General features: G+C 59.0%; 103 protein-coding genes, 1 tRNA gene and 1 pseudogene (2 of these 105 only partly in view). 55 read left to right on the top strand and 50 right to left on the bottom strand.

Annotated features, from left to right (window positions below; all coding sequences use genetic code 11):
- The 9 genes from CSQ95_RS29675 to CSQ95_RS11800 all read left to right on the top strand — a co-directional run.
- Positions 1-914 carry the 3' portion of a hypothetical protein gene (locus CSQ95_RS29675; RefSeq protein ID WP_180279039.1) on the top strand. It extends 337 nt beyond the left edge of the window, so 914 of the gene's 1,251 nt are visible here — the last part of the coding sequence; its start codon lies off the left edge, out of view; its stop codon occupies positions 912-914.
- 3 nt (positions 915-917) lie between these two features.
- On the top strand, positions 918-1,253 hold the full coding sequence (locus CSQ95_RS29095) for a hypothetical protein (RefSeq protein ID WP_143449953.1): 336 nt from the start codon (positions 918-920) through the stop codon (positions 1,251-1,253).
- 9 nt (positions 1,254-1,262) lie between these two features.
- Positions 1,263-2,408, top strand: coding sequence for a zonular occludens toxin domain-containing protein (locus CSQ95_RS11825; protein ID WP_099409656.1), 1,146 nt, complete (start codon positions 1,263-1,265; stop codon positions 2,406-2,408).
- Positions 2,405-3,727, top strand: a complete 1,323-nt coding sequence (locus tag CSQ95_RS11820; RefSeq protein WP_099409655.1) for a type II secretion system protein GspD — start codon at positions 2,405-2,407, stop codon at positions 3,725-3,727. The genes CSQ95_RS11825 and CSQ95_RS11820 overlap by 4 nt, the downstream gene beginning before the upstream one ends.
- Before the next feature lie 237 nt (positions 3,728-3,964).
- Positions 3,965-4,234 carry a hypothetical protein gene (locus CSQ95_RS11815; RefSeq protein ID WP_143449952.1) on the top strand — a complete coding sequence of 90 codons (270 nt, stop codon included), beginning with the start codon at positions 3,965-3,967 and terminating at the stop codon, positions 4,232-4,234.
- Between the two features lie 218 nt (positions 4,235-4,452).
- Entirely contained in the window at positions 4,453-5,355 is a 903-nt protein-coding gene (locus CSQ95_RS11810; protein ID WP_099409653.1) for a hypothetical protein, read from the top strand.
- A 92-nt stretch (positions 5,356-5,447) separates the two neighbouring features.
- Complete coding sequence (locus tag CSQ95_RS11805; protein ID WP_099409721.1) at positions 5,448-6,278, top strand: site-specific integrase; 831 nt, start codon at positions 5,448-5,450, stop codon at positions 6,276-6,278.
- A gap of 30 nt (positions 6,279-6,308) precedes the next feature.
- Positions 6,309-7,772 carry a PIN-like domain-containing protein gene (locus tag CSQ95_RS29090; protein ID WP_143449951.1) on the top strand — a complete coding sequence of 488 codons (1,464 nt, stop codon included), beginning with the start codon at positions 6,309-6,311 and terminating at the stop codon, positions 7,770-7,772.
- Between the two features lie 232 nt (positions 7,773-8,004).
- The gene (locus tag CSQ95_RS11800; protein ID WP_099409652.1) at positions 8,005-8,340 is read left to right on the top strand and encodes an FKBP-type peptidyl-prolyl cis-trans isomerase; all 336 of its coding nucleotides are present in this window, start codon (positions 8,005-8,007) and stop codon (positions 8,338-8,340) included.
- Between the two features lie 15 nt (positions 8,341-8,355).
- Here CSQ95_RS11800 and CSQ95_RS11795 read toward each other — a convergent pair whose 3' ends face one another.
- Both CSQ95_RS11795 and CSQ95_RS11790 read right to left on the bottom strand, forming a co-directional pair.
- Entirely contained in the window at positions 8,356-8,844 is a 489-nt protein-coding gene (locus CSQ95_RS11795) for a DUF2726 domain-containing protein (RefSeq protein ID WP_099409651.1), read from the bottom strand.
- 96 nt (positions 8,845-8,940) lie between these two features.
- Positions 8,941-9,654, bottom strand: a complete 714-nt coding sequence (locus CSQ95_RS11790; protein ID WP_099409650.1) for a YjjG family noncanonical pyrimidine nucleotidase — start codon at positions 9,652-9,654, stop codon at positions 8,941-8,943.
- Positions 9,655-9,782: 128 nt separating this feature from the next.
- On the opposite strand from CSQ95_RS11790, the gene CSQ95_RS11785 reads away from it, so the two are divergent.
- Together CSQ95_RS11785 and CSQ95_RS11780 are read left to right on the top strand one after the other, a co-directional pair.
- Positions 9,783-10,508 carry a pyridoxine 5'-phosphate synthase gene (locus CSQ95_RS11785; protein ID WP_099409649.1) on the top strand — a complete coding sequence of 242 codons (726 nt, stop codon included), beginning with the start codon at positions 9,783-9,785 and terminating at the stop codon, positions 10,506-10,508.
- 5 nt (positions 10,509-10,513) lie between these two features.
- Complete coding sequence (locus CSQ95_RS11780; protein WP_180279038.1) at positions 10,514-11,026, top strand: DUF2947 family protein; 513 nt, start codon at positions 10,514-10,516, stop codon at positions 11,024-11,026.
- A 55-nt stretch (positions 11,027-11,081) separates the two neighbouring features.
- Here the strand turns inward: CSQ95_RS11780 and CSQ95_RS29085 are convergent, their stop codons facing one another.
- Genes CSQ95_RS29085 through CSQ95_RS11765 form a run of 3 tightly spaced genes read right to left on the bottom strand, consistent with a single transcriptional unit; the run spans position 11,082 to position 12,465 of the window.
- Positions 11,082-11,483 (bottom strand): STY0301 family protein, encoded by a 402-nt coding sequence (locus CSQ95_RS29085; RefSeq protein WP_143449950.1) that lies wholly within the window; start codon positions 11,481-11,483, stop codon positions 11,082-11,084.
- The gene (locus CSQ95_RS11770; RefSeq protein ID WP_257218030.1) at positions 11,480-11,935 is read right to left on the bottom strand and encodes a BPSL0067 family protein; all 456 of its coding nucleotides are present in this window, start codon (positions 11,933-11,935) and stop codon (positions 11,480-11,482) included. The genes CSQ95_RS29085 and CSQ95_RS11770 overlap by 4 nt, the downstream gene beginning before the upstream one ends.
- Positions 11,936-11,973: 38 nt before the next feature.
- Entirely contained in the window at positions 11,974-12,465 is a 492-nt protein-coding gene (locus tag CSQ95_RS11765; RefSeq protein WP_099409645.1) for a DUF4265 domain-containing protein, read from the bottom strand.
- Positions 12,466-12,585: 120 nt separating this feature from the next.
- On the opposite strand from CSQ95_RS11765, the gene CSQ95_RS11760 reads away from it, so the two are divergent.
- Positions 12,586-12,978 carry a GFA family protein gene (locus CSQ95_RS11760; RefSeq protein ID WP_099409644.1) on the top strand — a complete coding sequence of 131 codons (393 nt, stop codon included), beginning with the start codon at positions 12,586-12,588 and terminating at the stop codon, positions 12,976-12,978.
- Positions 12,979-13,100: 122 nt separating this feature from the next.
- Here the strand turns inward: CSQ95_RS11760 and CSQ95_RS11755 are convergent, their stop codons facing one another.
- Both CSQ95_RS11755 and CSQ95_RS11750 read right to left on the bottom strand, forming a co-directional pair.
- Positions 13,101-13,763, bottom strand: coding sequence for a hypothetical protein (locus CSQ95_RS11755; protein ID WP_175444717.1), 663 nt, complete (start codon positions 13,761-13,763; stop codon positions 13,101-13,103).
- 179 nt (positions 13,764-13,942) lie between these two features.
- On the bottom strand, positions 13,943-14,662 hold the full coding sequence (locus tag CSQ95_RS11750; protein ID WP_035828139.1) for a Crp/Fnr family transcriptional regulator: 720 nt from the start codon (positions 14,660-14,662) through the stop codon (positions 13,943-13,945).
- A 498-nt stretch (positions 14,663-15,160) separates the two neighbouring features.
- Between CSQ95_RS11750 and CSQ95_RS11745 the strand changes: the two genes are divergently transcribed.
- On the top strand, positions 15,161-16,849 hold the full coding sequence (locus tag CSQ95_RS11745; RefSeq protein ID WP_099409643.1) for a methyl-accepting chemotaxis protein: 1,689 nt from the start codon (positions 15,161-15,163) through the stop codon (positions 16,847-16,849).
- A 10-nt stretch (positions 16,850-16,859) separates the two neighbouring features.
- On the opposite strand, the gene CSQ95_RS11740 is transcribed toward CSQ95_RS11745, so the two are convergent.
- Positions 16,860-17,078, bottom strand: coding sequence for an oxidoreductase-like domain-containing protein (locus tag CSQ95_RS11740; RefSeq protein WP_099409642.1), 219 nt, complete (start codon positions 17,076-17,078; stop codon positions 16,860-16,862).
- A 375-nt stretch (positions 17,079-17,453) separates the two neighbouring features.
- Here CSQ95_RS11740 and CSQ95_RS11735 point away from each other — a divergent pair, with 375 nt between their 5' ends.
- On the top strand, positions 17,454-19,022 hold the full coding sequence (locus tag CSQ95_RS11735) for a DEAD/DEAH box helicase (RefSeq protein ID WP_099409641.1): 1,569 nt from the start codon (positions 17,454-17,456) through the stop codon (positions 19,020-19,022).
- Between the two features lie 722 nt (positions 19,023-19,744).
- On the opposite strand, the gene CSQ95_RS11730 is transcribed toward CSQ95_RS11735, so the two are convergent.
- From CSQ95_RS11730 to CSQ95_RS11680, 11 genes are all read right to left on the bottom strand, one after another.
- Positions 19,745-20,977, bottom strand: a complete 1,233-nt coding sequence (locus tag CSQ95_RS11730; protein ID WP_099409640.1) for a lipopolysaccharide biosynthesis protein — start codon at positions 20,975-20,977, stop codon at positions 19,745-19,747.
- 459 nt (positions 20,978-21,436) lie between these two features.
- Positions 21,437-23,386, bottom strand: coding sequence for a nucleoside-diphosphate sugar epimerase/dehydratase (locus tag CSQ95_RS11725; protein WP_099409639.1), 1,950 nt, complete (start codon positions 23,384-23,386; stop codon positions 21,437-21,439).
- Positions 23,387-23,480: 94 nt separating this feature from the next.
- Positions 23,481-24,041 (bottom strand): sugar transferase, encoded by a 561-nt coding sequence (locus tag CSQ95_RS11720; protein ID WP_099409638.1) that lies wholly within the window; start codon positions 24,039-24,041, stop codon positions 23,481-23,483.
- 11 nt (positions 24,042-24,052) lie between these two features.
- A complete protein-coding gene (locus CSQ95_RS11715) occupies positions 24,053-24,988 on the bottom strand; it encodes an SDR family oxidoreductase (protein WP_099409637.1) in 936 nt (311 codons plus the stop codon).
- Positions 24,981-26,225 (bottom strand): glycosyltransferase family 4 protein, encoded by a 1,245-nt coding sequence (locus tag CSQ95_RS11710; RefSeq protein WP_099409636.1) that lies wholly within the window; start codon positions 26,223-26,225, stop codon positions 24,981-24,983. The genes CSQ95_RS11715 and CSQ95_RS11710 overlap by 8 nt, the downstream gene beginning before the upstream one ends.
- 8 nt (positions 26,226-26,233) lie before the next feature.
- Complete coding sequence (gene wecB, locus CSQ95_RS11705) at positions 26,234-27,367, bottom strand: non-hydrolyzing UDP-N-acetylglucosamine 2-epimerase (protein WP_086138459.1); 1,134 nt, start codon at positions 27,365-27,367, stop codon at positions 26,234-26,236.
- Positions 27,368-27,369: 2 nt separating this feature from the next.
- Positions 27,370-28,476: an NAD-dependent epimerase/dehydratase family protein gene (locus CSQ95_RS11700; RefSeq protein ID WP_086138458.1), complete on the bottom strand. Its 1,107-nt coding sequence runs from the start codon at positions 28,474-28,476 to the stop codon at positions 27,370-27,372.
- 4 nt (positions 28,477-28,480) lie between these two features.
- Entirely contained in the window at positions 28,481-29,515 is a 1,035-nt protein-coding gene (locus CSQ95_RS11695) for a polysaccharide biosynthesis protein (RefSeq protein WP_086138457.1), read from the bottom strand.
- A gap of 37 nt (positions 29,516-29,552) precedes the next feature.
- Positions 29,553-30,335 carry an AglZ/HisF2 family acetamidino modification protein gene (locus CSQ95_RS11690; RefSeq protein ID WP_086138456.1) on the bottom strand — a complete coding sequence of 261 codons (783 nt, stop codon included), beginning with the start codon at positions 30,333-30,335 and terminating at the stop codon, positions 29,553-29,555.
- Positions 30,336-30,950, bottom strand: a complete 615-nt coding sequence (gene hisH / locus CSQ95_RS11685; protein WP_086138455.1) for an imidazole glycerol phosphate synthase subunit HisH — start codon at positions 30,948-30,950, stop codon at positions 30,336-30,338. It lies immediately after the preceding gene.
- Positions 30,947-32,086, bottom strand: coding sequence for an N-acetyl sugar amidotransferase (locus CSQ95_RS11680; protein ID WP_086138454.1), 1,140 nt, complete (start codon positions 32,084-32,086; stop codon positions 30,947-30,949). Before CSQ95_RS11680 ends, hisH begins: the two co-directional genes overlap by 4 nt.
- A gap of 1,531 nt (positions 32,087-33,617) precedes the next feature.
- Between CSQ95_RS11680 and CSQ95_RS11675 the strand changes: the two genes are divergently transcribed.
- The 15 genes from CSQ95_RS11675 (at position 33,618) to CSQ95_RS11610 (ending at position 48,763) form a co-directional block, all read left to right on the top strand.
- Entirely contained in the window at positions 33,618-34,292 is a 675-nt protein-coding gene (locus CSQ95_RS11675; protein ID WP_099409635.1) for a cytidylyltransferase domain-containing protein, read from the top strand.
- Positions 34,289-35,290: an NAD-dependent 4,6-dehydratase LegB gene (locus tag CSQ95_RS11670; RefSeq protein WP_086138452.1), complete on the top strand. Its 1,002-nt coding sequence runs from the start codon at positions 34,289-34,291 to the stop codon at positions 35,288-35,290. The genes CSQ95_RS11675 and CSQ95_RS11670 overlap by 4 nt, the downstream gene beginning before the upstream one ends.
- Entirely contained in the window at positions 35,287-36,459 is a 1,173-nt protein-coding gene (locus CSQ95_RS11665) for a LegC family aminotransferase (protein WP_099409634.1), read from the top strand. Before CSQ95_RS11670 ends, CSQ95_RS11665 begins: the two co-directional genes overlap by 4 nt.
- 208 nt (positions 36,460-36,667) lie before the next feature.
- A complete protein-coding gene (locus CSQ95_RS11660; protein WP_099409633.1) occupies positions 36,668-37,612 on the top strand; it encodes an ATP-grasp domain-containing protein in 945 nt (314 codons plus the stop codon).
- Between the two features lie 8 nt (positions 37,613-37,620).
- Positions 37,621-37,923 carry a hypothetical protein gene (locus CSQ95_RS11655; protein WP_218963607.1) on the top strand — a complete coding sequence of 101 codons (303 nt, stop codon included), beginning with the start codon at positions 37,621-37,623 and terminating at the stop codon, positions 37,921-37,923.
- On the top strand, positions 37,920-38,939 hold the full coding sequence (gene neuB / locus CSQ95_RS11650) for an N-acetylneuraminate synthase (RefSeq protein WP_099409631.1): 1,020 nt from the start codon (positions 37,920-37,922) through the stop codon (positions 38,937-38,939). Before CSQ95_RS11655 ends, neuB begins: the two co-directional genes overlap by 4 nt.
- Before the next feature lie 10 nt (positions 38,940-38,949).
- A complete protein-coding gene (gene neuC / locus CSQ95_RS11645) occupies positions 38,950-40,059 on the top strand; it encodes a UDP-N-acetylglucosamine 2-epimerase (RefSeq protein ID WP_205701168.1) in 1,110 nt (369 codons plus the stop codon).
- 120 nt (positions 40,060-40,179) lie between these two features.
- A complete protein-coding gene (locus CSQ95_RS30040) occupies positions 40,180-40,302 on the top strand; it encodes a hypothetical protein (RefSeq protein ID WP_257218029.1) in 123 nt (40 codons plus the stop codon).
- A 14-nt stretch (positions 40,303-40,316) separates the two neighbouring features.
- Positions 40,317-40,721 carry a UDP-N-acetylglucosamine 2-epimerase gene (locus CSQ95_RS11640; RefSeq protein WP_257218038.1) on the top strand — a complete coding sequence of 135 codons (405 nt, stop codon included), beginning with the start codon at positions 40,317-40,319 and terminating at the stop codon, positions 40,719-40,721.
- A 31-nt stretch (positions 40,722-40,752) separates the two neighbouring features.
- Positions 40,753-41,796, top strand: coding sequence for a nucleotidyltransferase family protein (locus CSQ95_RS11635; RefSeq protein WP_099409629.1), 1,044 nt, complete (start codon positions 40,753-40,755; stop codon positions 41,794-41,796).
- A 281-nt stretch (positions 41,797-42,077) separates the two neighbouring features.
- A complete protein-coding gene (locus CSQ95_RS11630; protein ID WP_143449949.1) occupies positions 42,078-43,415 on the top strand; it encodes a lipopolysaccharide biosynthesis protein in 1,338 nt (445 codons plus the stop codon).
- A 102-nt stretch (positions 43,416-43,517) separates the two neighbouring features.
- The gene (locus tag CSQ95_RS11625; protein WP_099409627.1) at positions 43,518-44,780 is read left to right on the top strand and encodes an O-antigen polymerase; all 1,263 of its coding nucleotides are present in this window, start codon (positions 43,518-43,520) and stop codon (positions 44,778-44,780) included.
- A gap of 100 nt (positions 44,781-44,880) precedes the next feature.
- Positions 44,881-46,437: a hypothetical protein gene (locus tag CSQ95_RS11620; RefSeq protein WP_099409626.1), complete on the top strand. Its 1,557-nt coding sequence runs from the start codon at positions 44,881-44,883 to the stop codon at positions 46,435-46,437.
- Entirely contained in the window at positions 46,437-47,609 is a 1,173-nt protein-coding gene (locus tag CSQ95_RS11615) for a glycosyltransferase (protein WP_099409625.1), read from the top strand. Before CSQ95_RS11620 ends, CSQ95_RS11615 begins: the two co-directional genes overlap by 1 nt.
- Positions 47,610-47,680: 71 nt before the next feature.
- The gene (locus tag CSQ95_RS11610; protein WP_099409624.1) at positions 47,681-48,763 is read left to right on the top strand and encodes a glycosyltransferase family 4 protein; all 1,083 of its coding nucleotides are present in this window, start codon (positions 47,681-47,683) and stop codon (positions 48,761-48,763) included.
- A gap of 90 nt (positions 48,764-48,853) precedes the next feature.
- On the opposite strand, the gene CSQ95_RS11605 is transcribed toward CSQ95_RS11610, so the two are convergent.
- Positions 48,854-49,762, bottom strand: a complete 909-nt coding sequence (locus CSQ95_RS11605) for a sulfurtransferase (RefSeq protein WP_099409623.1) — start codon at positions 49,760-49,762, stop codon at positions 48,854-48,856.
- 137 nt (positions 49,763-49,899) lie between these two features.
- Between CSQ95_RS11605 and dnaE the strand changes: the two genes are divergently transcribed.
- Positions 49,900-53,439 carry a DNA polymerase III subunit alpha gene (dnaE, locus tag CSQ95_RS11600; protein WP_257218028.1) on the top strand — a complete coding sequence of 1,180 codons (3,540 nt, stop codon included), beginning with the start codon at positions 49,900-49,902 and terminating at the stop codon, positions 53,437-53,439.
- 64 nt (positions 53,440-53,503) lie between these two features.
- Here dnaE and CSQ95_RS11595 read toward each other — a convergent pair whose 3' ends face one another.
- The 4 genes from CSQ95_RS11595 to CSQ95_RS11580 all read right to left on the bottom strand — a co-directional run bounded on the left by CSQ95_RS11595 (position 53,504) and on the right by CSQ95_RS11580 (position 56,362).
- Entirely contained in the window at positions 53,504-53,734 is a 231-nt protein-coding gene (locus CSQ95_RS11595; RefSeq protein ID WP_099409621.1) for a DUF6139 family protein, read from the bottom strand.
- A 118-nt stretch (positions 53,735-53,852) separates the two neighbouring features.
- On the bottom strand, positions 53,853-54,851 hold the full coding sequence (locus CSQ95_RS11590) for a VirK/YbjX family protein (protein ID WP_180279036.1): 999 nt from the start codon (positions 54,849-54,851) through the stop codon (positions 53,853-53,855).
- Between the two features lie 46 nt (positions 54,852-54,897).
- Positions 54,898-55,437 (bottom strand): universal stress protein, encoded by a 540-nt coding sequence (locus tag CSQ95_RS11585; protein WP_099409619.1) that lies wholly within the window; start codon positions 55,435-55,437, stop codon positions 54,898-54,900.
- 103 nt (positions 55,438-55,540) lie between these two features.
- A complete protein-coding gene (locus CSQ95_RS11580) occupies positions 55,541-56,362 on the bottom strand; it encodes a MipA/OmpV family protein (protein WP_070224379.1) in 822 nt (273 codons plus the stop codon).
- 156 nt (positions 56,363-56,518) lie between these two features.
- Between CSQ95_RS11580 and CSQ95_RS11575 the strand changes: the two genes are divergently transcribed.
- From CSQ95_RS11575 to CSQ95_RS11560, 4 genes are all read left to right on the top strand, one after another.
- Positions 56,519-57,205, top strand: coding sequence for a response regulator (locus tag CSQ95_RS11575; RefSeq protein ID WP_070224380.1), 687 nt, complete (start codon positions 56,519-56,521; stop codon positions 57,203-57,205).
- Complete coding sequence (locus CSQ95_RS11570) at positions 57,202-58,590, top strand: ATP-binding protein (RefSeq protein ID WP_099409618.1); 1,389 nt, start codon at positions 57,202-57,204, stop codon at positions 58,588-58,590. The genes CSQ95_RS11575 and CSQ95_RS11570 overlap by 4 nt, the downstream gene beginning before the upstream one ends.
- Positions 58,591-58,709: 119 nt before the next feature.
- Entirely contained in the window at positions 58,710-60,305 is a 1,596-nt protein-coding gene (locus tag CSQ95_RS11565) for an ATP-binding protein (protein ID WP_099409617.1), read from the top strand.
- Positions 60,292-60,903, top strand: coding sequence for a response regulator transcription factor (locus CSQ95_RS11560; RefSeq protein WP_099409616.1), 612 nt, complete (start codon positions 60,292-60,294; stop codon positions 60,901-60,903). Before CSQ95_RS11565 ends, CSQ95_RS11560 begins: the two co-directional genes overlap by 14 nt.
- A 15-nt stretch (positions 60,904-60,918) precedes the next feature.
- On the opposite strand, the gene CSQ95_RS11555 is transcribed toward CSQ95_RS11560, so the two are convergent.
- The 4 genes and pseudogenes from CSQ95_RS11555 to CSQ95_RS11540 all read right to left on the bottom strand — a co-directional run.
- Positions 60,919-62,019: a glycosyltransferase family 9 protein gene (locus CSQ95_RS11555; protein WP_070224383.1), complete on the bottom strand. Its 1,101-nt coding sequence runs from the start codon at positions 62,017-62,019 to the stop codon at positions 60,919-60,921.
- Between the two features lie 58 nt (positions 62,020-62,077).
- The gene (gene msbA, locus CSQ95_RS11550; RefSeq protein WP_099409615.1) at positions 62,078-63,811 is read right to left on the bottom strand and encodes a lipid A export permease/ATP-binding protein MsbA; all 1,734 of its coding nucleotides are present in this window, start codon (positions 63,809-63,811) and stop codon (positions 62,078-62,080) included.
- A 51-nt stretch (positions 63,812-63,862) separates the two neighbouring features.
- The gene (locus CSQ95_RS11545; RefSeq protein ID WP_099409614.1) at positions 63,863-65,074 is read right to left on the bottom strand and encodes an O-antigen ligase; all 1,212 of its coding nucleotides are present in this window, start codon (positions 65,072-65,074) and stop codon (positions 63,863-63,865) included.
- Positions 65,075-65,329: 255 nt separating this feature from the next.
- Positions 65,330-66,568 (bottom strand): annotated as a pseudogene (locus CSQ95_RS11540) (malic enzyme-like NAD(P)-binding protein); the annotation flags it as partial.
- A gap of 206 nt (positions 66,569-66,774) precedes the next feature.
- Here CSQ95_RS11540 and CSQ95_RS11535 point away from each other — a divergent pair.
- From CSQ95_RS11535 to CSQ95_RS11525, 3 genes are all read left to right on the top strand, one after another.
- On the top strand, positions 66,775-67,800 hold the full coding sequence (locus CSQ95_RS11535; RefSeq protein WP_070224387.1) for a LacI family DNA-binding transcriptional regulator: 1,026 nt from the start codon (positions 66,775-66,777) through the stop codon (positions 67,798-67,800).
- 114 nt (positions 67,801-67,914) lie between these two features.
- Positions 67,915-68,394: a hypothetical protein gene (locus CSQ95_RS11530; protein WP_070224388.1), complete on the top strand. Its 480-nt coding sequence runs from the start codon at positions 67,915-67,917 to the stop codon at positions 68,392-68,394.
- A gap of 66 nt (positions 68,395-68,460) precedes the next feature.
- Complete coding sequence (locus CSQ95_RS11525) at positions 68,461-69,000, top strand: hypothetical protein (protein WP_230502344.1); 540 nt, start codon at positions 68,461-68,463, stop codon at positions 68,998-69,000.
- A 4-nt stretch (positions 69,001-69,004) separates the two neighbouring features.
- Here the strand turns inward: CSQ95_RS11525 and CSQ95_RS11520 are convergent, their stop codons facing one another.
- From CSQ95_RS11520 to CSQ95_RS11465, 12 genes are all read right to left on the bottom strand, one after another.
- Positions 69,005-69,634, bottom strand: coding sequence for a LysE family translocator (locus CSQ95_RS11520; RefSeq protein WP_070224390.1), 630 nt, complete (start codon positions 69,632-69,634; stop codon positions 69,005-69,007).
- A 79-nt stretch (positions 69,635-69,713) separates the two neighbouring features.
- Positions 69,714-70,496, bottom strand: a complete 783-nt coding sequence (locus tag CSQ95_RS11515; RefSeq protein ID WP_099409612.1) for an AraC family transcriptional regulator — start codon at positions 70,494-70,496, stop codon at positions 69,714-69,716.
- Positions 70,497-70,498: 2 nt separating this feature from the next.
- On the bottom strand, positions 70,499-71,962 hold the full coding sequence (rng, locus tag CSQ95_RS11510; protein ID WP_070224392.1) for a ribonuclease G: 1,464 nt from the start codon (positions 71,960-71,962) through the stop codon (positions 70,499-70,501).
- Positions 71,963-72,005: 43 nt separating this feature from the next.
- Positions 72,006-72,626, bottom strand: coding sequence for a nucleoside triphosphate pyrophosphatase (locus CSQ95_RS11505; RefSeq protein ID WP_099409611.1), 621 nt, complete (start codon positions 72,624-72,626; stop codon positions 72,006-72,008).
- An 8-nt stretch (positions 72,627-72,634) separates the two neighbouring features.
- The gene (rlmH, locus tag CSQ95_RS11500) at positions 72,635-73,105 is read right to left on the bottom strand and encodes a 23S rRNA (pseudouridine(1915)-N(3))-methyltransferase RlmH (protein ID WP_034747108.1); all 471 of its coding nucleotides are present in this window, start codon (positions 73,103-73,105) and stop codon (positions 72,635-72,637) included.
- 6 nt (positions 73,106-73,111) lie between these two features.
- A complete protein-coding gene (gene rsfS / locus CSQ95_RS11495; RefSeq protein ID WP_058050453.1) occupies positions 73,112-73,801 on the bottom strand; it encodes a ribosome silencing factor in 690 nt (229 codons plus the stop codon).
- Complete coding sequence (nadD, locus tag CSQ95_RS11490; RefSeq protein WP_257218027.1) at positions 73,802-74,473, bottom strand: nicotinate-nucleotide adenylyltransferase; 672 nt, start codon at positions 74,471-74,473, stop codon at positions 73,802-73,804.
- Entirely contained in the window at positions 74,470-75,384 is a 915-nt protein-coding gene (gene hemF, locus CSQ95_RS11485; protein WP_070224395.1) for an oxygen-dependent coproporphyrinogen oxidase, read from the bottom strand. The genes nadD and hemF overlap by 4 nt, the downstream gene beginning before the upstream one ends.
- Positions 75,385-75,513: 129 nt before the next feature.
- Complete coding sequence (locus CSQ95_RS11480; RefSeq protein ID WP_180279035.1) at positions 75,514-77,064, bottom strand: class I SAM-dependent methyltransferase; 1,551 nt, start codon at positions 77,062-77,064, stop codon at positions 75,514-75,516.
- A gap of 70 nt (positions 77,065-77,134) precedes the next feature.
- Positions 77,135-77,950 (bottom strand): hypothetical protein, encoded by an 816-nt coding sequence (locus tag CSQ95_RS11475; protein WP_143449948.1) that lies wholly within the window; start codon positions 77,948-77,950, stop codon positions 77,135-77,137.
- A 113-nt stretch (positions 77,951-78,063) separates the two neighbouring features.
- Positions 78,064-79,332, bottom strand: coding sequence for a phosphoribosylamine--glycine ligase (gene purD / locus CSQ95_RS11470; protein WP_099409607.1), 1,269 nt, complete (start codon positions 79,330-79,332; stop codon positions 78,064-78,066).
- Between the two features lie 69 nt (positions 79,333-79,401).
- A complete protein-coding gene (locus CSQ95_RS11465; protein ID WP_070224399.1) occupies positions 79,402-80,127 on the bottom strand; it encodes a YebC/PmpR family DNA-binding transcriptional regulator in 726 nt (241 codons plus the stop codon).
- Between the two features lie 143 nt (positions 80,128-80,270).
- On the opposite strand from CSQ95_RS11465, the gene CSQ95_RS11460 reads away from it, so the two are divergent.
- From CSQ95_RS11460 to CSQ95_RS11445, 4 genes are all read left to right on the top strand, one after another.
- Positions 80,271-82,754 carry an alkaline phosphatase gene (locus CSQ95_RS11460; RefSeq protein ID WP_257218026.1) on the top strand — a complete coding sequence of 828 codons (2,484 nt, stop codon included), beginning with the start codon at positions 80,271-80,273 and terminating at the stop codon, positions 82,752-82,754.
- Between the two features lie 184 nt (positions 82,755-82,938).
- Positions 82,939-83,859, top strand: coding sequence for a DMT family transporter (locus tag CSQ95_RS11455; RefSeq protein ID WP_099409605.1), 921 nt, complete (start codon positions 82,939-82,941; stop codon positions 83,857-83,859).
- 29 nt (positions 83,860-83,888) lie between these two features.
- The gene (locus tag CSQ95_RS11450) at positions 83,889-84,278 is read left to right on the top strand and encodes a methylglyoxal synthase (protein ID WP_070287924.1); all 390 of its coding nucleotides are present in this window, start codon (positions 83,889-83,891) and stop codon (positions 84,276-84,278) included.
- Between the two features lie 93 nt (positions 84,279-84,371).
- Positions 84,372-85,301, top strand: coding sequence for a quinone oxidoreductase (locus CSQ95_RS11445; RefSeq protein WP_070224409.1), 930 nt, complete (start codon positions 84,372-84,374; stop codon positions 85,299-85,301).
- A gap of 187 nt (positions 85,302-85,488) precedes the next feature.
- On the opposite strand, the gene CSQ95_RS11440 is transcribed toward CSQ95_RS11445, so the two are convergent.
- Positions 85,489-86,118 (bottom strand): DUF4136 domain-containing protein, encoded by a 630-nt coding sequence (locus tag CSQ95_RS11440; protein ID WP_070310311.1) that lies wholly within the window; start codon positions 86,116-86,118, stop codon positions 85,489-85,491.
- 198 nt (positions 86,119-86,316) lie between these two features.
- Here CSQ95_RS11440 and pepN point away from each other — a divergent pair, with 198 nt between their 5' ends.
- The 3 genes from pepN to CSQ95_RS11425 all read left to right on the top strand — a co-directional run bounded on the left by pepN (position 86,317) and on the right by CSQ95_RS11425 (position 90,312).
- A complete protein-coding gene (pepN, locus tag CSQ95_RS11435; RefSeq protein WP_099409604.1) occupies positions 86,317-88,977 on the top strand; it encodes an aminopeptidase N in 2,661 nt (886 codons plus the stop codon).
- A 140-nt stretch (positions 88,978-89,117) separates the two neighbouring features.
- On the top strand, positions 89,118-90,119 hold the full coding sequence (locus tag CSQ95_RS11430) for a class 1 fructose-bisphosphatase (RefSeq protein ID WP_099409603.1): 1,002 nt from the start codon (positions 89,118-89,120) through the stop codon (positions 90,117-90,119).
- Between the two features lie 117 nt (positions 90,120-90,236).
- Positions 90,237-90,312 (top strand) — tRNA-Thr (locus CSQ95_RS11425).
- 74 nt (positions 90,313-90,386) lie between these two features.
- On the opposite strand, the gene CSQ95_RS11420 is transcribed toward CSQ95_RS11425, so the two are convergent.
- The 3 genes from CSQ95_RS11420 to CSQ95_RS11410 form a co-directional block, all read right to left on the bottom strand.
- Positions 90,387-90,797, bottom strand: a complete 411-nt coding sequence (locus tag CSQ95_RS11420; protein WP_070310315.1) for a cupin domain-containing protein — start codon at positions 90,795-90,797, stop codon at positions 90,387-90,389.
- 77 nt (positions 90,798-90,874) lie between these two features.
- Positions 90,875-91,696 (bottom strand): AraC family transcriptional regulator, encoded by an 822-nt coding sequence (locus tag CSQ95_RS11415; protein ID WP_099409602.1) that lies wholly within the window; start codon positions 91,694-91,696, stop codon positions 90,875-90,877.
- A gap of 148 nt (positions 91,697-91,844) precedes the next feature.
- On the bottom strand, positions 91,845-93,719 hold the full coding sequence (locus CSQ95_RS11410; RefSeq protein ID WP_099409601.1) for an amidohydrolase: 1,875 nt from the start codon (positions 93,717-93,719) through the stop codon (positions 91,845-91,847).
- A gap of 244 nt (positions 93,720-93,963) precedes the next feature.
- On the opposite strand from CSQ95_RS11410, the gene CSQ95_RS11405 reads away from it, so the two are divergent.
- Both CSQ95_RS11405 and CSQ95_RS11400 read left to right on the top strand, forming a co-directional pair.
- Entirely contained in the window at positions 93,964-94,662 is a 699-nt protein-coding gene (locus CSQ95_RS11405) for a YoaK family protein (protein ID WP_099409720.1), read from the top strand.
- Between the two features lie 8 nt (positions 94,663-94,670).
- On the top strand, positions 94,671-97,745 hold the full coding sequence (locus CSQ95_RS11400; protein ID WP_099409600.1) for a sensor histidine kinase: 3,075 nt from the start codon (positions 94,671-94,673) through the stop codon (positions 97,743-97,745).
- On the opposite strand, the gene CSQ95_RS11395 is transcribed toward CSQ95_RS11400, so the two are convergent.
- Complete coding sequence (locus CSQ95_RS11395; RefSeq protein WP_070310322.1) at positions 97,719-98,351, bottom strand: response regulator transcription factor; 633 nt, start codon at positions 98,349-98,351, stop codon at positions 97,719-97,721. The two genes, CSQ95_RS11400 and CSQ95_RS11395, sit on opposite strands and share 27 nt — an antisense overlap.
- A 198-nt stretch (positions 98,352-98,549) precedes the next feature.
- On the opposite strand from CSQ95_RS11395, the gene CSQ95_RS11390 reads away from it, so the two are divergent.
- Both CSQ95_RS11390 and CSQ95_RS11385 read left to right on the top strand, forming a co-directional pair.
- Positions 98,550-99,236 (top strand): hydrolase, encoded by a 687-nt coding sequence (locus CSQ95_RS11390; protein ID WP_070287932.1) that lies wholly within the window; start codon positions 98,550-98,552, stop codon positions 99,234-99,236.
- 72 nt (positions 99,237-99,308) lie between these two features.
- Positions 99,309-99,614, top strand: coding sequence for a XapX domain-containing protein (locus tag CSQ95_RS11385; RefSeq protein WP_099409599.1), 306 nt, complete (start codon positions 99,309-99,311; stop codon positions 99,612-99,614).
- Positions 99,615-99,637: 23 nt separating this feature from the next.
- On the opposite strand, the gene CSQ95_RS11380 is transcribed toward CSQ95_RS11385, so the two are convergent.
- The 3 genes from CSQ95_RS11380 to CSQ95_RS11370 all read right to left on the bottom strand — a co-directional run bounded on the left by CSQ95_RS11380 (position 99,638) and on the right by CSQ95_RS11370 (position 102,168).
- Entirely contained in the window at positions 99,638-100,282 is a 645-nt protein-coding gene (locus CSQ95_RS11380) for a response regulator transcription factor (protein ID WP_099409719.1), read from the bottom strand.
- A gap of 8 nt (positions 100,283-100,290) precedes the next feature.
- The gene (locus tag CSQ95_RS11375) at positions 100,291-101,025 is read right to left on the bottom strand and encodes a sensor histidine kinase (RefSeq protein ID WP_180279034.1); all 735 of its coding nucleotides are present in this window, start codon (positions 101,023-101,025) and stop codon (positions 100,291-100,293) included.
- 165 nt (positions 101,026-101,190) lie between these two features.
- On the bottom strand, positions 101,191-102,168 hold the full coding sequence (locus CSQ95_RS11370; protein WP_099409597.1) for an alpha/beta fold hydrolase: 978 nt from the start codon (positions 102,166-102,168) through the stop codon (positions 101,191-101,193).
- Between the two features lie 184 nt (positions 102,169-102,352).
- Between CSQ95_RS11370 and CSQ95_RS11365 the strand changes: the two genes are divergently transcribed.
- From CSQ95_RS11365 to CSQ95_RS11335, 7 genes are all read left to right on the top strand, one after another.
- A complete protein-coding gene (locus CSQ95_RS11365; RefSeq protein WP_218963606.1) occupies positions 102,353-102,766 on the top strand; it encodes a DoxX family protein in 414 nt (137 codons plus the stop codon).
- Positions 102,767-103,098: 332 nt separating this feature from the next.
- Positions 103,099-103,452 (top strand): YqjD family protein, encoded by a 354-nt coding sequence (locus CSQ95_RS11360; protein WP_070287892.1) that lies wholly within the window; start codon positions 103,099-103,101, stop codon positions 103,450-103,452.
- Positions 103,453-103,693: 241 nt separating this feature from the next.
- Complete coding sequence (locus tag CSQ95_RS11355) at positions 103,694-106,108, top strand: catalase (protein ID WP_099409596.1); 2,415 nt, start codon at positions 103,694-103,696, stop codon at positions 106,106-106,108.
- A gap of 178 nt (positions 106,109-106,286) precedes the next feature.
- On the top strand, positions 106,287-107,981 hold the full coding sequence (locus CSQ95_RS11350) for an MFS transporter (RefSeq protein WP_180279033.1): 1,695 nt from the start codon (positions 106,287-106,289) through the stop codon (positions 107,979-107,981).
- Positions 107,968-109,164, top strand: coding sequence for an HlyD family secretion protein (locus tag CSQ95_RS11345; protein ID WP_257218025.1), 1,197 nt, complete (start codon positions 107,968-107,970; stop codon positions 109,162-109,164). The genes CSQ95_RS11350 and CSQ95_RS11345 overlap by 14 nt, the downstream gene beginning before the upstream one ends.
- Positions 109,161-110,555 (top strand): efflux transporter outer membrane subunit, encoded by a 1,395-nt coding sequence (locus CSQ95_RS11340; RefSeq protein WP_070287900.1) that lies wholly within the window; start codon positions 109,161-109,163, stop codon positions 110,553-110,555. Before CSQ95_RS11345 ends, CSQ95_RS11340 begins: the two co-directional genes overlap by 4 nt.
- A gap of 95 nt (positions 110,556-110,650) precedes the next feature.
- Complete coding sequence (locus CSQ95_RS11335) at positions 110,651-111,391, top strand: hypothetical protein (RefSeq protein ID WP_070287901.1); 741 nt, start codon at positions 110,651-110,653, stop codon at positions 111,389-111,391.
- A 30-nt stretch (positions 111,392-111,421) separates the two neighbouring features.
- Here CSQ95_RS11335 and CSQ95_RS11330 read toward each other — a convergent pair whose 3' ends face one another.
- Positions 111,422-112,393 (bottom strand): hypothetical protein, encoded by a 972-nt coding sequence (locus CSQ95_RS11330; RefSeq protein WP_099409594.1) that lies wholly within the window; start codon positions 112,391-112,393, stop codon positions 111,422-111,424.
- A gap of 131 nt (positions 112,394-112,524) precedes the next feature.
- Positions 112,525-113,875, bottom strand: the 3' portion of a protein-coding gene (locus tag CSQ95_RS11325) for an efflux RND transporter permease subunit (RefSeq protein WP_070310343.1). Its footprint extends 1,766 nt past the window's final position; 1,351 of the gene's 3,117 nt are visible here — the last part of the coding sequence; its start codon lies off the right edge, out of view — the gene reads right to left on this strand; the stop codon is at positions 112,525-112,527.

Raw genomic sequence — 113,875 nt, 5'->3', positions numbered from 1 at the left:
GCGACTCGGCTGGTACTTATGATATTCCATCTGCTTATTACAAGCGTGGTCCTAATAATGAGTCGATAGTTGTTAAACCTATTATGCCGAATGGCTCCTTTTTTACGGCTTCATATTGTATCGATGGCTGCATTTCCAAAATTAAGTCTGCAGATGATGTAGGTAAGGGTCATGAAGGTCCGAGTGATGCTAATGGTGTGTTCTTATTGCATTACGATATTACCTTGACTAATAACGGTGAGCGTTGTTCGGTGGAAAGTCTTCCGGATTCGAATCCTCCGCCTTATACGCCCGGTGATCCGAATAATCCGACAAATCCGACAAATCCGACTGATCCCGGCAACGGCAACGGCAACGGCACAGGAACCGGCAACGGCAACGGCACAGGAACCGGCAATGGCACAGGAACCGGCGACGGCAACGGCAACGGCAATGGCAACGGCACGGGTACAGGAACCGGCAACGGCACAGGCAACGGCACAGGCAACGGCACAGGCAACGGCAACGGCAACGGCACAGGCACAGGTACCGGCACAGGTGGTGATACAGGTTCTGTCAAACAGCCTTGCGGTGCTCCGGGTCAATCCCCTTGCCGTATTGATGAAACTGGCACGCCTACATTAGATACAAAGCCGGGTGATGCTTGGCTTGATGAGATTAAATCGGCTAATAAAAGTGGACTGGATCAAATAGGTTCACTGGTGCAAGAGAAATTAATGTATGGGGACTGGTTCCCGCAGATTAATACTGCCACTTGTTCGAATCCGACTGTATCTAATCCTATAACTGGTGCGGCATATCAGGTAAATATTTGTACGTATGTTGAAATATTTGCAAAATTTATTTCTGGTGTTATTTGTTTTTTTGCTGTGATTGGTTCAATTCAACAAATTGCTTCAGCTTCTAAGGCTTAAATTATGCCGCTTCTTGCAAATTTACTTGTATCAATTGTTACATTCTTGATCAGTTTTTTCGGCAGATATATGGTGCTCGAAAAAGCTTTTCGTATATCCGCTGTGCTGGTCATGTTGGGTTTTTTTGCAGTCGTTATAGCTGCAATGCAATCATGCGCGCGTGGGGTTTGTGCGCAGGGAATTTCCGGTATTTCTAATTCGCATCCAAGCTTTGCCGTTGGTCTTGGCATTGCATTTAATTCTACGACGATGGCGGCTGCTTCTTGTTATATGTCGGTATGGCTTTGTTGCCAAATCTACGTGTTTCAGAAAAAAGGCCTGAATATTGTCATTAAGTAGGTGCTCGATATGGCTGTTTACGCAATTACAGGCAAGCTTGGCAGTGGCAAGGGTAAAGCGGCAATCGATCAAATCAGGCGTTACCTGCGGGATGGCAAGAGGGTTGCGACAAACTGTGACGTTTTCCTTGAACATCTGATGCCATCGACGGATAAAAGCGTGGTCATACGAGTTCCAGACAAGCCATCAGCGGTCGATTTGTACATGGTAGGTAGTGGGAACAGGTTCATCCAGTTTGAGCCTATTTTGCAGCATGGTCGCGCTGGTATCACGGCGATTGCACCGTCGCCTAAGTTGCTGCCGGGATTTGATGAGCACCACAATGGCGCGCTCATTCTCGATGAGTGCGGTTCGTGGCTCAATACGCGCAATTTTCAAGACAAGGGTAGGGCGGAAATGCTCGAATGGGCGATCCATGCGCGCAAGTATGGCTGGGACATTTTTTTCATCATGCAGAACATCAGCCAGGTCGACAAACAGTTGCGCGAATCGCTGCTTGAGTATGTGGTGCGGTTGAATCGTCTTGACCGTATGAAGGTACCGCTTCTGAGTCCCGCCATTGCTTTTATGACGGCCGGTGCATCGACAGGCAGCATGCCGCGCTTGCACATTGGTGTCGTGCGCTTGGGCGCTTCTCCTGATGGGCTGGTGGCGGATCGCTGGTACTTCCGGGGCGATGACTTGAACAATGCCTATAACACCACGCAAGTCTTTTCTGATAGCTACCCTCATGGCACGCATTCGCTGCTTTCGGCATGGCACTTATCTGCTGCCGTAGGTGTTCCTCCCGATTTCATCGGGCCATTGCAGGCTACACCTGCCGCCTTGTCGCTGTTGCGCCCTAGGGCGCTGCCTCCTAAACCACCACACAAACATATGTCTAAATTTTTATTCTGTTCGCTGCTGTTGGGCGTCGTTCTTGGCGTTTTTGGATACCACTTTGGAGGCTCATTTTTCGCGCCGGAGGTTGTCCAGAAAAAGGAAGAGTTTGTTTATTCCAAGACCATCACGGGTGTCGGCTACATGAGTCAGGGTTCTACATTTTTGGTTAGCTTGTCGGACGGTCGTGTGATACAAGCGTTGCGATTCCGCTTCGTGGATGGCGGTTGGATAGCGCAGATTGAGCCGGGTTTGTGGGTGCGGGGTGCCGCATGAAAAAATGGTTCCTGTACCTGATGCTGTTGCCCTGTATGGCGATGGCCAATAACCAGCCTGTTGCCATCAATCTGTCTTCTGCCTCGCTCGTGGCGTTTGCACAGGCGACATACAAAAATCTGCTTGAGCGCGATTTTGTGATTGCGCCGGATGCACTGGCGTTAGATCGCAAGATTTCGGTTTCTGTGCGCTCTTTGACGCCCCAGCAATTGCCAGGATTTATTGAGGGCGTTCTTGCTGATCTTGGAATCTCGTCCGAGTTGCGCGACGGCGTGTATTACCTGCGCGCTGCCCAGTCCTCGCGCTTTGCTCAAGTACCGGCCGTGTCTCCGCCGCCGGAGGTTGCTATGCAAAGCGCGTCGTCATCTGCTGCCGCCTTGTTTGCGCCCCTGAACAGGCTTAAATCAGATGATGGGTATATTGACGGTGGATATGCCAGTGGTATGGCCGATAGTAGTTTCGGCCGGCGCCGTGATGATGAATCAGAGGTATACGCGCCGGCTGGCCGTTCGGCTGATTTCTTGGTGCAGGTCGTGACGGCTGCGTTTGGTCCGCGTAGTGCTGTGGCGGCTGGCAATCAAATTGTGCTGACCGGCAGTGCGTCGGAGTTAAACAAGATGCGCATCTTGCTCGGTGCGCTCGATCAGTTGCCGCGTATGGTTGATGTGTCGGCGTCGTGGGTCGAGGTCACGGATAACGCCAGCTCGGGCCGCGGCATTTCCATCATGGCCAGCGTGCTCGGTGCGAAGTTCGGCGCGTCGCTGGGGAGCGTCAATTCGGCGTCCGCGATCAGCTTGCGCGGAACCAATTTTCAGTTGGTTATCGATGCGCTCAACACAGACGGCCGTTTCAAGCAAGTATCGAACAGCCGCATTGTGGGCGACGACTATCAAAAAATGGTGCTGACGGTGGGCGATGAAACGCCGACGATTGCCAGCACTGGCAAAGACAATTCCGGCAATAGCGTGCAAAACATCGTTTATCGGCCTTCCGGCGTCATCGTCGACGTGCTGCCAAAGATACTCGGTAGCGGGAAAATCAATCTCGCCATCGATGGGCAAATATCCAGTTTTAAGCCAACGGCCAGCGGCGTGACGGGTTCACCCACGCTGATTAAGCGCCAAGTCAAAACGGCGGTGACGGTCAACGATGGCGAAGTGCTGTTGATTGGCGGCCTGAACGATGCGCAAACCGTCGATAGCTCCTCTGGTTTCTCTTTTCTTCCGTCATCTTGGGCTGCTCGATCAGGGACAAAGCTGCATACCGATCTGGTGCTGATTTTGAGCGCGCAAGTTCCGCGTACTTCAGAAAAACGGTGACTTGTCACGCTAATTCCGGGGTGGCTGCACAAGCGGCCCGAAGGGCAAAATCTTTGAGGGCATATCGAAGTCGGCGGTTGATTTTGAAGTAATGGCGCCAGATGGCCTGTGCGCATCGGAGCGAGGAGCGACACGTTTTCAAAGTTTTAGCGGGTAGTCCGCTGCCTCGCTCAGTACCTCGTCGCTGCACGTTGGCCAGTACGGCCCACTCTAAAAAACCGTTATGAAAGCATGCACATGAAACAGCTTGAGGATGACAGGACGATTGATCTGCTCGGCCCGATTAAACGAGGTAGGGGGCGTCCGGCAACTGGCGCGGCAAAGACCAGTGCACAGCGGCAAAAAGAGCGTAGGGATCGCTTGCGTGACGATGGCAAGGCATTTCTGACGGTGCATGTAGATGCGCAGGTGCTGGAAGGATTGAAGGCGTATATCCGCTTCAAGGATATTACGCCGGATCAGGTGATAGAGAAATTATTGCGTCAGCAATTGCTGCGCAAACGGTAGCGGAAAGCTTGGTGCCGCTATCTGCGCGCAGCGCGGGTGGCGGCGCGAAGCGCCGCTAAACTTGTATTAGGGACACTTAAGAACACAGCACTAGAAATCGCAGTTACGGGCAAGTGCAGTACAGGATTTCAGACCAGTTTTTGATGGACAAAAAAAAGCCCCAGGCATCTACTAAATGCCCGGGGCCTTCGATAAACCTGCCGTTACAGGACTACCGAATGACCGAATTAGATTATGAAAACGCTTTAGCGTCAATTGATTTCTCGCCTATAGAGCCATCTGCGCAACATCGCCCGGAGTGGTGGGACGATGAAGGGATCAAGAACACATGGAACGACAACTATACGGCCCGTAAGCGCGTTTTTCCTGACGGACAGTGCGAAGTGACAGTAACGAAGGAACGGCACTTTGTAGGCCCCGCAAGGCTGCTCAAAACGAAGGCCAAGCGCGGCGAGTCCGAAAACCGCGAGGCAAACGATGATGATGCTGGCCGCCGTGCGAAAAAGAACGTTAAGCACTGCTGCAAACAGATCGGCGCTGATCGCATGGTCACGCTGACGTATCGAGAAAATATGGTGGACCGTGAGACAGCCCTCAAGCACTGGAAAGCATTTTGCCGCAAGCTCGGCAAGCACAAACAATTTCATTACGTCGCCGTCATCGAGGAGCAAGAGCGCGGCGCGCTGCACTTTCATGTGGCAGTGGCCGGTCGGCAAATGTACGCGCTTTTGCGATCGATCTGGCAAAGCGTCTTGGGCCGTGGGCCGAATGGTGAACAGATGGGGCAAGTCAACGTCCGCGATCCGCATCGTTTCGGCTTCGGCGTCACTGGCGCGCACAAGATCGCCAGCTACATTGCCAAGTACTGCGGCAAAGAGATGCAGTGCAGGGCGCTCGATCAAAAGCGCTATTTCCGCTCCAAGGGCATCGTGGTGCCCGAAGTCCATTCTTGGCGCCTGTTGGGCTGTACGTCGATGCTTAGTGCCGCAGAGGCTGCTTTCCGCGCGATTGAGGGGCATTGCATGGATGGGTTGCAGACTTGGTGCAATAACGGGCTGGGCGTCGTCTACCTTGCGACGGCTCCGGGTGTACCCGATGCGGTGCATGAATGTCCGTTTTGAATGTTGTATAGTTTATTCAATGCAACATTTGGAGTCACCTGGCTATGGGAGTTTCGGAGTCGTCGCAGTTGGTTTTTCCGGTGGATGGTGTCATGCAAAAAACATGGGATGATGCCGTTGCTCGGTGGTTGATAGAGAAGGCGGACAAGGCTTCATTAAAGTCGGATCAGTGCATTATTCGCTGGCTAGATCGTTACTTGAGTGGTCTGCCAATTTCTGACATCACGCGCCCTGTGGTTGATTCGTTGGCGCACAAGAAAATTGCTTCTGGTGTGGCTAATGGTACGGTAAATAGAATGCTCGCATTGCTGCGATCAATACTAATTCGTGCCTCGGTAGACTGGGAATGGGTGTCAATCGTACCCAAAGTTCGCCTACTCAAGGAGCCTGTACGTCGTGTCCGATATCTCACTAAGGCTCAAGCGGAATCCTTACTTTTACAACTTCCCTCGCATCTTGCTGAAATGACTGCTTTTTCACTAGCTACGGGGCTTCGTAAAAGCAATGTTACTGGGTTGTGTTGGTCGCAGGTTGACTTAGCTAGGCGGCTTGCTTGGATTCATCCTGATCAGTCAAAAAATCGTAAAGCTATTGCCGTGCCATTGAACGTTGATGCATTGCGTGTGATTACGTTGCAGATTGGCAGGCATCCTACTAGAGTATTTAGCTATAAGGGGGAGCCAGTTTCTCAAGTAACAACTGCTGCATGGTATAAAGCACTTCAGCGTTGCGGTATTGACGATTTTCGATGGCATGACTTGCGGCATACTTGGGCTAGCTGGCATGTGCAAAGTGGGACACCGCTGAACGTATTGCAAGAGCTAGGAGGTTGGGAGAGCGCGCAGATGGTTCGCCGATACGCGCACTTCTCTGCTTCTCATTTGGCGGTATATGCCGAAAGATTACCTAATTTTATAAAATAAAATATTTTTATTAATTGTGCAGGGGATTTAATGAGAGAATTTTTTCCTGGATATTATCGTCCTTCTGATGATGACTTTAAAGTCATGTGGAAGGAGTCGAAATTTATATTTGATGCAAATGTTTTACTTAATATATATTCTTATCCAGAGTCTGCGAGAGATATATTTTTTTCGGTTTTGAATAAGGTTGAGGGTAGAACTTGGATTCCTTATCAAGTCGCTCTTGAGTTTCATAGAAATAGGACGAATAGGATTAAGCAATCTAATAAAAAGATTGAACAATTGTTAGAGCAGGTTAAAAAGACTGGTGTGGAACTTCAGCAGGAATTGAGAAGCATTGAATTTGAGAAGAGGAATACGGGAATAGAAAATATTGAGGAGCGACTTAGTGCTGTACAGGTATCTCATCAATCCTTGTCTGACGCGATACAGTTGGCTTGTAATAGATTGCCAGTTGTCGGATTGGATGAGGAAATTGGATTGAAAATAGCAGATATGTTTGATGGTAAGGTTGGCGATCCACCTGGAAATCAGGCTGAATTAAGTGAGATGCTTAAAGATGCGGAAGATAGATATGAGAAGAAAATTCCGCCTGGATTCGAAGATGCAAAAAAAGGGAATGAATATAGAGATCGAGGTGTAATTTATCAAGCTAAATATGGTGATCTAGTTCTTTGGAATCAGTTGATAAAATATGTTAACGATGAAAATATTGAAAATGTAATATTTGTCACTGGTGATCGAAAGGCGGACTGGTGGTTGGTTGAAGATGGAAGAACTTTGGGGCCATTGCCGGAGTTGGTACAGGAAATTTTACAACGGTCGAAGCTGAAGAAGTTCTGGATGTATTCAGCAGACCAGTTTTTACAAAATGCGGAGCGGTATCTGGGAGCATCGGAAGTTACGCAGGAGACAATAGCGCAGGTTAAGGAAACATCAATTTCTGTAAATGATTGGGAAGTTGGTTATAACGCCTGGAAAGAGTCAAATAGTAAAGAAATTATTGAGCAAAGCAATGATTACGCGAGGCTATGGGCAGGAGATAGTCATGATAGAAGTTATTTTCCTGAACCATTGCGAGAGAAAGTTTGGTCGCGGGTAAATGAAATGACTTCCGCTATGGAAACGTGGTTGATTGACACTATCGATGAAGGGGATATAGTTCCGAACAAGACCTTCCCTGATTATATTGTAACTAGTGGAGAAGCCCGTTCCGGATATGAATTTATCATTTTGAATTCGTTGGAAAATTCAGCGGTGGCAATGTTGCCTAAAGTATTTAGAAATGCAAAAGTGGCATTATATGAGGGTGATATTGATTGCATGGCAATTGTAATTGGAATACATTTTGATAATTATAATCAGGATGATATTTCGCTGTTAGGTGATTTTCGATCCTATGTTAGAAATTTAAAAGAAAAGATGAAGGTGGATTCGGTTATTTTTGGCTATTGTAAAAATTCCATGTTTTTTCCTATTTTTAAAATGAATTGATGTTTTGCTTGTTTGATTATTTTTAATGAATGAAATTTGATTTTATGCTTATATCTGAAAATGTGTTTTTAAGGTAGAGCATGTGTCTCATAATCCGTTGGTGCCGTGTTCGACTCACGGGAGGCCCACCAGAATTTAGCAATAATAGAACTAGCCCCGGCGGGCCACTGCCGGGGCTTTTTTCGTGCTGTCGTACAATCGCGGCATTGCGATTTATCGAGGATGAAACGAGATGACGGCGGAAGTGAAGATGGAAGATATCGTGGTGGGTGACGGCAAGGCGGCGGCGCGCGGTGCGCTGGTCACTGCCCACTACCGGGGCTGGCTGGAAGATGGCACGGAGTTTGACTCGTCGCACAAGCGGGGCGAGCCTTTTCGCTGCGTGTTGAGTAATAACAAGGTCATCCAGGGCTGGATTCTGGGCTTGCATGGCATGCAGGTGGGCGGCACGCGCAAGCTGTGGGTGCCGGCGGCACTGGCGTATGGCGAGCGGCAGGTGGGCTTGATACCGCCGAACTCCAATTTGATCTTCGAGATTGAGTTATTAGAAGTGCTGACGCGCGATTGATCGCTTGAGGCGCAATCAGGCGGGCAGGGGGCTTGCCTTCGCTCCGGCTTGTTGCGTGAGCAGTTGCTCGATGTCGGCGCGCAGCGCTTGCTGGGTGGGGAAGTTGGCATAACGCAGGGTCACGTAACCTGCCAGCCTGAGCATGGCGTCGCGTTCCTTGTCCTGGCGTTCGCGCCCGGCGTGGCTGCGGTCGTCGAGCTCGATCACGGCGATGACGTGCAGTTGCTGGCTGCACAGCACAAAATCGGCCACCTTGCGGTCGAAACGGTTTCTGTTTGCCCATCCCTGCGCCGTCACCAGTGCGGAAAACGCCACTTGCGCCAGCACCGTGCATTCCGGCAGTGCCGTCTGCAGCAGGTGGTACATCTGTTGCTCGCGCGCCGTCATGACGGGTTTTCTTTGCAGCCGCAGCGGCGCACGGGACTTCGCGTTCCCGCGCACGACCAGCATGGCAAGGAACAGGATCACTGCCGCGATGGCGATCAGGACGGTGTAGGAAGGCATGGGCTGGCGCCAGAATGGACGAGTCCTGATGGTACGCGAACAGCGGCGTGTTGTCGTGCCGCTGCCCGCATATTCAGGTGGTGCGCTTGTGGAAGATCAAGCCTGTTTCAAGTTGACCTGCATCATGTCCAGCGCCGGCACGATGTCATGCAGGTTGGCCACTTCACAGGTGGGGATGGCGGCCGAGGTGTTGGCCATGTTGTCGGGGTTGAACCAGCAGCTGGCTATGCCGTAGCGGTTGGCGCCCAGGATGTCGGCGTCCAGCCGGTCGCCGATGATGATGGTCGTCTCCTTGCTGAAGGCGCGCGCCATCTTGGCTGCATATTCGAAGAAGCGCACGTCCGGCTTGGCGTGGCCGCACGCTTCGGAGGTGGCGACGAAGGAAATGTAGTCGCCCAGGCCGGATGCGGCGATGCGGCGGTTCTGGATGGCGTCGACGCCGTTGGTGATGATGCCCACTTCGCCGATGCGCGACAGCGTTTCGCATACCTGTTTGGCGCCGTCGATGAGCACGACCGTGTCCGGCAGCGATTCCAGATACAGACGGCTGGCCAGTTCCGGGTCGATGGCGATGCCGTTCAGCGCAAACGTCTTGCGGAAGCGCTCCACCTTCAGAAAATCCTTGCTCACCTCACCCGTTTCGAAACGTTTCCACAGATCGACGTTGATCGCCTGGTACTGGGAAAACAGCCCGTCGATGCCGTCGCGCAAGCCCAGTTCGTGCATGGTGTGCAGGAACGAGCGTTTTTCGGACGCCCTGAAGTCGAGCAGGGTATCGTCGAGGTCAAACAGGAATAGCTGGTAGGTCATGGTATGTATTGAAAGCGTGGAACTTGTCTTGCATCGTAGCACGTAGCGCTGAGTTCGGTTGGCCATGCCCTGCGCGGGCGATCCGCTACAATCGCTGCCAGACCCGTCACTTTCACTCCATTCCTGCCATGACCCAGCTCTCCGTCAACGTCAATAAAATCGCCCTGCTGCGCAATTCGCGCGGCCGCAATTTCCCGGACCTGCTCGCGTTCTCCGCGCGCTTCCTCGACCTGGGCGCCGCCGGCATTACCCTGCACCCGCGTCCGGACCAGCGCCATGCGCGCTACGATGATGTTGCTCCGTTGCAGCGCCTGTGCGCGGAGCGGGGACGCGAGCTGAATGTGGAGGGCTATCCGGCGGCGGATTTTCTGGAGGTGGTGAAAAGCGCGCGCCCGGCGCAATGCACCTTGGTGCCTGACATGCCGGGCCAGCTGACGTCCGATCACGGCTGGGACATCGAACGGCACGCGGCGCTGTTGCGCCCCGTCATTGCGGAATTGAACGACCTGGGCATCCGCGTCAGCCTGTTCGTCGATGCCGACTACCCGGTGCTGGAATGGGTGCGCGAGGTGGGCGCGGCGCGGGTCGAGCTGTACACGGAACGGTTTGCCGAGAGTTATGGCGGCGCGCAGGCCGAGGCCGTGTTTGACACGTATCTGCAGGCGGCGCGGCGGGCGCAGGCGCTGGGGCTGGGCGTGAATGCGGGGCACGACCTCGATTTGCACAACCTGGCGCGCTTCCTGGACATTCCCGGCATCCTGGAAGTGTCGATCGGCCATGCGCTGGTGGTCGAATGCATCGAGCAGGGCATGGACATGGTGCTGGGCCGCTACCTTGAGATATGTCAATCGTAGGGGTCTTGGGCGGCGGCGCTGGCCGGCCGCTGCAGCCTGAGCCGGACTGGCCGTTCTTCGATGTCGATTTTTCCGTCACGGCAGAGACGCTGGCGCAGGTGCAGGCGCTGACACCCGATGCGGCGGCGCAACTGTGGACGCGCCATGTGTCGGCCCAGCCCGACGAAACGCACCCCATGCGGCTGCGCGCGGGACACCGCCTGCAGACGAAGGTGTCGGGGCCGGACTGGCTGGCCGAGTTCGATGCCGTTTCCAGTGAACACCCCGCGCAGGGTGGCCGCGTGGCACGGTTTCTCTCTTCCCATTTTCACCTTGCCGGGGCTGCCCCCGTCTTTTTTATGGCCAGCCGGACGCTTGCCTATGCGCTGATACCGGCCGCGCTTGCCGCATGCTGGCCTTGCTTGCTGGCCATTTCTGACGAGGCGCCTTTGCTGTACCAGCCTGCCACGGGCAAGTTCGTTTATTTCTCGCCGCAGGGGATGCTGGCGGGAGGTGAGGACGGACTGCAGTCCGTTTAACGGGATGCGTCCATCCGGTGGCGATAGACGCTCCGTTGCATGCCTGCCGAGTTGCCTATTTGCACTGAAAACTGACTATTTTCGTTTGCTGTGCAATGGCTGCGACGCACTGTTTGATGCCCGGCAAAGCCATGCGCAGGTAGCGTTCGGTTCCCGCATACAGGCAGTCCACCTGAAACAGATACTCGGGCGCATCAAAATTGATGTCCCAGCGTTGATGCAAGGTGCCGTTGCGTGTCCATTCCTTGTCCGGGGCCAGGATAGGCAACGCTTCGCCAGCTGCTGGCGGCTGATCCGCCGGATAGGACAGCACGCGTACGCCATCGAGTTTGCTGGCCGGCAGGTTCCAGCTTGAGGGAGGCGCTTGCGGGCAAGAAATGGACGCAATGGGGGCTGCGGCAACTGGCCGCATCGCCGCGGCAGCGATGACCAATGTCGCCAGTGCGAGCTGCTTCATTCCACTACCGAATAGAGTTCGGGACGATTCGATGCCCCCGCCGCCGAACGGCCGAAGTAGATCACGCGGGCGCTGGGCTTGTGGTTACGCCACTGGTCGAAAATTTCTATGCCGCCAGGCACCTGGCGGATGAACAGCGCCGCATGATTGCCCTGCCGCAGATTCTGATAGCGGCCGTTGACGAAGGTGGCAATCACTGTACCTTTCGCGATACCGCCTTGTTCCAGCAGATCCGGCACTTTGTCTCCTTTGCGCCAAAGCGATGAGGCACGGGCGCCGGTGAGGTGCCTGACCAGGGTAACGCACTCGCCATTTCCCACGAACTCTTTTTGCTTCGCATAATCGGCACGCGCAATGTAGGGCATAGCGTTGCTCTCTGTGGTTGATGATAGAGAGAGCGTATGCAAGGCGCGGGCAAGCAGCTTGATGTGTGCCAGAGCAATACAGAACATTGACATGTGTCATGGCCCCGCCTGGTGCACGGACAACCTTACATATCCACCCACCAGTTAAGCAAGGTTTCATCATCATCGTCATCGAGGTTGACGTAGATGTTGGCGAAATACCATTCCACGCCCGTCGCCGTGCGGAAGGCGTCGAAGGGACCATTGACGTTGTAGATGCCGTGGTGTCCCGGCACACTGAAGGTGAGGTTGCCCTTGTACTGGCCATCCATGGTGCCGCCCAGCTGGCTTTGCACGTCGCGTTCGAGCTGGTCCACTGCTGCTTGCGGCACATCGTCGGCGTAGATCTGGATGCAGAAGTTGCCGCCGCGCTTTAAGACTTCGGCGGGAGCGAGCGGGTCGGCGATGCTGACGATGTCGCCGCGCGCCAGGTTCAGGGTCAGGCCGGGCGAGGCCAGCAGTTCGTAGACGTGCTCGTCGATCTGGCGCGCCGGCAGGGTTTCATACACGGGACCGCTGGTGTTTTCGCCTGCCAATACGCGGATGTGCGGCAAGCCTTCGCAATTGATGTCTTCCATTTATTCTTTCATAGTGCCGGCGCCATATTGTATGGGTGCGCCAGGGAGCGAGTTATGGCAATATTGTACCGGGTAGTTTCCTGCTGGCAGGGTGCGCAACGGTGCAAACGAGGAGAGGCAATGGAAAATGCGGTGCAAACAGGCGGCTGCTTATGTGGCGCGGTGCGCTTCGAAGTGAGGGGTGAGGGCAGCAATCCGCACAGCTGTTCCTGCCGCAATTGCCAGAAGCACACGGGCGCGCCGACAGTAGCGTGGGTGGAGTTTGCGCGCGATCAAGTACGGTGGACGGGCACGGCCGGCGCGCCGGCCACCTACCGCTCTTCCGAGTATTCCAGTCGGGCCTTTTGCGCCGCTTGCGGCAGTTCCATCGGCGCCATCGACGATGCGCCCACGGTGGCCTTGCTGGTGGGCAGTTTTGATGATGCGACCCAGGCCGCCTTCGCACCCGAGTACCACTCGTTTGACGATGCCAGGCCGGGTTGGTGGCCGGTCGCCACCGTTGCCGCCAGTTAGGTGCGGCGTGCCGCAGTGTCTGGCCTGCGGTCCTTTTCGAGTGCCCCGAATATAAAAAAAGCACGCCGCAGCGTGCCTTGATATCTTGCCTGGCGGGTTGGCGCCAGGGGGCGAAAACCTGCTTAGAAGCGGTAGCTGGCGCTGATGCGCAGCACTGGATACGCCTTGAAATCCTTGACCTTGTCGGACAGTTTTTCGTTTTCAGCGGCAACGTCCGTTTTCAGGGCGGCACAGACCAGCGGGTCGCAGCCGGTATTGTGCAGCGAGGTTTTCGGCGAACCCTGGAACAATACGCCGATGTCGCTGGAAATGCTCCAGCCGGCCTCTTTCACCGGGTTACCCCAGCCGATGCCGATGTAGGGTGCGACCTTGCGGAAATCGATGGTGCCGTCCAGCTGGCCAGCGCTGGCCGCCGTATAGGTGTTGCCGTTCAATGTGTAGCTGCCGCTTTTGTTCGGCTTGCCTTTGGCATCGATTTTATTGCCGTTGTACACGACGCCGGCGCTGACGCGGAACGCGCCGTCCATGGGGAAGTAGTCGAGCAAGGCGTCGAAGGTGCGCAGCTTGAGTTTCAGCTTGTAGTCGACGTCTTCAGTGCTGGAGTCGTAGGAGTAATTCAGGAAGCCGACGCCAAAACGGGCATTCAGATTCGATTGCAGCGGCACGCTCAGGTGGGCGCCGACGCCGGTCGTACCCAGGTCGGCGGCGATGGCGATTTCTGCCTGGGCTTGGCTTGCGCAGAACATGCCTGCCAGCAGGGCGGCGATCAGGTATTGCTGTTTCATGCTTACTGACTCCAGTCGTTGATCTAATTATGTACGCGATAAATTACCCAATTGAAAATAAAGTTTCTATTGGGTAATTTCAACGAGAATAATAGAGGCTGGATTGTTGCCAAGCAAGACGAAGTGGCAAATGGTGTTACAAGGTGTTGCTTTCCTGCCGCATCAGCTTGCGACGTGGCTTAATTGTGTGCGCTGATGCCGCTGCGGAATTGTTCGAAACCGGCGCGTGCGGCTTTATAGCAATTGCCGGCGGCCGCTTCCAGGCCTTCGCGGTCGAGCACTTCGACCGTGCCGCGGCGGTACTGGATCAGGCCTTCGTCCTGCAGCTTGCGCGCCGTGACGGTGACGCTTTCGCGGCGCACGCCCAGCATGTTGGCCATGGTGTCTTGCGTGACCTTCAGTTCGTTCGACAGGGAACGGTCGAGGCGGTCCAGCAGCCAGCGGCACAGTTTTTGTTCGATGCTGCAATGACGGCCGCCCACCACGTTCTGCGCCATTTGCGCAAACATGGCGCTGGTGTAGCGCATCAGCAATTGCGCCAGCGCGCCGCCTTCATTGAACACTTCGCGCAGGAAGGCGGTTTTCAGGCGGTAGCCGTAGCCTGCCGTCTGTACGATGGCGGTGCAGGTGGCGCGCTCGGCTTCATACAGCACCACGCCAGCCACGCCTTCGCGGCCGATGACGGCGATCTCGGTGGTGGCGCCGTCTTCCATCACATACAGCAGGGAAACGATGGCGTTGGTGGGGAAGTACGTGTATTCAATCTTGCCGCCGCAATCGAACAGGTGCTTGCCGGCAGGCAAAGCGACCAATTCCAGCTGGCAAAACAGGCGCTCCAGATCGGCGCGCGACAAGGCGCGCAGCAATTCGTTCTGTTGGGCGCCCGTGATGCTGATCATGGGTGTGGCCGGAGCGGCTTGCCAGTTGTGCTGGGCGGCTGCGTGGCTATTCGTTGCTGGTGTCAGGTTGCTATAAGCTTTGTACATGGTAGGGCCTCGTTTTCTGATTTTGTTGGATGGCGCTGCTTTTCTGGCTTGCTAGCGTTGTGCTGAATCTTGTATCCACTATAGAACCAGGGGGCAATGACGGGCATCGGATGAGCCGACGTGCTTATGTAGGCTAGGAACATTGCCCCGTGTCATCCAACTCCTACGCCTGCTCTTCACTTTCCCGTTTGGAAACAACCGTGTTTGAACAAAAATGCGGCGCGCTGCCCGCTACACCTGAACTTTGGCCGCATGCCGCGATCAAACCACTCTGCGCTGCAGTGCATCGGTGATAAAATGTTGCCTTGTGGAAATTTAACTGGCGTTTCGGTATGAGCCGCCGCATTACCTGCGCCGTGTTGGTGCGCGCCTGTCTTGTCCCGTTTACCTGTTAATGAAGGAACGCAACGCATGAAATGGTTTTTTGATCTGAAAATTGCCACCAAGCTGATCTTGTCGTTTGGTGCCGTGCTGCTGCTGACGGCAGCGCTGGGCGTGTCGGCGATCTTTTCCATGGCGCGCATCAATACCGCGTCGACGGACCTGTCCGACAACTGGATGCCCAGCGTGCTGGCGGCCATGTCCATGCGCAGCGATGTCAGCGATTTCCGCCGCTGGGAACTGGCGCACATGCTGGCCGCGCAGGATGCCGACATGGCGCAGAACGAAACGCGCATGACGGAAACTCAGGCCAGGCTGAAGGCCGATGCCGACAAATACCGCGGCCTGATTTCCGAACCGGGGGAGAAGGAAGTGTTCGAGCGCTTCCTGGCGCTCAACGATGAATTCATGCGCCTGCATGCAACCATGCTGAGCCTGTCGCGCGAGATGAAAAAGGAAGAGGCGCGCGCGCTGGCCGTGGGACCGTCGGCCCAGGTCATGACAGACATGATGGCGACGCTCGATAAACTGGTGGCGATTAACACGGACGGCGGCGTGCGCTCGAGCGCCAGCGCCGACGCAACCTATGCGGCCTCGCGCGCCAGCCTGATCGCATTGGTGGCGGGCATCGTCATCATCGGCATGCTGCTGGCGCTGTGGGTGGCGCGCAGCGTGGCGCGTCCGCTGATCGAGGCCGTCGGCGTGGCGCGCCGGGTGGCGGCTGGCGACTTGACGGCGCATATCGTTGTGCGATCGCAAGACGAAACGGGACAATTGATGCAAGCCCTGAAAGACATGAATGCCAGCCTGCAAAACCTGGTGGGCCAGGTACGCGGCGGCACCGATACCATCGCCACGGCGTCGAGCCAGATCGCCGCCGGCAACCAGGATTTGTCGTCGCGCACGGAAGAGCAGGCCAGTTCGCTGGAAGAAACGGCTTCGTCGATGGAAGAGCTGACCTCGACCGTGAAGCAGAACGCGGACAATGCGCGCCAGGCCAACACCATGGCGCAGACCTCGTCGAGCATCGCCATCGAAGGCGGCAAGGTGGTCAGCGAAGTGGTGGGCACGATGGCGTCGATCAATGCCTCGTCGCGCAAGATCGTCGACATCATCGCCGTCATCGACGGGATTGCTTTCCAGACCAATATTCTGGCCCTGAATGCGGCCGTCGAGGCAGCGCGCGCAGGCGAGCAGGGGCGCGGCTTTGCCGTCGTCGCCACGGAAGTGCGCAACCTGGCGCAACGCTCGGCCGCGGCGGCCAAGGATATCAAGGTGCTGATCGGCGATTCGGTCGAGAAAGTCGAGGCGGGCTCGAAACTGGTGGACCAGGCGGGCCGCACGATGGATGACATCGTTGCCAGCATCACCCGCGTGACGGACATCATGAGCGAGATCACGGCCGCCAGCAGCGAGCAGAGCGCCGGTATCGAGCAGGTTAACCAGGCCATCGCCCAGATGGACCAGGTGACGCAGCAAAATGCGGCCCTGGTGGAAGAGGCTGCCGCAGCGGCCGAGTCGATGCAGGAGCAGGCCGCCAGCCTGAGCGAGGTGGTCAGTATCTTCAAGCTCGATGCGGCCAGCGCCGCCGCAAACCGGCCGCGTGCGCCTGTCAAGGCTGTCAAGGCGTCGGCAGCCGTGACGCCGGTACCGGCGCCGCGTCAACTGGCCAGTACGGCGCGCCGCGCGGCGCCAGTGGATGAGTGGGAAAGCTTTTAATTGAATTAAGTTAAGCGCGCTTGCGCGGCTTCCTGACGCCCTGGGTGGCGGGCGCGGCAGCGGCTTGCTGGCGCTGTTGCCACGCCCTCAGGGCTGCTTCGTAGGCGGCCAGGTCCTCCTGGTACATTTCCAGTACGCAAAAGGTGCAGCCGCTGTGGCAGCACTCGTCGTTGCCCGGCTTGCTGGGCGGCTGCGGTTGCGGATCGTGGGATAAAGGCGGGGTGGGCATGGTAAGGGCAGGGGACGGCGGAGCTGGCATCGGCGTTGGCATCGGAGCCGGCATGATACGGCATCCCGGAGGTCTATTGCTGGAACGCTTTTTGCTCAAAAATCACGGTTTCCGTGTACAGTTGCGGTGAATTAGGGTATCGTTTACAGCACTGATATTGTATCTTCTGCGCGCGATGTTCCGCCGGCGCGATCTCCGCCGCCATCGCAGCACATCTCTTCGACGCTCCCGCATACGCCATACAGCATGTCCCGGAGCACGGAGGTGCCGCAAGAACAATGATCCATGGCTTGCAAGACGGAGCTGCCTGTGCCCCGAAATGTTGTTTATTGAGAAAGCATGGCTTCCGCAGTGCGGAGGCACACCAGAAAATTTATGTCTGAAACCGAATCGACTCCTACGCCCAGCCCGGCGATTGCCCCTGAAGCGGCGCCCGTCGCCGCTGCGCCTGCACCAGCACCTGCACCTGCACCTGCACCTGCCGCATCCGCTGCTCCCAGCCTGACTTTTGCCGACTTTGGCCTTGCGCCTGAAATCCAGCGCGCCTTGACCGACCAGGGTTACACCCATCCGACACCGATCCAGGAACAAGCGATCCCCGTGGTGCTGCAAGGCCGCGATGTGATGGGCGCCGCGCAAACGGGCACTGGCAAGACGGCCGGTTTTTCCTTGCCGATCATCCAGTTGCTGATGGCGCACGCCAGCAGCAGCATGTCGCCGGCGCGCCACCCGGTACGCGCGCTGATCCTTACGCCGACGCGTGAGCTGGCGGTGCAGGTGGCCGAAAACGTCAAGGCCTACGCCAAGCACACGCCGCTGCGCTCGACCGTCGTCTTCGGCGGCATGGATATGAAGCCGCAAACCGTCGTCCTACGCGGCGGCGTGGAAATCGTCATCGCCACGCCGGGCCGCCTGCTCGACCATATCGAGCAAAAGAACATCAGCCTGAGCCAGGTGCAGATGCTGGTCATGGATGAGGCCGACCGCATGCTTGACATGGGTTTCCTGCCGGACTTGCAGCGCATCATCAACTTGCTGCCGAAACAGCGCCAGAACCTGATGTTCTCGGCCACGTTCTCGCCAGAAATCAAGAAACTGGCCGCCACCTTCCTCAACGATCCGCTGACGATCGAAGTGGCGCGCAGCAACCAGACGGCCGACAAGGTCACGCAAGTGGTCTACAAGGTGACGGAAGACCAGAAGCATGCCCTGGTCGCCCATCTGCTGCGCCAGCGCGACCTGAAGCAGGTCATCGTGTTTTCGAACACCAAGATCGGCGCCTCGCGCCTGGCCCGCGTGCTGGAGCAGGAAGGCATGAGCGCCACGGCGATTCACGGCGACAAGAGCCAGCAGGAACGCATGGCGGCGCTGGAGGCGTTCAAGAAGGGCGAAATCGACGTGCTGGTGGCGACCGACGTGGCGGCGCGCGGCCTGGATATTTCCGACCTGCCTTGCGTCATCAACTTCGACTTGCCGTACAACGCGGAAGACTATGTGCACCGTATCGGCCGCACGGGCCGCGCCGGCGCCTCGGGCGACGCCATTTCGATCTACTCGGATAAGGACGAGCGCTTGCTGGCCGATATCGAGAAACTCATCAAGCAAAGCATCAAGCGCGGCGAATTGACGGGCTTCAACCCGGCTCCCGCCCGCAACAGCGACAGCGAGCGCCGTCCGCCGCGCCGCAGCGAAGGTGGCGAGGCACGCCCCGCGCGCGCGCCCGAGAGCCGCCATGCCGGCGATAGCCGCGACAGCCGCTCCGCCGAGCGCGGTGCGCGTCCCGCTTTTGGTCCCGGCGCACGCCGCGAAAAGGCTGATCCCTGGTTCCTCAAGCCATATGAGCCGGCCAAGGCCGCAGCCCCGGCTGCCGCAAGCATGGCGCCTGCTGCGGCCAAGCCGAAGCAGAAAGTGGCGGCATTGCTGGGTGGTTTGCTGAAGCAGTGAATCCCAGTTGAGAGATGATTGTGCGTTTTGTCGAAAAATCACAATTCTTGCGCCGTGAAATGGCCATGACCACTGCCGCAAATGGCAGTGGTAGGCATGACGTCATGCACGCGAACGGCGCCCTGCAGATGCAGGCGCGCAAGTTGACAGTCCGATGGATAATGCCTCTCTGGCAAAAGACTGCCAGATCGCATGGACATCGGTGACCAAAAAGATATCCTTGTCGATCACGGGGACAGACAGCTGTGCGGCTGCGCGTTCGTCAACGCCCTTGTGCCTGTGACGAAATATGGGATTTACCCGGTGCAGTTGCGTGCCGCCAAGATCCCGACTTGTTCATTCGCAATCCGTGATTATTCGCATGTACACTCTGGCGTTGGGCTGGAAATATCATCTGGAGCGCGCCTTTCTTCGATTCCTGCAACTGGAGTTCGTGGGCTTCGACCATGCCGGTACAAGTGACTCGGACTGCCAAACGGGGCTGGCCAAGCGCGGCTGCGCCGCCCTTTCAAGCAGCGCCAAGGTCACGTGTTGAGGTAAATTATCCTGGAGCAGGAAGATTCCAACCTGCCGCTTAGTTTGCTCAGGTGAGCAAACTAAGCGATAAAGTTGATCCATTCGGCTAGCCGCATGATCAGCTCCCTGCATGATGGGTATAGAGAGTCAGACAGCACGGCCACGGAGATGCGTCCATGCTTTCCGTTATTATCGATTACAGAGCCTTAAATATCAAACTTCGAGCGGTTCTTAATCCACCAAGCGCGTCCTAATACGACGATTATAGATCCAAACAATCCTATTGCAAATGCCCGTAGCAGCGCAGCAGACAGGCGTGTCGAGCGGTGTTCCGGCAAGCTTGGCCCCGCGATAAAGCGACTCTTTTCGAGGTACAGGTTATTTGCCAACTGGTTGTCTATGGTGATTTTGTTGTACACCTCTTGGGTTGTCTTATCCTTTAGATCTTTGGTCTTGAACACCGCTAACTTTACCGACTCCAGTCCGCGCAAGACGGTCTCTCCAGATTTAGTGTTATCCAGCAGAATTTTAGCTTGACCATAATATTCACGCAGCAAAATATTTTTTTGCTGTTCGCGCTTCGTATGGTAGATCAATTCGTCGGTTATCGCTGTATCTACTTCTGTCGTCATTAGTTGCGTGACCGGCGACAAATAGCGTGCATTGTCTTCCGTGACTGAAATCACCTGGCGCGAAGTTTGGTTGGCCGACTCCGGGTAGCGCATCACAATCTGTTTCAGGGCTGCGCTTTTACGTTTATAAAGATCAAGTTTTTCTCTATTTTCAATAATGTCATTATCGAGTTTGGTAATAAGTGCTGTAATTTCGCTATACTTAAAACGCAATACATCGGAATAAATCATATAAGTAATGCTGTCCATTGCGTAGCGCCCCAACAATCCAACCATACGCTGGGCGTTTTCCCCACTTCCTGCCGCATACACAATGCGTAGGCCAATGACATTGTTACCACCATCCTTGGGTTGATCCATTAACTCCTTGGCATCAAGTTTTGTGAATGGGAAAACTGGCTGCATCAGTTTTGAAATTTCTTCCGCAGAAGAAAATACTTTGCGTAGGCCATCTACGCCAGGTGTGGCTTCAAGCTTGTTTTGCTGAATAAATTCGGTAAAGCGTCCGCTAGTACTGAAGAATGCAGCATAACGTTTATAATCGGCTAGCATGATACCAGGAGGAGGCTCTTTGTCTTTCATATTTCTATCCAACGGTATTGGAATTGCTCCGCCGAACTGCAGGAAACCCTCACTTTGATATTTTGCCGCATGTATTCCCTGCCATAAGCCAAGTCCTGATGCAACGACGGTGACGCCAATAATTACCCAGCGCGAGCGCCATAATGGAGGGAATAGATCCATCAGAGGAATTCCAAACTGGTTGCCGTCATTATTTTCTTCGCTGAGCTCATCATATTTTTCCATAATTTTTTACTATCTAAGTCGATGTTGATAAAGGTATTTTTTCTAAAATAATTTTTACTCGTATGGCATACGACTTGGTCGCATCATGTCTATTACTATGTAATATTGAAAGATGTAAGATGCATTTTTATCATCCACTCTAAAAAACATCATCTATTATTTTTACTATTCAGGCGAATGCTACTGCATAAAATAAATGGATTTATCAACAGATATCTATTAGCGTGGTACATTTGGAAAAAATGTAAAACACTCATCAGTTTTCCAGTGCAGGAGAAAATGACGTCAATTGTATGTTAACAGTGCGACGCTCCTTAGTATATCCTTTAATCGCAGTCTGGCAGGATGGCCGCTTGCTTGGTCAAGGCGGTCATCGATACGAATTTGTTTTTTGCCAGCTTCCCGAGAACGTCAAGGTGGCGTGGCTTGACTTCCACTGCTGTTGCTTCCGCACCACTATTAATTCGAATTTTGTAGATGGGGGGATGTTTTTGAGGAATCGCCGGGCAGCGTTAGAGACTTTCTTTGCTCGTACCAGATCAAATCCTCGATTCCGCATTGCGGTGAGTATTCCTGAACGGCACGCAGCAGCAAAGTACGTACAGTCTCGAATTCAAAACGCTCGCAAGCCGCTTCCAAGTCGCTTAAAATAATCTGTAATTCAGCCCAAGGAATTTCAGATTCTTGGGCGCGCATGATAAGGGGATGTTCGGTTCCTTCAACGTTATCGCCAATTAATAATTCTTCATACAGTTTTTCCCCTGGGCGCAAGCCGACGTGGGAAATTTCTATCCCATCTGGCGCGGCTTTGCTTCTGACTTCAAGTCCGCTCAGATGCACCATTCTTTCGGCGAGGTCCATAATTTTGATCGGTTCTCCCATATCGAGGACGAATACATCGCCGCCCGAACCCATTGCGCCGGCTTGCAGTACTAGTTGTGCAGCTTCAGGAATAGTCATGAAATAGCGTGTAATTTCCGGATGGGTCAACGTGATTGGTCCGCCATTCATGATTTGTTTACGGAACAACGGCACCACCGAACCGGATGAACCCAGTACATTGCCAAAACGCACCATGCAGAAGCGCGTTCGATTGCCTTCGCGCGCAAATGCTTGCAAAATCAATTCTGCTAAACGCTTGGTGGTGCCCATCACATTGGTCGGACGTACCGCTTTGTCAGTTGAAATCAGTACAAAACATTTTACTCCTGCATCCACTGCCGCTCGCGCAATGCTTAAAGTGCCGAATACATTATTGCGTACCCCTTCGATCGGATTGTGTTCTACCAGCGGCACATGCTTATAGGCGGCAGCGTGGTAGACCGTTTCAACCGTGAAGGTGCTCATGATGCGTTTGCATTTTTCCGTATCCAGTACAGAACCAAGAAAAGGAATCAGATCCAGTTCAAATCCCTGGCCGCTGTTCAATCCCTTGAGTTCCTGTTTGATGGAATAAAGAGCAAATTCGGACATTTCCAGTAAAATCAGACGCGCCGGTCGCAAACGGATAATCTGCCGGCATAGTTCGGAGCCGATCGAGCCCCCGGCACCCGTTACCATCACGGATTTGCCAGTGATGCAGCTGGCGACCAGCGTCAGATCGGGCGCGACTTGGTCGCGCCCCAGCAAATCTTCGATTTCAATGTCGCGCACATCCTGCAGGCGCAGCTCGCCGCTGACCAGGCTTTCCACCGGCGGCGTCACTTTGACCTTGACCTTGAGCGTTTCCAGCTTGTTCAGGATGTGCTTTTGCCTGCTTTTAGACAGCGACGGCATGGCCAGCAGGACTTCGCTGATCTTCGCCTTGCTGATCAACTCCGGCAGATAGGCTGCGCTATGGACCTTGATACCGCCTATGGTGGCGCCATTTAATTCCGCCATATCGTCGATGAAGGCCACCGGCAGATACTCCTCGCCCGCGCGCAGTGCTTTGGCCAACTGCGAACCAGCTTTTCCCGCGCCGTAAATAGCGACCCGCACCGTTTGCTGGCTGCCATGCGGGTACAGCAGAAAACCACGCGCCAGGAAGCGACTCGCCACCACATAGGTGATCGCGCTGATCCAGTAAATACCAAAGACGCCGCGCGACAGCCCCGACATATGGGTGACCAGGGCCGCCAAGGTGACCAGCATTGCTACTGAAATAGTAACGCCGAGTATGACAACATAAACGATTTTCTGGTCGATGAAGCGGATGACGGCACGGTACAAGCCTAGCCGTATGAAAATAGGAATCGAAATGACCGGTACGGAAATAATCAGCCACAGGTAATGCGTAAACAATGGGGCGCTTGATAAATCGTACCGCAAGAGAATTGCGCAACAAAATGTTAGTGGCAGGAAAATTAAATCTGCCGTCGCCGCTATCAATTGTTTCTGGATACGTGATAAATCAAGAAATGATTTCATTTTTCTATTCAAGCGTAATTGGAGATGAGTGCTATTGAATGGCGAATATTATCTACCGCCAGCACATGATACAGGAATAACAACAACCGCCAATCTAATGGGTCACCCCATCGCGGCGTACGACTTTCATGAATGTCAGTAAGATAATTTTCAAATCCAGCGCCAACGATTGACGTTGCATGTATTCCACGTCGAGTTTGACCTTTTCTGGAATCGGCAATTCGTCGCGGCCGTTAACCTGAGCCCATCCGGTCAGGCCGGGCAGGATTGCGTCCACTCCATTCTGGGTGCGCAGCGCGATCAGGTCGTCCTGGTTGAATAGTGCCGGGCGTGGGCCGACAAAACTCATATTACCGCACAGAATACTCCAAAGCTGGGGTAGTTCATCCAGGCTGGATTTACGTAAAAAAGAGCCGCACGGTGTCAGGAAGCGCTTCGGATCGGCCAGCAAATGGGTCGCCACCGCAGGCGTGTCGGTACGCATGGTACGGAACTTCGGCATGCGGAAGATCTTGTTGTAGCGTCCCACCCGATCCGACCAGTAGATCGCCGGGCCTTTCGATGTCAATTTGACGCACAGCGCCACCAGCACGATAGGGAGCAGCAAAATTAGGCTGGCCAGCAGGGCCAGCAGCAGGTCGAATAGTCGTTTCATGCTTATACTTGTTATTGTTTCAGAAAGTGTGCCACGGTTTTATTGATGGATTCCTGTATATCCAGCACCGGTTTCCAGCCTAGCGTAGCTTTGGTATGGGCGATGTCCACTTGCAGCGAGCCGAGCAGCCGATCCGCCACCGCTTTCTTGCCCAGCAGCGCGGCGCAACGCTGGATCAGCCAGGCCGGCACCGGCATCAGCCATGTGCGCTTGCCCATGCCGCTGGCAAGCATGCGCAACAATTCACCGATGCTGACATCGTGATCGTCCGACACCATGAAGGTCTGGCCCGGCGCAGCGGGATGACGGCAGCACAGGATCAGCAGATCGACCAGATTGTCCAGCGCCACCATGCTGCGCTGGTTATGAATCGCCCCCAGCGGCAGTGGCAGTCCGATTTTGGCCAGTTGCATCAGACGCATGAAATTGGCGCGTACACCGGGCCCGTAGACCAGCGGCGGGCGGACAATCACCAACTCCAATCCGGTGGCCAGCGCCACTTCTTTCAGCGCCAGTTCGGCCTCCAGCTTCGATTGGCCATATGGGTCTTGCGGCGCGCCTGCGTCGAAGGCGGTAAACGGCCGGGTGCCTGTGGCCTCGCCATTGACTTTCACGCTGCTGACGAAGACGAACCGCTTCACGCCATGCTGGGCGGCCTGCCTGGCCAGATGCACGCTGGCAGCCACATTGACGGCGCGGAAAGCGGTCAGCGGATCGTCCGATGTGTCGTTCATGACGTGCACCCGCGCCGCCAGGTGGATCACCGCATCGCAGCCAGCCAGGGCCTGCGACCAGTCGGTCGTGGCGCTCAGTTCGCCAACCGCCAATTGGGCTGGATTGCTTGCCTTGCGTACCGCGGCTGTGCAGGTAATGGAGCGCCGCTCCAGTTCGGCGCACAAGGCCGTACCGACAAAGCCGCTGGCCCCGGTAACGAGGATGTTAGACATGGCTGCTCACTTTATTCTTGGTTGACACGAGATCAGCAAAATGGCCTTCCAGCTTATCGATCAACAGTTTTTTCTCAAATTGTTCTGCATAGCAGCGCTGCGCCGCTGCGCCCATCGCGGCACGTTGCTCTACGCCGGCGTCGGCCATGCGCGCCACGGCATCGGCCAGGCCGGCGGCATCGCCGGCGGCACAGGCATAACCGGCGCCCGACTCGCGAATCACTTCGGCGCCTTCGCCATCGAGCGCGCCGATCAGCGGCAGGCCCGATGAGAGGTAAGTCTGGACCTTGCCCGGAATCGTCATGGCAAAGATCTCGCTGGCCTTCAGTGTCACCAGCAAGGTGTCGGCATGGGCAAAAAACGATGGCATGCGCTCGAGTGCAAAGCGGCCCGGCATCAGCACCTGATCCTGCAAGCCGCGGAGCGCGACCTGCGCCCTGACCCAGTCGGCCATGCGTCCGTCACCGACAATAATCCAGCGAATCTCGCGCCGTTCGCGCAAGCGCTCGGCAGCGTCCAGGATGGTGGGGAAATCTTGCGCATCGCCGATATTGCCGGCGAATAGGACATTAAATGCACCTTCTTTGGACGGCACCTCAAGAGCCGGGATCACCGTTTCTTCATGAAACAATTCTTCCGCCCAACTAGGGAAATAGCGGATTTTCTCGCGTTGCGGACAATACTTTTCTATCCCGCCGATAAACGATTTGGATTGCGCCAAAATCAAGTCGCAGTGGCGATAAATGAAGCGCACCATTACTCCGACCGCATTGAGCACCTTGCGCGATTTCACGACGCCAACGGCGCTTAGCGATTCCGGCCACAAGTCAAGCGCCCAGAACACGATCGGCGTCTTCTTGAACAACTTCAGCACCAGAGCCGGGATGCCGACAGTGATCGGCGATGGCTCGTACACGAAAATCACATCATATTTCTTGCCGATCAGTTTGAGCGGGCCGAGCAAGGAGCCGGATAAAACGAAACTCAGGTAATTGAGCGCCAGGCGCAAGGCTCCCTTGCCGCGCGGCGTCAGCGGTACCCGCACCACCCGGACCGCGCCAAATTGCGTATATTTGGCTCGATTCTCGCTGAAATCCTCGTAAATTTTTCCCTCAGGATAATTCGGCCAGCCCGTCAATACGGTGACTTCATGCCCCCGCTGCTGCAATTCCGTCGCCAGGTCATTGATGCGAAAGTTTTCTGGCCAAAAATACTGGCTAACGATTAATATTTTCACGCTGTCGCTTATCCCGCCTTGTGCCACACTTTACGGTTCACGTAATCGGTATAGCTGTGCAGGATGCGTATCACTTTATCGGACACGTTCGGCGCGCTGTAATCGGCCACCAGCTTCAGATCGCGCGACGCGCCGCGCTGCTGGCTTTCCAGGATCGCCAGACCCTGCAGCACGCGCTCCACTTCCAGGCCGGTCATCATGACCGATGCTTCCTCCATTCCTTCCGGCCGCTCGTGCGCTTCGCGGATATTAAGGGCCGGGAAATTGAGGATGGACGATTCTTCGGTAATCGTACCGCTGTCGGACAGCACGGCTTTCGAACTCGATTGCAGCTTGACGTAATCCTTGAAGCCCAGCGGTTTCAGCAGCCGCACCAGGGGATGGAAGGTGACTGCCTTGGCGTCGACCTTCTTTTGCGTACGCGGATGGGTCGATACGATCACCGGCAACTGGTAGCGTTCTGCCACGGCATTGAGCGCCGCCACCAGCTTGGTGAAATTGATTTCGGAATCGATGTTTTCCTCGCGGTGCGCGCTGACCACGAAATACTGGTTTTCGTTCAGGCCCAGGCGCGCCACGGCGTCCGAAGCGTCTATGCCGTCTTTGTAATGGTGCAGCACTTCATACATCGGGCTGCCGGTCTTGATCACGCGGTCCGGCGGCAAGCCTTCGCGCAGCAGGTATTCGCGCGCGATGCTGCTGTAGGTCAGGTTGATGTCGGCAGTGTGGTCGACGATCTTGCGGTTGGTTTCTTCCGGCACGCGCTGGTCGAAGCAGCGGTTGCCGGCTTCCATATGGAAAATCGGAATCTTGCGGCGCTTGGCGGGAATCGCCGCCAGACAACTGTTGGTGTCGCCCAGGATCAGCAGCGCGTCCGGCTGCACCTGCTCCAGCACGGCATCGACGGCGATGATAATCTTGCCGATGGTTTCGGCGGCATTCGCTCCTGCCGCGTTGAGGAAGTGGTCAGGCTTGCGCACTTCCAGGTCGTGGAAAAAAATCTCGTTGAGTTCGTAATCGTAATTCTGTCCGGTATGTACGAGCACATGCTCGCAATGCTGGTCCAGCTTGGCCAGCACGCGCGACAGACGGATAATTTCAGGCCGCGTGCCAACCACGGTCATGACTTTCAGCTTTTTCATTGTCAAACCTTGTAGGTAATCGTATCGGGATGCTGGCGGTCGAAAATCTCGTTAGCCCACAGCATGACGATCATTTCTTCGTCGCCGATATTGGTAATGTCGTGCGACCAGCCGGGAATGGTTTCCACCACTTCCGGCGACTTGGCGCTGGTGCAATGCTGATGCGTGGCACCGCTATCGATATGGCGGAAGCCGAAACGGGCTTCGCCCTTGATCACCAAGAATTTCTCGGTCTTCGTGTGGTGATAATGGCCGCCACGGGTAATCCCCGGATGCGCCGTAAAAAAGGAAAACTGCCCGGCGTCATGCGTCTTCAGCATTTCCACAAACACGCCGCGCGGATCTTCATGCTTGACCAGCGGATAAGAAAACTGTTCGGGCGTGAAATAGGTGATGAAGGTCGAGTACAGCGCGCGGGTCAAGCCGCCGCCGACAGCCTCGGTAACCAGGTTGGTGCGGCTGTCCTTGAAGATTTGCAATTGCTGCGCCAGCGCGCCGACGCTGATGCGGTACACCGGCTGCACTTCCTGGTACTCGGCCGGCACGGGCGTTTGCTGCATCACGTCCAAAAATGCGGCGATGACGTCGTCGATATACACAAGTTCGATCTGCGCGGCCGGGTCGTTGATTTGCACCGGCAAACCTTGCGCGATATTGTGGCAAAAGGTCGCCACCGCCGAATTGTAATTCGGCCGGCACCATTTGCCGAACACATTCGGCAGGCGGTAGATATATACTGGCGCGCCGCTTGCCGCACTGAAGGCACGCAGCGCATCTTCGGCGCCGCGCTTGCTGCTGCCGTAGGCATTGTCGCGTTGTGCCTGGATAGACGAAGTGTAGATGACGGGCACCGCGCGACCGCTTGCCCGCAGTGCGTCGCACAAGGCCTGGGTCAGGTCGGTGTTGCCTTGGGCGAACTCCGCTTCCGTCTGCGGCCGGTTGATGCCCGCCAGGTGGAAGATGAAGTCGGCCTGCGCCGCCTTTTCGCCCAGTGCCTTCCAGGATTCACCCTTGACGAAGGTCTGCACCTCGATGCCGGCCCGTTCGCGCAAATGAACCATCAGGTTCCTGCCGATGAAGCCCTGGGCTCCGGTGACTAAGACTTTCATGCACTTAACCTTCCGCTACCGCTGCTTCGCCGCGCACGATGGCCTGGATGAAGTCGAGCTTCATTAGCAGCTTCTGCATGCCGTCCTGGTCCAGGCGTTCGGTATTGTGCGAGTTGTAGTCTTCAAATGTGGAAATCTTCTGTTCGCCCTGCTCGACGAATTTTCCGTAATTCAAGTCGCGCAAATCGGGCGGCACGCGGAAATACTCGCCGAGGTCGGTAGCCGCCGCCATTTCCTCACGGCTCAGCAAGGTTTCATACAGTTTTTCGCCGTGCCGGGTACCGATGATATTGACTTCATGATCGGGCTTGTCGAGGATCGCCAGCAGCGCCTGCACCAGCACCTCGACCGTGGCGGCCGGCGCCTTTTGCACGAACATGTCGCCGTTGGTGCCGTGCTCGAAGGCGTACAGCACCAGATCGACCGCGTCTTCCAGCGTCATCATGAAGCGCGTCATGGCCGGATCGGTGATCGTGATCGGCTGGCCGGCCTTGACCTGTTCAACGAACAGCGGGATCACCGAACCGCGCGACGCCATCACATTGCCGTAGCGGGTGCCACAAATGACAGTCTTGGCATCATCCAGGTTGCGCGATTTGGCGACCATGACTTTTTCCATCATGGCCTTGGAAATCCCCATCGCATTGATCGGATAGGCAGCCTTGTCGGTGCTCAGGCAGACCACTCGGCGCACGTTGTTCTGAATGGCGGCTTCGAGCAGATTGTCGGTGCCAAGGATATTGGTTTTCACCGCTTCCATTGGGTGGAATTCGCAGGAGGGCACTTGCTTCAGTGCGGCCGCGTGGAAAATGTAATCCACGCCGCGGGTGGCGTTGAGCACGCTGTCGAAATCGCGCACGTCGCCGATGTAGAACTTCAGCTTGGGGCTGAGGTACTTCTTGCGCATGTCATCCTGCTTTTTCTCATCGCGGCTAAAAATGCGGATTTCACCGATGCCGGTGTCCAAAAAACGTTTTAACACGGCATTCCCGAAAGAACCCGTACCACCGGTAATCAGAAGAACCTTGCCTTCAAACATAATATCTCTTTCCGTTAATCGCATTAACTTGTGATGTTTAAGACTCGCCCAGTGTGTTGCGCACCAACTCGTCGCGTTGCTGCACATTGGGATAATTGATCAGTACTGCCTTGTAAGCGCCCTTGAAGACGAACAGGCTGCCGGCAGAGGCGCCGACCACGCCGCAAGCGCGGATCAGTTGCGCGACGTCGTCGAGTGAACCGGCGCCGCCCAGGATGGTGATCGGCAGTTTCACGGCGGCGCGTATCTTTTCAGCCAGCGCCAGATCGTAGCCTTTCATCTGGCCATCGTTTTCAATCGAATTGATAACGATCTCGCCTGCGCCCAGCGCCTCGGCCTTTTGCGCTACTTCCACCGCGTTCAGCTTGGTATTCTTGCGACCGTTGTGCAGGAATACATCGTATTCCTTGCTCAGCATGCGTTTCTTGACGTCCAGCACCACGACCACGCTCTGACTGCCGATTTCATCGGCGATCTGGCGGATCAGTTCCGGATTTTCAATCGCCGCCGCACTGATGGCGATTTTTTCCACGCCCAGGCTGATGATGCGCTTTGCCTGCGCCACGGTGCGGATGCCGCCGCCGTAGCACAGCGGCATGCGGCACTCGGCCGCCAGGTCGGCAATGAGTTTATAGTCCGGTTCGACGCCGTTGACTGTGGCATCGATGTCGAGCACGATCAGTTCGTCGCTTTCCTTTTCATTGAAAATCTTGACGGCATTGATCGGGTCGCCCACGTATTTCGGATTCTTGAACGACACCGTCTTGACCAGGCCTTCTTCATGCACCAGCAGACAGGGGATGATTCTCGGTCTCAGCATTTACAGCTCCGCAAAGTTTTTCAGAAGCAAGGCACCATAGTGGTGGCTCTTCTCGGGATGGAATTGCACCCCGTAGACATTGCCGGAGCGAACCGCACAAGCGAAATTGAGGCCGTAGGTCGAACTCGCCATCACGCTCTCAGGCTGCGCACACTCGAAAAAGAACGAATGCAGGAAATAAAAACGCGCATCGTTCTCCAGGCCGGCGAACAGCGCGTGCGGCACGACGGGGGCGACATCGTTCCAACCCATGTGCGGGGTCGGCAACTGGGCCGACAGCGCTTCGCCCTTGAAGGCGCGCACCTGGCCCGGCACCCAGCCCAGGCCCGACAGCTTGCCTTCATCGCTGCCTTCGGCCAGGATTTGCATGCCGACGCAAATCCCGAGCACCGGCACCTGCTCGTCGCGCACCAGGGTTTCCAGGGTGCCGCGCATGCCTGAGGCGTCGAGCAATTCCATCGCATGGTCGAATGCGCCCACGCCCGGCAAGATGATTTTGCTGGCGCCTTCCAGCTCGGCCGCAGTTTTCACCGCCATCGCCGGAATATTCATGCGCTTGTACATATTCGAAAAAGCGCTAATATTGCCGAGGCCGTAATCGACAATCTTGATCATCGGATGATCGCCTTCTGGAAGCCGATCAGGCGCAATGCCTTGGTGATGAAATTGAGTAGAGACATGCTGGACTTATAATCCGAGTAACTCTTGTTCTCGCCATGCATCAAGGCTTTCAATTCATCGATTGTCAGCCCCAGCTTGGTAGCAATGTATTCGAAATCCTGGGCCACGGTCGCCTCGTCGTAAGCCTTGATGGCGATCTTGTCGAGCGCTTCCTGGCGGCTCAGTTGACCGGTCAGTATCAAGCTGGAGAAGTGGGCGCGGCGCTTGTCGAAGCCAAATTTGGTCGGCAGCCAATAACCTTCATAAAATCGGGTAAAACGCGATTCATAGTGTTTGTGTGCATACTTTTGCCAGCCATAGGTGTCAACCAGCAATTGCATTGCCTCCTCCTTAATGAAAGGCACGCAATTAAGCGGCTTGACGACTTTGACACCCTTCACGAAACGGTAGTAGATCTTGTACTTGAAAATGTCGCACAGCGGAAAGGTTTTCAGCTTGCGCTTGCCGAAGCGGCTATGGATATCTTTCAACTGGGTCAGGTCGGACGCATGGTAGTGCCACTCCAGGGGCTCGCGCACGCATTCGGTGGAATAGTTGGCGCCCGTCAGGATGTACTTGACCCCGTTTTTGGCGGCGAAATTGTACAGCGACGCAAAAAAAGCGTGATCTTGCGGCGTGTCGATATGCGGCACTTGGGCCTTGAAAAAGGCCAGTTGTAAATCCTGCATTTCCTGCCAGTTCACGACTTCGGTATGCAGGTCGAAACCGAGGCCGTCCACCATTTTCTCGATATTGTTGACTGCTTGCTGCGAGTTCCAGCCGGCATCGACGTGGAACAGTAAGGGGCGCAAGCCATGTTGTTTGGCCAGATAGGCCACGTAAGAACTGTCGACGCCACCGCTCAGGCCGATAATGCAATCGTGCGGCTTGCCAGCACCATCACGTTTGATGCGCTCGACGTCTGCCAGCAATTGCTGGTGGCCGCGCTCGTCCGGATGCCAGTTTGGAACGATATTAGCATGATAATTGTTGCAGTAATCACACCAACCTTTTTCATCGAAAGTAATGTTCGAATCCGAGGTGTCCATGATGCAATTGCTGCAGATAGCATAGTCACGCTTAGTTTGCATTGATTGATCCATGAGAAATAATTGTCAAAATTGAAAATTGCAAAGATAATGTACGGTCTGATAAAATTTTAAGATTTCAGCAAAGCTAACTATTATACAGGAATACCTCCCCCTTCAAACGCGGGAGGCGCATTTTTTGAGGCAAAATACAGAGAATCTACCTTATTTTTAATAAATTAAAGGCATTATTACTCTCTGTTTCATTTGGCCTGTATTCTCGGATAATTTGAAAATATAACTGGCGCACCACAACTCGCGGCGCCTGAGTCAAATTCCGGGGCGGGTGCCGACCGCGTGCATCCCCCTTGCTTCGAAGGGCCGGGTGCTCTTTGCCGGCGCCGGCAAGTCTTTTGAGGCGCGATGGCTGGCTGTCCGTTTTGCTTATCACTTAGATTATATCTGTTGTCCAAGCCTGTCAGCCATTCTTGCTAGTACTGTGTGGGTCATGGCGATTTTTTGCCGAGACTGGCCGTGCCTGCGGTATCTTTTCCGACATGTGGTGATCGCAATCGGCTGCCGTCGCTTATGCTGGCGGAAAGTGCGCCATGCAGCGGCATCATAGACCAGTCCCTGTCTGCTTCGAGCATTCTGCTGCAGGCCTGGGCAACTGTCTGCGCTGAGTTTGAAAGGGTGGGTGCGCGCATGCAACTTGCGGCACCTTGCCCACCTTGATGGTGCGGTAGTTTTGAGCGCTTTGTGTCAGGGAAGTGTTACAAATAATTACATAATAGGTGTGGCGTATTGGCCTCAATTTTATCCTCGTGCATGCGCCAGGTATGCGAATATCTGCTGGTGTCATGGTTCCCTGTTGTTAATGGGCGTATCGCCTGAGCCAAGCTATTCCTGCTATCGACCAGATCGCGAGCGCCTGGACTCTGACCGAGACTGGTGGCGGCATGAGGGTTTGGCCCGGTCGGCCGACTTGTCGCGTGGCGGCACGCTGCCCAGACAGCAAGGAAGCAGCCGGCTAAGCGCAAGTTCGGGCGCAGGGGCGCCTCATCATGATCCTCGGATTGATTGCGAAGTGGCAACTGAAAATGATCAGCAAGTGGCAGGCATGAGCCTGATACTCTGGTCAGCACATAATTCGGTCGCCGCAACGAAGGTCGAGCCTGGTATTGCCCACTGTGCTTGCTTTTAAGCGAGTTGGCTGCGCGCCCGCTTACTCGCTTGTCGCAATCGGCTTTCACGGTAGCTAGGTGCTAAAATGGCGCTGCTGCGCAAAGGCTCCGTGTTATACTGGCGCCAGTGTAATGGCAATACTGGTTTTTTGTAAACGAGGGTTGGTATTTATTAAATCCCTGTTGCGTTAGAAGCAGCATTGATCTTGATTCTAAAAAAAATGTCACATTAGCAATTCTGATGAATCCGATTTCAATAAAAATACTGCGCAACGTGTTTCTTTATTTTTGCGATTTATAAAAAAGTATTTAACATTGATGAAATTCATTCGAAATCCAGGCTGCTGCCTGCCTGATCTTGTGGTAGACCTTTTTGTGGCATTTCCGGGCGATCTTTCGGGAGTGCACATATGAAAACGCTGGCGTTGATACCTGCGCGTGGCGGTTCAAAAGGAATTCCTCGCAAAAATATTAATATGATCGCCGGCAAACCCCTGATTGCCTGGACGATCGAGGCTGCGCTGGCGTCCACTCTGCTCGATGGCGTAGTGGTAAGCACGGATAATGCTGAAATCGCAGAAGTGGCGCTGCGCTACGGCGCCCAAGTACCGTTTCTGCGTCCGGCCGAATTGGCCCGTGACGAGACTCCTGGCGTGGAGCCTGTGCTCCACGCGCTGCAGCAATTGCCGGACTATGATGCGGTGCTGCTGCTGCAGCCGACATCTCCCTTGCGCAGCAGTGCCGACATCGATGCCTGCGTTGCTTTGGCGCGCGAGCGGGAAGCCGTTTCGGTGGTGTCAGTCAGCGAACCCGATGCACATCCTGACTGGATGTACCGAATGACGGCAACGCAGCAACTGGAAAAGTTGTTGGCTTCCCAATCGCACACTCGACGCCAGGATCTGCCGACTGTATTGACGCTGAACGGTGCTTTATACTTCGCCAATGCCGACTGGTTGCGGAGCAGCCGCACCCTGCTTGCCGAGGAAACGCTGGCTTATGTCATGCCAGCGGACCGTTCGGTCGATATCGATACCCCCCTGGACTGGAAATTCGCCGAATTATTGTTGAACGAAAAAATATGAAAAAAAAGATATTAATTACTGGCGCCGATGGTTTTATCGGCTCCCACCTGACTGAGGCTCTGGTACGCGCGGGCTATGATGTGCGTGCCTTTGTTTTGTACAATTCATTCAATTCCTGGGGATGGCTGGACCGCTGTTCGGCCGACGTCAAGGGCAAGTTTGAAGTGTTTGCCGGCGATGTGCGCGACCCGAACGGCGTGCGTACCGCGATGAAGGGATGCGATGCCGTATTGCATTTGGCTGCGCTGATTGCAATTCCATATTCCTACCATTCGCCCGATACTTATGTCGATACGAATATCAAGGGTACGCTGAACATCGTCCAGGCCGCGCGCGACCTGGGCATCGGCAAGGTGGTGCAAACCTCGACCAGTGAAGTGTATGGTACGGCGCGGTTCGTGCCGATCACCGAAGAGCACCCTTTGCAGGGCCAATCGCCATATTCTGCAAGCAAGATCGGCGCGGACCAGATCGCGATGTCCTTCCACGCCTCCTTTGGTACCCCGGTTACTCTGTTGCGTCCATTTAATACCTACGGCCCGCGCCAGTCGGCCCGCGCGGTGATACCGACAATTATTACCCAGATCGCGGCAGGCATGCGCGAGATCAAACTTGGCGCGGTGCACCCGACGCGCGATTTCAGTTATGTCGCCGACACCGTTGCCGGTTTCATCGCCGCCATGGAGTCCGAGCGCGGCATAGGCGAAGTGATCAATTTGGGCAGTAATTTCGAGATTTCGATCGGCGACACCGCGCACGCGATCGCCGAGGCAATGGGCGTGGAAATTTCAGTTGTCACCGATGACCAGCGTCTGCGTCCGGAAAAGAGCGAGGTCGAGCGGTTGTGGGCCGCCAACGGCAAGGCGCGTGACTTGCTCGGCTGGCAACCGCAATACGGCGGCCGCGACGGTTTCATCCGCGGTCTGCAAGAAACCGTTGCCTGGTTCAGCGATCCCGCCAATCTGGCCAGTTACAAAGCCGACATTTACAACGTATGAACGATACCTCTTTCCAACTCTCCCTGCCGCTGCAAGTGGTCGCCGCCATCCGCTCGGTGGTCGGCGAGGGACCTGCAGCCCTGCACGAACCGCGTTTCCGTGGCAATGAGTGGAATTACCTGAAAGAATGCCTGGACTCCACTTTCGTCTCGTCGGTGGGTAAATTCGTCGATCGCTTTGAGCAGCAGTTGGCCGAATTCACCGGCGCCGCGCGGGCCGTGGCCGTGGTCAACGGCACCGCTGCTTTGCATGTCGCGCTGCGCATGGCCGGCGTCGAGCCGGGCGACGAAGTGTTGTTGCCGGCATTGACCTTCATCGCTACCGCGAATGCCGTCAGCTATTGCGGGGCGACGCCGCATTTTGTCGATAGCGAAGAAACTTCTCTGGGCATGGATGCGCAAGCCTTGCGCGAGTATTTGAATGGCAGCACCGAAATGCGCGGTGGTCAGTGCATCAACCGTCAGACCGGCCGCGTCATCCGCGCCATGGTGCCGATGCATACCTTTGGCCACCCGGTCGATATCGACGCCTTGCTCGGCGTGGCCCATGATTTTCATCTGCAAGTGATCGAAGACGCGGCCGAATCGCTGGGCAGCACTATCGGCGGACGTCATACTGGCACTTTTGGCGTGATGGGGACGCTCAGCTTCAACGGCAATAAAACCATTACCACTGGCGGCGGCGGGGCGATCCTCACCAACGATCCGGAATTGGGTGCCCGGCTCAAGCACATCACCACCACGGCAAAGATCCCGCACCGCTGGAATTTCCTGCATGATGAAATTGGCTACAATTATCGTTTGCCTAACATTAATGCCGCACTCGGTTGCGCCCAGCTTGAACAATTGCCTGGTTTCCTTTTGAGCAAACGGCAATTGTTTGACCGTTACGCGGCCGCGTTCGCAGGTGTGGAGGGCATGCATATGGTGGCGGAACCGGCCGGCCGGCACAGCAATTATTGGTTGCAGACCCTGGCGCTCGACGAAGCGCATGCCAGCTATCGCGACGAAATTCTCAGCGCCACCAATGATGCCGGCCTGATGACGCGGCCAGTATGGCATTTGATGCATCGCCTGCAACCCTACAGCTGCGCGCCGTGCGCGCCAGTGCCCGTGGCGGAATCGCTCGAACGTCGCCTGCTTAATTTACCGAGCAGTGCAGGCCTGTAAATATTCTCATTGTATGTTGGCCTGGAGTGATTTTTTTTGATGGAAATAAAATAGTTACTTCAGGCGGAGGCGGTGCTTTAGTGGCAAATGATATTAAGCTTGTAAAAGAGCTAAATATGCACCTTGTCAGAAGGAAGAACAGGCCAATGCATTGTTCTTAGAAAAGCGAATTGTAAAAACATCAAGCAACATTATTGAATAACTTGTCATGCAAAAAAAAGATATAAATATACTTTTCCTCGGAGGCGCCAAACGCGTTTCTCTTGCCGAAAAATTTATTGATGAAGGTAAGGAAAGAGGTCTAAATGTAAATATCTTTTCATACGAGTTAGATATTAATGTTCCAATCTCATTGGTTGGAGAGATTGTTATCGGATTGCGATGGAGTGATAAGAACTTATACGATCATTTGCTTGAAACTATTAAAACAAAAAAGATTAATATTGTACTGCCTTTTTTGGATTACGCTACTATCGTATCAGCCAGGCTGAAAAAGCTCGTGGAGGATAAAGACGTTTTCATACCGGTTTCGGACGAAGGTATATGTGAAGTTTTTTTCAACAAGCGCCTTGCTAATGAGTGGTGCATAGAAAACAGTATAAATATACCTTCTGACACTAATAATTACCCATTGATAGCAAAGCCGATACATGGGTCTGCATCCAAAGGTATCTTAATACTTGAATCACCTGCAGATTTTGATAACCTGACAAATAAAGAAAATTATCTAGTTCAGAAATTTGTTAAAGGTAAAGAATACAGTGTAGATGTTTATGTCTCTGTCCAGGATAAGGAAATAGTTTCAATTGTTCCAAGGATACGATTGGAAACTCAGGGCGGCGAATCTATAAAATCTATCACGCTTAAAGATGAAAGATTAATAAATTTTAGCAGGGAAATTATTGAGAAAACAAAATTAGTTGGCCCTCTTACGCTTCAGTTGATTGAAGATTCGGCAACTAAAGAACTTTACTTTATGGAAATTAATCCAAGGTTTGGTGGCGCTGTACTAAATTCAATTTTTGCCGGTGCAAATTCCCCAAAATATCTTTTAAATGATTTCTATAAAATAAAGAATTCATATGATGGAAATTGGATCGATAGTTTCTTAATGATGCGACGTTTTTCAGAAAATTATAAAATATGCAAATAATAATAGACATGGATGGTACAATTTGTACCGAAGAAAAAACATATAGCAGATCAATGGCTAAGCCGTTGGATAATGCAGTTGAATCTGTAAATAATTTATATGACGAAGGACATACAATAATCATTTATTCTGCGCGTACCTGGATGGAATATGAGATGACTGTGGACTGGTTGTCAAGGTATGGCTTTAAATACCATCAGCTGATGTTAGGAAAGCCGATTGGAGATGTGTGGATCGATGATCGTGCTATTACCTGTAATGGATGGGGTAATGTTAATAAAATTCTAGACGAAAAAAGAAAGAAAAAATGAATAAAGTTCTAATCATTGCTGAGGCAGGTGTAAACCATAATGCGGACATTAATATTGCAAAAAAATTAATCGACGTTGCCAAGGAGGCTGGTGCTGATATTGTTAAATTTCAAACAGCAGTGCCGGAGCTCGTAATGACTGAGCAGGCGGAAAAAGCAGTTTATCAAATTGATAATACCGGTATAGCTTCTGAAAGCCAGCTGGATATGGCTAAAAAAATTCATCTTCCTCTTGAAGCTTATAAAGAGTTACTGGATTATTCAAACAGCGTGGGGATAAAATTTTTATCAACGCCTTTCGATCATGTTTCAATTGATTATTTGTATAATCTTGGTCTTGATATATTCAAAATACCTTCGGGAGAAATTACTAACCTTCCATATCTTCAGGCAATAGGAAGAATGAAGACGAATGTAATTTTATCTACAGGAATGTCAACGCTTGACGAGATAGGTGAAGCGCTAAAAGTTTTGATTGCTGAAGGAACTTTAAAAGAAAACATCACCGTTTTACATTGCAACACCGACTATCCTACAAAGATGACAGATGTTAATCTTAAAGCGATGATAACTATCGGTGAAGTGTTTGGGGTAAAAATTGGATATTCTGACCATACCCTTGGTATTGAAGTGCCGGTTGCCGCTGTGGCAATAGGGGCGACTGTGATTGAAAAACACTTCACTTTAGACCGTTCAATGGATGGTCCTGACCATTTGGCATCTCTGGAACCTGATGAATTGAAAGAAATGGTTAATTCTATCAGAAACATTGAAAAGGCTATGGGTTCAGCTGAAAAGTTGCCTACTGAATCTGAAACGAAGAATATAGTTATTGCTAGAAGAAGCATTCATATAGTGGATGGCTTAACGAAAGGGCATATCATAACTGAGAAAGATTTGATTATGAAAAGGCCGGGAGATGGAATTTCTCCTATGTATATTCAAAATGTTTTAAATAAGAAATTAAATAAAGATGTAGCGAAAGATCATAAACTTTCGATTGACGATTTGGTTTGAATTGAAAGCCATGATTAAAATAGCCTTACTTACAAGTTCACGAGCAGATTACAGTATATATTATCCTTTGATTAAAGAAATTCATAAACAGAAAATCTTTGAATTGGATATTATAGCTTTTGGCAATCATAATTCCTTGATTTATGGTAATTCTGTTGGCAGGATTGAAGAGGATGGTTTTAGGGTCAAGTACAAAATTGACGCCTTGGTTCTTGGTGAATCTCCAGAGTCAATTTCTGATTCTATGGGTTTGACGATGATGAAATTTTCATCAATCTGGAGTCTGGAAAACTACAAATTAATCATTTGTTTGGGAGATCGTTATGAAATGTTTGCGGCAGTAGCTTCTGCTGTGCCATTTAACATTCCGGTTGCACATATTTCGGGTGGGGAAATAACTTTAGGGGCTATTGATAACATCTTTAGGAATAGCCTGACGCTAATGTCTAAACTCCATTTTGCATCAACAGAGCAGTATAAAGACCAAATCGTTAAGATTGTCGGAGATGAGCATAAAGACGCGGTCTTTAACGTAGGTGCATTAAGTATAGATAATCTGAAGAATGTTGATTTTCTTTCTGTCGAAGAGTTTAAGAAAAAATTCAATATTGATCTGACTAAAAAGAGTATTCTGATCACTTTTCATCCGGAAACTGTTTCATTTGAGAAGAACGAAACCTATACAGATGAACTTATCGCTGCTCTAACGCAACTGAAAGCTTACCAGCTGATCATTACAATGCCTAATACTGATACCATGGGTAATATGATCCGCCTGAAACTGAAGGATTTTATAAGTTCTAATGTCAATGCAGTAGGAATTGAATCCTTTGGCACTTTAGGATACCTGACCTGCATGAAACATTGTGAATTTATGTTGGGAAACACCTCAAGCGGTTTTGTTGAAGCATCATTTTTCCCGAAATTTGTTATAAATCTTGGTGATAGGCAAAAGGGAAGGATTGAAACACCTAACATCTATACAACGCCGGTTACCAAAGAAGATATACTTAATACGGTGAGAAAAATTGAAGCAACACCATTGCCGGAAAAATGCAACATTTATGGTGACGGCAATACCGCATCTAGAATAGTAAATGCTATTAAAAAGATACTTTAGTGTTTTAGGCGCCGATACCGTGATTGGTTCCGGGTCGGCGGTCTTGCGGGATTGCATAGCCAGTTCGGTTTACATCGGCGTTCTGGCCAAATAATTAAACAAAGATCGTTGAAGAAATACATGAAAACCCTTATCATCGCAGAAGCTGGCGTGAATCATCATGGCGACCTTGAACTGGCCAAACAATTCATCCTGCCACGCTTGAGAGCGCATCGTCGCCTCAGCAAATGCCAGAACTATTGAACGCCTTGGACGACGTGACTGATTGCCGTTTGATTTTCGCGATGCCGAATGCGGATACGGGGAGTTTCCTCTTGTCTTCGATGCTCGATGGCGTAGTGGAAAATTCCTCAAACGGAATTGCCGAAGCGCCAAGCATGGGCATCGGTACGATCAATATCGGCGACCGCCAGCGCGGCCGTTTAATGACGGACAGTGTGATTGATTGCGAGCCCGATGCCGTATCGATAAGCACGGCTCTGCAGCATCCGTACTCTACAGAATTCCAGTCCGGGCTGGCAACCATGACCAATCTGCATGGCAATGGTGGCGCCAGCCAAAAGATCGTTCAAGTGCTCGGTGAATATCCGCTGGAGCATATTTTGAAAAAATCTTTCTACGATCTTGCCGATATCAGTCCGCGCGTCGAGACGAGCCGGTAAGAATCCGGCACTTTTAATCCGACTATATATTATGCACACTGATACCTGGCGTAAAACCTTATTGCCGACTACGGCAACTGTACAACAAGCGATCACCCGTCTGGAAGAGTCGGGGATGCAGATCGTGCTGATCGTTACCGATGATGAACGATTGCTCGGCACGCTGACCGATGGCGATATCCGACGCGGTTTGCTGCGTGGCTTGACGTTGGCCAGCCCCGTCGACAGCATTATTCAGCGCAATCCGATGGTGGTGCCGCCTGGATGGAACCGCGATATGGTTCTGCAATTGATGAAATTTAATAAATTGCATCAAGTACCCGTAGTCGACGAGCAAAACCGGGTAGTGGGCGTTCATTTGCTCGACAGCTTGCTGGTGCCAGGCAAGCGGCCGAATTTGATGGTGATCATGGCTGGCGGACGTGGCACGCGATTGCTGCCGCATACCGAAAACTGCCCCAAGCCCATGCTGCCAGTTGGCGGCAAGCCGATGCTGGAACATATTATCGAACGCGCCAAAGGAGACGGATTTGAGCGGTTTGTGCTGGCGGTCCATTATCTCGGGCACATGATCGAGGATTATTTCGGCAATGGTGAACGGTTGCAGGTACAAATCGACTACTTGCGTGAAGAAAAGCCGCTGGGCACAGCCGGCGCGCTGGGTTTGCTGCAGGCATCACCGGAAGAGCCTTTCCTGATCTCCAACGGCGATGTTCTGACCGATATCCGTTATGGCGAATTGCTGGACTTCCACTGTCGGCACCGGGCTGCCGCGACCATGGCGGTTCAATTGCATGAATGGCAACATCCATTTGGTGTGGTGAAAACCAATGGCGTGGATATTATTGGGATTGAAGAAAAGCCGATTACTCGTAGCCATATCAACGCCGGTATTTACGTACTCGAACCTATGGCGTTACAAGTGATACCGAAAGGCGAGCATTGTGATATGCCGACTCTTTTTGCGCGTCTACAGGAACAAGCCGAACGCACCATTGTTTATCCGATGCACGAGCCCTGGCTTGATGTTGGACGTCCAAGCGACCTTGAAAAAGCAAGGGAAGAGCATTCCTGACGGATGATTGTGAACGGCGTTCACTCAAAATTCTCTGGCATTTTGATGGCAGCTAACTCCGTATGGTATCCGGCGAGGCGGCCAGTGCTATTTTTTTTACATTTGTGCTTGCCGGTACATCGAGGTGAATGTTGTTGAATTAAGATTTCAAGCTGGGCATTACTGTGGCCTGAAGCGAACCGGAATTGAAAACCGTCTTCTGCTAAAAAATCGGAATACAGATTGAAAACAGGATTCAGCCGATTTACACCCCGGTCCGCTTTGAAGCCGGACTGATCAACTTGAGTTGCGAAGAAATGCCTGGTTTTATAAAAAAAATATTACGCCATAGTTTTCTTAGGTCCACACTGATCTATACACTCGGTGACACGCTCAGCAAGGCGGTTCCTTTTCTCCTGTTGCCAATTGTAGCGAAATACTTGACACCCTCGGATTTTGGCACACTGACAAATTTCAGCGTTGCAGTACAAGTGTTTACGGCAATTTGCGGCATGAATACCTATACCGCACTGACAATTAATTATCATGGATTGAAAGATGGTGTGGCTGGCTATCTTTCAAATCTGATTTATTTAATTCTGTTTTTAGGCGTCGCGTGTTTGCTGATAGTAGGCCTGTTTTCCTTTCCTATCAGCGAATATCTGGGAATCACCTTGCTGTGGCAGGTGTTTGCTATCATTACAGCCGTGTCGACTTGTATTTATACTCTGTACACGTCGCTGTTGCGCATCCAGGAGCGGGTATATACCTTTAATGTCGCGCAAGTATTGCAATCCCTGCTGACGGGAGGGCTGGCAATACTATTTGTCGTTTTCCTGCAATGGAACTGGCAAGGTCGGGCACTCAGCATGATCGTTTCGGGTGTGGTCGTCACACTGTTGATAATATGGCATCTGAAAAAAAATTCTTATATATTTTCCAGTATTGATATGAAAGAGGTTCGCAGCGCATTCTCTTTCGGTTTGCCGCTGCTGCCGCATACCCTATCTTTCTGGTTTAAATCCGGCATCGACAAGATAATAATAACCAATTATATAAGTATCGCAGCAAACGGTATTTACGCTTTGGCGCTGACTTTTTCCGCCGTGATCGGCGTGTTTACCGGAGCTTTTTTCAATGCCTATGCTCCGCATTTATACAAGGATTTACTTTCCATTGAGCAATCTGAGCCGAGTGAAAAAAATAGATTAAAGCGAAAACTGGTACGCATTACCTATTTATTTTCTGCTGCTTTGAGTTTGGTAGCACTCAGTGGCTATTTTTTACTAAAGCTATTAATACCATTGTTTTTCCCAGCTGCATACCAGGAATCGATGGTGTTTTTGCCGATGACGATGGCTACCTTATTTTTTGACGGTATGTATTCCATCATGTCGGGCTATATTTTTTATAAAAGAAAAACCAAGCTGCTGGGAATTATCACTTTTTCGTCTTCCGTACTGCAGATGGCGCTGACCTTTCTTCTAGTACAGCATATCGGCATCATGGGGGCGGCATATTCAAGCTTGCTTGTTTCTGTTCTGACATTTGTTGCAGTTTTCATATTTGCCAATAAGCTTTATGATTTGCCATGGGGCTTGAAGCATGCTGAAAAATTGCAGCCACTACCGCCCAAATAGGCTGTTGCCTGTATGTAGTCTCGGACCACCTTAGCCACCCATTGTCCGTCCGCAAGCGGCTGCCGAAGCGCAGAAATCTGCCTGACACCCTTTAGGTTATTTATGTTATTTTTATGTTACCTGGTTTTTATTTATTTTGCCTTCACTTTCAGGCGTAAGGCTTCTCCGGCTATTTTCCTGTTCTTCATTTATATATCTTCCTTAATCGGTGCGGTTGCGATTGGTTATGATTATAAGATTGATACTGAAGAAAAGATATGGAATTTTATTTTCTTGGCATTGATTTTGGCATTTTTTATCCTGCCATGGAATTGCTTGCCTTATAGTGTAAAAATCATGATGCCGGATCGTCAACGCCTGAGGACGCTGACATTAGTATTGCTGTCTATTAATATTATTATTTTCATCGTATTCTCTATTAGTATTTTTTACAGTTTTTCATCCATTGTGGATTATTCCGCATTCAAAAATGGCGGAGAGAGCGGCGATTTTATAAAAGCCTTGCCGATCAATAATACCTTATATTTGCTAGCGCTGTATCTGCATCCGACTGCCTACTTTTTAATGCCACTTCATTTTTATTATCTAATGACTGGCAATAAGAAAATGTCTTATCTTTGCCTGTTGTTTTCGTTGAATGTGGTATTGCATGGATTAACCATATTCAGTCGTTCAGGGTTTATTATTTTTGTTTTTCTGTACGGCGCTTACCTTCCATTTTTTTACAATAAATGTAGCCGAAAAACAAAAAATACAATCAAGCTTTCGCTTGGACTCCTGGCGGCAAGTGCCTTGACTGTTTTCTTTTTTGTGACGGCAAACCGGTTTGAAAATGAAATTGGCTATAACGACATTCTCGATTCGAATGTCTATATCACTAATCCAATTATATTCAGCTTGTTCGATTATGGATGTCAATGGTATAGAAACGGCAGTATTGTCATTAATTCCTACCAATTTGAATCTTTAAACGGACAGTTATCGTTTCCTTTTCCTATTTTGATTGCGGATAAGCTTGGTTTGGTCAATTATCCGATAGGTGAAATTGAGACGAGGCTGTATGTTTTTTGGGGTGCATATTACGATAGATTTAATGGCATCACTGCAAATATATTGTTCGATTTCGGATATGTAGGAACATTTATATTTGCGGCGATTTATTCTTCTTTTGTTCTTTGGCTGCGGCCAGGGAAAAATGGCTTGCCGCTTGCGAAATTGATGGCAGTCGCGGCATTGTTTTTGCTGCCGGCAATGGGAATATTTAATTATGAAATGAAGACTGTATATTACAATCTTCTAATTGTTTATACTTTTTTGATTTGTGGCTATTTGAATGGATTTGGGCACAAAAAAATACTTAAATAGGAAGTTTTGCAGGCGTGAAAAATTTTTCATTTCTTGATTTTTATGCTTATAGGCAGTCATAACTTCAAGATTGCACCAGAGAAATAACCAGATAATAACCATGAATATTCTTATTTACAGCCCCTATCCCCTGGATAACAACAGCATGCCGGTTTTGCTGGATGAAGCCATGGAATATCTTCAAGAACCTTCGAATCAAGTTCTTTTTGTGACGTGTAGCGGTGAAATCAAGCCCTGCGATTCGAATGCCGAGCAATCTGCTATCCGCTGCGCGGAGTGCATGTTTTCTGCGAATTTGCTGGTTGGTAAAATTGATCATCCGAATTTCAAGCACAAGAAACTGTCATCATTTCTCAGTGCGGAAGCTGTGCGGAGGGTGGATGCGCTGCGCTTCGATTACGACTCGATTGCCGAGGTGAAAACCATCTGCCATCAAGAGGCCAATATCGGCTTGGGTGTGGTGTCTTCCTATGTGTCGATGACGCGGAATCTGGAACCTGAATTTAATCAGGAAAACAGCATGTTTTTTGACGACGCGTTGCGCGCCTCGGCCCGTCTGGTCGAAGCCACCATTGGCATGCTTGAGGATTTCTCACCCGATCAGGTTTGCATTTTTAATGGACGCTTCAGCGGAATCAGGCCGGTGATGGAAGTTAGCCAGGCTCGGGGCATCAGCACGGTGGTCTTGGAATGCACGTTCGCTTCCGATCGGGAAAAACAGCATAAGGTAAAGTTTTTCGATGCCTTGCCTCATGATATTGATAATGGAACGAAAATTATCGAAAACAACTGGAGCGAGTGGAACGAAAAAGAAGACAAGAATACTGTGGCAAAGAGCTTTTTTGAGCGTCGGCGCAAGGCCGAGATGGCATCCGACACGGTGTATACCGCGGGGCAAAAGGAGAATGAGCTGCCCGAAAATTGGGATCCGGATAAGCGAAATTTCGTCATTTTCAACTCTTCGGAAGATGAGTTTTTCTGCGTTGGCGAATCGTTTGACAAATATAAGTTATTCGAGAATCAGATCGAGGGCATTCGCTACCTGCTAGCCAAGGCAGCGCAGGATCCATCGATTCATTTTTATCTGCGCATTCATCCAAATTTGCAGCATATCAAGTTTCATTATCATACCGGCCTGGCTTCTATATTTTCCGAGTTCGATAACATTACCGTTATCCTCGCCAGTTCTTCTGTTTCTACATATGCCTTGATCGACAGCTGTGAAAAAGTCTTCGTATTCGGTTCCACCACGGGGGTAGAAGCCGCTTACTGGGGCAAGCCGGTCGTGCTGCTAGGCGGATCTTTTTATATCCACCTGGATGTGGCGTATTACCCGCGTACCTTGAGCGAACTGGATTCGGCGCTCTTTGCGACCTTGTCGCCTGGCTTGCGACAGGGAGCGTTGAAATATGCGCTCTATATTTTTGGAAAGCGCGGCATTCCTCCAAAATATGTGGATTTCGACTTTAAGATGCTGCACTTTGGAGGCAAAACCCTGTCAGTTCCCCGCTGCTATTCCTACCGGGGGTCGCTGTTACCCTATGTTGCCGTTCTCGTTTTTTTCCGGACGCTCAACCTTGCCCAGCATTTGATTTTCAAAAAAATCACTTTCCCCAAGTTTTTGGTTGAAAAAAAATACATCAAGCAGGATTTTTAATGTTGCAATTGCATACTGAAAAAGATGCTGGAACAATGAATAAATACATTTTCTTTACCAATATACCTACACCCTATCGTACGGCGTTATATAACGAACTTTACGAGCAAGGATTGAATTTTGAGGTGTATTACATGCGACGCATAGAAGGCGATCGAAGCTGGCAAGTCGATCTATCTTTGCTGAAGCATCCGTATTATATCGACAATGGCTATTATAAAATGATGGGGCGTTATCATCTCCATATCAACCCACGCCTGCTGTATAAATTATTCAAAGAAAAAAATACTGAAGTAATTATAGGCGGAAGCTGGAACGATATCGATGTACTGGCGCTGGCATTTTTCAAGCGCCTGGGTCTTTTCAAGCAGCAGCTGCATTTCTGGTCCGAAGCGAACTATCTTACCACCGGCGCCTCGAACGATAATATACTCAAACGCTTTCTCCGAAAATTTGTCTACCAGTCGTCGACCGGTGCACAAATCAGTTCCGGGAAAATGACTGAATTGACATTTGAAAAATGGCAGATAAAAGTGCATGCCTATCTTCCTTTGCCTAATACTATCGAAGAAGACAAGTTTCAGATTACCGCCGCGGAAGTCGCAGCGCGGCAAGAAAATCCGCTCCCGGTATTCTTGCTGCCGGTCCGGTTGACGGAGACCGTCAAGGGTATTGTCAATTTCTTTTCAGCGCTGGGCGATGAAAATATTCGGCGAGGCCGGTTTTTACTTGCTGGAGATGGACCGGATAAGGCCATGATCGAACAGTTTGTTGCCTCCCGCGGCCTCGGTGCGCATATTTCCCTGCTCGGGCATTGCAGTACCGAAAAGCTGGCCTCGCTGTACCAGAGTGCCAATGTATTCGTGTTGCCTTCTTTTTCCGATGCTAGTCCGCTGACCCTGGTGGAGGCTTTGTGCATGAAGCTTCCCTTGCTCGTGTCTAATCGATGCGGTAATCATTTCGAGGGAGTCGAGGAGGGTAGCAACGGTTATTTATTTGATCCATACGAGCATGTTTCGATTAAACTGGCCTTCGAAGAGATGATGGCGCGCCAGCAAGACTGGAGTGCCATGGGTGAAATCAGCAGTCAACGCTATTGGCGTATTTTTTCTAAAAAGACCGCCATCAGGAGTTTTAAAGAAAAATTGCAAGAATTTTCTGCTCTGGCATAAGTGACAGGATTCCCTGCTTTTTCCTTTCGCGGCATGATTGCCGCACATTTAATCTGATATTGGTTTGATTTATGAAAATTCTCTTCATCGGCCCCTTGCCGCCTCCTATGACGGGGCACTCCTTGGCTGTTAAGGTCATGCTGGATGGCCTGGAAAAAGAACATCAGTTGGAAGTGGTTAACTTGAGCAAGAAGGAATTGACTCATGGTGCCAATTCTTTAGGCCGAATTGTGGAAATATTCAAGATATTGAAAGAGGTATGGCATAAAAAAAACAATGTCGATGCAATTTATTTGACCATTTCGGAATCTGTTGCGGGTAACTTGAAGGACTTGCTGATTTATCTGATTTGCAGCGGTAATCTGAATAAAATGATTATTCATTTGCATGGCGGAAGCCTGAAAAAGCATATTTTTGACAGATTCCCTTTGCTATACAAAATAAACAGATTTTTCATTAAAAAGCTGGGTGCCGTGATCGTGCTGGGTAACAGCCATGTGGAAATATTCAAAGAAATTATTGCACCTGAGAAAATATTCATCGTGCCAAATTTCGCTGAAGAATATGTGTTCTTGCACAAGGAACAGATAGCGCATAAATTTTCCTCACTAGAACCGCTGAGAATACTGTTTCTTAGTAATTTAATCGATGGCAAGGGATACGAAGAATTGCTGGGGGCATTCCAGGAATTAACGCAAGATCAGCGGCAGAGAGTCCGGATAGATTTTGCCGGTGCCTTTGAATCGGATGAGCAGAAAAACGCTTTCCTGAAAAAGGCGTCAGCTCCCGAAATAAAGTATCATGGAATTGTCGGTGCAGCCGACAAGAAGGAGCTTTTGAGTACTGCTCATGTTTTTTGCTTGCCGACCAGTCTGTTTGAGGGGCAGCCGATTTCTATTCTGGAAGCCTATGCTGCAGGTTGTGTCGTGATGACTACCGACCGTGGCGGTATTCCGGATATTTTCACTGGCGGAGTCAATGGATATCAAATTGCCCCGCAATCCAGCAATTCCATCAAGATGGCAATCGAAGAAATCCTGGATGATGGCAGCGGTTTACTTGCTATTTCTTTATTAAACAGAAGTATTGCGGAAAATAAATATAGAACGGCAATCTATAATTCTTCGCTTAAAAAAATAATCGAAGGAGTCTAGCCATTCTTGCTTTCGATGACGGCGAACCGTGCAAGATTCGCCGTCATTTCACTGAAAACATGACCTGTTTCCGATTCCGGACAGGTTTTGTCAGTTCTCTTCGAGCATGGATTTCCGCATAACACAATGCGGACAAGACACCTCATACACATATTCTGGCGCCAGTTGCTGGCGCGGCGTGACGACGGCGCGGCAGACGAAACACTGCACGGTTTCCGTCGGTTCCAGTTTCGGGTTCAGGGCCGTGCGGTAGTCGAACACGAAGCAGTCGCCCGTGTAGTGCTCGCCGCCTACTTCTTCAAAATATTTCAGGATGCCGCCGTCCAGCTGGTACACGCTGTCGTAGCCGATTTCCTTCATGTGGATGGCGGCCTTTTCGCAGCGGATGCCGCCCGTGCAGAAGGTGACGACGGTCTTTCCTTCCAGTTCGTCCTTGTGGGCGGCAGCGACGGCCGGAAATTCCGTAAACTTGTCGATGCGGTAATCGAGCGTGTTGTTGAACGTGCCCACGTCCACTTCAAACGCGTTGCGCGTTTCCATCATGACCACGGGTTTGCCCGCATCGTCGACGCCGGCATCTAACCAGCGCTTGAGCGTGTGCGCGTCGACGGACGGGGCGCGGCCCAGTTCCGGCTTGATCAGCGGCATGCGCATGGTGATGATTTCCTTTTTCAGCTTGACCAGCATGCGTTTGTGCGATTGCTCGTTCGACAAGCTTTCCTTCCATTCCAGATCGGCCAGGCGCTCGTCGCTGCGCACCCAGGCGAGGAAGCTGTCGATATGCTCGCGCGTGCCCGACAGGAACATGTTGATGCCTTCGGGTGTCAGCAGGATCGTGCCTTTCAGGCCCAGCGCCAGGCATTGCTCCTGATACAAGGGACGCATGGCTTCCGTATCGTCCAGCGTGATGAATTTATACGCGGCGATATTGACAAACGTGGCGGCGGACTGGCTGGCGGCGGTGGACACGGCGGGTGTTGCTGGGGTGATGGCTTGCATGATGGCGATCGGCTTAGACTGAACAGCCGATATTATAAGCCCGACAGGCCAGGCAGGATACCCGGTCCGCGGCCGCGACGCGGTAGAATAGACCCCATTGAATTTTGCACGAAACGGTACACAGGATGGAAATGGTAATGCAAGAGGCCGGCGCTCCGGCAGGTTCACAGCAAGCGATGCAGCCCGGTCCGGCTTTCGTCCACTTGCGCGTGCACTCGGAGTACTCGATCGTCGATGGCCTCGTGCGCATCGACGACGTGGTCAAGGCGGCGGCGAAGGACAAGCAGGTGGCGCTGGCCGTCACCGACCTGTCGAACCTGTTTGGCATGGTCAAGTTCTACAAGGAAGCGCGCGGCAAGGGCATCAAGCCCATCGTCGGCGTCGACGTGTGGATCACGAATGACGACAACCGCGAAAAACCGTCGCGCCTGCTGTTGCTGGCGAAGAACCGCATGGGCTATCTGCAGCTGTGCGAACTGCTGTCGACGGCCTGGCTGACGAACCAGTACAAGGGGCGTGCCGAGCTGCGCATCGAGTGGCTGCAAGCGCTGGCGACGAATACCTACGACCTGTACCCGGGCGAAAGCGCGGCCAATGGCCTGATCGTGCTGTCGGGCGCGCATTTCGGCGACGTCGGTATCGCCATCGAGAATGGCAACCTGGCCCTGGCCGAACGCAATGCGCAGCGCTGGGCCGAGATTTTCCCCGGCCATTTCTATATTGAAATCCAGCGCGGCGGCCAGGCCAACCAGGAAGCGCAGGTACGCCATGCGGTGGCGCTGGCGGCCAAGCTGGGCTTGCCCGTGGTCGCCACGCATCCCGTGCAATTTATTTCTCCTGAGGAATTCATTGCCCACGAAGCCCGCACCTGTATCGCCGAAGGCGAAATGCTGGCCAACGCCAAGCGGGTGAAACGTTTCAATGACAGCCAGCGCTTTTTGTCGCAGGCGGATATGCAGGAACTGTTCGCCGACCTCCCGGCCGCGCTGGCCAATTCCGTGGAAATCGCCAAGCGCTGCAATCTGACCTTGACCCTGGGCAAGCCGCAACTGCCGAACTTCCCCACGCCGCCGGGCATGACGATCGACCAGTTCCTCGTGGCCGAATCGCAGGCCGGCCTGGAAAAGCGTTTGATCCAGCTGTATCCCGATCCCGAGCGCCGCGAAAAGGAGCGTCCGCGCTACGAGTCGCGCTTGAAGTTCGAGACGGACACGATTTGCAACATGAAGTTCCCCGGCTACTTCCTCATCGTGGCGGAGTTTATCCAGTGGGCCAAGGAAAACGGCGTGCCCGTCGGCCCGGGCCGCGGTTCGGGCGCCGGCTCGCTGGTGGCGTATTCGCTGCTCATTACCGACCTCGATCCATTGCAATACAACCTGCTGTTCGAGCGCTTTTTGAATCCCGAACGCGTCTCGATGCCCGACTTCGATATCGACTTTTGCCAGGAAGGGCGCGACCGCGTCATCCAGCACGTCAAGGATTTGTACGGCAAGGAGGCTGTCTCGCAGATCGCCACCTTCGGTACCATGGCGGCCAAGGGCGCGATCCGCGACGTGGGCCGCGTGATGGATTTCGGCTACAACTTCTGCGACGGCATCTCGAAGCTGATTCCGTTCAAGCCTGGTAAACCCGTGTCGATCGCCGATGCCATCGAGGAAGAGCCGCTGCTCAAGGAGCGCCTGGAAAACGAGGAAGAGGTCAAGCAGCTGCTGGACCTGGCGCAGCAAGTCGAAGGCATCACGCGCAATATCGGCATGCACGCGGGGGGCGTGCTGATCGCTCCGGGCAAGCTGACGGATTTCTGCCCGCTGTACACGCAGGGCGGCGATTCGGGCGTCGTGTCGCAGTACGACAAGGATGACGTGGAGGCCGTCGGCCTCGTGAAGTTCGACTTCTTGGGTCTGACCACGCTGACCATCCTCGACCGCGCCGTGCGCTACATCAAGCAGCTCGATCCCGCGCAGGCGAACTTCGACCTGGCGACCTTGCCGCTGAACGACAAGCCGTCGTACGACTTGCTGACCAAGGCCAAGACCGTGGCCGTGTTCCAGCTCGAGTCGCGCGGCATGCAGGGCATGCTGAAAGACGCGCGTCCCGACCGTTTCGAAGACATTATCGCGCTCGTGGCGCTGTACCGTCCGGGCCCGATGGACCTGATTCCCGACTTCTGCAAGCGCAAGCACGGTGAACGTTTCGATTATCCCGATCCGCGCACGGAATCGATTCTGTCCGAAACCTACGGCATCATGGTGTATCAGGAGCAGGTGATGCAAATGGCGCAGATCGTCGGCGGCTACTCGCTGGGCGGCGCCGACATGCTGCGGCGCGCCATGGGCAAGAAGAAGGCCGAAGAGATGGCCGAGCACCGCGAGATCTTCCGCGCCGGTGCGGCGAAAGATGGCTTGACGGCGGAAAAGGCCGACGAGATCTTCGATTTGATGGAAAAGTTCGCCGGCTACGGTTTCAACAAATCGCACGCCGCCGCCTACGCCCTGCTGTCGTACCACACGGCGTATCTGAAGGCGCACCACACGGCGGCCTTCATGGCCGCCAACTTGTCGCTGGCCATGGACGACACGGACAAGATCAAGATCCTGGTGGAAGATTCGCTGGAAATCTGCAAGCTGACCTTGTTGCCGCCCGATATCAACGAATCGGACTACCGCTTCACGCCGAGCGGCGCGCCGCCGTCCGTGAGCGGCAAGAAAGTCACGCAGATCCGTTACGGCCTGGGCGCCGTGAAGGGCTCGGGCCAGAATGCCATCGAAGCCATCATCGCCGCGCGCGAGGCGGGCGGGCCATTCACGAGCCTGTTCGATTTCTGTAAGCGCGTGGATAAAAAGCAGATCAACCGCCGCACCATCGAGTCGCTGATCCGCAGCGGCGCGTTCGACTGCCTGAAGGTCGACCGCGCCATCCTGCTTGCTTCCGTGGCGTTCGCCATGGAATGCGCCGACCAGGCGGCCAAGGCGGCCAACCAGGTGAGCCTGTTCGGCGGCGACGACAGCGACATGGTGGCGCCGCCCGAGTACGTCAAGGTGCCCGTGTGGACAGATAAACAGCGCCTGACGGAAGAAAAGATCGCGCTGGGCTTCTACCTGTCCGGCCACCTGTTCGATTCGTATGCGCCCGAGGCGCGCCGTTTCGCGCGCACGAAATTGTCGGAACTGTCGCCGTCGCGCGAGCCGCGCATGATGGCCGGCGTCATCACGGGCTTGCGCACGCAGATGACGCAGCGCGGCAAGATCCTCATCGTCACCCTGGACGACAAGAGCGGCACGGTGGAAGTGACGGTGTATGGCGAACTGTTCGACGCCAACCGGAAAATTTTCAAGGAAGATGAATTCCTGGCCGTCGTGGGCAAGGTATCGGAAGACCGTTTTTCGGGCGGCTTGCGGATCACGGCCGAGAGCGCCTTCGACATCATCGCCGCGCGCGTGCAATATGGGCGCCAGCTGGGCCTGACCTTGCCGGCCACCCTGGACGCCAAGCGCATCCGAGACGTGATCATGCCGCACCGGGCCGAGACGGGCTTGCCGATCGCCGCGCGGGTCAGCCCGCAAGGCGTCAGCTGCGTGCTGCAGTTTGGTGATGAGTGGAAAGTGGCGCCATCGGATGAATTGCAGATGGCGCTGGAGCAGATGCTGGGTGCGCAAGAGGTGGCGGTCGAATACTGACCGGCACCGTTCGTGGCATACGACAAAGCCAAACCGCAGACATGCTGGTTTGGCTTTTTTACGTTTACATGTCTTTCAGGCCAGTGATCGCATAGCCCTTGGCGGCGATCTGCTGGTGTGGCTGTTCGATATGGTAGTCGGGCAAGATCTGGGTATCGTCGGCCACTTCGCTGGCGCGTACTTCGAGCTGCCAGTCGGTATTGGTCACTTCTTCCGGAATGAGTTTTCCTTCCGGCACGGCGAGGTAGGAAAAAATGCCGTCGTGCTCGGCCCGGCGGTAGATGTCTACGCGCATGAATGCCTCCTAGTAAGCGTTGGGGGAACCGGCGCACCGTAATGCGTACCGATAGCGCTAGCGTAACAGGATTGCGCCGTGCACGGGTTGTAGCGTGTGCCGCAGGTGGGGGCGGCGCTCAGGCGACAACGGAAGCGTAGTCGTCGTCATCGAGCATGGCCGCTTGCCGCGCCTCGCTGGCGGCGGCCGCAGCACCTGCCGTGGCGGCTTGCATCGGGCTGCGATGGGCGTCGAGGCCGCTGCGCAGGCTGGCGATCATGGCCAGCGTCAATTCGTGGCGCTTGCGTGCTTCCGAGCGTTTTTTGGAAGGAATTTCTTGCAGCGCCGGCAAGGGCAGGTTTTCGCACGCTAACTCAAAATCGCCATCCTGGCGCACTTGCGCACCCAGTTCTTGCCATAGCGCATTGTAGTCGGCGAACAAACGGCCTTTCTTGGCGGAGTGGTGCACGGCGCGGTTGATATTGCCGACAAGAAGCATCTTGCGGCAGCCATGTTCGTACCCCAGCTGGCGCACCAGGCGCACCATCAGGGTCTTGGGACGCATGCCGTGCAAGTCGCGCGTTGCCTCGCGCACGCGGTGTGCGCTTTCCTCGCCCTTCGGGCCTTGCAGGCAGCCGATGCGCATGCCCAGGGTGGCGCGCAACTGGCTGCCGAAGAAGGAAAAGGCGATCGAATAGAGCACGTCGTCGTCATCCATCAGTTGCAGCACCATCTCGCCTTCGCGGTCCATCGGATGCAGCGAACACAGTTGCAGGTGGTAGGACGCGCCCGACTTGCCCGCCACTGTACCCAGGCGTACGGGCCCGTGCGCCGCTTGAGCCATCAGCTTGCCCCAGCCTTGCTGCAAGATGAAATGGTAGTGTTCGGCCAGCAATTCCACGCGCTGGTGGCAATTCAAGGTCAGGCTCAGGTAAGGCCGGTAGACCTTGTGGATCATGTGCGGATAGGCGTGTACCAGATCATGAAACACCGGATGCGAGTTCAGCAGTTGCAGCCATAGTCGGGTTTGGCGCTTTTGCACGCGGGCGCGCAGATGCAGCTTGAGCAGTTCGCGCCAGTGGCGCATGCCGCTCGGCATCGCCATCAAGCCGTCAGACAGGGTAATAGTTGGCATCATCGTGCGCATGTCCATGATAAAGGAGGAGCGTCGAAGCCGTTCCGGCTCAGACGGGTACAGGGCTGCTGACGCCCTCGTGGTTTGCCAGCAGGATGGTGGTGCCGCGGCTGCCCCGCGCCAGCTTGCCGGCCAGTCCGCCCGAAAACCGGCGCGGCCATCCGCCTTGCTTGCGCGCCGGCAAGACGACTTCGTGGCAACCCAATAGCTCAGCCGTATCGAGGATCGCAAACAGCAGCTCGCCGGCGAAAATGTGGGTGCTGAAATCGATATGAGAGCGGCTCAGGTAGAGTCCCGCCTCGTGCAGCATGTGCTGCGTGGCCAGGTCAAGGGCATCGCATTCATTGGCGCTGTGCCGGGGCAGGCCATCGGCGCAGCGTCGCGGCGCCGGTGTCACGTGCAACAGGCAGACGCACACTTTGATGCCCCATTCCTGCAGGCGCCTGGCGTAGCGCGCACCGTAGATGATGTCGCTGGCGCGCTTGACGGGCAAGAGCAGCAGCAAGGTATCCTGGCCCGGCTTGCCGCAGGCGCCCGCGGCGCTGTCCGGGGCGCGGGGGCGTTGCGGGGCAAGGCGCGATGCATGCATGGAAAAGATGGCTATGGTGGAAAAACCGTGTCATCTTATCCATGCCCGTATCCGCTGTAAATTGGCGAAACAGCGTACGGGTTTCCCTTATGTTCGCGTGTTGTTAATAGCGGTAAGTGACATACACGGCGCCGATCGGCGATGTCTTGCGCTGCACGATGGGGCTCTTGGCCGCGTCGCCCAGACGGCTTTCGACGCCGATCAGCGTATTGATGCCCCAGCGTGCATCGAAGCGGTGTTCCCAGTTGACGGTGGCTTGCGCTTCATAGAAACCGCCCTTGGGCGTGTATTGCTTGAACGAGGTATTGGCGGCCTGGGTGGCCGTCACGCCATACATGGTCTGCACGTACTTGCGCTCGCCCCAGCCCAGCTGGCCGCCGATGGTCACGCTGTCTTGCTGCACGCCCTTGGCATCGGCCCGGCCGTAGATCTGTCCTGTGGCGCCGAAATGCACGTTCGCGCCATTTTCGCGGTTCGACAGGGGAATGTCGCTCGTGACGCTCAGCGACAGGCCCGGCAAAGGCGAATAACCGGCACTGAGCAGGGCGCTGGCGTTGCCCTTGACTTCGCCCATGCCCTTCAGGTAATCGCTGCCGCCCCAGCCGTTGGCGCCCGTGCGCTTGTGGTCTTCGCGGTTGCCGCGGTAGCCCAGTGCGGCGCTGTAGCTGAAGGCGCCTGCCTGGCCGCCATAGCCGATGCCGCGCGACGTGCTGAAGAACAGGCCATTGGCCATGGCGTAATCGAGGATGATCAGCGGCGAGGCCGACAACTTGTCGGCGCCGGAATAGCTGGAGACGGCGGCGACGCCGCCGCCGATGGTGAAGACATTTTCCGCCGGCGGTTCGGCCGCCGCGGCGGCCAGCGGGTTGAGGATCATGCCGCTGGCAAGTGCCAGCGAGGTCAGCAGGGTTGTGGGTGCGTGCATGGAGTTTTCCGTCAGATGAGAACCGAGTCCGGAGTGGCTCGATTGACTGCCGGTAGTATCTGTCCTTGCCATGAAGGAAAAATGAGCCTTTTATTAAGATTGCATGAAGAGCGCTTCTTTACCCTTTCTTCAGCTTGCGGTGGTTTAATACCCACCATGAAGATATTGCTGATTGAAGATGATATGGACCTGGGCAACGGCGTGCGGATCGCCTTGCGCGACCAGGGCATGCAAGTGGTCTGGGTGCGCAGCCTGGAAGATGCGGCGCGCAGCATCGAGCACGACAGTTGCGAGCTGGTGCTGCTGGACCTGGGCTTGCCCGATGGCGATGGCCTCGATTTGCTGGCCCGGCTGCGCGCGGCCCGCTTGCCCGTGCTGATCCTCAGCGCCCGCGACACGCTGGAACAGCGCTTGCGGGGCCTCGATGGCGGCGCCGACGATTACCTGGTGAAGCCCTTCGTGCTGGCCGAGCTGCTGTCGCGCGTGCGCGCCCTGGCGCGCCGCAGCTATGGCTTCGACGGCGACACCATCGAGTTGCGCGGCCTGCTGCTGCAGGTGCCCACGCGCCGTGTCAGCGTGCATGGCCGGCCCGTGGAGCTTACGGCCAGTGAATATGCCTTGCTGAAGACCTTGCTGATGCGCGCCAACCGGGTCATCACGCGCCGCGTGCTGGAAGAACATATCCTGCCCGGCGGGCTGGCCAATGCCAGCAATACCCTTGACGTGCATATGGGCAACCTGCGCCGCAAGATAGGCGAAGGCTATATCCGTACCGTGCGCGGCGTCGGCTATGTCATCGACCAGCAGGGCGAATCATCCACCCCATCGGGTGCCGGCGCATGATGGGGCGTTTCTGGGCCATGCTGCGCCAGCCTACCCTGGTACGCCGCCTGATGATGGCGCAAATGCTGATGCTGACCATGGTGTGGAGCCTGGCCGTGGCGTATGTGCTGGTCGAGGGCGCGGATGAAGCGAGCACTGTCAGCCGCGGCGTCCTGCATGCCATTATCAGCGTGGCCGATAACCTGGCCGAGCAGCCGCAGCGCCAGGAACAAAGCTTGCGCGCCATCGACGCAGCCCTGCGCGAGGAGTTTGAAACGGGGCAGGTGCCGGAACTGGCGCCGCGCATCCTGGTCTGGCGCGAAGGCAAGCTGGTCTACAAGTCGCCCGATGCGCCCAGCGGGATCCGCAGCGCCGGCCCGGAACAGATGGAAGTCGTGTACATCAAGGGGCAGGCCTGGCGCAGCCGCAGCCTGGCCGAGGGCGGCACGCGCGTGACGGTGCTGGAAGCGGGAGGCGCCTGGCAATTGTTCATCACTATCAATTCACGCGGTTACTATCTGCTGCCGTTGCTGATCAGCTTGCCGTTCCTGCTGGTGCCGGCCTGGCTGTCGATCCGCCTTGCCATGCGCCCGTGGCGCAAGCTGGCGCAGGAGGTGGCGGCGCGCGGGCCGCAGGATTTGCGTCCGCTGACCTTCAAGCCGCCGCACGGCGAACTGGCGGCACTGGTCGACAATATCAATGCATTGCTGCAGCGGGTCGACGCCAGCGCTGCGCGCGAACGCAGCTTCATCGCCGATGCCACGCATGAGCTGCGCACGCCGCTGGCGGCCATGCGTGTCAATGTCGAGGCCTTGCAGGGCCAGGTACATGATGCGCGCCAGCAAGAGCTGCTGGACGGTATCTTGAACAGCGGCAACCGGGCCGCGCGTCTGGTGGGCCAGCTGCTGCAGCTGACGCGCAGTGAAGTGCAGGCGGGCGCGGGCGAGTTGCCGCGGCGGCAGGCGCTCGATACCTTGCTGCAAGATCGTCTGGCGGCCCTGTCCGGCCTGGCCCAGGCGGGCGATATCGAGCTTGAATTGCAAGCCAGCGTCTCGCTCAGCGTGCCCGGACAGCGCGAGAGTCTGGTGTCGCTGATCGACAACCTGGTGGAAAACGCCATCAAGTACAGTCCGCGCGGCAGCAGCGTGACGGTGTCGCTGCATGCGGAGCGGGGCCAGGCCGTGTTGCATGTGGCCGATCAGGGACCGGGCATCGCGCCGGCACTGTATGACCGCGTGTTCGACCGCTTTTTCCGCGCGCCGCAGCAGGCGCAGCCAGGCAGCGGCCTGGGCTTGTCCATCGTCGCTTCCGTCGTACGCCAGCATGGCGGCACGATTCAGTTGCACAGCGCTAACGGTGGCCTGGGTTTGCTGGTGGAGGTGCGCTTGCCCCTGGCCGTAGCCTGACCGCACTGGCAGGCTTTGCGATATTGCCTGAAAATTATTTCATGTGCCTATAACGCAAGATGGCATGGCGTGGCGCACGCTTGCGATGCATAATGCGGAACAGTTTAAAAAACACCGTTATGCGCCCCTTCCTGTCCCGCTACCTGCCGTATCCCGCCTTTGTCGGCCTGTACCTGCTGTTTGACTGGGCCACGTATATCGACCCAATGTACGGGCTGAACATCACTCCGTGGAATCCCGATCCCGCGCTGGGTCTGGTATTTTGGCTGATCCACGGCCGCAAGGCGGCGCTGCCATGGTTCATCGCCCTGGTGGCCGGCGAGGTGCTGGTGCGCGGCATGCCGGCTGGCCTGCCCCTGACCTTGCTCTGTTCGGCGTGGCTGGTGCTCGGCTATGGCGGTATCGGCGTAGTCTTGCGCCGCAGTTTCAGCAGCAGCGACATCTTCGACAACCGGCGCCGCCTGAGCGCCTGGGTTCTCATCGTGCTGCTTGGCACCGTGCTCAATGCGCTCGGCTATATTTCATTGCTGTCGCTCACGGGGCGCATCCCGGCCAGCGAATGGGGCACGGCCGTCTGGCGTTTCGGCATCGGCGATACGGTCGGCATGCTGGTGTCGATGCCGCTGATCTGGGTGCTGTTCAGCGAGCGCGGGCGTGAGCGCCTGCGGGCCGCCGTCTGGCGCTGGGAAACCCTGGCTTACCTGGCGCTGGCCAGTTTCGTGCTGTGGAGCCTCTTCGGTTCCATCGTGCGTTCGGAATACAAGCATTTCTATTTCCTGTTTCTCCCCGTAATCTGGGCCGCCTCGCGCCAGGGCTTGCATGGCGCTGTGCTGGCCGTATTTGTATTGCAGTTATGCATCATTACCCTGGTGAAATGGACGCATGCCGTCGATATCCAGTTTTATGAATTGCAACTGCTCGACGCCGTGCTGGCGCTGGTGGGCTTTTTTATCGGCATCGTCGTCGATGAAATGCGCCAGGTGGCAGACGAGCTGAAGCACACGATGCGCCTGGCGGCCGCCGGCGAAATGGCGGCCGCTCTCGCGCATGAGCTGAACCAGCCGCTGACGGCCTTGTCGACCTATGGCAAGGCATGCGAATACCTGCTGGAACGGGGCGAGAACGGCGCCTTGCTGCAAAGCGCCATCGGACACATGATCGTTGAATCGGGACGCGCAGCGGACGTGGTGCGCCGCCTGCGCGATTTTTTCCGCACCGGCGCGATGCAGCTCAAGGCGGTGGAGGCGAGCGCCTTGATCGAGGGCTTGGCGCGCCAGTTCACGCCGCTGTTCCATGAGCATGGCATCGAGCTGGTGCTGGCGCCGCCGTCGCCGCTGGCCGTCAACGCGGACCGCCTGCAAATCGAGCTGGTACTGCGTAACTTGCTGGCCAATGCACAGGATGCGGTGATGGGCCAGCCGCGCGGCCAGCGCCGCATCACGGTGTCGGCCGAGCCGCTCGAGGGCGGCCGGCTGCGCCTGTCCGTGGAAGACAGCGGGCCCGGTATTTCCAATAGCCTGGCCGCACGCCTGTTCGAACCGTTCGTCTCGACCAAGGCCAGCGGCCTGGGGCTGGGGCTCGTGCTCAGCCGCAGCATCGTCGAAGCGCATGGCGGCCAGCTATGGGCCGAAGTGGGCAAGCATGGTATTTTTCGTTTTATCCTGCCCCTGGCGCACGCCGGTGCAGCTGCCAAGGGAGAGTATGGTGACAAGTAATTTGACGGTGTTTATCGTGGACGACGATCCCGCCGTGCGCGATGCGCTGGGTTTGCTGTTGGGCATACGTGGCTACCGCACGGCGCTGTTTTCCTGCGGCGAGGATTTCCTGCACAGCTGGCGGCCCGAGTGGGCCGGTTGTCTGCTGATCGATATCCGCATGTCGGGCATGGATGGCCTGAGCCTGCAGCGCCGCCTGCTGGAGCTCAAATGCATGCTGCCCATCATCATCATCACGGGGCACGGCGACGTGGCGCTGGCACGCCAGGCATTCAAGGCGCAGGCCAGCGATTTCCTGGAAAAACCATTTGACCACGACAAGCTGCTGACCGCCATCGATGAAGCATTTTCACGCGAGGCGCATGCGCGCGGCCAGTTGCAGCGCCAGGTGGAAGGGCTCGCTTTGCTGCGCGCCTTGACGCCGCGCGAGCGCGAAGTGATGCAGTTGGTGGTGACGGGTCAGCACAACCGCGATATCGCCCCGACGCTCGGTATTTCCGTACGCACGGTGGAAGTGCACAAGGCGCGCCTGATGGACAAGCTGGGCGTCGATAATGTGGCCGACCTGGTGCGCATCAGCATGCTGGGCACCGGCTAGCCGAGGAAGAGTTCTCTAGGCGATCGCCTTCAATACCTGATCGCTTGAAATTGCCTTGACCCAGTCGCTGCGCCGCGCCACCGTGATGACGGTGCTGTTGGCGCTGTCGAAGGGGGCCCATTCGGGATTCTTCTTGCGCATCAATGCCACCACGGGCACATGCACGGCGTTTGCCAGATGCATGATCGATGTTTCCACCGAAATAATCAGGTCGCATTGCGCCAGCATGGCCGGCAGTTGGAAAAAGTTGTCGACGGCACTGAAGGCCTGTGTACGCGGCAAGTTGTGCGCCTGCACGACGGCATCCACCTTGGCCAGTTCCTGCGGCATGGCATTGATCAGGAAGCAGGCATGCTGCCATTTCGGCATCGCTTGCATGCGCGTGATCAGCTCGGCAATACGCTCCAGGGGCCAGCCGCGCTTGTGCGACTTGGCAAACGGGTTCAATAGCACGAGCGGACCCTGGCGCGGGGCAAAGCCCCAGGCGGCCAGCTGCTCCTGCGCTTGCTGCAATGCGTGCTCGGGAATGTGCACGAAGGGATAGCGTTCGGCCACGGGAATGTCGAGTCCCGTCAATTGATGGAACCAGTCCGCATACACGCTGCTGATATGGTGTTCGCCGGCATCCTGTCCCGCATACGAGGCCAGCACGGCATCGATCTTGCGGTAGGCCAGGTAATGCCAGGGGCGTAAGGGGCTGAACGGCTTGCGCGTGCCGATCACCAGCCCGTGCGGGCTGATCGCGCGGGCAAGGTCCGCATATTGCTGTGGCCGTACGTGGGCCAGCGACACGACGACAGGATAGTGCTCCGCCTTGGCTTCGCGCAGCGACTCTTCGTACAGCGCGGGGCTGTAAGTCTTGCGGTACACCTTGGAAAACAGGCCCGACTGTTCCACCCAGTCATACAGCGAATAGGTGCGCAAGCTTTCCCATTGTTTGGCGTCGGACGTGCGTCGGACTTCATCGACCCACAGGTGGATCTGGATATGCGGGTAGGCCGCGGCAAAGGCGCGGAAGCCGTTTTGCAGGTAGGTGAAGTCTCCCAGCGCCAGATGGGCGATGAACAGAATTTTGTCCGACTTTTGTAGCAGTTCGGCGGGAATCAAGGGCGTCATGTATCAGTACGATTTCAGGTATTCATTCGATGGTGTCATACCACTGGGTGGGATGGTGTCATGCCACTTGCTGGGAAAATTGCAGGCGGTGCAGATTGGCATAGGCGCCGTTGGCGTCCAATAATTGCTGGTGACTGCCGGTTTCCATTATTTTCCCATGTGACAATACCACGATACGGTCCGCCCGTTCAATTGTTGATAGGCGATGAGCAATAACTAAGGTGGTTTTTCCTTGCATTAGGTGTTCCAGTGCCGCTTGCACGGCCCGTTCCGCCTCCGTATCCAGTGCCGAGGTGGCTTCATCGAGAATCAGGATGGGCGCATCCTTGTAGATCGCGCGGGCAATGGCCACGCGCTGGCGCTGGCCGCCGGACAGGCGCGAGCCATTGTCGCCCAGGCGCGTTTCCAGGCCGTCCGGCAAGCCGTCGATGACGTCCGACAGGAAGGCTGCCGCGGCGGCCGCCTCAATGCGCTGCCGGTCCGGGGCCGCATCGCCATACGCGATATTGGCGGCCAGGGTATCGTCGAACAGCACCACCTGCTGGCTGACCATGGCGATCTGGCTGCGCAGGCTGGTCAAGGCGATGGCATCGATATTCTGTCCATCGAGCAAGATTTCACCACTGCTGGCCGAGTAAAAGCCGGGCAGCAGGCTGACCAGGGTCGATTTGCCGCCGCCGGACATGCCGACAAAGGCGACCGTTTGTCCTGGCGCGATGTTCAGGTCGATGTGTCGCAGGGCCGGTTCCGGATGTCCGGGGTAGGCAAAGCTCACGTCCTTGAACTCGATGCGGCCTTTGCTGCGGCCGGCCAGCGGCTTGCCGCCCGTGCGTTCCGGCGTCTTGTCGATCAGCAAAAAGACTTCCTCGGCGGCGGCCATGCCGCGTTGCAGGGGACCGTTGACTTCGGCCAGTTGCTTCAACGGCGTCAGCAGCATCAGCATGGCCGTGATGAAGGATACAAAGCCGCCGACCGTGATCTGCCCCTGCTCCGACTGGAACAGGGCCATCACGATGACCAGGGCCACGGCGGCGGCCGTGATCACCTGCGTGATGGGCACGGTGGCGGAAAAGGTCGTGGTCATGCGCATGCTGTAGCGGCGCAATTGTTCGGCGCGCTCTTCGAAGCGCGCTTTCTCGTAGGCCTGGCCGCCGAAGATCTTGATCACTTGCTGCGCCCGCGTGGTTTCTTCGATGACCTGGGTCAGCTCGGCATTGACGGCCAGCGAGTCGCGGTTGAGTTTTTTCAGGCGCTTGCCCGTGGTGCGCACGACGATGGTCAGCACGGGCAGCAGCACCAGGGTCACCAGGGTCAGTGCCCAGTTCAGGTACAGCAGCCATGCCAGCAAGCCCAGCACGGTCAGAGAGGAGCGCACGATCGAGGTAAACACCTTGGTTACCATCTCGATGATCTGCTGCACCTCGAACATGATGGAGTTGATGACCTTGCCCACCGTGTGCGTGTTGTAGAAGTCGATGGGCAAGTTCAGCATGCTGGCAAACATCCGGCGCCGCAATTCGTTGAGGATGCGCGTGGAGACATAGCTCATCAGGTAGCTGCTGGCAAACGTCGACGCGCCGCGGATGGCAAAGATGCCGATGACGATCAGCGGCACCAGCCAGAAGGAAAAACGCACTTTGCCGCCAAAACCATTGTCGAGCAGTAGCTTGAGCGCATACGGCAGCAGCGGTTCCGTGCCCGCCGTGACGACCATCGCCAGCAGGGCCAGGGCCAGGTGTTTCTTATAGGGCGCGTGCAGCGCGGTAAGGCGCTTCAGGTCGGGCGTGAGCATCGGTATGGTTCCTTGCAGGGGACAGCAAAAACGGTCAGGCGAAAAATGAGCTCAAGCGGTGCGCTCTTGCTGGCGCAACAGGGCCCACAATATCACCATCGGGAAGACCAGCATGATGATGCCGATATTCAGGGTTAGCGAGCTCGTCGTCAGGCCAAAAATCATGTAGCAGGTGCATAGCACCACGCCGGCCAGCGCGAACGGCCTGGCGCTGCCATGGCCGTGACGCAGTGCTCGCACAAACAGAGCCAACGGCACGAGGAAGAGTGCCAATAAGGCCAATAAGCCGACGATGCCGCGTTTGACGAGTGCATCGAGGTAATCATTGTGGGCGTTGGTGTAGTCTTTGATGCTGGCGTCCATTTTTCCCCCCTCCGCAAGCTTTTGCTTGGCGGCAAGGTAGCCGCTGCGCCCCATGCCAAGCCAGATATGCTCATCGGAAAGAGCCCATGCGGTACGCCACATTTCCATGCGTTGGCCGATGGACGTCGTCGCATTATCGTTGTCTTTGAATTCTTTGATGTCCTCTAACGCGGCCTTGACGCGTTGCGGTACGGGGGAGTCGGGCAGCATGTAGGCAGATATGGACACGGCGACAAGTGCACTCATCAGAGCGCCCAGGTAGTAGGTGCTGCGGCCCTTCGAGTAATAGAAGGAAAACACGCAGCCGCAGACGGGCAAGGCCAACCAGCCGCCACGGCTGCCACTGATGATGGAACCGAGGATGCCCGCCACGCCACCGGCCAGTAACAAGCTGATCCATACCAGGCGATAGCTGCTGGCCCGCGCCCAGCCCAGACCGCAGAGGCATAACATCCCCAGCAGTATGCTCACATTGCCATAATGGATGGCATTGCTGGTGGCGGCCTGAGGACGGGGCATGTCAAGCATGAGCAGTTGCCAGGATGCCAGAGCGGCACCGCTAATGGCGCCGACAGCCAAGCCGCCCCACCATGCGGCCGCACGGGGCGGATAGGCGATCAACAGCAGCATGACGGGCGCCGCCAGCAGCGCGCGCAGGGGGATGTCGAGTTCACGGGCCGGATCCGCGTGGTACAGCATGTTGGCCGTGAAAACACAGAAATACAGCAACAGCGTGCCCAGCAGTAGATAATCCTGGCGTTGCAGGTTCAGGCGGGGACGTTTCCATAGCAACCAGCTGCTGGCCAGCAGAAGAACCAGCGCGCCAAGGGAATATCCGCTGGTGACAGCCAACGCCAATGCCGAAAAGAGAAAAACACAAACAGAGGTCAAGCCGAGCATGAATATCCTTGGTAACGCACGTCGTCGCCATTATGGCAACTGTAGCAACATAAAAGCAGGCGTCATTGTAATCGAAGGTTCATGCAAAAACGCCGACGTAAAAATTGCTTTTTTGAAATCAATTCGCCAAACCCAAGGGCATAAACGAAAAAACCATGGTTTTGAACCATGGTTTTTTTGTAAGCAATGGTAACTTGCTGTAATTTTGTCAAGGCAAGGCGGGCCTTGCCTTGCGCATCAGGCGGTAGCCGGCACGCGCGTGGCTACGCCGGTGGCGATGGCCGCTTGGGACACGGCAGGCGCGACCCGGCTGCGCAGACGCTCGTCGAACGGCGACGGGATCAGTTGCAACGGCGTCAGGGCGCTGCTCTCGTGGCCTGGCAACGGCTCCTTGGCCAGCGCGGCAATGGCGCGCACGCAGGCCAGCTTCATCTCTTCATTGATGGTGGTGGCGCCCACGTCGAGCGCACCGCGGAAGATGTACGGGAAGCACAGCACATTGTTGATCTGGTTCGGATAATCCGAGCGGCCCGTGGCCACGATGGCGTCGTCGCGCACGGCGTGCACTTTTTCCGGGGCAATTTCCGGATGCGGATTGGCCAGGGCGAAGATCAAAGGCTTGGCGGCCATCGATTCGACCATCTGTGCGCTGACCACGCCGCCCTTCGAGACGCCGATGAAGATGTCGGCGCCGACCATGGCGTCGGCCAGGTCGCGGTCGCTCGTATCGTTCGCGTAGCGCGCCTTGTTCTCTTCCATGTTGGCATCGCGGCCCGGGTAGATCACGCCCTGGCTGTCGCACACTTTCAGCAGCGACTTGTTCAGGCCCAGCGAGACGAGCAAGTCCAGGCAGGCGATCGAGGCCGCGCCGGCGCCCGAGACGGCCACTTTCACATTGCCGATATCTTTGCCCACCAGCTCCAGGCCGTTCAGGATGCCGGCCGCGACGATGATGGCCGTGCCGTGCTGGTCGTCGTGGAAGACGGGAATGTTCATGCGCTTGCGCAATTGCTGTTCGATGTAGAAGCAGTCGGGCGCCTTGATGTCTTCCAGGTTGATGCCGCCGAAGGTCGGCTCCATGCGCACCACGGTGTCGATGAACAGGTCGGGATCGTTCTCGGCCAGCTCGATGTCGAACACATCGACATCGGCGAACTGCTTGAACAGGCAAGCTTTGCCTTCCATCACCGGTTTGCTGGCAAGCGGGCCGATATCGCCCAGGCCCAGTACGGCCGTGCCATTGGTGATCACGGCCACCAGGTTGCTGCGCGACGTGTAGGTGCCGGCCGTGCGCGGATCTTCCACGATGGCTTCGCAGGCGAAGGCCACGCCCGGCGAGTACGCCAGGGTCAGGGCGCGCGCGTCGCCCAGCGGTTTGGTGGGCGTGACGGAAATCTTGCCTGCGCGGGGTTCCGCGTGATAGGCGAGGGCGGCTTCTTTCAGGTTGAAGGTTTCGCCGTTCTGTTCGGCATGCTTGCTGTGCGAAGTAGACATAGGAATTCTGGGAGGGGCAACCAGGCCCGAGTGGTAAGTCCGAGCCATGGTATGCAAGCGTTTGCACGCTGTCAAGGCTGGAATGTACTTAAGCGTACCAAAACCGCTTTGGGCAACGGCTTTATTTCAATGCAAGCGTTTGCTCGGTTTTTGACGAAATGGGGAATTTTTACGATAAAATCACAGTATTGCGATCCGGGAAGCCCATGACAAACAAGAACCCCACCTTAAGCGACGTTGCGCGGGCCAGCGGCGTGCACTTTTCCACCGTGTCGCGCGTGATGAACCCGGCAACGCGGCAAATGGTCAGCGCCGAGGTGGCCGCGCGCGTGCTGGCCGAAGCGGGCCGCCTCGGCTACCGGCCGAACCGCGCCGCCTCGACCCTCGTCACGCGCAAGTCGCGCATCATTGGCGTGGTCTTGCCCGACATCACCAACGCTGTTTTCCCGCCGATTTTGCTGGGCATCGAAGAGGGCTTGCGCAAGCATGGCTACCTGGCCATCGTCGCCAATGTGGGCGCCGACGAGGAAGAGCAGCTGTTCGTCATCAACCGCCTGCTGGGGCAGCAGGTCGATGGCCTGATTTTGGCTACCGCACGGCGCGACGATCCCGTCATCAAGATGTGCATCGACCAGAATGTGCCCGTCGTCACCGTCAACCGCAGCGACGAGACGGGCGTCGCTTCCTGCGTCGTCAGCGACGACGTGGTCGGCATGCGCCTGGCCGTGGAACACTTGCTGGCGCTCGGTCACCGCCATATCGCGCACATTGCCGGCCCGGAAAACCTGTCCACGGGCCACGTGCGCCGTCTCGGTTTCCTGGCCGCCATTCAGGCCAGCGAACTCGACCCCTCGCAAGCGTTCGTCTTTGAAAGCAGCGGCTATTCGCGCGAATGCGGCAAGGCGGCCCTGCTGGAACTGCTGCGCCAGTCGCCGCAAACGACGGCCGTGGTGACGGGCAGCGACCTGGTGGCCCTCGGCTGCTACGACGCCATCCGCGAACTGGGCTTGAGCTGTCCCGAAGATATTTCCGTGGTGGGCCACAACGACATGCCCTACATGGACATGATCCGTCCGCCTTTGAGCACCATCCGCATCCGCCACCACGGCATCGGCACGGAAGCGGCCCGGCTGATCCTGCAAACCATCGCCTCGCCCGATTCCCCGGTGATCGACGTGCGCCTGAAGCCCGAGCTGGTGGTGCGCGAGTCGACGGCGCCGCCGCGCGCCTGAGCCTGCCACTTGTTGCCCTTCTTTTGCCAGAGTATGTTTAAATCTTGATATTGATATTAATCAAGACAACGCCATGCAGACGACGGAAAAGCATGCACAGCAGGGAGGCCGCTGATGCCGAAGAATTTCGGCATGCCCGGCAGCGCCTGGCGCTATGCACTGGGCAGTGACTATGGTTATTGCTCGCCGCTACTCGAAGGCATTGAATTTGAAAACGAGTGGGTGACGATACGCGAATCGGCCATCCGCATCCGCGCCGGTTATGCCTGGGATGGCTGTTCGCCCTGTATCAGCGTGCTCGGCCTGTTTTATGTGGGCACGCCCGATGGCGCGCAGCACCTGGGCTTGCCCGCCACCTACCATGCTAGCCTCGTGCATGACGTGCTGTGCCAGTGGCGCGCCGAGATGCCCGTCACCCGCGCGCAGTCGATCGCCATTTTCCACCAGTTGCTCAGGGAGGTGCGCTTCCCCCTGGCGGGACTGTATGCCGGCGCCGTCTTCCTGTTCGGGCCACGGCGTGGCTTCATGCGGCCCGGTGCGCGCGCCGTAGTGGCCGCCCCGCACCCGCCAGGCGCAACATTAAAGCGGCGCTAACGCCGCCGCCGACGCGCCATGATGTTAAACTGGCGCCCCTCATCGTTTCTCTTGCCCTCTACCGCCATGACCAAAACCAACACGCCTTCCCCGAAACGCCGCGAAGAGGGCGTCGCCAAACTGACCGTCAATCCCTTCCTCGACGCCGAGTTTTACGCGCGCATGCGCGACTACACGGAGCGCGACGCAGCCATCATCAAGGAATTGAAGGCGATCGCCGAGATCCGCGCCGGCAACAAGCAGCCCGATCCCCGCCTGGCGCCGTCGCTGGCCGCCTTGCGCAGCACCGTCAAGAAAGGCTTGAGCTTCGGCGACATGCTCGAGCGCATGGCGGCCGGCAAGGAAAAGGGCTTGTGGGAACCGTGGATGACAACCTTCGGCATCGAGATCCGCGCCGTCAACTACGGCGCCGGCCCGCGCAACGCCTGCCTGGTGCTGGATCTGGCCGCGAATGCTCCCGCGCACGCGATGTTCGCCAAGGCCGGTATCCAGAACTGGCGCAGTCTGGCCGCCGACGACTGCTCCGTCGTGCGTTCGGAAAAAGCGACGGAAACCACGCCGCTGAAAGTGTATGCCGTGTTTTACCTGGATCCGCTGCCGGCCTGATCCGTCAGACACTGCTGCTGGCGACATTTACCAGCAGCAGCACCGCCAGCACGATCAGCACGGCGCCCGATAGCCGCTCCAGGCTCGGCAGGGCGCGCGCGAAGCGCTGCCGCAGCGCGCCATTGCCGATGGCCAGCGCCACCGCCATGTCCCACGCCAGCACCGCACACACCATCCACACGCCATACAGCACGACCGAGCCGCTGCCCGTTTGCCGGCTGGCGACGACGGACGCCAGACTCACGTAGAACAGCGCATTCTTCGGATTCAGGATGGCAGACAGGAAACCCATGCCCAGGCCGTTGCGCCAGTGCGCCTTGCCGGGCGTGGCGGCCGGCGCTGCCGTCAGCGTCGTGGTGCCCGCATGGCGCAGGAATAGGCCGCCGAGGTACAGCAGATAAGCGCAGCCCGCCAATTGCACGGCGATAAACAGGGGACTGCCTGGATGCAGCACGGCGACGCCGCCAAACGCCGCCACGATGAACACGCCATTGGCCAGTGCGATGCCGATGCACGCTGGCATGGCGCCGCGCCAGCCGTGCGCCAGCGCGCTGCGGGCGACGAGGAAAAAATCGGGCCCTGGCGACAGCAGCGCGAGGAAGTGGGCAGCGGCGATAAGGAGAAAATCCTGCATGAAACGCGACTCCGGCAATGGCGATGCGCGAGTATGCGGGGGGACGCTCCGGTCTGTATTGAAGAAAATTGCAGGCGCTTCAGCGGCGATAGCGTCCCGGCGTGATACCAGCATGCGCCTTGAAGACGCGCTGCAGGTGGCTCTGGTCGGCAAACCCCAGCGCGCAGGCGATGTCGGCCAGGGCGTTGCCCGCCTGCAAGTCGCTGCGCGCGCGGTTGACGCCCAGATTCAGCTGGTACGCATGCGGCGTCATGCCGGTGGCGGCACGGAAGGCGCGGATCAGCTGGTAGCGGCTCATGCCGGCCAGTTCGGCCAGTTGCGCCAAGCTGGCCAGCGGTTGAGACTGCAGCTGCTGCACTACCGGGCGTAGTTGCATCGGGATGCGGGCAGCGTGCGAGGGGAGGGGGATTGCCCCGTAGGCATCGGCACAGGCGTGTAGCAAGGCCAGCAGGGCCTCTTGCTTGGCGGCCGCGGCTGCGGGCGAGAACAGCAGCGCATTCATGGCACAGAACTGCGCATACAGGACAGGTTCGTGCAGTACGCTGGCGCTGCTTGCATCCAGCCGCGGCACGTGGATATGCAGCCATTGCGCATCGAGATGCAGCATCTGGTAGCTCCAGACGGCGTCAGGCAGGGGATTGCAGGCGTGCACGCAGCCGGCCGGCACCAGCACCAGGCTGCCATTGCCAAGAGCCACCTTGCCCTCTTTGCTGCCCGTAAAGATGCTGCCGCCCGAATCGACGGCGCCGATGGAAAACGTGGGATGGCTGTGCGGTTTGTAGCACGCGCGGCTGTGGCAGGCGCGCCGGCTCTCCACGTGGGGCATGGCCGGGTCGCGCCAGAAAGCGGTGGTGCCGGGCATGGCTACATCAGAATCACGTCGTACTGCTCCTGGTGGTAGGCGTTCTCCACCTGCAGCGAGATTTTCTTGCCGATGAAGTCGCCCAGCATGGCCAGGTGCTGCGATTCTTCTTCCAAAAACAGATCGACCACTTCCTGCGAGGCGAGAATGCGGAATTCGCGTGGGTTGAACTGTTTTGCCTCGCGCAGCAGTTCGCGCAGGATTTCATAGCAGATCGTGCGCGAGGTTTTCACCTGGCCCTTGCCGGCGCAGGCGGGGCACGGTTCGCACAGGATGTGGGCCAGCGATTCGCGCGTGCGCTTGCGCGTCATTTCCACCAGGCCCAACGGCGAGAAGTTGCTCACCGACACCTTGGTACGGTCGCGCGACAAGGTGCGTTTCAGTTCGGCCAGCACGGCGCTGCGGTGCTCGGCGTTGTCCATGTCGATGAAGTCGAGGATGATAATGCCACCCAGGTTGCGCAGGCGCAGCTGGCGCGCGATGGCGTGCGCCGCTTCCAGGTTGGTCTTGAAAATCGTGTCGGCGAAATTGCGCCCGCCGACAAAACCGCCCGTGTTGACGTCGATGGTGGTCATCGCTTCTGTCTGGTCGACGATCAGGTAGCCGCCGGACTTCAAATCCACGCGGCGGCCCAGCGCGCGCAAGATCTCTTCTTCCACGCCGTACAGGTCGAACAAGGGGCGCTCGCCCGTGTAGTGCTGCAGGCGCGTCAGTTCGCTGGGCGTGTAGATTTCCGCGAATTCGCGCAGTTTCACATAGTTTTCGCGCGAATCGACCTGGATGGTGGCCGTTTCATCGCCGACGAAGTCGCGCAGGACGCGCTGCGCCAGGCTCAAGTCCTGGTGCAGCAGGCTGGTGGCGGGACGCGTGCGCGCGCCGTGCGTGATCGTGCTCCAGGTTTTTCTCAGGTAGTCGACGTCCGCCTTCAGGTCCGCATCGGACGCGTCTTCGGCCATGGTGCGCACGATGTAACCGCCTTTTTCATCGGGCGGCAGCAGGCTTTGCAGGCGCACGCGCAGCTGTTCGCGCTCCGCTTCCTTTTCGATTTTCTGCGAGATGCCGATGTGCTTGTCTTGCGGCAGATAGACCAGCATGCGCCCGGCGATGGAAATCTGCGTCGACAAGCGCGCGCCTTTCGTGCCGATCGGGTCCTTGATCACCTGCACCGTCAGCACCTGGCCGTCAAACAGGATTTTTTCGATCGGCGCCGGCGTCGCGTTCTGGCCGTCGTGGCCGCGCGCTTCCCAGATGTCGGCCACGTGCAGGAAGGCGGCGCGCTCCAGGCCGATGTCGATGAAGGCCGACTGCATGCCCGGCAACACCCGTACCACTTTGCCGGAGTACACATTGCCGGCCAGGCCGCGCGTGAGCGTGCGCTCGATGTGCAATTCCTGCACGGCGCCCTGGAGGATGAGGGCGACGCGCGTTTCTTGCGGCGTGATATTGATCAGGATGTCTTCGTTCATGGGGGCGCGGGAGTGGAGGCAACGAATGACATCATACCCGGGATCAGGGCAGGGGCAAACCTGCCAGCCGTAGCAACTGTGCAGTTTCGTACAGGGGCAGGCCCATGATGCCGGAATGGCTGCCTTCGATATGCTCGACGAACAGCGCGGCGCTGCCCTGGATGCCGTAGCCGCCGGCCTTGTCGTAGGGTTCCGGCGTGGCGCAATAGGCGGCGATCGAGGCGGGCGAGAGCACGCCGAAGCGCACTTGCGATACCTGCGTGCGCTGTTCGGCGAAATCCTTGTAGTGCACGGCGATCGAGGTCAGCACCTCGTGCGTGCGGCCCGACAGCTGCTGCAGCATGGCCACGGCCTCGAGGCGGTCGGCCGGTTTGCCGAGGATGACGCCGTCGATGGTGACGGTGGTGTCGGCCGCCAGCACGGGGCGCGGGGTCAGGTGGCGGCGGCGCACCAGGTCCCAGGCGAAGGCGGCTTTTTCATTCGACACGCGGGCGACATAGTCGAGCGCCGATTCGCCGGGGAGGACTTCCTCGGTGACGTCGGCGCCGCGCGGGCCGTCGCTGCGCAGCAGCAGCAATTCGAAATCGATGCCGATCTGGCGCAGCAGTTCGCGCCGGCGCGGGCTTTTGGAGGCGAGGTAGATCTTGTGATCAGCCGTTTTCATGGGGGAGTTCAGACACGGTGGTAGGGGTGGTTTTGCGTGATCGACCAGGCACGATAGAGCTGCTCGGCGAGGATCACGCGCACCACGCCGTGCGGCAGGGTCATGCTGGAAATGCGCAGCATGCCTTCGGCACGCGCCTTGAGTTGCGGGTCGAGGCCGTCGGCCCCGCCGATCAGAAAAGCCGTGTCGCGGCCATCCTGCTGCCACGCCATCAATTGCTGCGACAGGCCGACGCTGGTCAGATCCTTGCCGCGTTCGTCGAGGGCGATGATGCGCACGCCCTTGGGCAGGACGGCTTCGATGCGCTCGCGTTCGAGCGCCATCGCCGTGGCGGCGGTCTTGCTGCCGGAGCGCTCCACCGGCTTGATTTCTTTCAGCACGATGCGCAATTCCGGCGGCATGCGCTTCGCGTATTCCGCGAAGCCCGTCTCTATCCAGGCCGGCATTTTATGGCCGACCGCAGCGATGATGAGCTGCATCGAGGCTTACGCTTCGACTTTTTTGATACGCTTGATCACGGTTTTTGCCGGTGCAGCATCGGCTGCCGGCTTGGCCGCGCGTGGGGCGCGCACTTTTTTCTCCGGCAGCGCTTTCAGCGCTTTCACGGCAGCTGCTTCGGTCTTGGTAGGCGCGACTTTCACGGTCTTGCCGACGGCTTTGGAAGCGGTGGCTTTTTTCGCCGGGGCTTTCTTGGCGGCGGTGGCAGCAGTGGCTTTCTTCGCTGGCGTTTTCTTTTCGATCACGGGCGAAGCTTCCACATTGGCCTTGCTTGCCGCCAGATGGCCGCTGACCTTTTTCGGCTCGTCGCCGGCCGCTTTTTTCGGCGCGCGCTTGGCGGCGCCCAGCTTGACCGGGGTGTCGCCCCAGATTTCTTCCAGGCGGTAGTAGGCGCGGATAGGTGCTTGCATGATGTGGACGATCATGTCGCCCAGATCGACCAGCACCCATTCACCGGTTTCCTCGCCTTCCATGCCGATGATTTGACCGCCGGCGTCCTTGACCTTGTCGCGCACCGAGGCGGCCAGCGCCTTGGTTTGACGGTTCGAGGTACCGGAGACGATCGCGATGCGGTCGAACAGGCTGGTCAGATGACTCGTTTCGAAGACGGCGATGTCTTGGCCTTTGACGTCTTCCAGGGCGTCAACGACGAGGGTTTGCAGTTTTTTGATGTCCATTTAGCTTTTGTATAAATTATGTTGTTCAATATAGTCTAGCACTAGCGGGGAAAGAAGCGAGTTTGCCCGATTCCCCCGTTGTAATGCCGCACGTATTTCGGTGGCGGAGATATCCACCGCGAAGTCCTGTGCCAGATAAGTCAGACCGTGCGGCGTGTTGCGGATGCTTTTCAGAGACCCCAGGCGGCGCGAAAATGCATCGGCGACCACTTGCGGTACTGCTGTGTCATTCAGCGCGAAGCCGGGGCGGGCCGCGACGCAGATATGCGCGTATTCAAATAATTGCTGCCATTCGCGCCATGTCGCGAGCCGCTGCAGCTGGTCGGCGCCCATCAGGAAAACGATGGAAGCGCGCGGTCCCAGCTCGGCGCGTACCTGGCGCAAGGTATCGATGGTGTAGCTGGCCTGGCCATGTTCGCTGCGCTCGATTTCCTGGCGGTCGATCACCACAGGCAGGGGCAGGCCGGCAAAGGCCAGGCTGGCCATCTCGGCGCGCTGCTGGCCGGTGGCGCCCAGCTTGCTCTTTTGCCAGGGCGCGCCGGCCGGAATCACGCGCAGTTCGTCGGCGTGCAGCAGGCTGGAAAAATGCGTGCCCAGCGCGACGTGGCCCATGTGCACCGGATCGTAGCTGCCACCGAGTAGCGCCACGCATGCCGTACCACTTTCCTTCACGCCTGCAGCCAGTCGCGATGCACGAGGAAGTCAGTATACAACGCCGCTTCGGGACTGCCCGCCTCCGGGTGCCAGTCATAGCGCCACTTGACCACGGGCGGCATCGACATCAGGATCGCCTCGGTGCGTCCACCTGATTGCAGACCGAACAGGGTGCCGCGGTCGAACACCAGGTTGAACTCGACATAGCGTCCGCGCCGGTAACACTGGAAATCGCGTTCGCGTTCGCCGTACGGCGTGTCCTTGCGGCGCGCCAGGATCGGCACATAGGCGTCGATGAAGGCGTCGCCTGCGCTGCGCAGCATGGCAAAGCTGTCGTCAAAGCCCAGGGCGTTGAAGTCGTCGAAGAAGATCCCGCCGGCGCCGCGCGCTTCGCGCCGGTGCTTCAGGTAGAAATAATCGTCGCACCACTGCTTGAACTTCGGATGCAGTTCGCCGCCGAACGGCGCCAGCGCGTCATGGCACACCTGGTGAAAGTGCTTCACGTCGCCCGCGTCGCCGTAGTACGGCGTCAGGTCCATGCCGCCGCCGAACCACCATACGGGTTCGCCATCGGTATTCACGGTGCTGAAAAAGCGCACATTCATGTGCACCGTGGGCGCGTAGGGATTGCGCGGATGCAGCACCAGTGACACGCCCATCGCTTCCCATGCCTTGCCACCGAGTTCAGGGCGCGCGGCCGCGGCCGATGGCGGCAATGCGGCGCCGGTGACGTGCGAAAAATTCACGCCGCCCCGCTCGAACACATTGCCTTCCTCGATCAGCCGCGAAATGCCGCCGCCGCCCTCGGGGCGCTGCCAGGCATCGGTCAGGAAGGGCTTGCCGTCCTGCGCTTCGAGCGCCTGCACGATACGGCTTTGCAAATCGAGCAAATAAGCCTTGACGGCCGAAGGAGAGGGAGTTGACGACATCGCGTGGGCCGACGAGGCCGAAATAAAAAAGTAAGGACGGATTGTACCCTGTTACGCGTTTTTGTGATAGGGCGGCGCTTGCGCTGTGGTTTTGGGCTGGCCGCGCGCACCGTCCGCGGCCAGCGCCTTCTACAGCACGCGCAATTGCTGCAGCACGGGCAGCGTGTCCCGCATGAATTCCTCGATGGCCGCGTTGAGCAACTGCTGGTGCGCCGCCTCGTCGGCGCATGCAGCGCCATCCTTGAGCAGGCGGCGCCCGCAGCGCGCCATGGCGGTGGCCGCCTGCGCCTGCAGGGTGGCCAGGTCCGGCTGCTCCCGCTCCTGGGTCAGCAGCGAAAACAGCAGCCGGTCGATGAATTCCGTATCGATACCGCTGCCTGTCAATGGCGAGCACAGGATGCGGTAGTCGTCGCCGTAGCGCAGCTGCGCGCCGACGGTCTGGTTCAGGCGGCGCGCGGCTGCGTCGCCGCTGTCGGCGTGCGCCTGACTCGGGAAATACATCACGACCTGGCCGCCGGTGACGAGCATGGCCGCCACCTCCGCCAGGCTTTGCACGCTCTGTCCGGGCAAGGAGGGCAGTGCGGCCAGTTCGGCCAGGCTATGCGGGCCGTTGGCCAGCGCGTCGCAGACGGCGCCGTAGACCTGCTCGTTGCCTGTCACGACGCCCGCCTTGGTCTGGAAGGTAAAGGTCATTTTTGCGCGCGGTACCAGCATGGCCAGGTGCACGTCGGCGTAACATTCGGCCTGGCGCACGGCCCCCATGCGGCGCGCGCCCCGTACCAGCACGTCCTTGCGGAAGCTGGTATTGAGAAAATAATCCTTCATCGTTTCGCGCCTGGCCGCATCGGGCAGCAAGTCGATGGTGGCTTGCTGGTCGGCGTTCAGGTACAGCTCGGGAAAGGCCAAAGGCAGGTCGGCGGAGCCGGCAAAATCGAGCTTGGCGCGCGCCACATCGCGCATCACGTCGGCGTGGTACAGCGGTTCCCAGTCCTGGTTCAGATACTCATGCACGCTGTAATGGGGATCGCTGTTGATGAGCGCATTGAGGCGCGGCGCGAGTGCGGGATTGTCCGCGATGTAGCCAGCCTGCAGATTCTGCAACTGTTGCACATAGGCGATGCCAGCCTGCATTTGCATGTCGCTGCGGCCGGGGAAGCTGGCGGCAAACTCCAGCAGCAGGCGTTGCAGCGGCAGGGCGGAACTCCATCCCGGCATGGCGTTATAGCTGAGCGAAACGATGCCGCCCGGTTTCAGGTAGCGCGCGATGAAGTCGACGATGTGCTGGCGGTTCTCCCGGTTGACCCAGGTGTAGATGCCATGCAGGGTAATGAAGTCGAACTGCGGCAGATCGGCCACGCGGCCCTGCGCCAATTCTTCAAAGCTGTTTTCCAGCAGGGTCAGATTGCCCAACTGTGCCTTTGCCGCCAGGGCGCGTGCGCCGGCGACATGGGCCGGATTGAAATCGTTGCCGTAGAACCGGCCGTTAGGGGTGGCCGCGGCCAGCACGTTGAGCGTCTGGCCGCGCCCGAAGCCCAGTTCAAAGTAGGTGTAGGGTTGATCCAGGGGGACCGGTTCGATGCCGTTGAGGATGCAGCTGAAATTGAGGTGATGCGGACTCAGGTCGCTGTAAAAACCGTTGGTGTACTCGATATCCGACACGTATCCTTCATTCCAGGCCATGGTTTCCCCGCATTGGTGGCAAAACGGCAGTATGCCATCATCACCGCCGGCGCGGGAAGTGCGCCGTGGTTCAGCGCGCCGGCGGCGCGGCGCCGTCCTGCTCCACGGTGACGGACAGGTCCGGTCCGGCGCCGGGCAGGCGCGCACTTTCCACGGCCTGCGCGGCGCGCTGCTGCAGGTCATGCCGTTCGGTGCCCTGCTCAGCGGTGGCGGCGGCGGGAGTGAGCACTTGCTTGCTGATCATGGCGCTGGCCGCAAAGGCCAGTACCAGCAGTATCAGCGCGGCCTTCACCCACGTTCCCGGGCGCGCATGGGCGGGCAGCTCGCGGCGGGTCTGGCGCGCGGCGGCGTCGATGATGATGACGGCCAGTTCCGAGCCGCGCTGGCGGGCGCGCAGGCGCAGCGCTTCAAATTGGGGCGCGGACAAGGTGCCTTGCCGGAGCATGTCGCACAGGGCGGCAACCGGCGAGGCGAGCAGGCGGTCCGCGGGCAAGCTGGCGTGCGCGGCGTCGCGCTGCCACTGGTCGATCAGGTCTTCGTCGTACAGGGTGTCGATGGCCTGGAGGTTGACTTGCCGCAGCGCGTCGGCGGCCAATTGCTGGCGCTCGAGCAGGGCCGCGCCGTCATGCTGGCGCGGCAGGTCGCGCACCCGCTGCAGGAAGCCGTGCTGCGGCAGCAGGTCCGTGAGCAGCAGCCATGCCAGGGTGTCGACCAGCCCCGCGTCAGCGGCCAGCTCCGGCACGTCGATATCCTCTTCTTCGTTATGGCTGCGTTGCAGTTCGATAATGTCCAGTTCGGCGATGGCGTCGTCGAGTTCATCGTCCGTGATCAGGCCGAGCTGGCGCACCTGGGCGAGGGCGGGGTGGAGTTGGCTGGGGCTGGACATGGGCTGCATCTTAGCGCAACGCCGGTTTTCCCGGCGCGCCAATATGAACGGGGCCGGGGCGGATGACTTCCGCGCCGGCCCCGCCGTTTGCCGCAAAGCGGCGTGCTGGGTGCTTAGTGCTTCAGGCCGCGCCAGCCGATGTCGCGGCGGTACTGCGCGCCGTCGAAATGGATTTTTTCCACGGTTTCATATGCCTGCTTCTGCGCCATCTTGATGCTGTCGCCCAGGCCCACCACGCACAGCACGCGCCCGCCGTTGGTGACCAGGCGTTCGCCGTCGATGCGGGTGCCCGCATGGAAGGTGACGGCGTCCGGCGTTTCGGTCGGGATGTCGCCGATCGGTGTGCCCTTGACGGGATCGTCCGGATAGCCGGCGGCGGCCATGACGACGCCAACGGCCGTGCGGCGGTCCCATTCCAGTTCCACGGCGTCCAGCGTACCGTTGACGGCGTGCTCCATGACGGTGACCAGGTCGGTCTTCAGGCGCGCCATGATGGGTTGCGTTTCCGGGTCGCCCATGCGGCAGTTGAATTCCAGCGTCTTCGGCGTGCCCTTGTCGTCGATCATCAGTCCCGCATACAGGAAGCCCGTGAACGTGATGCCATCCTTGGCCATGCCCTGGATGGTCGGATTGATGATTTCGCGCATGACGCGCGCATGCATGGCCGGCGTGACGATCGGCGCTGGCGAATACGCGCCCATGCCGCCCGTGTTCGGGCCCTGGTCGTGATCCTTCAGGCGCTTGTGATCCTGGCTGGTGGCCAGCGGCAGGATGTTCTTGCCGTCGCACATGACGATGAAGCTCGCTTCTTCGCCGGCGAGGAATTCCTCGATGACGATGCGCGCGCCGGCGTCGCCGAACTGGTTATCGGACAGCATCATGTCGACCGCCTGGTGCGCTTCTTCCAGGGTCATGGCGACGACGACGCCCTTGCCGGCGGCCAGGCCGTCGGCCTTGATGACGATCGGCGCGCCCATGGCGTCGACGTAGGCATGCGCGGGAGCGACGTCGGAAAACGTCTGGTAGGCGGCCGTCGGGATGCCGTGGCGCTGCATGAAGGCCTTGGCGAAGTCTTTCGACGACTCCAGCTGTGCCGCTTCCTTGGTCGGGCCGAAGATTTTCAGGCCGCGCGAGCGGAACAGGTTGACGATGCCGGCCGCCAGCGGCACTTCCGGGCCGACGACGGTCAGGCCGATGTGTTCCTGCTGAACGAAGTCGGCCAGCAATTGCGGGTCGCTGATGTCGAGATTGACCAGGCGCGCATCGCGCGCGGTGCCGCCGTTGCCCGGCGCGACATACACCATCTGTATGCGTTCGGACTGGGCCAGTTTCCAGGCCAGGGCGTGTTCGCGGCCGCCAGAGCCGACTACCAGAATTTTCATAGGGACCGTTCGTTCAGTGTGGGTTGCAGGGCGGCGGTGCCGCCCTTGAGGTGTACAGCATATTTTTGCTTAGTTTTCGATCAAGGCATTCGTAAAGACTTCCTGGACGTCGTCCAGCAGTTCCAGCGCATCGATCAGTTTTTGCATCTTGACGGCGTCGTCGCCCGCGTAGACGGTTTCCGTCGCCGGCTTCATGATGACTTCGGCCACTTCGGCCTTGAAGCCGGCCGCTTCCAGCGCTTCCTTGACGGCGGCGAAATCGTGCACGGGCGTGACCACTTCGAAGCCGCCTTCTTCATCGGCGATGACGTCGTCGGCACCCGCTTCCAGGGCCGCTTCCATCAGCTTGTCTTCATCGGTGCCCGGCGCGAACAGCAACTGGCCGCAGTGCTGGAACATGAAGGCAACGGAGCCTTCATTGCCCATGTTGCCGCCGTTCTTGTTGAAGGCGTTGCGTACCTCGGCCACCGTGCGGACCTTGTTGTCGGTCATGCATTCGACGATGACGGCCGCGCCGCCCACGCCGTAGCCTTCGTAGCGCACTTCTTCGTAGTTGGCGCCATCGACGCCGCCGCTGCCGCGGTTGATCGCGCGCTGGACGTTGTCTTTCGGCATATTGGCGTCAGCCGCCTTGTCGACGGCCAGGCGCAGGCGCGGATTGGTGATGGCGTCGGCGCCGCCCATGCGGGCCGCGACCGTGATTTCCTTGATCAGGCGCGTCCAGATTTTGCCGCGCTTGGCATCGGTGGCAGCCTTTTTATGCTTGATATTGGCCCATTTGCTATGTCCTGCCATGTCGAATCTTCCTTAGACGGGTGTTCAATTGTGGCCGACATTTTAGCATATCGGCCCCCTGCGAAGCGGCATGGCTCCGTCATCAGGATGACACAATCTGTTGCTAAAGTGACGCGCTTTCACCATATCGAGGGCGCGACATCATGGCAAGTCAAATGGACAGGCGGCAATTTCTGAAATTGGGCGGCTTTATTACGGTTTCCGTGGCCACCGTCGGCCTTGCCGCCTGCGGCAGCACCGATCACAGCGATCCTGGCGTGCCGCTGGCGTCGGGCAGCGACTGGAAATTCCCCCAAAGCGTGGCCTCGGGCGACCCGCGTCCGGATAGCGCCATGCTGTGGACGCGCGTCGTGCCCGCCAGTTTCGACGCCGTCGCGCCCGCCGTGGCAGGCAAGTCGGACGTGGCCGTGCGCCTGATCGTCAGCGCCAGCGACAATACGGCCGCCCTGGGCGGCAATACGGCCCTGGCCGGCACGCCCATCGTCGACGCCAAGCTGCCCCTGAAAGCCGATTTCGACAATACCCTGCGCCACAAGGTGACGGGCCTGCAGCCGGGCCAGGTGTATTTTTACCAGTTCATCGCCGGCGACGTGCGCTCCAACGTGGGCCGTTTCAAGACGGCGCCCGCCGCGACCAGCGACGTGTCGCAGCTGCAGTTCGCCTACCTGACGTGCCAGGACTGGAGCATCAACCATTGGGGCGCGCTGTCGCACATCGCCGCCAACGAATCGCTCGATTTCATCGTCCACCTGGGCGATTACATCTATGAAACGGTGGGCGAAGCCTTCCAGAGCGGCGCCGTGGAAAGCCGCCACGACCAGCTGAAATTGCCCGACGGCACGTATAAAAGCGGCACCTCCGGCGCGAAATACGCGACCACGGTGGCCGATTACCGCTACCTGTACAAGAAATACCGCACCGATACGCGCCTGCAAGCCGTGCACGAGCGCTTTGCCTTCATCGCCATCTGGGACGACCATGAATTCACGGACGACGCCTGGCAGGATGCCTCCACCTACGAAGGCATCGTGGCGCTTGATGGCAGCGATCTGCACCAGCCGGCCCGCCGCCGCAGCGCCAACCAGGCATGGTTCGAATACATGCCGGCCGACGTCACGTTCGATGCCGCCGCGACAACGTTTCAGAACATCCAGATCTACCGCGATTTCCAGTTCGGCAAACTGATGCAGCTGGTGATGACGGACGAGCGCCTGTACCGCGCCGACCATGCGATCGCCGAATCGACGATCAACCCCGCCACGGGCAAGCCGCTGGGCAGCATCGGCAGCCGCTACCTGGTGCCACAAGCGCTGTTCGACAGCGTGGAAGGGCAGAAAATGGCGGCCGCCGCCAAGGCTGGCGCCGACCCGCTGACCTTTGTTGCCATGCTGGGCAGCACCCAGCGCGACTGGTGGAAAAGCAAGATGAAGGCGGCCACCTCGACCTGGAAGCTGTGGGGCAATGAAGTGTCCCTGCTGCGCATGGGCTTGAATGGCACGGATGCGATTGCCACTTTGCTGGCCCTGAGTGCGATGTCGAACGTGGGCCAAGCCATCGCCAGCACCTTGCCGCTAGTGGGCGGCAGCGTGCCGCTGGCCTCAAGCATCGTCGCCGCCTCGACGGCAGGTGCATCGCAGTCCGTGGCGCAGGCGGCGGCCATGGCCATTGCCAGCGCGGCAGCCAACGCCGGCGCGCAGGGCGCCGCTGCCGTGGGCGCCGGTTTGAGCGCGGCCCAGGCCGGCATCACGGTGGCCGCCTACAACAGCGCCACGCCTGCGGCCGCCGCGCAAGTGATTGCCTTCGGCTGGATCAAGCCCGACGTGCAGGCCAAGGGCGCCGCCTCCAGCTTCGTCGCTGCGTCGGGCCAGCAAGCGGCGCTGGCGCCGTTCTTCACGCGCTTCCTGCTCAATTGCGACCAGTGGGATGGCTACAACAGCGAGCGCAAGAATTTGATGGCGCACCTGAAAAGCAACGCCATCGGCAATGTGGTGGCCATTACCGGCGATATCCACTCGTTTTTTGCCGGCACGGTCAGCGACGATTTCGACGCGGCCGGCGGCGGCACGCCCGTCATGGTGGACCTCGTGTCGGCCGGCGTCAGCTCGGATTCCTTCTTCAGCTATCTGAAGTCGGCCGCCGGCGCCATGGGCGACATCGGCACTCTCGTCAGTTATCCTTTGGCCATTCCCGTCACGGGCCTGGGCACGGTCAACCTCGACGTCAACCTGCTCGACTACACCATGGGCAAGACGGCGCCCACCGTCGACAGCCTGCTGGAGCAATTGCGCGTGCAGCTGCGCGGCGCGCTGGCCGCCAAGGGCGTGCCGGAAGCCCAGCTCGATGCGACGGTCGCTGCCGTGCAGGCTGGCTTGAAAGCGAGCACTGACTTCAGCGCGACCCTGCTGGGCCTGGCGCAGCAATTGTCCGGCCTGGGCAACAATCCGTGGATCAAGCTCCTGAATACGGATGCGCAGGGCTACACGGTGGTCACCTTGACGCCAGGCAAGCTGGTGGCGCAGTTCAAGCAGGTGAATAAACTGATCGGCACGGCGGCGCCGTCGAACGTGATTGCACGCGTGACGACGGCGACAGTGACGGCAGGCGCGGCGGCGGTGGTGGTGGCGTAAAGGGTAGGTCGGATTAGCGCGGCCATGCCGCGCTAATCCGACAACATGGTTGGCGGGGATGGGGGGCGGGTTACGTTGCGGTGGTGTCGGGTTACGCCCTTTGGGCTAACCCGACCTACGCCCGACCTACGCCCGACCTACGCCCCACCCACGCCGTCTTTGGCTTTTGCCTTACAATCTGGGCATGAGCTCCAGTTCCCCGCAAGCAAACCCTCCATCTATTCCCCGTTCCGTCTACCTCGGTGGCCTGGCCATCGCCGTGGGCGGGGCGGTGCTGTTTTCCACCAAGGCCATCGTCGCCAAGCTGCTGTACCGCTACCAGATCGACGCCGTCACCCTGATCGCCTTCAGGATGATCTTCTCGCTGCCCGTGTTCGCCGTCATCGCCTGGTGGAAGATGCGCACGGAGCCGCCGCTGTCGATCAGCGACCGCTGGCGCCTCGTCGGGCTGGGCCTGGTCGGCTATTACCTGTCCAGCTATCTGGACTTCCTGGGCCTGCAATACATTTCCGTGGGGCTGGAGCGTCTGATCCTGTTTCTCACGCCCACCTTCGTGCTCCTGATTACCACCGTGTACTTCAAGCAGCGCATCAGCCGCTTGCAGTGGCTGGCCTTGCTCACCTCGTATTGCGGCATCGTGCTGGTGTTCGTGCACGACTTGCAGGGCGGCGCCAGCAATGTGGCGCTCGGTTCGACTCTCGTGCTGGGCTCCGCCTGCTCGTATGCCGTGTATCTGCTGGGTTCGGGTGAGCTGGTGAAACGTATCGGCTCGATGCGCCTGGTCAGCTACGCGATGTGCGTGGCCAGCTTTGCCTGCATCGCCCAGTTTTTCATTTTGCGCCCCGTCGAATTGCTGATCCAGCCCATGCCCGTGTATGGCTTGTCTTTGCTCAATGGCATCTTTTGCACGGTGATGCCTGTCTTCATGACGATGATCGCCGTCGAGCGCATCGGCGCGCCCGTCGCCTCGCAGGCGGGCATGATCGGCCCCGTGTCGACCCTGTTCCTGGGCGCCATGATCCTCGACGAACCGATCACCAACTGGCAACTGGCTGGCACCAGCCTGGTATTGGCCGGTATTTACTTGCTGTCGAAAAAGAAATAATTCCTTCACTCACTGAAATGGTCCGCACCATGAAAACACGCATCGCCCTGATTGCCCACGACAAGAAAAAAGATGACATGATTACCCTGGCGGGCGAATACCTGGACTTTTTGCAGGGCTGCGAACTGTCGGCCACGGGCACGACGGGCGGCCGCCTGATCAACGAGCTGGGCCTGGCCGTCGAGCGCAAGCATTCCGGCCCGTTCGGCGGCGACTTGCAGATCGGCTCGCTGCTGGTGGAAGGCTTGATCGATTGCGTGATTTTCCTGCGCGACCCGATGACGCCGCAGCCGCACGAGCCGGACATCAACGCCCTGGTGCGCGCCTGCGACGTGCACAACGTGGCGTGCGCAACGAATCTGTCGTCGGCGCACCTGGTGCTGTCGCAACTGCAGGCGCGGGCCAGCGCGGCCGCCTGACGTTTTTCCCGATTCTTCTTCAAGGAGCATATTGTGAGCGCAACGATTACCACCAAAGCCATCCGCGTACAGCGCGTGGGCGGCCCGGAAGTGATGGAATACGTGGACGTGGAACTGCCGCCGCCCGGCCCCGGCGAGGCGCGCGTGAAACACGAGGCCATCGGCCTCAATTTCATCGACGTATATTTCCGCACGGGCTTGTATCCGCAGCCGCTGCCCAATGGCCTCGGCGTCGAAGGCGCGGGCATCGTCGAGGCGGTGGGCGAGGGCGTCACGGAAGTGAAGGTCGGCGACCGGGTGGCCTATGCGGCGCGCATCAATGGCGCGTACGCGCAGCAGCGCAACCTGCCGGCGGCCCTGCTGCTGGTGCTGCCCGAGCGCATCGGTTTCGATACGGCCGCCGCCATGATGCTGCAAGGCTTGACGGTGCAATACCTGTTCCACCGCACGGTGGCGCTGAAGGCGGGCGATACCGTCCTGTTCCACGCGGCCGCGGGCGGCGTGGGCCTGATCGCCTGCCAATGGGCGAAGGTGCTGGGCGTGAACCTGATCGGCACGGCCGGTTCCGATGAAAAGGCGGCGCTGGCCAAGGCGCACGGCGCGGCCCACGTCATCAACTACAACACGGAAAACTTCGTCGAGCGCGTGCGCGAGATCACGGGCGGCAAGGGCGTCTCCGTGGTCTACGATTCCATCGGCAAGGATACGTTTACGGGCTCGCTCGACTGCCTGGCGCCGCTGGGCATGATGGTCAGCTTCGGCAACGCCTCCGGTCCCGTGCCGGCATTTACGCTCAGCGAACTGGCCTCGCGCGGTTCGCTCTTCATCACGCGCCCGGCCCTGTTCAGCTATGCCTCGAACCGCGCCAACCTGGAAGAGATGGCCACTTCGCTGTTCGGCGTCGTCAGCAGCGGCGAAGTGCAGATCGAGATCAATCAGCGCTACAGCCTGGCCAATATCGCCCAGGCGCACACGGACCTGGAAGGGCGCAAGACGACCGGTTCGACCATCATCGTGCCATGAGCGGCGGCAGCGAAAGAGACGGCGCGCCGAAATTCGGCCGCCTGCTGATCGTGCTGTTATTGGCCGTGGCGCTGATCGGCGCGCTCACCTTTGCCGCCGAGGCGTATTACGCATAGGCATAAAACAGGCATGAAAAAACCGGCTGGCGCATCGCTGCACCAGCCGGTTTTTTTGTCTTGCCACGAAATTATTCTATTTTCACTTCGACTTTGCGTGGCACGCCGCTCTGGCCGGGGAAGTCGGCAAAGGCGCTTGCTACCATGGCTGGCATCACTTGCGAGGTGGCGCGCTTGTTGCTGGTCGATTGCACGGTCACGTCGTAGAGTTTCTTGCCGTTGCGGTCATTGATCGTGATGCGCAATTCGCGTTCGTATTTGTGGCGCACGCTTTCCTCGATATCCATCGGGCCATACCAGTAGGGGTTGTAGCCGAAGCGGCCATAGCCTGGCCATGCGCCGTAGCGGTAGCCGTAGCGGCCAGGCCAGTAGCCAGGACCATACCAGAATGGGTCGGTGGCTTGCAGCACGCGCTCAGGATAGTCGACGGTGGAAAAATGCATTGCCACGCGCAAATTGGCTGCCGCAGGGCCGGAAGCCTCGCCGAAGCCGTGCTTGGCCAGTTCCGCGCGCACCAGGTTCTGGTAGCTGCGGTATTCCAGCGTGTCATTTTCGGCATCTGGCGTTTCAAACGCATACGATTTGTCCTGCAATTGCGCAGGCCACTCATGGAAGACGGTCACATCGCTGCGTATGGTGGTGGCGCATCCGGTCAGCAACACGGTCAATGCGGCCATCATGATGGTGAGATATCGTTTCATTGCATGACCTCCTGATTAGTAGACGCAATTCATCGCTTAGTATTATAAGAATAGTTCTATTTGTTTCTATTCATTATTACAGAATGTTACCTGGTATGTCGGCGTGTAAGGGAATCCAACATTCCTGAGCTGAATCGCGACCATCGGGGGCTGGTGTTGGTAAAATAGGCTTTTGCCTCCGCTCCCACCCAAATCCCTATGCGCACAGACAGCCCTCAGACGATTTACCGCAAAGATTACACGCCGCCCAGCTTCCTGGTCGACAGCGTCGAACTTGGTTTCGATCTTGATCCCGCCCGCACAGTGGTGGCGAGCCGGATCCGCATGCGCCACAACCCTGCCAGCACCAGCACCAGCCGCAGCATCGAATTGCATGGCGAACACATCGAGCTGGTGATGGTGCGCCTGAACGGCAAGCAGCTGAAACCGTCGCAATACAAGCTGACGGCCGGCATGCTGACCATCCCCAAGGCGCCGGACGATGTTACGCTCGATATCGAGACCGTGCTGGCGCCGCAGGACAATACCTCGCTATCCGGCCTGTACGTGTCGAACCATAATTTCTTCACGCAGTGCGAAGCGGAAGGCTTCCGCCGCATCACCTTCTTCCCGGACCGCCCGGACGTGATGGCCAAGTACACGGTCATGCTGCGCGCCGACAAGGAACGCTATCCGGTCCTGTTGTCGAATGGCAACCTGATCGAAGAGGGCGACTTGGGCGATGGCCGCCATTACGCCAAGTGGGAAGACCCGTTCAAGAAGCCGTCCTACCTGTTCGCCCTGGTCGCCGCGCGCCTGGTGTGCCAGGAAGAGCGCTACAAGCTCCAGTCCGGCCGCGAAGTGCTGCTGCAGGTGTGGGTGGAAGAGGGCAACCTCGATAAAACCGACTATGCCATGCAGTCGCTGAAAAACTCGATCCGCTGGGACGAGGAACGCTTCGGCCTGGAGCTGGACCTCGATCGCTTCATGATCGTCGCCGTGGGCGACTTCAACATGGGCGCCATGGAAAACAAGGGCCTGAATATCTTCAACACCAAGTACGTGCTGGCCAATCCGCGCGTGGCGACCGACGTCGATTACGCGGGCATCGAAGCGGTGGTGGGCCACGAGTACTTCCATAACTGGACCGGCAACCGCGTGACGTGCCGCGACTGGTTCCAGCTGTCGCTGAAAGAAGGCTTGACCGTGTTCCGCGACCAGGAATTCTCGGCCGACATGATCGGCACGGACACGGGCCGCGCCGTCACGCGCATCGACCAGGTGCGCACCCTGCGCCAGGCGCAGTTCCCCGAAGATGCGGGCCCGATGGCCCATCCCGTGCGTCCCGACTCTTTCGTCGAGATCAATAACTTTTATACGGTCACCATTTACGAGAAGGGCGCCGAAGTGGTGCGCATGTACCAGACCCTGGTGGGCCGCGACGGTTTCCGCAAGGGCATGGACCTGTATTTCGAACGCCACGATGGCCAGGCCGTGCAGTGCGACGACTTCCGCGCCGCCATGGCGGACGCGAATGGCCGCGACTTCAGCCAGTTCGAACGCTGGTACAGCCAGGCCGGCACGCCCGTCGTCACCGCTTCCACGCGCTACGACGCCGCCAGCCGGACGTTCGAGCTGACCCTGGCGCAAAGCTGCCCCGCCACGCCGGGCCAGCCGAAAAAACTGCCTTTCCACATTCCCGTCACCGTCGGCTTGCTGGCTGCCGATGGCGGCGACCTGCCGCTGCACGTGGATGGCGTGGCGTCGAACGGCGCTGCCAGCGTCGTGCTGGAATTGACGCAGGCGTCGCAGACGTTCCGCTTCACGCATGTGACGGAAGAACCCGTGCCATCGCTGCTGCGCGATTTTTCCGCGCCCGTGGTGCTGGAATACGGCTATACCGACGCGGAGCTGCTGCACCTGTTCCGTCACGACAGCGATCCCGTAAACCGCTGGGAAGCGGGCCAGCGCCTGGCCATGGAGCGCCTGCTGAAACTGACCGCCGCCGTCGCTGCCGGCGAGACCCTGGCGCTGGACGACACCTTCATCGCAGCGCAGCGCGCCTTGCTGGCCGACGACACCCTCGATCCCGCCTTCCGCGAGCTGGCCCTGATCCTGCCGTCGGAAACCATCATCGCCGAGCGCATGGCGCAAGTCGACCCGCAGGCGATCCATGCGGCGCGCCAGTTCATGCGCCGCACCATCGCGGCAGCCCTGAAACCTGAATTGCTGGCGCAATACCACGCCAACCAGACGCCGGGCGACTACAGCCCCGACGCCCTGTCGGCCGGCAAGCGCGCGCTGAAAAACCTGGCCCTGTCGTACTTGCTGATCGAGCCCAAAGCGGCGGAGCTGGACTTGGCGCGGCTGCAGTTCGACAATGCCGGCAACATGACGGACCGCGCCGCGGCGCTGGCGGCGCTGATTCATTCCGGCTCGCAGCCGCATGCGCAGGCGGCCTTGACCAGCTTCTATACCGACTTCGAGAACGAAGCGCTGGTGGTCGACAAGTGGTTCGCCATGCAGGCGGCCGCGCCGACGACCGACGTGCAAGCCGTGCGCCAGTTGATGACGCATCCGGCCTTCACCTTGAAAAATCCGAACCGCGCGCGCAGCCTGATCTTCAATTTCACCAACGGCAATCCATCGCAATTCCATGCGTCTGACGGCAGCGGCTACGCCTTCTGGGCCGAGCAGGTCATCGCGCTCGACGCCCTGAACCCGCAAGTGGCCGCGCGCCTGGCGCGCTCCATGGACCGCTGGCGCCGTTACGTGCCGGCGCTGCAAAACCACATGCGCACGGCGCTGGAGCAAGTCGCCGGCCAGGCCAGTTTGTCGAACGACGTGATGGAAGTCGTTTCCAAGGCATTGGCAAATTGACGGCTGTTGGATGACGCCCTGCGGGCTAATCCGACCTACGTATGCAACGGGATTCATTATTTGTAGGTCGGCTTAGCGCCAGGGGCGCGTAAGCCGACAGGTACCGAACGAGACGTATTTAAAACTAACGAAGGGGTTTCATGAAACGCATCAGTCTTACGCAATACCTGGTTGAAGAGCAGCGCTCGAACAACAGCATTCCGGCCGAACTGCGCCTGCTGATCGAAGTCGTCGCGCGCGCCTGCAAAACCATCAGCCACGCCGTCGGCAAGGGCGCCCTCGGTGAAGTGCTGGGCACGGCCGACACGGAAAACGTGCAGGGCGAAGTACAGAAAAAACTCGACATCATCTCCAACGAGATTTTGCTCGAAGCGAATGAATGGGGCGGCCACCTGGCGGCCATGGCGTCGGAAGAAATGGAATCGATCCACCCGATCCCGAACCGCTATCCGAAGGGCGAATACATGCTGCTGTTCGACCCATTGGACGGCTCGTCGAACATCGACGTCAACGTCTCGATCGGCACCATCTTCTCCGTGCTGAAGGCGCCGGACGGCATGGGTCAGCCGACCGAGCAGGATTTCATGCAGGCGGGCAGCAAGCAAGTGGCGGCCGGCTACGCCGTGTACGGCCCGCAAACCATGCTGGTGCTGACCTTCGGCAATGGCGTGAATTGCTTCACCCTGGACCGCGAGATGGGGTCGTGGGTGCTCACGCAAAGCAATATGCAGATTCCGCCGACGACGAAGGAATTCGCCATCAATATGTCGAACGCGCGCCACTGGCATCCGCCCGTGAAGCGCTATGTCGACGAACTGCTGGCCGGCGACACGGGCCCGCGCGGCACCAATTTCAACATGCGCTGGATCGCTTCGATGGTGGCCGACGTGCACCGCATCCTGAACCGCGGCGGCATCTTCATGTACCCGGCCGATCTGCGCGACATCTCGATGCCGGGCAAGCTGCGCCTGATGTACGAAGCGAACCCGATGGCCTTCATCGTCGAGCAAGCCGGCGGCGCAGCCACCGACGGCCAGCAGCGCATCATGGACATCGCCCCGCACAAGCTGCACCAGCGCGTGCCCGTCTTCCTCGGCTCGAAGGATGAAGTGGCCCGCGTCACCGCGTATCACGCCGAGTAAAAATCCGCACTTTTCCACGATTTTCAGCGGCCCGCAGCCGGGCTGCTAAAAAAAATGCAAAAAAGTTCGCGTTGACACTAGCAAATTTTGTGCATTGTTTGTAGAATGTGGGTCTTCGCCGTTGTAGCTCAGTTGGTAGAGCAGCACATTCGTAATGTGAAGGTCGCCAGTTCGATTCCGGCCAACGGCACCAGGTTTCATCAGAAAGCCCGCTGACTTGCAAAAGTCAGCGGGTTTTTTGTTTTTGTCACTGTTATCTTTCCTGCTTCAAATCCACTGATCGTTCTCCACAGTGCGCTCGCCCGCGTCGCCGTCGCCCGTGTTGACCACGCCGCGCGGCTCGATCAGCAGCAGCCTGGTTTCGGCGAGGGCGCACGGTTTATGTTCGACACCCTTGGGCACCACGGCCATCTGGCCGGCAGTGAGCACGATGGCGTGTCCTTCCGCGTAGCCAGGGCCGCGCAGGGCGATGCGCAATTCGCCGTCCAGCACGATAAAGGTTTCATCCGTATCGGCGTGCCGGTGCCATTGGAATTGGCCCAGTACCTTGACGACCTTGAATTGGTAGTCATTCATTTCGGCGATGACGCGCGGCTGCCAGTGCCCCTCTAACAGGGAGACCTTGCCTGCCAGGTCGATGGACCGGCCCTGGCCGCGCGTGGTGGTGGTGATAGTCATGCTGTGCTCCGTTCAAGTGGCGATACAGCCAGAATACGCAGGCGCCTGCCGGCCGTATTGAACGATCGTGGGTGTTTTCAGCCTTGGCCGCTGGCGTAGCGTAGCCAGCGGCCAGGCGTCAGTCCATGGGTCTTCAGGAAATGTCGCGTCATGTGGCTCTGGTCGGCAAAGCCCGCGGCCATGGCGGCCGAGGCGAGCGTGCTGCCTGCCAGCATCAGGCGCCGCACCATCTCCAGGCGCCGCATCGTCAGATAGCGGTACGGGCTGGTGCCGTAGAAGACGCGAAAGTCGTGCGACAGGCTCCAGCGGTCGCGTCCCGTTGCCGCTTCAAGTTCCGCCAGGGTGACGGCGTGGGTGCAGTGCGCCTGCAAGTAGTCGCGCGCGCGCCGCGCCGCCAGGAAGTCGCCTTTTGGACGCTGCGCCGGTGTGCCGGCCGCCGCCGCCAGCGCATGGGCCAGCTCGGCCAGCGCCTCGCTCTGCTCCAGCGCTTCGAGCGGACGGCCGTCGTGCGGCAGCAAGGCGGACGTGGCGGCCGCCAGGCGGGGATCGGTCGACACGCCGCCTTCAATGAAGGGCAGCGCGCGTCCGCCCAGCACATCCTGGAACAGCGCCGGTTCGATATACAGCATGCGGTAGCGGAAGCCGGCGTCGGTGCCCGCCTGGCCATCGTGCGCCTCGTCGGGATGCAGGATCATGGTATTGCCGGGCAGGCTGTCGCGCTGGCCGCGGCGGTAGCTGAAACGCTGCACGCCCGCCAGCGTGCGGCCGATGGCGTAAGTGTCGTGGCGGTGCATGGCATAGGCCTTGCCCTTGAACCATGCCTCGATGCGTTCGACCCCTTGTACCGGTTCGGCGCACTTGACCCAGTCGCTGCGCGCTGGCGCTGATGCTCGCTTCATGATGTTTGTCCGTGGATGCCCGCCCTGGTTGCCGATTGCTGACTGTACCCGCCGCACGCGGGGCTGTCCACGAAAACCGCCGAATCAGAAATGATGCCTGATCCCCGGCGCCGCGCCCGTCAGCAAGGGCAGTCGCTGCACCCGCGCCTCAAAACGCAAAGCAGCTGCACCCCAGCGCGCCCCAGAAGCCGGAATGGCTGGAGACGGGCACGGAACTCTTGCGCGCTACGTCGTGGGCGTGGGCGTGCACGCCGCAGGCGCCCTGGCACTGGTGCTGTTGCATGGCGCTGGTCTTTTGCGGCGGCGCGGCGCGGTAGTGGCCGGCCACGTTTTTCACGGGCGACCAGTCGGGCAGCACGGGGATGGCTGGCGGCGCCAGATTGGCAAATTCCGCCTGGCCGTAGACGATCTTGCCGCCGACGATGGTGAGCACCGATTCGATCGACTTGATCGCCTCTTCATCGATGCTGAAAAAATCCGCGCTCAGCACGGCCAGGTCGGCCAGCATGCCTTCCTGGATGCGGCCCTTCTTGCCTTGCTCGCTGGAGAACCAGGCGCTGCCCGCCGTCCACAGTTCCAGCGCCGTGTCGCGCGACAAACGGCTGCCCGCGTCGTACAGGCGCAAGCCGCCCACGGTGCGGCCCGATACCAGCCAGTACAGCGCCGTCCACGGGTTGTAGCTGGCGACCCGGGTGGCGTCCGTGCCGCCGCCCACGGGCACGCCCGAGGCCAGCATGCGGGCGATCGGCGGCGTGGCCTTGGCCGCTTCCGCGCCGTAGCGGTCGACAAAGTATTCGCCCTGGAAGGCCATGCGGTGCTGGATGGCGATGCCGCCGCCCAGCGCCCTGACCCGGTCGATGTTTTTCGGCGTGATGGTTTCGCAGTGGTCGAACATCCAGTGCAGGCCGTCGAACGGGATGTCGCGGTTGACCTTTTCAAACACGTCGAGCATGCGGCCGATCGATTCGTCATAGGTGGCATGCAGGCGGAACGGCCAGCGCTGCTCGACCAGGTGGCGCACCACCTTTTCCAGCTCATCCTCCATGCCGGCCGCCAGCTCGGGACGCGGCTCGAGGAAATCCTCGAAGTCGGCGGCGGAAAACACCAGCATTTCGCCGGCGCCGTTATGGCGGTAGTAATCGTCGCCCTGGCCCGGCGTGACCATCTCCGTCCATTTTTCAAAATCCTCCAGTTCGCGGCCCTTGTTTTGCGTGAACAGGTTGTAGGCGATGCGGATGGTCAGCTGCTCCTTTTGCGCCAGCTCGTCGACGACCGCGTAGTCTTCCGGATAATTCTGGAAGCCGCCGCCCGCGTCGATGGCGCTGGTGATGCCCAGGCGATTGAGTTCGCGCATGAACTGGCGCGTGGAATTGACTTGCAGTTCGCGCGGCAAGGTCGGGCCCTTGGCCAGGGTCGCATACAGTATCATCGCGTTCGGCCGCGCGATCAGCATGCCCGTCGGGTTGCCCGATGCATCGCGCACGATCTCGCCGCCCGGCGGGTTCGGCGTATTTTTATCGTAGCCGACCACGCGCAGGGCCGCGCGGTTCAGCAAGGCGCGGTCGTACAGGTGCAGGATGAAGACGGGGGTGTCGGGCGCGGCCGCGTTGATCTCATCGAGGGTGGGCATGCGCTTTTCGGCGAACTGGAATTCGTTCCAGCCGCCGACCACGCGCACCCATTGCGGGTTCGGCGTGCGCAAGGCCTGATCCTTGAGCATGCGCAGGGCGTCGGCCAGCGAGGGCACGCCTTCCCAGCGCAGTTCCAGGTTGTAGTTCAAGCCGCCGCGGATCAGGTGCAGGTGCGAGTCGTTCAGGCCGGGAATGACGGTGCGGCCGCCCAGATCGATCACGCGGCTGTCCGGCTTGCGGTGGCGCATGACGTCGTCGGCATCGCCGACAGCGAGGAATTTGCCGTCGGCGATGGCCACGGCGCTCGCCTGCGGGCACGACTTGTCGACGGTGTGGAAGCAGCCGTTGATCAGTATCAGCGGCGCGGCGGAGGAAAGGGTCGGTTCGGTCATGATGCGGCTCCATGGTGGCAATGCGGGGGAGGCCGGGGCGCGGCTAGGATCTGCGGTCAGTGTAGCCCAGGGCCCGGGAGCGGACACGGGCCAAAAGATCAGGTATGGCAGGTATGGCGGCGCGCCGACTGGTCTAAGGGCGGGTGCGGCGGCGCGCGACATGGATTACCATGCCGGCAGTAGCGGCTGGGCATGCGTCCGGATGCATTTTTTATCGCGGTTTACCGCATCGCAGGGAGTCCTCATGGATCAAGCACCACACAGCCGTTTATACGGCACCAGCCTGGGCTTTTTGGCCGGGTATGTCGATACGCTGGGCTTCATCGCCCTGTTCGGCCTGTTCACCGCCCATGTCACGGGCAACTTCGTGCTGATCGGCGCCGCGCTGGCCGAACCGACGCGTATCCCCATCCTGCTGAAAATCCTCGCCTTTCCCGCCTTTATCGCCGGCATCGTCGTCACGCGCCTGATGGTGCTGGCCATCGAGCACCGCGGCGGTCCGGCGCTGACCTTGGCCTTCCTGCTGCAATGGATCTTGCTGGCCGGTTTCATGGTGTTCGGCGTGCTGGCCGAGCCGGTCGGCAAGGAAGTGGGCACGCTGGCGATGCTCGCCGGCTTGCTGGGCACGGCCGCCATGGGCGTGCATAGCGCCACCAGCCGTCTGCTGCTGGCGCATCTGGCGCCCACCTCCATGATGACGGGGAACGTGACGCAGATCGTGCTCGACACCGTCGACGTGCTGCGCGGCGCGGCCGACGGGGGCACGCGCGCGCGCTGCGGGAAGTTCTTCTGGCCGCTGCTGGCCTTTGCGCTGGGCGCCATCGCTGCCGGCTTTGGCTACCTGGTCTTCGGTTTCGCGGCGCTGGCCGTGCCGCTGGTGCTGCTGGGCGGCCTGATCGTGGTGGAGCAGCGTAGCGGACGGACAGCCGTGCCCGTGTCCTGACGGCCGCCATGCGCGCCTTCCTGCTGTGGCTGATGTTCATGCTGGCCAGTCCTTGCGGGCTGGCCATCGATGCCGCGCGCGGCATCCATCAGCTGCAGCACACGCGCTGGACGGCCAGCGACGGCGCGCCCGACGACATCATCGTCATGGCACAGGGCCATGACGGTTTCCTGTGGCTGGGCACGCATGCGGGCGTGCGCCGTTTCGACGGCTTGCGCTTCGAGCCCGTGCGCGCGCGCCAGGGCAGCTTTCCCGACACGGTGGCTCTGGCGCTCAAGCGCGCCGCCGACGGCGGCATGTGGATAGGCTGGCAAGTGGGCGGCATCAGCCACGTCAAGGATGGGGTGGTGCGCAATTATGCCGAGCCCCAGGGCGTGCAGGCGGGCGCCATCTGGGGCTTTGCCATCGGCGGCGACGGCGCCGTGTGGGCGGCCGGCGTGTCCGGCATTTCGCGCTTCGATGGCCGGCGCTGGCAGGCGATGGGACCGGCGCAGGGCTACACGGCGCAAAAGGCGTCCGCCGTGTTTGCCGACCGCGATGGCCGCATCGCCGTGTTCAGTGAAAAAGGCCTGTTCATATGGCAGGCGACGCAGTCGCGCTTCGCGCCGCCCATCGGCCGGCTCGACCTGCGCGCGCCGCCGCAGCAGGGACCGGATGGCCGCATTTACTTGCTGGAGATGCGCGGCATCCGCATCATCGAGTCGCTGGAACGCTACGAGCAGCTCGATCATCGGTGGATTTACCGCGATACGAGCGGCACCAGCGGCAGCATGCTGGTCGACCGCGCGGGCACCTTGTGGTTCGACAGCCAGTACGGCTTGCACCGCACGCGCAGCGCCGGCGCGCTGGCGCCGGGGCAGCTGGGCATCAGCAGCGACACGGAATCGTTCCTGCCGCGCGATGGCTTGAGCAATGTCCTCGTCGGCTCCATGTGCGACGACAATGAAGGCAATGTCTGGGTTTCCACGTACGGCGGCCTGGACCGTTTCCGCCAGACCGCGCCCGTGGTCCTGCGCACGCGTGCCGCGCCCGATGTGGCCGAAGTGTTCCATACCCAGGAAATGCTGGCCGGGCCGTCAGGCGCGATGTGGCTGTCGCGCGATGACGTCCTGGGGGCGCTGCTGCTGGCGCGGGCCGACGGCACGGTGCTGCGCGCGCCGCGCCTGGGGCCCGTCAGCGCCATCCTGGCAGCGCCGGGCGGCCTGTGGGTGGCGACACGCGCCGGCCTGCAGCAGCTGGCTGGCGAGGATGGCCGCGTGCTGCGCACGATCGCCTATCCATCGGGCGCGGCCGCGGTCAAGCGCATGCGCGCCGGCGTGCTCGCACCCGATGGCAGCATCTGGGGCGTGTTCAGCGGCGCCGGCGTTTTCCAGTACCGCGACGGGGCCTGGCGGCGCGAACCGCTGTTGCCCGATGGCGGCGCGAAAGTTCCGCTGGCGCTGCTGGCCGACGCGGCCGGGTGCCTGTGGCTGTCGTATGCCGATGGCAGCGTCGCCATGCTGGAACGGGGGCGGCTGCACACCTTCGGTCCCGCGCAGGGCCTGGACCTGGGCAAGATTCCCATGCTGATCGAATACCACGGGCAGGTGTGGGCGGGCGGGCAGCGTGGCGTGGCGCTGTGGCGCGGCGGCCGCTTCGTCGTCCTGCGCAGCGAGCCGGCCAGCGCAACCGAGGGCGTGGTGGGCCTGCTGCGCGCGCGCGACGGCAGCCTGTGGCTCAATCACGGCAGCGGCGCCGCGCACATCTCCGCCGGGGAAGTGGAACTGGCGCTGCGCGACGCCGCCCATGCCATGCGCGCCACCTCGTACGACGCCGTCGATGGCTTGAACGGCAGCATCAGCATGCTGCACAACCGCTCGGTGGCCGAAGCGGACGATGGCAAGATATGGTTTTCGCGCCAGAGCGCGACGTTCTGGATCGATCCGCGCCAGGCGCTTGCTTCCTTGCCGGCGCCACGTGTGGAAATCGGCGCGCTGCTGGCAGACGGCCGGCGCGTCGATTCGGCCGCAAGCGCCGGCCTACAGCTGGCGGCCGGCACGCGCGACGTGCAATTTCATTACAACGCCGCCAGTCTGGGCACGCCGGAGCGTTTGCAGTTCCGCTACCGGCTCGACGGCTACGATACGCAGTGGCAGCAGGCGGGCGGGCGGCGCCTGGCGCAGTACACGGGCCTGGGGCCGGGCAGCTACCGCTTCGAAGTAATCGCGGCGAATGGCGACGGCGTGGACAGCGCTGTGGCGCAACTGCCGTTCCGCGTGCTGCCCGCCTTTTACCAGACCTGGTGGTTCCGCAGCCTGTGCGCGGCGCTGCTGCTGGCCGCCGCGTACGGCGCCTACCGCTGGCGGCTGCGCCAGCACGCCGCGCGCCTGCGGGTGCGGATGGAGGCGCAGCAGGCCGAGCGCGAACGCATCGCGCGCGAGCTGCACGATACCCTGCTGCAGGGCACGCAGGCGATGATCCTGCACTTTCACAATGCCAGCATGGCCATCGCCGAGGATGATCCCGCGCGCGCCGCCATGCTGCGCGCGCTCGACGACGCCGACCGCATGCTGGGCGAGGGGCGCGACCATGTGCACGACTTGCGCGCCGGCGACGACGCCGGCGCGCGCTGGAGCGCCATCCTGCGGCGCGAAGGCGAGCGGCTGGCGGCGCAGCACGGCATCGTGTTCCGCTATGCGGAGGAAGGCGAGGCGCGCATGCTGCATGCGCGCGCCGCGCACGAAATCTACCGCATCGCCAGCGAAGCTCTGCGCAATGCCTTCCAGCATGCGCGCGCGCAAGTGGTCGAGGTGGCGGTGCGCTATGCGCGCGGCGGCATCGAACTGGCCGTGCGCGACGATGGCCAGGGCTTGCCGCCGGTGGTCGCGGCGAACGGGCAGATTCCCGGACACTGGGGCATGCCCGGCATGCGCGAGCGCGCCGCCAGGCTCGGTGCGCGCCTGTCCGTGGGCGGGCGCGACGGCGGCGGCACGCAGTGGCGCCTGCGGGTGCCGGCGCGGCGCGCCTGGCCGGCGGCGCACGGGCCCTTGCGACGCTGGTGGCAGCGCTGGCGCCGTTCAGGCGTCGAGGATGCCGCGCCGTAGCGCGATGGTGACGGCGTGGGTGCGGTCCCTGGCACCCAGCTTGGCCAGGATGGTGCTCATGTGCGCTTTGACGGTTTCTTCCTTGATCTGCAGCAGGGCGCCCGTTTCGCGGTTGGAATTGCCTTGCGCGACCTGCTTGAGCACGTCCAGTTCGCGGTTCGACAGCACGTCGCTGCAGGCATACAGGGCCAGCTCCGCCTCGATCTCGGGCGTGATGTGGCGCCGCCCCGCGTGCACGTTCTGTATCGCCGCCAGCAACTCGTGGCGCAGCGCGCTTTTCAGCACATAGCCGCACGCGCCCGCGCGGATGGCGCGCAGCACCTGCGTATCGCCCTTGTAGGTGGTCAGCACGATGATGCGCGCCTGCGGATGGCGCGCGCGGATGGCGCCGATGGCGTCAAGGCCGCTCATGCGCGGCATCTGCAAATCCATCAGCGTGACATCGGGCTGCAGCGCGTCAAATTGCTGCACCGCCTGCTGGCCATCGGTGGCCTGGCCCACCAGCGCCACGCCGGGAAAGGCACGCAGCAGGGCCGCGATGCCGTCGAGCAGCAATTGGTGGTCGTCGGCGATGAGCACGCGTATCGGTGCCGTATCGCTGCGCATGATGTTGCCTGGCAAAGAGGAGTGATCGATCAAGAGTCGTCGGAAGATGGTAAGCAAAAGGTATTTTACCGCAGCGCCTGCCAGCCTGCAGAGGGGGATTGCTCGGGGGGAGCCTATATTTAGATAGTGGTGCGGGCACGCCGCCAGGCATACGATGCACGGCAGTACCCACTCAACCCTTTCTTCATGGATGACATCATGACCAATCCGAAACTGGAAGTCCTTACCCCCGACAATTGCCAGATCATCTTCATCGACCAGCAGCCGCAAATGGCGTTCGGCGTGCAGTCGATGGACCGCCAAGCGCTGAAAAACAATACCGTGGGCCTGGCCAAGGCCGCCAAGGTGTTCAACATCCCCACCATCATCACCACGGTGGAAACGGAAAGCTTCTCCGGCCATACCTATCCGGAACTGCTGGACGTCTTTCCGGGCAAGGATATCCTCGAGCGCAGCTCGATGAATTCGTGGGATGACCAGAAGGTGCGCGATGCGCTGGCCGCCAACGGCAAGAAAAAAGTCGTCGTCTCGGGCCTGTGGACGGAGGTGTGCAACAACAGCTTCGCCCTGTGCGCGATGCTCGAAGGCGATTACGAGATCTACATGGTGGCCGATGCATCGGGCGGCACCTCGAAGGAAGCGCACGACTACGCCATGCAGCGCATGATCCAGGCCGGCGTGGTGCCCGTGACGTGGCAGCAGGTGCTGCTGGAATGGCAGCGCGACTGGGCCCACAAGGCGACCTATGACGCCGTCATGGCCATCGTGCGCGAACATTCGGGCGCCTACGGCATGGGCGTCGATTATGCCTACACGATGGTGCACAAGGCGCCGCAGCGCATCCATGGCGAACACGCCACCCTGGCGCCGGTGCCTGCCAGGTAAACACCGCGCGGCCATGCCATGCGCCGCGCGCCTGACCGCGCGCGGCGTTTTTTTTATTGAAAGGAATGCGCAATGAAGTTATATGTGATTTCGCTGGCCGTGGGCTTGCTGGTTGGCATCATCTATGCCGTCCTGCAGGTACGCTCGCCGGCGCCGCCAGCCATTGCCCTGATCGGACTGCTGGGCATGCTGATCGGCGAACAGATCGTCCCCAGCGTCAAGCGTCTGATGGCGGGCGAAGCCGTGACCGTGTCGTGGCTGCGCAGCGAATGCGTGCCGAAGATCAGCGGCGTGGACGCCAAGCCGACATTGGCCAAGGCCGAGTCGCAGCAGCAGCAGCAGCAGCAGCAGCAGCAGCAGCAGGACGGCGCCGCCTGAACCCCGCCTGCCGAGTCAAAACGCTAGAACGCGCCCAGCAAGCCGCGCCGGGCGGCCACCGTGGCCGCCTCGGTGCGGCTTGATACGTTGAGCTTGGTCAAAATATTATTTACGTGAAATTTGACGGTGCCCACCTCGATGCCGGCGCTGCGCGCGATCATCTTGTTGCTCTTGCCCGCCGACAGGTGCAGCAGGATGTCGTGCTCGCGTTTCGACAGACGGTTCGCCTCGATGCGGCCGGCCTGCTGCGCCGCCAGTTCCGGCGGCAGGTAGTGCCTGCCGGCGGCCACCTGGCCGATGCATTGCGTCAGTTGCAGGAAGCCGGAATCCTTCAGCAGGTAGCCGCGCGCGCCGGCGCGCAGGGCCCGGTGCACGCTGTCTTCGCCCTGGTAGGTGGTGAGGATGACGATCTTCGCTTGCGCATCGTCCGCGCAGATGCGCTCGATCGCCTCGACGCCATGCATTTCCGGCATGTTCAAATCCATCAGCACCACGTCGGGACGCAGCTCCCGGTACAGCGCCACGGCGGCGCTGCCCGTGCCGGCCTGGCCCAGCAGGCGTAAACCCGGCAGAGATGCGATCAGCGAGGCCAGGCCGGCCAGGATCAGCGGGTGGTCGTCGGCGATCAGCAGCGAAATAGAGGCTGCGTCGTTGCGGGGCGTGTGCATGCTTGTGCTCATGGTGCTGGCAGGGTGAAGTGGAAGACTGTGCCATGGGGCGCGCCGGGCGCATGCCACAGGCGGCCGCCATGCGCGTCGAGGATGCGGCGGCAGATGGCCAGGCCCATGCCCATGCCGTCCGGCTTGCTGGAATACAGGGCGTGGTACAGGCGGCCGGCCGCCTGCGGCGCGATGCCGGCGCCGTTGTCGGCGATGCTGAAATGCTGCACGCCCTCATCGAGGCGCGAGGACAGCAGCACCGTGCGCGGCCGGCCGCTGGTGCCCTGCAGGGCTTCGATGGCGTTCATCAGCAGGTTCAGGAGGACTTGCCGGAATTGCACCGCGTCGGCATGCAGCAGCGGGCGCCCCGGCGCCAGCCGCGTTTGCAGGTCGATGGCGTGGCGTTGCAGCGGCGCGCGCAGCAGCGGCAGCAGGTCCTGCATGGCGTCGTCGGCGACAAAATGCGCATGGCTGCCCGGCGCATGGCAGGCCAGGCCATGCACGCTGCGCAGCACGGCGCTGGCATGGTTGCCGGCGCTGGCGACCAGGGCCAGCGCAGCACGCGCCTCGCCGAGGCGGGGCGGATCGTGGTCGAGCCAGCGCAAGGCGGCATCGGCATTGAGCGCGATGGCCGCCAGCGGCTGGCGCACCTCGTGCGCGACGGATGCGGCAAATTCGCCCATGCCGCCCATGCCGCCCATGCGCTGGGCCGGCGCCAGGCCGGGGTCTTGCTGCTGAGATAAAGAATGCATGCTGGCCATCGCCGTGCTCCTGTGCTGTCGCGGCGTATGCCGCATTGCAACAAGTATGCATGGCATCGTCGCCGGGCCACTTATACGAATGGGGGAGGCGGACGTTTTTTTTGCAAGGCAGGGGCGGAAAACACCGCCGGGCGGGCCGGCGGTGCGAAGAGCGGATCAGGACTTGATAAAGGCCAGCAAGTCTTCGTTCAGGCGGTCCTTGTGGGTGGCCGGCAAGCCGTGCGGCGCGCCTTCATAGATGACCAGCCTGGCGTTCTTGATGAGCTTGGCCGCGGCCTTGCCGGAAGCGTCGATCGGCACGATCTGGTCGTCGCCGCCGTGCACGACCAGGGTCGGCACGGAGATTTTCTTCAGGTCGGCAGTGAAATCCGTCTCGGAAAACTGCTTGATGCAATCGTAGGCGTTCTTGATGCCGCACTGCATGCCCTGCAGCCAGAAGGTGTCACGCATGCCTTGCGACACCTTGTTGCCGGGACGGTTGGCGCCGAAGAACGGCACCGTCAGGTCCTTGAAGAATTGCGAACGGTCGGCCAGTACGCCGGCGCGGATGCCGTCGAAGACGGACATCGGCAAGCCGCCGGGATTGGTGTCCGACTTGACCATCTGCGGCGGCACGGCGCCCACCAGTACGGCCTTGGCCACGCGCTTTTCGCCATGCCGGCCGATATAGCGCGCCACTTCGCCGCCGCCCGTCGAATGGCCGACCAGAGTCGCGCCCTTGATGTCGAGCGCGTCGAGCAGGGTGGCCAGGTCGTCGGCGTAGGTATCCATGTCATTGCCCTGCCATGGCTGGCTCGACAGGCCGTGGCCGCGGCGGTCGTGCGCGATCACGCGGTAGCCGTGGCTGGCCAGGAACATCATCTGGTCTTCCCAGGCGTCGCCCTGCAATGGCCAGCCGTGGCTGAAGACGACGGGCGTGCCCGTGCCCCAGTCCTTGAAATGGATGACGGTGCCGTCCTTGACGGTGACCTTGTTGACGCTGAGCTTGCCCGGCGCGGCGGCGGCAGCGGCAGGCTTGGCGGCGGCGCTGGCGCCACCGGCGGCCAGCAGGCCCGCGCCGGCGGCGACACCGGCGACGCTGACGAGCAGCTTGCGGCGGGAATTGACTTCTTCGGCTTCGATTTTCTTCGACATGATGCTTTCCTTCGGGGATGGGGGAGGGGCCGCTTACGGCCTGGACCAGTGATGGCAGCGGCCAGTCTAGGCCTTCGCGCGCGCCGGCGCCTCTGCCAAAAGACCAGTCGCGCCGGGTCTTCCGCCTGCCTATGATGGCTGGCGGCGGCGCGCCGCGCCGCTTGCCTTTCCCACTGGAGCGAAGATGAAGAAACACTGGATGGCGGCGCTGGCCGGCCCCTTTTTACCCGATGCCGGCTTGCTGTTTGCGCGCGTGGCGGGCGCGCTGCTGGTGCTGCACGTGCACGGCTTGCCCAAGCTGCTGCATTTTTCCGAGGAACTGGCGCACATCGACGACCCGCTGCACCTGGGCCGCGCCGTCACCCTGTACTGCGCGCTGTTCGCGGAAATCCTCTGCCCGTTGCTGGTCGCCGCCGGCTTGCTGACGCGCCTTGCCTGCCTGCCCCTGCTGTTCCTGCTGGGCGTGTCGATGCTGCTCGTGCATCCGGACTGGAGCATCGCCGATGGGCAGTTCGGCTGGCTGCTGATCATCGTCTTCGGCACCATTGCCATCAGTGGCGCGGGACGCTATTCGCTCGATGCGCGGTTGCGGGCGTAATCGGTGATGTCAACGATGTGTCGGGTTACGCTTCGCTAACCCGACCTACGCCTAAATAACACCATTTCACCCCGATCCCCGTCCGCCCCACCAGGCCGGCGGGGATTGTTATTTCCATCAGGAATTTAAGTCTGTGCTTCAAGGTGTGGCAGCGCACGGTGGCGCGCGGCGGACGCGGTTAAGGTAGTGCCAACAGCTTGCTGCTGATCCAGCATTTGATATGGCTCAGCCTGGCAGCGTTTAGCCGCTTCTTTTTCCCAGAAGCGAGGAGAATCATGATTCGGTCACGGCATCGAGCATGGTTGATTTATTCACTATTAAAGGAAACCATCATGAACGCGATTGAAAACACCAGCTCCGAGATGAACGGCACCTCCCAGGATACCCGCCAGGATTTGCACCGCACCATCGACAAGGTGGCTAGCCAGGCACAGCCTCTGGCCGACAAGGTCGCCACGCGCGCCCATGACGGCGTGGACCAGGTGGGCGACCGCATCGAGCAAGTCAGCGACACCGTCAGCAAGGCCTCGGAGCGCCTGATGGCGCGCGGCAAGCAACTGGGCGTCGCCTGCCAGCGCGCCGGCGAGACGGGCCGCGATTATGTGCGCGAGCGCCCGGCCATGTCCCTGCTGATTGCGGCCGCGGCCGGCTATGGCCTGTCGAAATTGCTGGGTTCGCGTAAATAAGTTTTACGCCTTCCTGGAAGCATTTGTCGTGGGCGCTGTTCCCTTCGCCGTCATGGCGGAGAGGGCCAGCGCCCACGCACACAAGGTAGTAGCAAGCAGTAAAGGAGAGTGATGATGCGCTCCATTTTGTTGTGGTTGATTGGCATACCTATTCCCATCATTATTTTGATTGCCCTGTTCGTGCGCTGAATGAGGGAGTTGTAGCGTTACTTCCCGGGGCAAACTACTCACAGGAGATGTAATGGCTACCACCAAGAAAACGCCGTCCACGGACGGTGCGGGTTCCGTATTGAGCAGCATGTCCGGCCCATCCGACAGCAATGCGCCAAACAGCCTGGGCACGGACAATGACGTGACCCGCGCGCTGCTGCAAAAGACGGCCGCCAGCCAGCAGCTGTCCGCCGCCATGGCCGACAATCCCAAGGAAGATGGCCAGTATGGCGAAGCGGCGCGCACGCCGATCGAAGGCGTGCATGTGGCGGCCGGCGAACCGCTGGCCACGGCCAGCACCACGGGCGAAACGCTAGCGTCGCCGAAGACGGGCGATGGCCAGCCCGCGCTGGGCGAGAATGCGCGTAACGCCTCGCTCGATGGCGCCCGCAGCGACGACAGCGGCTGCGTGCTGACGACCAATCAGGGCGTGCCCGTGGGCGACAACCAGAACTCGCTGAAGGCGGGCTTGCGCGGCCCCACTCTGATGGAAGATTTCATCCTGCGTGAAAAGCTCACGCATTTCGACCATGAGCGCATCCCCGAGCGCGTCGTGCATGCGCGCGGTTCGGCCGCCCACGGCTATTTCGAATGCTACAAGGAACAAAGCAAGCTGACGCGCGCCGCGCCGTTCGCCAAGGCGGGCAAGCGCACGCCCGTCTTCGTGCGCTTTTCCACGGTGGCCGGCGAGCGCGGCTCGACCGACACGGCGCGCGACGTGCGCGGCTTTGCCGTGAAGTTTTATACGGACGAAGGCAACTGGGACCTGGTCGGTAACAACATCCCCGTCTTCTTCATCCAGGATGCGATGAAATTCCCCGACCTGATCCACGCCGTCAAGCCCGAGCCGCACAACGGCATGCCGCAGGCGGCCAGCGCGCATGACACCTTCTGGGATTTCGCCTCGCTGTCGCCGGAAATCACGCACATGCTGATGTGGGCCATGTCCGACCGCGCCATCCCGCGCAGCTACCGCATGATGCAGGGCTTCGGCGTGCACACCTTCCGCCTCGTGAACGCCAAGGGCCAGTCCGTATTTTGCAAATTCCACTGGTCGCCCATGGCCGGCACGCACTCGCTGGTGTGGGACGAAGCCGTCAAGATCAGCGGCGCCGATTCCGACTTCCACCGCCGCGACCTGTGGGAATCGATTGAATGCGGCGAGTATCCCGAATACGAGCTGTCGTTCCAGGTCTTCACGGAAGCGCAGGCCGAGGCATTTCCCTTCGACGTGCTCGACCCCACCAAGCTGATTCCCGAAGAACTGGTGCCGCTGATCCCGGTGGGGAAAATGGTCTTGAACCGCAATCCCGACAATTTTTTTGCCGAGACGGAGCAGGTGGCCTTCTGCACGGCGCACATCGTGCCCGGCATCGATTTCAGCAATGATCCGCTGCTGCAGGGCCGTATCCACTCGTACGTCGACACGCAGATCACGCGCCTGGGCGGCGCCAACTTCCATGAAATCCCCATCAATTCTCCGCTGGCGCCCGTGCACAACAACCAGCGCGACGGCATCCACCGCCAGGCCATCAACCGGGGCCGGGTCGCCTACGAACCCAATTCGCTGGCGGGCGGCTACCCGTTCCAGGCCGGCGCGAAGGGGTTCAACAGTTTTCCCGCGCCGACCGAGGGCGACAAGGTGCGCGGCAAGCCCGAGAAATTCGCCGAGCACTATGGCCAGGCGAGGCTGTTCTGGATCAGCCAGACGCCGGTCGAGCAAGACCATATCGTGCATGCGTTCCGCTTTGAACTGAGCAAGGTGCAGACGGTGGCCATTCGCAAGCGCATCGTCGCCATGCTGCGCAATGTCGACGAGACCCTGGCGCAGCGCCTGGCCGATGCGCTGGGCCTGGCGCTGCCGCCCGTCATGCCGTCCGTGTCCATGCTGCCGATCCCTGCGTATCCGCCGTCGCCCGCCCTGTCGCTCTTTTTCCGCCCCGGCAAGACGGGCATCCATACCCTGCGCGTGGCCATCCTCGTCGGGCCGGGCAGCGATGGGGCGCAGGTGCGCAGCATCTATGCCTCGCTGCTGGCCGACGGCGCCGTGCCGCGCCTGGTGGGCAGCCACCTGGGAAAAGTCGACACGAGCGGCGGCGCGCCGCTCGACGTGGAAATCTCGCTCGAAACGGGACCGTCCGTGCTGTTCGACGCCGTCGTGATACCGGATGGCCAGGGCGCCGTGCAGCAGCTGGGCAGCGACGCCAACGCGCTCGACTTCCTGCGCCTGCAATACCGGCACTGCAAGCCGATGCTGGCCATCGGCGCGGGCAAGGGCTTGCTGGACAAGGCTGGCGTGCCGGCGACCCTGCCCGACGGCAAGCCGGACCCCGCCATCATCATCGTCGTGCCGGCGGGCGACGTGGTGAAAGGCGTGGCGGCTTTTAAAAAGGCGCTGGCTGCGCACCGGGCGTTTGCGCGCGAAACGGATCCGCCCCGCGTGTGATGTCCGCTTGAGCGCCAGCGGGGCAGGCCTGGCTTGCCTTGCTGACGCAACAGTGCGCAACAATGTAAACAAGAAAAACGTCCTGCGATGATATGCTGCTGACTAGAACTGTTCATTTGCAACTATTTCTATTACTGCAGCAAAGAACGGCTTCAGCAAACCGGATCGCGATTACCGCATGGACAAGTACACACCTCGCACCTGGGGGCCGGGCGAACGCCCGACCTTGCCCGGGTCGCCATCGATGCCCGAACATTCGACGCCCAAGCGTGTCGCGTATTTCATCGTCGGCCTGATCGTCGCGCTGACGGGGGGACTCGGGAACGGCTTGGTGACGGCCAATTTGCTGAACCTGCAAGGTTCGCTGGCCGCCTATGCCTACCAGATGCAGTGGCTGCCGGCCGCCTACGTGATGACCATCGTCTCGATGAATCTGCTGCTGGTGAAGTTCCGGCAGCAGTTCGGCCTGCGCCTGTTTACGGAAGCGTTCCTGGTGCTGTATGCGCTCGTCACCTTCGCGCACTTGTATGCGAATACCTTGCCGTCGGCGATCGCCGTGCGCGCCGCGCATGGCATGGTGGGCGGCGCGCTGGGCGTGCTGGGGCTGTACTACACCTTGCAGGCGTTTCCCGCGCGGCACCGTCTGAAAGGCGTGGTGCTGGGCCTGGGCTTTGCCCAGCTGGCGCTGCCGCTGGCGCGCATCTTCACGTCCGAACTGCTGCAGATCGGCGAATGGCACGGCCTGTACCTGTTCGAGCTGGGACTGGCCCTGCTGGCGCTGGGCTGCGTGCTGGCCCTGAAGCTGCCGCCCGGCGACCGCGTGCAGACGTTCGAGCCGCTCGATTTCCTCACCTTTATTCTGTTCGCGCCCGGCGTGGCCCTGCTGTGCGCCGTGCTGGCGCAGGGGCGCACGGCGTGGTGGATGGAATCGGAGTGGGTGGGCGTATGCCTGGCGGCTTCCATCGTGCTGATCGCCGCCTCGCTGGCCATCGAGCATAACCGCGCGCGCCCGTTGCTCAACACGCGCTGGCTCACCACGGGCAAGATCGCCAAGCTGTTTTTATCGGTGCTGCTGTTTCGCATCGTGCTGTCCGAATCGACGGGCGCCGTGGGTTTTTTGCAGGCGCTGGGGCTGAACACGGACCAGATGCAGAACCTGTTCATCGTGGTCCTGCTGGGCAGCGTGGCGGGCCTGGTGGTCAGCGCGCTGACGATCAATCCGGCCACCCTGAACCGCTCGCTGATGTTCGCGCTGCTGCTGATCGCAGCTGGCGCCCTGATCGACGCGCACGCCACCAGCCAGACGCGCCCGGTCAACATGTATGTCAGCCAGTTCCTGCTGGCCTTTGGCGGCACGTATTTCCTCGGTCCCACCATGGTGGCCGGCATGGGCGCCGTGATCGCCGAACCGCGCAACCTGGTGAGTTTTTCCGTGATGTTTACCATGACGCAGAACCTGGGCGGCTTGCTCGGGTCGGCCATCGTCGGCACCATCCAGACGGCGCGCGAAAAATACCATTCCAGCTACCTGGTCGAGCACCTCACCATGCTCGACCCGCAGGTGGCCGCGCGCGTGCAGTCCGGTGCCGCAAGCTACGGCGGCGTGCTGACGGACCCGGCGCTGCGCAGCGCCCAGGGCGTGGCCCGCCTGGGCGCCGTCGCCACGCGCGAAGCCAATGTCCTCGCCTACAACGACGTCTTTTTGATGATCGCCGGCGTCGCCGTCGCCACCCTGATCTGGATGCTGGTCAGCCAGTTCTGGACCCGCATCACCACCGGCGCGCGCCGTCTGGTCGGCCCCGTGCGCGATGCGCAGACGGCCATGGCCATCGTCCCCATTACCAATTCGGAACCGAGCAATGACAGAAAATAGCACCCCGCCGCCAGTACCGACGCCTGCACCGCCATCCGCACCCGCAGCGCCACCCGCGCCCGCGGCCAGCAGCACGCCGCCGCAGCCGGACCGGCGCCACCAGTGGCTGTCCGCGCTGGCCTTTGCGGCCGTGGCCCTGGTGGGCGTGCTGATCGTGCTGTATGCGTGGCGTTTGCCGCCGTTCACCAGTCCCATCGTGACGACGGAAAACGCCACGGTGCGGGGGCAGGTGACCATCGTCGGCACGCAGCTGTCGGGCTATGTGGTGGAAGTGACGGTGCAGGACTTCATGGACGTGAAGGAAGGCCAGCTGCTGGTGCGCATCGATGACCGCATCTACCAGCAGCGCTACGAGCAGGCGCAGGCCCAGCTGGCGGCGCAGCAGGCGGCCCTGTCGAACTGGGCGCAGCAGAAGGCCAGCGCGCAGGCGGGCATTTCCGTCAGCGAGGCGGCGCTGGCCAACGCGGAAGCGCAGGCGCGCAAGGCCAGCGCCGACCTCAATCGCGTGGAGCAGCTGGTGGCCGACGGTTCGCTGTCGCAGCGCGAACACGACCAGTCGCGCGCCACGCAGGCGCAGATGGCGGCCGCGCTGGCGCAGGCCCGCGCCAATCTCGACATCGCCCAGCAAAGCGTGCATTCCGTGGTTGTCAACAAGCAGGCGCTGGAAGCGGCCGTGGCCAATGCGCAGGCGGCCGTCAAGGCGGCGAAGATCGACCTCGATAACACGCGCATCGTAGCCCCCTCCGACGGCCAGCTGGGCCAGGTGACGGTGCGCCAGGGTGCCTATGTGAATTCGGGCGCGCAGCTGATGGCGCTGGTGCCGCGCCAGATGTGGGTCATCGCCAATTTCAAGGAAACGCAGATGAACGGCGTGCAGGAAGGGCAAAGCGCCACTTTCCACGTCGACGCGCTCGACGGCGCCGTGCTGACGGGCCAGGTGGAGCGCATTTCGCCGGCCACCGGTTCCGAGTTTTCCGTGCTGCCGGCCGATAACGCGACGGGCAACTACCTCAAAATTGCCCAGCGCATTCCCGTGCGCATCCGCATCGATCCGGGTCAGGCGAATGCGCGCCGCCTCGTGCCGGGCATGTCGGTGGTGGTCAGCGTCGACACGTCGGCCGTGCTGAACGACTCGGCGGACAACCCGGCGCCCCCGCCTGCACCGAAGAAGGCCAAGCCATGAAGCGCCGTCACCTGCTGATGGCCGGTGCGCTGGCGCTGGCAGGCTGCGCCGCCAACGCGCCGCCGCAGCCTGCATCGGCACTGCAACTGCCGTCCGGCTGGCGCGCGCAAGCGATCGGCGCACCTGCGGCGACGGGTGCCCAGGTCGAGCAACTGTGGTGGCAAGCCTTCGGCGATCCGGTCTTGAGCGACCTGGTGGGCGAGGCGCTGGCGCGCAATGGCGACTTGCGCGTGGCGCGCGCCCGGGTGCAGGAATACCGCGCGCGCCTGGCGCAGGCCGACGCGAACCGCGCGCCCAATCTGGCCTTCGACGGTTCGCCCACGCGCACGCGCACCCTGGCGTCCAGCGGCAAGCCGTATGTGACGAATGTCTTCCAGGCCGAACTGCAGGCCAGCTATGAAATCGACGTGTGGGGCCGGCTGGCCAGTCTGAGCGACGCGGCCGGCGAGAGTTACCGCGCCGAGCAGGCCAGCCTCGATGCGGCAGCCCTGTCGATCGCCGCCAGCGTGGCGACCAGTTACCTGAATCTGCGGGGCCTCGACGCGCAGCTGGAGTTGACGCAATCGACCCTGCAGCTGCGCGAACAGTCGCGCGAGCTGGCGCGCAAGCAGTTCGAGGTGGGCTACAGCTCGCGCCTGGAATGGCTGCAGGCGCAATCGGAATACCACGCGGCGGCCGAGCAGGTGCCGCAGCTGCAGCGGCAGATTTTCGAACAGGAAAACGCGCTGGCCATCCTCGTCGGCGGCAATCCCGGCCCCATCGCGCGCGGCTTGCCGCTGGCCGGGCTGGCGGCGCCTGGCGTGCCGGCCGGCTTGCCGTCCGAACTGCTGCGCCGGCGGCCCGACATCGCGCGCGCGGAACACAACCTGGCGGCCGCCAACGCCAGCCTGGCCGCCACGCGCGACCAGCTGCTGCCCTCGTTCAAGCTGACGGCCGTGGGCGGCGGGCAGGCGACCACGCTCACCGATTTCCTGCATGCGCCCACTGCCCTGTGGCGTCTGACGGCGCTGGCGGCCGGCCCCCTGTTCGATGGCGGGCGCGTGCAGGCGCAGACGGATGCGGCCGGCGCGCAGCGCGACCAGCTCGTGTACGCGTATGAAAACGTGGTGCGCAACGCGTTCGCCGAAACGGAGAACAGCCTGGGCGCCCTCTACCGCCTCCAGCAGCAAGCCGTGGAAAACGACGCGCGCCGCGCCGCGGCGGCAGACACCCTGCGCATCGCGCATAACCGCTACCGCAATGGCTACGCCTCGTACCTGGAGGAACTCGACGCCCAGCGCACCCTGTACAGCGCCGACGTGGGGCTGCTGCAGTTGAAGACGCGCCTCCTTGTCGCCTCGGTCGACCTGTACCGCGCCATGGGCGGCGGCTGGTCGGCCAAGACGCAATAGATGCGTGTGCACGGTGCGGCCAGTGTAATATTCTGACCAGGGAAAGCGGCGGCGCCGTGCCAGCTGCTCCCGTCACGAACGAACGAGGTCGCAGCATGACGATTTTTGGCATAGGCATCCACATCCTGATCGCGGTATTTTTTGCGATCCACGTGGTGCGCAACGGGCAGCAGCTGTACTGGCTGCTCATTTTATTCATGTTCCCGCTGCTGGGCAGCGTGGTGTATTTCTTCGCCATCTACCTGCCCGATTCGCGCCTGCCGCAAGGCGCGCGCAAGGTCGCTTCGGTGGCCGTGCAGGTGCTCGATCCGAACCGCGAATTGCGCGAGGCGAAAGCGGCTTTCGAGTACACGCCGACGGCGCAAAACCAGATGCGCCTGGCCAGCGCGCAGCTGGAGGCGGGTGATGCGCAGGAAGCGGCATCGACGTACGAAGCCTGTCTGCGGGGAGCGTTTTCATCGGACCTGGAAATTCGCCTGGGCGCTGCGCGCGCCTATCTGGAATGCGCGCGCGGCGCCGAAGCGCTGGCGCACCTGGAATTCATCCGCCGCACGGATATCCATTTCCGTCCCGAGATGGTGTCCCTGCTGACGGCGCGCGCGCTGGCGCAAAGCGGGCGCCAGGTGGAAGCGAAGGCGGAATTCGACGATGCGCTGACGCGCTACAACAGCTTCGAGTGCCGTGCCGAGTGCGCGATCTGGGCGCTGCAGCAGGGCGACAAGGTGTTGTCGGAACGCCTGCTGCTCGATATCGACAGCGCCATGGCCCGCTGGAGCAGCCATACGCGTTCGATGTATGCGCCGCTGCTGGCGCGCCTGGAGGCCGCACGCCGCTAGCTGGCTTGCCGGTGCCTGGCGCAGATACGCTTACACGCCAGGCACTGGATTCTTCCCTTCAAGCAGTTTGTACCCCTTGCCGTCGAAGCCATAGCGCGCGTGGCCGTTCAGTGGCGTGGCGATGCGCGGCGGGTCTTCGTCCGGCTTGACCTTGACGCCCGGCTTGATCTTTTCGGAGGCGCCCTTGAAGTCGATCAGCAAGTCATCGTAGGCGGCGCCATTGCGCGCCGGCGCGAAGCGCCAGTTCCCCTTGACCATCCAGCACTCGTCCGTTTCAGGACCGCAGGCCCCCATATTGTCCGAGTACAGATCGATGGCGCCATCGAGTGAGGTGACCTTGCCGTCGCCGATTTCAAACAGGGCCAGTTGCGTGATGGTGTAGCCCTGGCCCGTATAACCGTAGCGGATCGCCAGTCCCGGCTTGTTCGCGCCCAGCATGACCCAGTGGACTTCGCCGAGCTGCCCCGACGAGCCCAGGGCGGCGATGTTTTCCAGGCGTTTCACGACTTGCCACTGGCCGTCTTCCGGCGTGCCCTTGGGCGCCAGGAAAAAGACATTCAGCAGCCCCGGCGAGGCATGCGCCGATTCGGCCGTGCCTTCCGTGTTGGCCGTTTCCGCATTCGCCACCAGGATGGCGCTGCCATCGGGCAGCAGCTTGTGGCTGACGGCGCTGACCACGTAACTGAGCTTGTCGACGTGGTTGTCCGGATCGGGCAGGTCGGCCAGCGCATCGTCGCTGTCGTCGCGGTAGGCCTTGCCGAAGACGGCGCGCATCATGGTCGCTTCGCGCTCGCGCGCCTGAGGCGTGTTCATCGCTTCCGTCCTGGGCGCGGTGGCGGACGGCGGCGGCACGTGTTCGACCGATGCCGTTGCATCGGCGGCGGCGGGGACGGCGGCTGCCACGTCGGCTGCCAGGCCGGCGCTGGCGGGGGTGGTCTTGTCCGAGCAGGCGCCGAGCAGTGCGGAGGCTATCAGCAGGACGAGCGGGGTGCGGTAATTCATAGGCAGGGCAGATTGCGGTCATGGAGAATGGGCGCAGTATGCCAGATAGATGAAAGCGAGGGAGCGCGGCCTGGCGGCCCGTCCCTCGCTTCCTTGCCCGCAGGGGGCGTTTTTGCAATCAGCCTTGGCGCTTATTTTTCCAGCGCCACCCTGTCATCGCGCCGCAGCGGCGCCTTCTGGCGGCGCAGTTTCGCCATGCCGCGCTTGAGCAGGTGCTCCAGGTCGTCGATGTAGGTGAACACGGCCGGTACCACCAGCAGGCTCAATAAGGTCGAGGTGATCAGGCCGCCGATGACGGTAATGGCCATCGGCGAACGGAAGCTGGGGTCGGCGCCCCAGCCCAGCGCCAGCGGCATCATGCCGGCGCCCATGGCGATCGTCGTCATCAGGATGGGCCGGCTGCGCTTGTGGCAGGCGTCGACCAGCGCGTCGAAGCGGTTCATGCCGGCCTGGCGCGCCAGGATCGCATAGTCGACCAGCAGGATGGAGTTCTTTGTGACGATCCCCATCAGCATGATCAGGCCGATCATCGACGGCATCGACAGGGCGCTGCCCGTGATCAGCAGCGCCACGAAGGCGCCGCCGATCGACAGCGGCAGCGCCGCCAGGATGGTCACCGGCTGCATGAAGTCCTTGAACAGCAGCACCAGCACGCAGTAGATGCACAGCACGCCGATCAGCATGGCCAGGCCGAAGCTGGCGAACAGCGAGGCCATTTCCTGCGCGTCGCCCAGTTCGGCGATCTTCACGGACGGCGGCAGATTCTTCATCGACGGCAGCGCGCGCGCTTCTTCATTCAGTTCGCCGAGCGTGCGCGAACCGAGTTCCACGTCGAGGGTGACGTTGCGGCTGCGGTTCAACCGGTCGATCTGCGCCGGGCCGCTTTCCATCGTCACCGTGGCCACGTTCGCCAGGCGCACGGGGCCGTTCTTGCCGGGCACGGTCAGGCGCTCGATGGCGGCCAGGTCGGCGCGCACGCTGTTGGGCAGCTTGACGCGGATCGGCACCTGCCGCTCGGGCAGGTTCATTTTCGTCAGGTCCGTGTCGTAGTCGCCGGCCGTGGCCACGCGCACGGTCTCGCCGATGGCTGCCGCCGTCACGCCCAGGTCGGCCGCCTTGGCGAAATCGGGGCGCACGATGATTTCCGGACGCACCAGCGAGGCGCTGGAATTGACGTTGCCGATGCCTTTCAGGCCGCGCAGTTCACGCTCGACCTTTTGCGCCGCGGCCATCAGCGCCACCGGGTCTTCCGAGCGCAGCACCAGCTGCATCTTGACGCCCGTGTCGGGCGGCCCCACCGTGAAGCGGGCGCCGGGGATCGTATCGAGCTTGTGGCGCAGCTGCGTTTCCAGGTCCGCCATCGATTCCTTGCGCTCCGTGCGATGCACGGTGGTCAGGGTCAGCACGGCGCGGCGCGCCTCGGCCGCCGCGCCGGGGGCGAAGGCGTCGCCGCTGGAGCCCCCGCCGATCGAACTGAAGACG

The sequence above is a fragment of the Janthinobacterium sp. BJB304 genome, assembly GCF_002735765.1.
GTDB lineage: Bacteria > Pseudomonadota > Gammaproteobacteria > Burkholderiales > Burkholderiaceae_D > Janthinobacterium.
The sequence above is the reverse complement of the archived record's forward strand: the minus strand, read 5'-3'. Positions and strand labels throughout refer to the sequence as shown.

Excerpts from the sequence above, each read along its gene's own strand:
- CSQ95_RS29095 (WP_143449953.1), top strand. The coding sequence starts at position 918 with ATGCCGCTTCTTGCAAATTTACTTGTATCAATTGTTACATTCTTGATC.
- CSQ95_RS11825 (WP_099409656.1), top strand. The coding sequence starts at position 1,263 with ATGGCTGTTTACGCAATTACAGGCAAGCTTGGCAGTGGCAAGGGTAAA.
- CSQ95_RS11820 (WP_099409655.1), top strand. The coding sequence starts at position 2,405 with ATGAAAAAATGGTTCCTGTACCTGATGCTGTTGCCCTGTATGGCGATG.
- CSQ95_RS11815 (WP_143449952.1), top strand. The coding sequence starts at position 3,965 with ATGAAACAGCTTGAGGATGACAGGACGATTGATCTGCTCGGCCCGATT.
- CSQ95_RS11810 (WP_099409653.1), top strand. The coding sequence starts at position 4,453 with ATGACCGAATTAGATTATGAAAACGCTTTAGCGTCAATTGATTTCTCG.
- CSQ95_RS11805 (WP_099409721.1), top strand. The coding sequence starts at position 5,448 with ATGCAAAAAACATGGGATGATGCCGTTGCTCGGTGGTTGATAGAGAAG.
- CSQ95_RS29090 (WP_143449951.1), top strand. The coding sequence starts at position 6,309 with ATGAGAGAATTTTTTCCTGGATATTATCGTCCTTCTGATGATGACTTT.
- CSQ95_RS11800 (WP_099409652.1), top strand. The coding sequence starts at position 8,005 with ATGACGGCGGAAGTGAAGATGGAAGATATCGTGGTGGGTGACGGCAAG.
- CSQ95_RS11795 (WP_099409651.1), bottom strand. The coding sequence starts at position 8,844 with ATGCCTTCCTACACCGTCCTGATCGCCATCGCGGCAGTGATCCTGTTC.
- CSQ95_RS11790 (WP_099409650.1), bottom strand. The coding sequence starts at position 9,654 with ATGACCTACCAGCTATTCCTGTTTGACCTCGACGATACCCTGCTCGAC.
- CSQ95_RS11785 (WP_099409649.1), top strand. The coding sequence starts at position 9,783 with ATGACCCAGCTCTCCGTCAACGTCAATAAAATCGCCCTGCTGCGCAAT.
- CSQ95_RS29085 (WP_143449950.1), bottom strand. The coding sequence starts at position 11,483 with ATGAAGCAGCTCGCACTGGCGACATTGGTCATCGCTGCCGCGGCGATG.
- CSQ95_RS11770 (WP_257218030.1), bottom strand. The coding sequence starts at position 11,935 with ATGTTCTGTATTGCTCTGGCACACATCAAGCTGCTTGCCCGCGCCTTG.
- CSQ95_RS11765 (WP_099409645.1), bottom strand. The coding sequence starts at position 12,465 with ATGGAAGACATCAATTGCGAAGGCTTGCCGCACATCCGCGTATTGGCA.
- CSQ95_RS11760 (WP_099409644.1), top strand. The coding sequence starts at position 12,586 with ATGGAAAATGCGGTGCAAACAGGCGGCTGCTTATGTGGCGCGGTGCGC.
- CSQ95_RS11755 (WP_175444717.1), bottom strand. The coding sequence starts at position 13,763 with ATGAAACAGCAATACCTGATCGCCGCCCTGCTGGCAGGCATGTTCTGC.
- CSQ95_RS11750 (WP_035828139.1), bottom strand. The coding sequence starts at position 14,662 with ATGATCAGCATCACGGGCGCCCAACAGAACGAATTGCTGCGCGCCTTG.
- CSQ95_RS11745 (WP_099409643.1), top strand. The coding sequence starts at position 15,161 with ATGAAATGGTTTTTTGATCTGAAAATTGCCACCAAGCTGATCTTGTCG.
- CSQ95_RS11740 (WP_099409642.1), bottom strand. The coding sequence starts at position 17,078 with ATGCCCACCCCGCCTTTATCCCACGATCCGCAACCGCAGCCGCCCAGC.
- CSQ95_RS11735 (WP_099409641.1), top strand. The coding sequence starts at position 17,454 with ATGTCTGAAACCGAATCGACTCCTACGCCCAGCCCGGCGATTGCCCCT.
- CSQ95_RS11730 (WP_099409640.1), bottom strand. The coding sequence starts at position 20,977 with ATGGAAAAATATGATGAGCTCAGCGAAGAAAATAATGACGGCAACCAG.
- CSQ95_RS11725 (WP_099409639.1), bottom strand. The coding sequence starts at position 23,386 with ATGAAATCATTTCTTGATTTATCACGTATCCAGAAACAATTGATAGCG.
- CSQ95_RS11720 (WP_099409638.1), bottom strand. The coding sequence starts at position 24,041 with ATGAAACGACTATTCGACCTGCTGCTGGCCCTGCTGGCCAGCCTAATT.
- CSQ95_RS11715 (WP_099409637.1), bottom strand. The coding sequence starts at position 24,988 with ATGTCTAACATCCTCGTTACCGGGGCCAGCGGCTTTGTCGGTACGGCC.
- wecB (WP_086138459.1), bottom strand. The coding sequence starts at position 27,367 with ATGAAAAAGCTGAAAGTCATGACCGTGGTTGGCACGCGGCCTGAAATT.
- CSQ95_RS11700 (WP_086138458.1), bottom strand. The coding sequence starts at position 28,476 with ATGAAAGTCTTAGTCACCGGAGCCCAGGGCTTCATCGGCAGGAACCTG.
- CSQ95_RS11695 (WP_086138457.1), bottom strand. The coding sequence starts at position 29,515 with ATGTTTGAAGGCAAGGTTCTTCTGATTACCGGTGGTACGGGTTCTTTC.
- CSQ95_RS11690 (WP_086138456.1), bottom strand. The coding sequence starts at position 30,335 with ATGCTGAGACCGAGAATCATCCCCTGTCTGCTGGTGCATGAAGAAGGC.
- hisH (WP_086138455.1), bottom strand. The coding sequence starts at position 30,950 with ATGATCAAGATTGTCGATTACGGCCTCGGCAATATTAGCGCTTTTTCG.
- CSQ95_RS11680 (WP_086138454.1), bottom strand. The coding sequence starts at position 32,086 with ATGCAAACTAAGCGTGACTATGCTATCTGCAGCAATTGCATCATGGAC.
- CSQ95_RS11675 (WP_099409635.1), top strand. The coding sequence starts at position 33,618 with ATGAAAACGCTGGCGTTGATACCTGCGCGTGGCGGTTCAAAAGGAATT.
- CSQ95_RS11670 (WP_086138452.1), top strand. The coding sequence starts at position 34,289 with ATGAAAAAAAAGATATTAATTACTGGCGCCGATGGTTTTATCGGCTCC.
- CSQ95_RS11665 (WP_099409634.1), top strand. The coding sequence starts at position 35,287 with ATGAACGATACCTCTTTCCAACTCTCCCTGCCGCTGCAAGTGGTCGCC.
- CSQ95_RS11660 (WP_099409633.1), top strand. The coding sequence starts at position 36,668 with ATGCAAAAAAAAGATATAAATATACTTTTCCTCGGAGGCGCCAAACGC.
- CSQ95_RS11655 (WP_218963607.1), top strand. The coding sequence starts at position 37,621 with ATGGATGGTACAATTTGTACCGAAGAAAAAACATATAGCAGATCAATG.
- neuB (WP_099409631.1), top strand. The coding sequence starts at position 37,920 with ATGAATAAAGTTCTAATCATTGCTGAGGCAGGTGTAAACCATAATGCG.
- neuC (WP_205701168.1), top strand. The coding sequence starts at position 38,950 with ATGATTAAAATAGCCTTACTTACAAGTTCACGAGCAGATTACAGTATA.
- CSQ95_RS30040 (WP_257218029.1), top strand. The coding sequence starts at position 40,180 with ATGAAAACCCTTATCATCGCAGAAGCTGGCGTGAATCATCATGGCGAC.
- CSQ95_RS11635 (WP_099409629.1), top strand. The coding sequence starts at position 40,753 with ATGCACACTGATACCTGGCGTAAAACCTTATTGCCGACTACGGCAACT.
- CSQ95_RS11625 (WP_099409627.1), top strand. The coding sequence starts at position 43,518 with ATGTTATTTTTATGTTACCTGGTTTTTATTTATTTTGCCTTCACTTTC.
- CSQ95_RS11620 (WP_099409626.1), top strand. The coding sequence starts at position 44,881 with ATGAATATTCTTATTTACAGCCCCTATCCCCTGGATAACAACAGCATG.
- CSQ95_RS11615 (WP_099409625.1), top strand. The coding sequence starts at position 46,437 with ATGTTGCAATTGCATACTGAAAAAGATGCTGGAACAATGAATAAATAC.
- CSQ95_RS11610 (WP_099409624.1), top strand. The coding sequence starts at position 47,681 with ATGAAAATTCTCTTCATCGGCCCCTTGCCGCCTCCTATGACGGGGCAC.
- CSQ95_RS11605 (WP_099409623.1), bottom strand. The coding sequence starts at position 49,762 with ATGCAAGCCATCACCCCAGCAACACCCGCCGTGTCCACCGCCGCCAGC.
- dnaE (WP_257218028.1), top strand. The coding sequence starts at position 49,900 with ATGCAAGAGGCCGGCGCTCCGGCAGGTTCACAGCAAGCGATGCAGCCC.
- CSQ95_RS11595 (WP_099409621.1), bottom strand. The coding sequence starts at position 53,734 with ATGCGCGTAGACATCTACCGCCGGGCCGAGCACGACGGCATTTTTTCC.
- CSQ95_RS11590 (WP_180279036.1), bottom strand. The coding sequence starts at position 54,851 with ATGATGCCAACTATTACCCTGTCTGACGGCTTGATGGCGATGCCGAGC.
- CSQ95_RS11585 (WP_099409619.1), bottom strand. The coding sequence starts at position 55,437 with ATGCATGCATCGCGCCTTGCCCCGCAACGCCCCCGCGCCCCGGACAGC.
- CSQ95_RS11580 (WP_070224379.1), bottom strand. The coding sequence starts at position 56,362 with ATGCACGCACCCACAACCCTGCTGACCTCGCTGGCACTTGCCAGCGGC.
- CSQ95_RS11575 (WP_070224380.1), top strand. The coding sequence starts at position 56,519 with ATGAAGATATTGCTGATTGAAGATGATATGGACCTGGGCAACGGCGTG.
- CSQ95_RS11570 (WP_099409618.1), top strand. The coding sequence starts at position 57,202 with ATGATGGGGCGTTTCTGGGCCATGCTGCGCCAGCCTACCCTGGTACGC.
- CSQ95_RS11565 (WP_099409617.1), top strand. The coding sequence starts at position 58,710 with ATGCGCCCCTTCCTGTCCCGCTACCTGCCGTATCCCGCCTTTGTCGGC.
- CSQ95_RS11560 (WP_099409616.1), top strand. The coding sequence starts at position 60,292 with ATGGTGACAAGTAATTTGACGGTGTTTATCGTGGACGACGATCCCGCC.
- CSQ95_RS11555 (WP_070224383.1), bottom strand. The coding sequence starts at position 62,019 with ATGACGCCCTTGATTCCCGCCGAACTGCTACAAAAGTCGGACAAAATT.
- msbA (WP_099409615.1), bottom strand. The coding sequence starts at position 63,811 with ATGCTCACGCCCGACCTGAAGCGCCTTACCGCGCTGCACGCGCCCTAT.
- CSQ95_RS11545 (WP_099409614.1), bottom strand. The coding sequence starts at position 65,074 with ATGCTCGGCTTGACCTCTGTTTGTGTTTTTCTCTTTTCGGCATTGGCG.
- CSQ95_RS11535 (WP_070224387.1), top strand. The coding sequence starts at position 66,775 with ATGACAAACAAGAACCCCACCTTAAGCGACGTTGCGCGGGCCAGCGGC.
- CSQ95_RS11530 (WP_070224388.1), top strand. The coding sequence starts at position 67,915 with ATGCCGAAGAATTTCGGCATGCCCGGCAGCGCCTGGCGCTATGCACTG.
- CSQ95_RS11525 (WP_230502344.1), top strand. The coding sequence starts at position 68,461 with ATGACCAAAACCAACACGCCTTCCCCGAAACGCCGCGAAGAGGGCGTC.
- CSQ95_RS11520 (WP_070224390.1), bottom strand. The coding sequence starts at position 69,634 with ATGCAGGATTTTCTCCTTATCGCCGCTGCCCACTTCCTCGCGCTGCTG.
- CSQ95_RS11515 (WP_099409612.1), bottom strand. The coding sequence starts at position 70,496 with ATGCCCGGCACCACCGCTTTCTGGCGCGACCCGGCCATGCCCCACGTG.
- rng (WP_070224392.1), bottom strand. The coding sequence starts at position 71,962 with ATGAACGAAGACATCCTGATCAATATCACGCCGCAAGAAACGCGCGTC.
- CSQ95_RS11505 (WP_099409611.1), bottom strand. The coding sequence starts at position 72,626 with ATGAAAACGGCTGATCACAAGATCTACCTCGCCTCCAAAAGCCCGCGC.
- rlmH (WP_034747108.1), bottom strand. The coding sequence starts at position 73,105 with ATGCAGCTCATCATCGCTGCGGTCGGCCATAAAATGCCGGCCTGGATA.
- rsfS (WP_058050453.1), bottom strand. The coding sequence starts at position 73,801 with ATGGACATCAAAAAACTGCAAACCCTCGTCGTTGACGCCCTGGAAGAC.
- hemF (WP_070224395.1), bottom strand. The coding sequence starts at position 75,384 with ATGTCGTCAACTCCCTCTCCTTCGGCCGTCAAGGCTTATTTGCTCGAT.
- CSQ95_RS11480 (WP_180279035.1), bottom strand. The coding sequence starts at position 77,064 with ATGGCCTGGAATGAAGGATACGTGTCGGATATCGAGTACACCAACGGT.
- CSQ95_RS11475 (WP_143449948.1), bottom strand. The coding sequence starts at position 77,950 with ATGTCCAGCCCCAGCCAACTCCACCCCGCCCTCGCCCAGGTGCGCCAG.
- purD (WP_099409607.1), bottom strand. The coding sequence starts at position 79,332 with ATGAAAATTCTGGTAGTCGGCTCTGGCGGCCGCGAACACGCCCTGGCC.
- CSQ95_RS11465 (WP_070224399.1), bottom strand. The coding sequence starts at position 80,127 with ATGGCAGGACATAGCAAATGGGCCAATATCAAGCATAAAAAGGCTGCC.
- CSQ95_RS11460 (WP_257218026.1), top strand. The coding sequence starts at position 80,271 with ATGGCAAGTCAAATGGACAGGCGGCAATTTCTGAAATTGGGCGGCTTT.
- CSQ95_RS11455 (WP_099409605.1), top strand. The coding sequence starts at position 82,939 with ATGAGCTCCAGTTCCCCGCAAGCAAACCCTCCATCTATTCCCCGTTCC.
- CSQ95_RS11450 (WP_070287924.1), top strand. The coding sequence starts at position 83,889 with ATGAAAACACGCATCGCCCTGATTGCCCACGACAAGAAAAAAGATGAC.
- CSQ95_RS11445 (WP_070224409.1), top strand. The coding sequence starts at position 84,372 with ATGGAATACGTGGACGTGGAACTGCCGCCGCCCGGCCCCGGCGAGGCG.
- CSQ95_RS11440 (WP_070310311.1), bottom strand. The coding sequence starts at position 86,118 with ATGAAACGATATCTCACCATCATGATGGCCGCATTGACCGTGTTGCTG.
- pepN (WP_099409604.1), top strand. The coding sequence starts at position 86,317 with ATGCGCACAGACAGCCCTCAGACGATTTACCGCAAAGATTACACGCCG.
- CSQ95_RS11430 (WP_099409603.1), top strand. The coding sequence starts at position 89,118 with ATGAAACGCATCAGTCTTACGCAATACCTGGTTGAAGAGCAGCGCTCG.
- CSQ95_RS11420 (WP_070310315.1), bottom strand. The coding sequence starts at position 90,797 with ATGACTATCACCACCACCACGCGCGGCCAGGGCCGGTCCATCGACCTG.
- CSQ95_RS11415 (WP_099409602.1), bottom strand. The coding sequence starts at position 91,696 with ATGAAGCGAGCATCAGCGCCAGCGCGCAGCGACTGGGTCAAGTGCGCC.
- CSQ95_RS11410 (WP_099409601.1), bottom strand. The coding sequence starts at position 93,719 with ATGACCGAACCGACCCTTTCCTCCGCCGCGCCGCTGATACTGATCAAC.
- CSQ95_RS11405 (WP_099409720.1), top strand. The coding sequence starts at position 93,964 with ATGGATCAAGCACCACACAGCCGTTTATACGGCACCAGCCTGGGCTTT.
- CSQ95_RS11400 (WP_099409600.1), top strand. The coding sequence starts at position 94,671 with ATGCGCGCCTTCCTGCTGTGGCTGATGTTCATGCTGGCCAGTCCTTGC.
- CSQ95_RS11395 (WP_070310322.1), bottom strand. The coding sequence starts at position 98,351 with ATGCGCAGCGATACGGCACCGATACGCGTGCTCATCGCCGACGACCAC.
- CSQ95_RS11390 (WP_070287932.1), top strand. The coding sequence starts at position 98,550 with ATGACCAATCCGAAACTGGAAGTCCTTACCCCCGACAATTGCCAGATC.
- CSQ95_RS11385 (WP_099409599.1), top strand. The coding sequence starts at position 99,309 with ATGAAGTTATATGTGATTTCGCTGGCCGTGGGCTTGCTGGTTGGCATC.
- CSQ95_RS11380 (WP_099409719.1), bottom strand. The coding sequence starts at position 100,282 with ATGCACACGCCCCGCAACGACGCAGCCTCTATTTCGCTGCTGATCGCC.
- CSQ95_RS11375 (WP_180279034.1), bottom strand. The coding sequence starts at position 101,025 with ATGCATTCTTTATCTCAGCAGCAAGACCCCGGCCTGGCGCCGGCCCAG.
- CSQ95_RS11370 (WP_099409597.1), bottom strand. The coding sequence starts at position 102,168 with ATGTCGAAGAAAATCGAAGCCGAAGAAGTCAATTCCCGCCGCAAGCTG.
- CSQ95_RS11365 (WP_218963606.1), top strand. The coding sequence starts at position 102,353 with ATGAAGAAACACTGGATGGCGGCGCTGGCCGGCCCCTTTTTACCCGAT.
- CSQ95_RS11360 (WP_070287892.1), top strand. The coding sequence starts at position 103,099 with ATGAACGCGATTGAAAACACCAGCTCCGAGATGAACGGCACCTCCCAG.
- CSQ95_RS11355 (WP_099409596.1), top strand. The coding sequence starts at position 103,694 with ATGGCTACCACCAAGAAAACGCCGTCCACGGACGGTGCGGGTTCCGTA.
- CSQ95_RS11350 (WP_180279033.1), top strand. The coding sequence starts at position 106,287 with ATGGACAAGTACACACCTCGCACCTGGGGGCCGGGCGAACGCCCGACC.
- CSQ95_RS11345 (WP_257218025.1), top strand. The coding sequence starts at position 107,968 with ATGACAGAAAATAGCACCCCGCCGCCAGTACCGACGCCTGCACCGCCA.
- CSQ95_RS11340 (WP_070287900.1), top strand. The coding sequence starts at position 109,161 with ATGAAGCGCCGTCACCTGCTGATGGCCGGTGCGCTGGCGCTGGCAGGC.
- CSQ95_RS11335 (WP_070287901.1), top strand. The coding sequence starts at position 110,651 with ATGACGATTTTTGGCATAGGCATCCACATCCTGATCGCGGTATTTTTT.
- CSQ95_RS11330 (WP_099409594.1), bottom strand. The coding sequence starts at position 112,393 with ATGAATTACCGCACCCCGCTCGTCCTGCTGATAGCCTCCGCACTGCTC.